A 115,343-nucleotide genomic window follows, 5' to 3' on the forward strand; every position below is an offset into this window, starting at 1 on the left:
GAAAACGCGGTACCATCGTGCAACTGCGGGTTAAAAAAGAAAAGAACAACGCCGTTGAAACCTATGAGCTGACTCGCAAGAAAATCGAGCTAAGCACATCGGAAGTCAAAGGCAAAATTATCGAAACCGGTGAACGGCTTCCGGGTAAAACCGGCCGTATCGGCGTGATCAGCATCCCCTCATTCTATCGCGATTTCCGTGGTGCACAGCGGGGTGATGAAAACTTCAAGAGTACCGCTCGCGATGTTCGCAAAGTACTGTATGACTTCCGCGATCAGGGTGGCGTTGATGGCGTCGTCGTCGACCTGCGGTTCAACGGTGGTGGTGCTCTCAGCGAAGCCATCGAAGTTTCCGGACTGTTTGTTGATGAAGGACCGGTTGTTCAAGTCAAACAGATGGACGGCGAACGAAAAATCCACAGTGATGTTGAACCTGGTGCCGTCTACACGGGACCTCTGGTAGTGGTCTGTAATCGACTCTCAGCATCCGCTTCTGAAATTTTCGCAGGCGTGATCAAAGACTACAAACGTGGTCTGATCATCGGCGATACTACGACACACGGTAAAGGCACCGTGCAGAATGTGATGCCCGTCAGCAACCAGATGTTCTCCTTCCTGCGAGGTCAGGATCTGGGTGCACTGAAACTGACCATCAACCAGTTCTACCGCGTCAACGGTGACAGTACTCAGAACCGGGGCGTTCGCTCTGACATTGTACTCCCTTCACTGATTGACAATATGGACCTGGGGGAATCCTTCCTGGACGATGCCATGGAATTTGACCAGACAGAAGTAGCTCAGTTCGCTCCTGTCGGTCTGGTGAATCCACAGATTCTGGATCAGTTGAAACAGTCCAGCTCAAAACGAATTGTTGCAGACAAGGATTTCAAAGAAACTCAAGAAGAAATCGACAAATATCTGCAGAAGAAAAACCAGAAAACCATCTCTTTGAATGAAGCGGTTCGACGCAAAGAACTGAATACCGACAAAGAGAAGGAAGAAAAGAAAAAGGAAGAAGAAAAGAAAGACGCAGCCGACAAGGATATCTTCAAAAAGGATTACTACAACGATGAAATCCTGAACATCACTGTCGATTACATGAACGTGCTCAAGAACATGAATACCGTTCAGCGTTAATCCTGCTTCAACAACAAACTGATTCCCCCCTTAACTCCGGTCTCTGATTTCAGAGGCCGGAGTTTTTTTATTTCCCTTTCCTGTTACTGCCTGCAGCGGACCGGCAGTGTGTAGAACCATAACAACTTGTTTGGCTATAATCAGAACTGAAATCTGCATCCATGATTCCTACCCAGGTTCCGCTATGCCAAACGCACATGATCTCCCCTGCTACAATCCACAACAGACGTACGAGTGGAACTACGAGCATGCTCCCGCCCCCATCATTCAGGAAGTCTCCTCATTCCCGGGCTCGTGGTCATTTTGCGGCCTGCCTGTCCCCTCTCCGCTGGGAATCCCCGCCGGTCCTTTATTAAATGGAAAATGGGTCCTGTATTATGCCAGCCTCGGCTTTGATGTGCTGACCTACAAAACCGTACGCTCCTCATCCCGTGCCTGCTATCCCCTGCCCAACCTGCAACCGGTGCAGACATCTTCTCTCGATGGGAGTGAAACCGCCGTGAAGTTGTCAGCAGAAATGCAGGGGAGCTGGGCAGTCTCTTTTGGCATGCCATCCGCTGACCCTGATCTCTGGCGTCGCGATGTTGAACAGACCCGCAAGCAGTTGCCGAGTGAAAAACTGCTCTCCGTCTCTGTCGTCGGCAGCCTGCAACCTGACTGGTCACTGGAAGACCTGGCCGATGATTATGCACGCTGTGCGAAGTGGGCCATCGAAAGTGGTGCCGACTGTATCGAAACCAATTTCTCCTGCCCGAATGTCTGCACACGCGATGGCCAGCTCTACCAGCAGCCCGAGGCGGCAACACTCGTAGCCCGTCGCGTCAAAGCGGTTACCGGAACGGTTCCCTATCTGATCAAAATTGGTCACCTGTCACAAAAAGCGGACGCGCAAGCGTTTCTCCAGGCCGTGCTCCCCTTCGCTGATGGCATCGTCATGACCAACAGTGTGGCGACCACGGTTGTCGATGATCAGGGTACTCCCCTCTTCTCGGGAGAACAGCGGGGCATATGTGGTGCCGCGACAAAACAGGCATCACTGAATCAGCTGCGTCTGTTTGCTGAACTGATCTCTGAACTCTCTGCCGGGCAATCTCGCCCCGATCTGATTTCCTGTGGCGGCATCAGTTCTGCCGGCGATGTACGGGAGTTTCTGGCTGCCGGTGCCAAAGCCACCCATCTGGCGACAGCAGCCATGTGTGACCCTCTGATTGCCTGCCAGATTCGCAATGAATGGGCTGCTGCCTGCTGACGGTTCCCGATCAACGCCAACTGACGCATAATATTTCGCTTGCGCCAGCGTTTTTTCTGAATCGCCCGGTTTGTCGCTCGACCAGCAACGACAGGTACCGTAAGATGAGGGCATGAATGCCATTGTCGTCAAAAACCTGGAAAAAACCTACAAAGTCTACCAGAAAAATGAGGGCGTCTTTGCCTCAATCAAGGGACTGTGGAGGCGCGACTATAAAACAGTTCATGCTGTTTCCGATGTCAGTTTTGCCATTGAACAAGGCGAAATCGTGGCCTTTCTCGGACCGAATGGTGCCGGAAAGACGACCACACTCAAGCTGCTTTCCGGTCTAATCTTCCCTTCCGCTGGAGAAGCTACGGTACTGGGTCATGTCCCCTGGAAGCGGGAAAACGAATACCGACGCCGTTTTTCACTGGTGATGGGCCAGAAAAATCAGCTCTGGTGGGATTTGCCGGCTCAGGAATCCTTTCGTCTGCATAAAGAGATTTACCGCATCGATCCGCAGCAGTACGAACGCCGCATCGATGAGCTGACCAGCCTGCTTGAAGTCCGCCACCTGATCGGTCAACCGGTACGGGAACTTTCACTGGGAGAGCGGATGCGGATGGAGCTGATCGCCGCTCTGCTGCATAAACCGGACGTGCTGCTCCTGGATGAACCTACAATCGGCCTGGACGTCGTTTCGCAGCGCCGTGTGCAGGAGTTTCTGAAATATTACCAGATCGAACAGAAAACCACCGTGGTGCTGACCAGTCACTATATGAAAGATGTAGAGGCCCTCTGCAAACGGGCCATTATCATCAATCAGGGGCAGATTAAACATGACGGCCCGCTCAGTGACATTCTGGATCGGTTCAGCAACTATAAAATCATGGACGTGCAGTTTGATGGCGACGACATGCCACGCGACTTTTCACAGTGGGGAGAAGTCATCGAAAATGAAGCCCCCCGCGTGAAGCTGAAAGTACCTCGTAACAAAATACCGGAAATCCTCTCGAACCTCCTTTCCAAGTATCGCATTCTGGATGTGGGAGTGCAGGAGAGACCCCTTGAAGAAGTGATCGCAGAGGTATTTACCGAACAGAAAAGTGATGCCCGGAGTCTGCATGACGAACAGAGTGTCCTGCAGTCTGCCTCTGACTAAATCCGTCCTCTCTTGATTGGGATTTCTCCCCTGTTGATAACAGCCTTATGATTGCCAGCCTGCGAACTCACTGGATTATTCTCAAAACCTCGATCGAGGAACGCCTCGTGTATCGGGGAGACTTCGTCTTTGCCACATTCGTCCGCTTCCTCCCCATCGTCACACAGATTTTTCTCTGGGGGGCCATCTACGGAATCTATTCGACGAAACCAGTCGCTTCCATCAAAGGCTACAACTATAACGAAATGGTGGCCTACTATCTGCTGGTGATGGTCGGTCGTGCCTTCTCCAGCATGCCCGGGCTCGCCAATGGGATCGCCAATGATGTTCGGGATGGAACGATCAAAAAATATCTCATTCAGCCCATCGACATGCTGGGCTACCTGTTCTGGGCCCGCATGGCGCATAAGCTGGTTTATTACATGGTCGCGATCGGCCCGTTCATTCTGCTCTTCTATCTCTGCCGCGAATACTTCAGCGGCTGGCCAGATGCATTTACGATTACCGCCTGGGTCATATCCCTGTTGATGGCTTTTCTCGTCGGCTTTTTAATTGAATCCCTGATCGGCCTGATTGCATTCTGGTTTCTGGAAGTCAGTTCGCTGATCTTTATCTATATGATGCTCAACTATTTTCTTTCCGGGCACATGATTCCCCTCGACCTGTTTCCGGAACCCTTGAGCAGCTGGATGCAGATGCTCCCTTTCAAGTACCTGGCCTATTTCCCGGGAACGGTCATCCTGGGTAAATATACCCATCAGGAACTGATTTTCGAATTGTCTATTGAAGTCGTCTGGATCATCATCCTGTTTTCTCTAAATCGCATTGCCTTTCAACGAGGCATCCGCCGTTACAGTGCCTTTGGTGGCTAAACCCTCGAAATTCAGGGAGGAACGGCCTTCATGAACTATTAATATCAGCTGAAATCCGCCTGTTTTCAGCCGATTCGCGCTCTGGACCTGCCAACTTTCGGTTTTCCCCCTTAGACGAATCCCGGCTGTTCTGCTAAAATAATCACAAAGGGTTCAGGGCACTTTCCTCACAAGTGTCAGTTTGTTGAACGAGAGGCTCTTCTCCCTCCCTGGATGACGAACTTGTTTCGCCTGTTCGTGTCCAGTCTATGTACCCGCCTGCTGCCTCACTTACGAAATAGACAACAGTCATGAGATCCGATCCCGCCGGTCAGTTTTCTGTTTTCGAAGATGCAGGCAGACACTGGCAGTCACCAGAACTTTCTGGTCCTGAATACGTCAATATGTCCTAACACTAATCAATCAAATGTCTATTACCCCCATTATCCCCACCGATGAAGAGGAACCCATATACAATCGGTTGTTCTGGCTCTGCTATCTGGCAAATGTCATGCTGGTTACCGCAAATGCCATTACGTTCCGCTTTGCAGATCTGATCACCTATCTCGGGGGAACTGAAGAGCTTGTCGGCGATATCGTTGGTTGTGGCGTCTTCGTCGCTCTGATTGCCCGCTTCTTTCTGGGACAGGGTATCGACCGTTATGGAGTCCGTCGTCTCTGGGCACTCTCCGCCGTCATCTTTGTCATCGGCACAGGGGGTATGACAGTCTGCAGGTCGCTGGGTTGGGAAATATTTGCCTTACGCATGTGCTTTGCCACAGGCATTGCCGGAATGTTTACCTGCTCTGTGGTCCATATCCAGCAGAAAGTTCCGCAACACCGCCGTACAGAAGTCATTGGCAGTCTCGGCAGCAGTGGATTTGTCGGCATGATCCTGGGAACTCAGACCAGTGACTGGATGCTCCGCTCGTTTCCCCCTGGAAATGCCCAGTTTTATGCGTTGTTCGGTATCCCGGCTTTTCTGGGCCTCTGTTACTTCGCGATCGTGATATATGTCACCAGTAATGACATTCACCGCAGACCCAAAGTCACACCGGCCGCCCATCAGCTGTTATTCCGTTACTGGCCCGGACAGGTCGTCGTCGTTGCCATCATGATGGGACTCAGTTTTACCGTCATCAGCGTCTTTCTGACACGATTCGTCTCCCAGAAAGATCTCGGCGGGATCGGCACCTTCTTCGCCGGTTATGCGGTCTCTGCGTTTTTCATTCGTATCTTGACCAGGCGCTGGGGCGAAACGGTGGGCCGGAATAAAATGATCACCCTCGGCCTGATGGGACATGCCATCGGACACACGATTCTGCCATCCATTACTCAGGAATGGCAGTTGATTGGCCCTTCCATTCTGTGTGGTTTTGGACACGCCCTGCTCTTCCCGGCGGTTGTTTCACTGGGAACCGAATCATTTCCCCGTCACTACCGGGGAACGGGAACCACAATTGTACTTGGCTTTTTTGATGCCGGAGCCATCATTTTTGCCCCCATTTTGGGAAGCATCATTGACCGCTGGGGGTTTACTCCGATGTTCTACACCTCGGCTTCTGTGATGACGCTGACCGCCACTGTTTACACACTGACGGCCAATCACAGCCTGAGTAAAGATATCGCTGTTCCGCAGCAACAGGAGCTTTGTACGACCCTTGAGGAAGCCATCGATTAACGCACTCCATAAGGAGCGTCATTCGATAACCAGGATTCAGATCACTTTAACGGATGACCCCGGATTCGAGATCTTTCACGACTTCCGCCAGTACAGCAGGATCTTCTGATTTGAGAACATGATCAATGCGTGAGGCGGGAACGTTGAGTCGCTCCATCAGTTCCTGTGCTTTTTCCCAGAGCTTGGCTTTTTTCTTGCCTTCTGTCAGAAACAGATTGGTACATAGCTCAGAAAGTCGCTGTTGATCAATCGAATCCCGATTGTCGTAGTAACGTTTGATCACATCTTTTTGATAATTTGAATATTCGGCCATCTGAAAAACTCGACTCCTCTGTGATCAATTTTCCACTCAAAAACGGGTTTTAGAAAACCTGGCTGGCAGGTTCAACTGAGATATAGAAGACTTTTATCGGTTTGAAAGTTCCCGATTCTGACTAAAATTTAAACTCTGACGCAACAAATTGAAATGATTGATTTTATGCATCCCACCCCTAAAAAGGGAACGGAAAAAACCGGGAGGACTTAAAAGAGCCTCTCAGACCAGAGAATCTCCAAATTAATGTCAAATTCGCACTCCCACACCAACACATTTATCGTAAAATACCCAATACATAAAAATATCGTAATTTACCTGAATTAAAAATAAGCGCAACCAGGTTTTTGGACGATAAGACATCATACAGTATTCATACCAAATAGCCGAAGTTCTGATAAGTTGACTCACCAAATTTCTGGGAGTAACATTTTATGCGTTCTCAGCAGTATCTAATGTAACCTCTATCTGCTACTTACCACTGTTTGATTTATCTATTAGAAAAAGTGCTGATAGTTCATAAGTCCGGAGCGAAACGTGTCCGTCACACAATTTACTGAGCAGGAATTAAAGGATCTCGAAGAAAAAACGACGATTCCTCGTTTTTTATTCTTACCCCTTGGATTGATAGGACTCTGGTGCCTGGCTGTCTACTGGCCAAGCCAGGCGATTGGCTGGCAGGTTTTCTGGACGCTGTTTACTTCCTACTGCCTCTTCTGCTGGACCAGCTGTTTTCACGAATGCTCTCATCACACACTGTCTGGTTCCAAAAACGCCAGTATCTGGCTGGGACGAATTCTGGGAACCGCGATGTTTGTGCCTTATACCGTTTACCGGGAAAGCCACATTCGCCATCACGCCTATCTGAATAAGCCCAGTGACTGGGAACTCTGGCCTTATTCCGACCCGAATACATCACTGCGTTTCCGCAGAGTCTTTATCTGGTTCGACCTCGTTATGGGTCTGTTTATGGCCCCTTACATTTATGGACGCATCTTCTGGCATAAAGATTCCCCCCTCACTGATCCCAAAGTCCGTCGCACGATTCGCTATGAGTATGCAGCCATCGTTCTGTTCTGGGGCTCTGTATTGGGTCTGTGTGCGTATTATGATGCTCTGTGGGGCCTGCTGCGAGTCTGGTTCCTGCCTCACTATCTGGCGGGAATTTATCAGAACACCCGGAAATTCACCGAACATCTGGGAATGAGCAGTTATGACCCCATGCTGGGAACCCGTACTGTTGTCGGTTCCAATCTGATCACAAAGCTCTGCACCTACTTCAATTTTGATATCTTTGTACATGGTCCGCATCACCGTCATCCACGCATCGCTCATAACCTGCTGCTGCAGAAGATGGATGATTATCAGGAAAAGAACCCGGAAGTCAAATATCCTGTCTTCACAACCTACTGGGGTGCGATCATCGATATGGCTCCTGCCTTCTTCTATAAGCCTGGTGTGGGCATGAATGCCGGTGCACCACCACCAGCCAAAGAAAAGAAGCAGATCGACAACTTCGTGCAGGACGTTGCCAAAGAAGTCATTGCCGACGATGACCTCGTTACCAAACAGGCTGATTAATCTCGATCTGGCCTGATTGAATTAACGTCGAAACAGGGCAAAGTCAGTAGATATCTACGACAAAAGTGCGCACGCAGAGCCCCTGTGAGAGCTCACTCATTTGCAGTTTCTTAACTGTCGCGTTTATAAAACGGCAGTTCGGTCACTTTTGCAGGAAATCGTGTGCCTCGGATATCCGCTTCCAGGATCAGGCCTGTTTCGGCGAATCCAGCTTCTACGTATGCCATCCCGATTGGCAGATCCAGAGTGGGTGAGAAAGAACCGGATGTGACGATTCCCACCTGCTGATCTCCGGAGAACAGCAGTGAACCTTCCCGGGCTGCCCGCTTTCCTTCGAGGGTAAAGCCGATGCGGACCTTCCGATCGTCCCGCGCTTTAGCAGCAATCAGAGCCTCTTTCCCGACGAAATCAGCCGCCTTCAGTTTGACAGCGAAATTCAGGCCGGCGGTAAAAGGATCCGTCGCTTCGTCCAGTTCATGGCCGTAGAGTGGCATCGCTGCTTCCAGCCGCAGAGTATCCCGGCATCCCAGCCCGGCGGGAATCAAGCCTGCAGACTCTCCATCGGCGATCAATCGCTCCCAGAGTGCCGCTCCCTCTGACTGGTCGAGCACCACTTCGAAACCGTCTTCGCCGGTGTAACCCGTGCGACTGACCAGGGCATCAATGCCCATGACCTTGGTTTCAATCCCGTAATAATATTTGATTTCGCTCAGTTCAGCTTCCGCCAGCGGATTCAGAATTCCCAGAGATTCCGGTCCCTGTAAGGCCAGCATGAATTTCTCTCGAGTCTGATCTTCTATCTGCACATCAAAGCCGCTGCGCTGCTGTTCAATCCAGTCCACAATTTTCAGACGATTGGAAGCATTCACTACCAGCATATAAAAATCGGAGAAGCGATACACCAGCACGTCGTCCAGGATACCACCTGACTCATTCGTCACCAGCGAATAGCGAATCTGTCCCGGCTTGAGTGACTCCACACTGTTCGTCAGCAGATAATCGAGGAAGCGGCACGCATCGGGACCGGTGAAAAACAGCCGTCCCATATGGGCAATATCAAACAGCCCCGCTGCATTGCGAACCGCATGATGTTCTGTGGTGATGTTGGAATAGAGCAAAGGCATTTCCCAGCCCGCAAAATCAACCATACGGCCACCATGGTCGACATGCCACTGATGACAGGCAGTATATAACAAAGAATCAGACACAGATTTCTCTCTTCTCTATTGGCTGTTACTGACGAATTGAATCATAGAAAACAGGCGATATTCGCCGATGATCACGAGGCCCATCTATTGTGGAAGCTCCGATGGAATCTCGCAATCAACACACTCCGGGAATCTGAAATTTCCCGGACTCTTTCAATATAAAAAAAAGCGAGGCCGGCAATGAAGCAGACCTCGCTTTCCTGTATCTGATTGAAAATCAATCGCCGCTTATTCCTTCGAGCAGAGTTTGGCTCGCAGGTATTCGCGATTCAGGCGGGCGATGTTCGAAACCGAAATCTCGGCAGGACACGCGGCCTGGCATTCTTCCGTATTCGTGCAGTTACCAAACCCTTCCAGATCCATTTGTGCCACCATGTTCTGAACACGACTGGATCGCTCCGGCTTACCTTGAGGCAGCGTTGACAGGTGTGAAACCTTGGCAGAAACGAACAGCATCGCTGATGCATTCTTACAGGCCGCCACACAGGCACCACAGCCAATGCAGGCGGCAGCGTCCATCGCGGTCTCCTGGACCTGCGCAGGTACGGGGATCGCGTTTGCCTCGGGAGCATTACCGGTACTGACCGAGATAAAGCCCCCTTTCTCGATAATGCGATCAAAGGCACTGCGGTCGACCACCAGGTCACGCACGACCGGAAATGCCTGAGCACGCCAGGGCTCGACCACAATCGTGTCGCCGTTTTTGAAACGTCGCATATGCAGCTGACAGGTGGTGGTACCTGTATCCGGTCCGTGTGCCTGACCGTTAATCATCAGGCTGCACATCCCACAGATTCCTTCGCGGCAGTCATGGTCAAAGGCGATCATCTCTTCACCTTTGGCATGCAGCTGCTCATTCAGAACGTCCAGCATTTCCAGAAATGACATATGCGTCGAAATTCCGGTCAGCTTGTATTCAACATATTTGCCCAAGGCATCAGCGCCGGGCTGCCGCCACACTCTGAGCGTCAGATCCAGTGTCTCGCTCATTATTTATAACTCCTCGTTGCCAGAGGTACTTCGACAAATTCTAAATGCTCACGGTGTTCCACAGGCTCATTGCCCACTCCCGTGAATTCCCAGGCTGCCACGTGACAGAAATTCTCATCGTCGCGAAGCGCCTCATTTTCAGGTGTCTGGTGTTCTTCACGAAAATGACCGCCGCAGGATTCTTCCCGCACCAGTGCATCTCGCACCATCAACTCACCAAATTCCAGGAAGTCGGCCAGACGACCGGCGTGTTCCAGGTTCTGATTCAACTGCTCACCCTGACCGATCACTTTGATGCTCGACCAGAACTCATCCCGCAGATCGCGAATCTTACCCATCGCGGTTTCCAGGCCCTGCCGCTCGCGGGACATGCCACAGTAGTCCCAGAGGATGTGTCCCAGTTCGCGATGGATGCTGTCTGAAGAACGGGTTCCCTGTACTCCCAGAATCTTTGCATTCCGATCCTGGGCATTCGCCATGGCTTCCTGAAACGCTTCATCATCCGTCGAAACGGATGGCAGATTCTGCGACCCCAGATAATTCCCCGTGGTATAAGGAGCCACAAAGTAACCATCAGCCAGCCCCTGCATCAGAGCGGAAGCCCCCAGGCGGTTGGCACCGTGATCGGAGAAGTTGGCTTCGCCCAGTACAAACAGACCGGGGATCGTACTCTGCAGATGATAGTCCACCCACAGCCCGCCCATTGTATAATGCACGGCAGGATAAATACGCATGGGAACCTGATAAGGATCTTCGCCGGTAATCTTGTGGTACATGTGGAAGAGGTTGCCGTACTTGGCTTCAATCACATGCCGTCCGTCGCGGGCAATCGCATCCCGGAAGTCCAGGAAGACCGCCTGACCCGATGAACCCACTCCGTAACCGGCATCACAGCGTTCCTTCGCGGCACGGGAGGCCACGTCACGGGGCACCAGGTTACCGAATGCCGGATAACGTCGTTCGAGGTAGTAATCCCGTTCGCTGTCCGGAATCTCATTTCCACGCCGTTTGTCATCAGCTGACTGTGGCACCCAGACCCGACCATCGTTGCGGAGACTTTCACTCATCAGCGTCAGCTTGGACTGATAATCGCCACTCACCGGGATACACGTTGGATGGATCTGTGTGTAACAGGGATTCGCAAAGAAGGCCCCCCGTTTATGACATCGCCAGGCTGCGGTTACATTGGAACCTTTAGCGTTCGTCGACAGATAGAATGCGTTTCCATAACCGCCAGTACACAACAGCACGCAGTCGGCTGCATATTTTTCAAACTCACCGGTAATCAGATTACGAACGATGATCCCGCGAGCGACGCCATCAACCTTGACCAGATCCAGCATTTCCCGTCGCGGATACAGCTTCACACGTCCGGTTCCCACCTGTCGCATCAGGGCACTGTAGGCTCCCAGCAGCAGCTGCTGTCCGGTTTGACCGCGGGCATAAAAGGTTCGCGAGACCTGGGCTCCACCGAATGAACGGTTTGCCAGAGTTCCGCCATAATCGCGGGCGAAAGGAACCCCCTGTGCCGCACACTGGTCGATGATGTTATTACTCACCTGCGCCAGGCGATGCACGTTGGCTTCGCGGCTGCGGAAGTCTCCCCCTTTGACGGTATCGTAAAACAGTCGCCAGACACTGTCGCCATCGTTGGGATAGTTCTTGGCAGCGTTGATCCCCCCCTGGGCGGCGATACTGTGTGCACGCCTGGGAGAATCCTGAAAGCAGAAGGACTGGACCTGATAGCCCAGTTCCGCCAGGGACGCCGCAGCGGAAGCGCCGGCGAGCCCCGTCCCGACTACGATGATTTTTTTCTTCCGTTTGTTCGCCGGGTTAACCAGCTTCATTTCCTTCTTGCAACGATCCCACTTCTCGGCCATCGGCCCTTCAGGAACTCGAGAATTTAAAACCGTACTAGCCGCCTCGGCCATGATCTAAACCTTCACAACGGAAACTGTTGAACTATAAAAAATGCATGAATCCAAACAGAGCTGAAACTCAGACATCAATGAATAAATAATCCCCAAATGGGCAGACTGGCGAAACCAATGGCAATCACTGCTGCAAACAGAATTGCCAGTTTTTTAATGAAAGGTGTGTACTTCGGATGATTCATACCTAGCGACTGGAACGCACTCCAGAACCCGTGGGATAAGTGGAACCCGAGAATGATCGTCCCCAGGATATAGATGACCGCACTCCAGCTGCCCAGCACCTGAACAATAATCGTATACGGCTCTGCTTCCACAACACCTTCAGGAGTCTCTACAGAGTAACTCACTGCGGGGTTCATATGCAGTTTCATATCGATCATATGGATGATCAGAAAAAACAGGATGATCGAACCGGAAATAAACATCCAGGAACTGGTTCGCCCCATCGGGGTCTTTCCAAAGAAAGAGGGGGGTTCTTCGATCTTACTCTGTCGTTCCTGATAGCTGATCTGCCGTGCCTTGCGATTATCACTGGTCAGTTTGAATGCCAGAGCAATATGGGCGAACAGCAGCAGAAACAATCCGACTTCTGCGACAGGCAGCAGCATCATGCTGTGCAGTTCATGGGCATATTTGTTGTAGGCATCGGCTCCCACATAGACGAGTAGATTTCCCGCCAGATGTACCACGAGAAAGCCACAGAGTAAAAGTCCGGTAATCCCCATCACGAACTTCTGCCCCAGCGAAGACGACAGTAATGTCATCATCCATTTTGTCGCTGATTTTCCGCCGGTGGAGGGAGAGGGTTGCTGTTTCTCAGCTGATTTCGTCACCATAATCCAGCTCTCACATGGATGCTCACAGGCACCCCATGAATAAGATTGTGATAAATAATTTGAATAAGAGTCACTGACTGCCAGTCACTCGTCTGGCCCTGATTGAGAAAGCCGTCTGGCTGATTCTCAATGAGAGACTTTACTTAAGTTATTATATTTTTTTACCTTCGAACATCAATCATTACATAATTATAAACTTGGATGCTTTTATGAAATTTAAGGTTTTGTAGAAGCGAATCCATTATTTTCAAGGGGCACTCTGTACTCTCAACAGATCTGATTCCCGTAAAGTGAGTTCCTCTCCTCGAAACAGATCGTTCTGCACTATTACATCGGTTGCCTGAGCGTTGTTCTTCGTCCCGCTTGATCAATTGCAGTTTATTTTCTCTTTTTCTTTCTGGTCTTCTTTGATTTGGCCTTACGCACACTCTCTTTCTTTTTTGACTTCGCGGTCCCTTTTGAGGCCCGCTTCCCGGGTGCACCAGATCCCTGCTTTTTCGTATTTCCGTACTGTTTGGGGCGAGGCAGGCGAAAATCCAGCTCGCGCCGGTCCAGATCGATCTTCTCGACTTCGACCGTCAACAGATCCCCCACACGATATTCCACACCAGTTCGTTCTCCCACGATACTGAATTTTGGAACATCCTGATGGAAATAATCATGTTTCCCCAGACGACTGATGTGCAACAGACCTTCCACAGGCACATCCGTTCCCCTGCAGAACATGCCAAAGGTTTCCACACCGGTAATCATCGTTTCCAGCGTCCGGATATTGTTATCGATCATCCAGGTCAGCAGTTTGACTTTGGTCAGTTCCCGTTCGGCCGATTCCGCACGACGCTCCCGTAACGAAAGTTCATGTCCCAGCTGACGCAGCCCCTGCGGGCTCTGCCCTTTTCCTTTATCCGGCCGCTCCAGGATTTCATCGATCATGCGATGGATCGTCAAATCGGGATAGCGACGAATCGGACTGGTGAAGTGGCAATAATGATCGACGGCTAACGCATAATGCCCTAACTCTTCATCGGTATATTCCGCCTGCTTCAGACTCCTGAGCATCGCGTAATTAATCGCCTGCTCTAACGGTGATCCATGGACCTCATTGATCAGCTTCTGCAGATCTTTGCGGCTTTGAACCTTATTCAGGGTAAACCCGAGTGCATTCGCGAATTCAGCAAAAGCGATCTGACGCGGCATTTCCGGCGAAGGATGAACACGACGCAGAAAACGTAATCCACGATCATTGAATGCTTCTGCGATCGAAATATTGGCAGCCAGCATGAATTCTTCAATGATCTGATGACTCTCATCATGCTCGCGCTCGACGGCACCGGTCACACGATGCTTGTCATCAAAGGTCAGTTTGACCTCGGCCAGATGTAATTCCAGAGCGCCGGCGGAAAAACGGCGTGCCCGCAACATCATCGCCAGCTGGTACATGTTTTTCAGCAGATCACGCACTTCCGCTGAAACGCTGTTCCCTCCGTCATCCTCATCCTTGATAATCGGCAATACCTCTTCATAGGCAAACCGCTGCTTCACTTTGATAGCTGTGTTGGCGAATTCCGTATGAACGGGAATCCCTTCAGGAGTGAACTCAATGAAAGCTGATTTGGTAAACCGGACCTGCCCTTCCTGCAGACTGGCCAGGCCGTTGGAAATGATCTCCGGCAACATCGGAATGACTCTGCCGGGCAGATAAACACTGGTCCCGCGCTGCTTGGCCTCCCGATCCAACAGCGAGCCCTCTTTGACGAAGTGGGCTACATCGGCGATATGCACTCCCAGCAGCCAGTGTCCTTTTGCATCGCGCGAAAGAGAAATGGCATCATCGAAATCTCGCGCGTCCACAGGATCGATGGTCACAATCGTTTCCCTGGTCAGGTCACGTCGATTCCCGAGTTTCGTCTCATCAAACAGGCTGGCCTGTTCGCGTGCTTCTGCCAGTACTGCTTCCGGAAATTCAAGGGGAATCCCAAACTCATAAATGATCGACAGCAGGTCGACCCCGGGCTTCCCATGTGGCCCGAGCACTTTGGCAATCACTCCCTGGCCCAGGTAATTTTTGGACGGAAAATGCAGGATGTCGATCACGACCTTGTCTTCTGAACGAACCCCTTTGGCCCCCGGATCGCCTACATGGATCGGCGAGTTGAAGATCTTGCCGTCGACGTGGACATAACCTTCCCCCTGTGCTTCAAAGTAGGTTCCCACAAAGGTCGTCGAGGCCCGCTCGATGATTTCCACCACACGACCGCAGATCTGTCCTCCGCTCCGCTGTCGATTAATCACCGTCGCATAAACCTCATCACCGGTCTGCGCATCACCCAGATCGCGTTCCGAGATATAGAGATCCCCGGCGTGACGCTGATCGTGGGCAATATCATCCGGTTTATGGTGGGGAATCAGATAGCCGGCCCCCGAATTGGTCTTCTTGATTGTGCCGGCGATCCAGCCTTCTTTTTTGACAGGTCGAATCAGACCGGAATCGGAAATCAGGATTTCCTTGCGGGATCGCAGATTGGCCATCGCCTCTTCAAATTCCGTGGAACTTGATTTTGAGCCCCCTACTTTTTTCAGCAGCGCTTTTTCGCGTACCGGCGTGTAACCGGTCCTGTTCACATAATCGAGAATTTTCTTCTCAAAGTCGGGCATCACCTCAATCCTCGGTTATTCCCTTGAACAATTTTCGCTGCAAGCGGGGCGAATAGGGGGTCCAGTTGGATGTGGAATTCAGATCATCGTCAATGAATCTCGCAAACTCGTTCACCTTGGCATCCAGGTTATCCAGATGATGCAATGCGACTGCTTCCGGTGTCATAGGCAGGCGGGCACTGCCGAACTCATAGGTCCCATGATGACTGACAATCATATGCTTCAGACGCAACTCAGCTTCTTTCGGAAATGATTCTCCGGTCATCTCCTGATAAGCCCGAATTTTCTCTGTCAGCATCTCAACGCCGATAATCAGATGTCCCAGCAACTGCCCTTCATCCGTATAAATAAATTCGTTTTCGTAGCCGAGTTCCCGAACTTTACCCAGGTCATGCAGAAAGACTCCCGCCAGCAGCAGGCTCATATCCGCTTTCGGATACAGGTCGGAAATCCGTTGTGCGGTTTCCATCAGATTGACAACATGTTCGATTAAACCACCATGGTACGCATGATGAGTTTTCACCCCCGCCGGTGCTCTACAGAATTCATCCATCAGGGCTTCATCAACCAGGAAACATTCCATCAGCGTACGGATTTCATTGTTTTCAATCCCCAGCAGCATTTCGCGCAACTTCGTCAGCAACTGCTGAACATCCTGTTGCGCCTGGGGTTGAAAATCAGCTGGATCCAGATTTTCTGCTGACACGGGTTCGATGTAGGTCAGAATGATCTGCAGAGTTCCCTGAAACAGATGCACTTTCCCTTTAGCCTGCACATAGTTACCTGACTGAAAGTGCTGCATCCGCTCTTCAACGACGTTCCACATCCGGGCATTCACGACGCCGGTAGAGTCCCGCAGGTCGGCTGACAGAAACAGGCTGGCATTGCGATTTGCACGTAACTGCTTATCAACTAACAGATAAACCTCATTGACGGTATCCCCGTCCTTCAGTTGATTTATATATTGTCGAGACATCTCGAATCGGCTTTCAGAATCACTTTTAAACGCTGCTGTCGATCTTAAGTTTCGCTAAGAAACACAATAGAACGATCTTAAGCCGTTCGATTCAGCGCAACAAGTCCGACACCTGTCCGTTCTGAAAGTCTCTTCCATTTGACTGAATTGACTTTTGTTGATTCCCCGCTGGAGGCCTCCCTGCTCCGTGACAAAATTCGACAAACCACTGACTAGAGGGAACTTAGAGCCACGAGATTATTTTCAGAGCGAACAAGTCCGAACCTTTTGAAGACGAATCGGTTCTGCTAGACTGTGTCCAGTTTTGCTGTAGCGTCTCCAGGTCCATTTGAACCGAGTATATTAGATTGACAGACGCTATGGTGAAATGTGATGCGCTCTGGAATACGCGCCTGTAACCATGGGACACTCCCTGAACTCGTCGGGGTGTGCAATCTGTCACATAAATACCTTCTCCTCAGATACTTAAGGAAATAACGTGCGCTGGTCGAATACTCTGATCCCCACCATCAAAGAAGTTCCCGCCGACGCGGAGATTCCCAGCCATCAACTCATGTTACGAGCCGGCCTGATCCGTCAGTTAATGGCGGGTGCCTATACTTACCTCCCCCTGGGATGGAAGGCGATTCAGAAGGCTGCCCAGATTGTCCGGGAAGAAATGGACGCTGCCGGGGCTGCGGAACTCCACATGCCTGCCCTGCAACCCATTGGTCTGTTCGAGCGCACACAGCGAAAAGAGGCTTTTGGCTCAGTACTGATTCAGTTCAACGTTCCCCGGGGAAGTCGTCAGATTCCGATGGCACTCGGCCCGACTCACGAAGAAGTGGTCACCGATCTGATCAGTCACTGCATCAGCAGCTATAAACAGCTGCCTCTGACGGTCTACCAGATTCAGACCAAATTCCGAAACGAAGAACGCCCCCGCTTCGGCGTCCTGCGTACCAGTGAATTCCTGATGAAAGACGCCTACAGCTTCAGCTCTTCCGTGGAACAGCTCGATGAGATCTACGATCGCATGTACCGCGCTTACTGCCGGATTTTTGCCCGTTGTGGTCTGAAATATCTCCCAGTCGAAGCAGAAAGTGGTCCGATCGGCGGGGATGCTTCACACGAATTTATGATTCCCGCCGACAACGGTGAAGATTCCATCGTCTACTGCGAAGCCTCAGGCTATGCAGCCAATATGGAACGGGCCGACACGGGACGTACTTCTCCTGAAATCGCAATCAGCGGCAATGCAGCGGCCCTCGAGAAAAAAGCCACTCCGGAAGCCACCAGCATTGAACAGGTCAGCAAATTCCTCGGATGCGAACCAGCTCAGATGATCAAAACCCTGATTTATCTGGCCGATGGCGAACCTGTGGCGGTCCTGATTCGCGGCGATCATGAAGCCAACGAAGGAAAAATCCGTCGTGCTCTGTCTGCTGGCTCCGTCGAATTAGCCGATGACAAGACGATTCAGCAAGTCACAAATGCACCGACCGGATTTGCCGGACCGGTGGGCATCAAATGCAAAATCATTGCCGACCACGATATCCCCGGCATCGAAAACGCGATCACCGGTGCGAACGAAGCCGACGCGCACTACCTGAATGTCAACGTCGGACGCGACTACCAGCTGGAGACCACTTACGACCTGCGGAATGCGGAAGCAGGTGACCCTTGCCCTAAAAGCGGCGAACCGCTGACGATTGTGCACGGCATCGAAGTCGGCCATGTCTTCAAGCTGGGCACCAAATATACGGAAGCACTGGATGCCAACTATCTGGATGAAAAAGAAAAACGGCATCCGATTATCATGGGTTGCTACGGAATTGGTGTGAATCGAATCGTCGCAGGCCTGGCAGAAACGAAGCACGACGACAATGGACTGATCTGGCCACTGTCAATTGCCCCTTATGAAGTGCTGGTGATTCCCTTGAACATCAGCGATGACGAGGTCATGCAGACTGCAGAACGCTATTACAGCGAACTCAAAGCAGCCGGCGTGGATGTTCTGTTTGACGACCGCAATGCCCGCCCGGGGGTCAAATTCAAAGATGCAGACCTGATCGGCATTCCCTATCGCGTCGTGATCGGCGGAAAAGGGCTGCAGAACGGGGAAATCGAAACCAAATGGCGCACTGCCGAAAACGCCGAGATGATCCCCCTTGACGCTGGTATCACACCGATTCTGGAAGCATTGGAATCACGCAAGGCGGAAGAGTACCAGGCCGCGAATGTGCCTGAGTAAATTGCTTCTCTTCCGAATGTGATCACTCCCAGTAATAAAAACAGGCCGACAGAAATCAGATTTCTGTCGGCCTGTTTTGTTTTCATTCATCAAGAGTTTGAAATTACTTCAGCTCTTTGATGCGAATATTTTTCCAGGCAACGGAATAAGGTCCCGTTCCCTTTTTAATGCCGTGGACCTGCAGTCCGATGAACCCTGATGGATGAGATTTGTAAACACGCTCATCAACCAGGTCAGAGACCTGCTCTCCGTTCACCCAGGTCTGAATCCGTGGACCATTGGCGACAACCCGGAATTTGTTCCATTCGCCATCCTTGAGATTCTTGTGAGGCGTACGCTTGTCTTCCGGAGTCATCCAGCCGATGCCTTTACCATCGTACTTGATTGCTTCACCATAGATGTAGCCGGCTTCTGCTCCGTTGTCGCCACTGGCTTCAATTTCCACCTGCGGGCCGTTCACACGTCCGTCGCCGTTCTCCTGCTGGCTGCGAATCTGGACCCCGGAGTTCAGGTTGTTGTGAACTTTGACTTCGAATTCGAGTTCGAAATTACCGTAGTTTTTCTTCGTGCACAAAAATGAATTCGGGCTGCCTTCAGAGGTCGTCCCTTCAATCGTGCCATCTTTCACCATATAGGTGGCTGTTCCGTTGTGTTGTACCCAGTTATTGAGTGTCTTCCCGTCGAACAGGCTCACCCATTCGGAGTCGGTTCCTGCCTGCAGGCTGGCACCCAGGCAGACAACAGCCAGAACAGCTGCAGCTAACCCTGTAGTTTGATGTCGCTTCATGTTTCTCTCCAAAAAAATCACAATGTTGATAGTTCTTCGTAAGTAGTTCAAAAGTCTGGTTCCACGACGCGCGTTTCTCAGACAGACAGTCTCGTTCAATCAATCGACGAAGATAAAACAGGCCCGGGCGTATTAATTTTCTGAGCCTGCTTTGCATCACCGGGCATCTCACGGTGTTCAAATTCCGGGGGCATTGGTCCACCGGGACGTTGATTCCGATCGGGAGTCGGATTTTCGGGAACGGTGTCTCCCGTCTGAACCGTCCATTGGTCGAGGGCTTTTCTGAGTCGAGCCAGTTCGGGAGCATACTCGGACTTTGATGCCAGGTTATGGAACTGGTAAGGATCTTCTGTCACCAGATACAGTTCTTCTTCAGGACGGGGCTTGAGAAAGACGTCCTTTTGAAATTCATTCAGTTTCCCCGCTTTGAAGCGATCCCAGAGCACTTCGCCGGAAGGAAATTCGATGGACTCCACACACAGGTTACGCTGCTCAGGCCAGGCGTTGCGGATATAAAGCCAGTCGCCGGATCTCACCATTCGTTCGTGCGCTTTGAAGACGTGCCAGTTGTGTTCAGCGAAGGCAAAGTCACGCACCTTCGCTTCCGGATTTTTGAGGACTTTTTCAAAGCTGACGCCCTGAATACGTTTATCAATGGGCACTCCTGCTACGTCGAGAAAGGTCGGGCCAATGTCCATCGTACTGACCAGACTGTTCGTCACGCCCCCTGCTTTGACCACAGCGGGCCAGCGGACAATCAGAGGGGTTTTGATGCCACTGTCATACAATCGGGTTTTGCAGCGTGGAAAGGGGCGACCGTTGTCTGCGAAAAACAGAACCAGCGTATTCTCAGCGATCCCCTGGGCGTCCAGTTCATCCAGAATCTTGCCGGTAAAATAATCAATGCGACTGATCTCGTCGTAGTACTGTGCCAGATCGCGGCGTGTTTCATCGCAGTCGATCAGGTAGGGAGGCACGACGACTTCGGAAGGCTGATGGGGCTGATATTCTTTGGAAGCCTGCCACGCGCGGTGTGCATCAATGGAGGCAAACCAGCAGAAAAATGGTTTGTCTTTAGGACGTTTTTTCAGAATGGGAACCCAGTCCGCTTCGCGCCCCGGCCCTTTTCCTTTCGACACGAGATCAAAGGAGGTTAATGCATAATCCCCCATATGCTGTTTCCCCGAGATCACCGTATAGTAACCGGCGTCGCGCAGCAACTGTGGGAACAGCACCTGACCTTCAGGAAGCGGCGTATGCAGCTCGGGTGCGCCTGTGTTGTGGGGATAACGGCCGGTAATCACACTGCAGCGACTCGGGCTGCAGCTGCTGATCGTCAGATAGGCGTTGTCAAACCGCAGACCTTCTTTGGCCAGTCGATCCAGGTTGGGTGTCCGGATAGAGGGATGCCCATAACATCCCAGATCATTCCAGGAGACATCATCCGCAAAGATCATGACGATATTAGGAGGAGCAGCAACGCTGCTTTCAGGTTGATAAAGAAATGTCAGCAGGAAAACTGCCAACAGACAAAAGAGATGGTTCAAGAAAGCAATTCGAACCTGCATGATGCACGCTACCTCATTCAGAATTAGAGAATACAGGTCTCGACCTGTCAGACACTGTAGACTCTACAGTACTACAACAGATCAGACTTCTCAATCATGAGGCGGGAATTCTGACGCTCTATTCCGGGCAATCAATTACATAACAAGGGTTAGTAAATGGCAGGATTATTCGACTTCGGGATCGATGCCAAAATCTTCCGGTTCTTCGTTTTCCAGAAACAGGTTTTCATCTGTTTCCGCCTGTTCTTCCTCTTCCACAGGTTCAATTGAAATCGTTAAGTGCAACTGATGTTTCACGACGGGATTGTATTGAGATCCCAGAGGTTCGAATCGCAGATGGATGTTTGCTTCCGATGCGATTTCGTCAGCAGTTTTTTCAGCACTGTCTGCCAGATCACTCTGGCCACTTTCGCGATAGCAGGCGCCCAGGGATTTCCAGGGCAACTGACTATGTGGTATCGGCAGTAAATCAGCCGCGTATTGTAAAGGTTTAATCGCTTCTGAGTAGCGACCAATTCGTTTCAAAGATTCCCCTCGTAAAAAAGAATACGAGGCGGTTAATGACCCCGGATCTGTAATCTGATCCAGTTCTCTGAGCGCCTGTCGAGGCATCCCCAGTTCCAGATAGCCTTCAGCGGCCATCAGTCGTCTTACTGTTTTTTGAGGAATTCGAGGGATCATCATTTTTAATACCTCCCGTTTCACCATCTCATTGGTGAGCATCGCTGGGTTGAATATATGGGAAATCAACGCCTCAGGGCTCATTGACATTTCCGTTGTACTTAAAAAACGCAATTCAAAGCCCGCTGGATCAATTTTACCGCACAGAATGTGCCAAATCTGCCTCCGCTTCTATTCAAATAAACATAAACCATTAAACTGCTACCATTTACAGCATGTTGCCGGTTTTAAACGATCATTAGACAGTGCCAATCTGGCGGTCGTTTTGACATCAAACTGGTGGCAGGTTGCCCCAAAGTTATACAATAACAGGGCTTTTCTTTAGACAAGACAGAAGAGAAACCGGTTCGCGCCAGTCACAACAGGAACAAGCCAGCCCGACAAACTGACTGGTCAGGTCACTGTATATAACTACGTGAAAAGCAGCGATTATTCGGAAATTATTTTGCGGAACGTTTCATCAACTTCAATGTTTTCCTGTGATTCCGTCTCCACAGGATCAGCCGTCGGCTTTTTCTGAACTTCTTCCGGTCCTTGAGGCCACACGGTTGAGATCCGCGTTGTATCTCCCTGGAGCCAGTCATGATGCCCGTTGGCTTTTTCCGGTTGCAAAAAGAGAACCGTTTTTATCTGGGAGGGCTCCACTTCAACTTGTGATTTTGTTTTTGTGGGAGACTTTTCTGCAGCCTGTTGCGTTTTCGCAGCGACCGGTTCCGCCTGCGGTTGATCTGGACTGGTAGCAGAAGTTTCTGCTTTCTTTTCTTTGCCGGCTGTTTCAGCTTTGATCCATTCTTCCAGCGTTTTCACGTCCCGTTTTTTCGCTTCCTGTTTGACCTCTGATTTCACCGGGGTCTCAACAAATCGGGCCGATTCCAGATAATCCACAGTACTTTCATTTGAAAACTCTTCGCCACTCCCCAGAGGAATTTCGATTCTGGAGCCGGCAAACTGCGCTCCCTCTTTATAAATGGTACCGCGCTGAAACGGCCCTGCTCCCAGAATCCAGGTATCGCGGGCAGTACTCTTGGCCTGCAGCACGCCTGACTGCCACACACGCTCGCGCGTGTTCCGGTTGTAGGCAAACACGCTGATTTTTGCAGCGGCGGTCTGGTTATTCTTCTTCGCCAGAGAGATTTCCGGAATGGTAGGAATCGCGGGCGCCGCAGGCATCAACGTTGCGGCGGAAGACAGCATGTTACTGGCAGGGATTCCATAGTTCACTTCGTGACCATTGGTCGCCAGAGTTCCGACTCGCGCCTCAATAACGTAGTCAGCATTCTCCTGCTTCTCCTGCATCAGACAATTGGCAGCGACAATCTGCTGTCGCAGGGAACTGATGATATAGTCACCGTTGACAAAACCAACCCCCTTGATGTTTTTGATGTAGGTTGTATCGAAATAGACTTTTTTATTCGCCAGGGTACTGAAGTCGATATGGGCGATCGTCTGGTCGACAGCATCGGAAGTCAGTAACTGCTCAGTCGCACTGTTGCTGATCATCTTGCCGCAACCTGTAAACAGGAGCAGCAGTCCAATGAGCAGACAGCTCTGAATGCGATTAGTCAGGCACCGATTAAAATCAAACATGAGTCTTGGCGATCGTCTTTTCAGCACAAAGTTCGACAACACGATTTCCACCGACTGAGCGGGAAGTCCCGACAGGCAGCAGCCCGGAAATACTGTGTGAAATGCAACAGCCATACGTAATCAGGGAGAGATCAATGTTCACATTGACTCTTCGATTGCATCTGATGTTGTAAATTGTGTGGGAAAGTTGGCCAGAACCAGGAAGGAACTTTGACCAGGAGGTAAGTCTGACTCATTCTGTATGGGCTACAGACGGAGCCAGGATTCCATGCCGAATGATTTCTTAAATGAGAGGAGTTAAGTAATCACCCGAGTGCTGGAGTATAGCGAACACATCGTGAAACTCAAATATGATTTTGATCTGAATAAATCCTACGTATTCTCCTTATCAATAAAGACTTAAGACGTTTCTCAAATTATCGACCTGCTGGAAAATCTCGCTGTTTTTTGATTTTTTCAGCGAGGAATGCGGGGGCCCACGCCCCGATTCGACAGGGAAAAGTCCGTGATACGAGAAGCTGCATCGGGCCAGTTCCAGGCTGATCCGTGGTCCTGTGTTAAACACAGGACTTCGCAACTTGCTTCGATCTCTTCCACTGCTTCAGCCGTCAGCGATGCGACCTCTGCCAGTTCCTTGTAGCCTCCCAGGCGAAAACATTCGCTCAAAGCGCTCCAGGCCTTGCGACTTTCCATAACCGGAAACAGTCGAGCCGCCTGATGCAGAGGCTCAATCGCCTCCTGATAGCGTTCCTGACGCAGGTAGGCTTCGCCTGTCAGAAACAGACGCATGGCTTCCAGTGGGCCTGCATCTTCTAATGAAGCCAGTGCATCCAGAGCCTGGATGGGCATGCCCAGTTCCAGATATCCTTCTGCGGCCATGATCTTGTGAATAACTTTGGGAGAAACTTTGTCTAACATAATCAATTCCTTTTTTTACCGGTGGGGCAAGCAATCCATTGCCCGGCTGCAGTGTTGTTTCTAAAACCGTTTCAATCCTCTGAAACGTTGACTCGATAAATTTTTTAAATGCAACCCCCATACCAAACAGCGAATTCAAAATCTGGAATTTGCCTATCTCATGACAGATCAACGGTTTTAAGCGCTGGTAAATTTCCCTTCGTACCCGAAGAATCCCTGAAAATGCAGTTTCTACCCACGACTGTTCTGTAACATCTACATCTCCCGATCTATGCACAGGCTTTCTCTGAGGAGAGAACAATCTCATGCGAAAACTTGCACTTCCTCATTCAAACCTGCATGATAGAGAAGATTGAATTCCCCCGCCTGCGCCTGTGTTCTGAACACCTTTGAGACTGAGGATGAACTCCATGCTGTCGCTTCCCCAACCCGCATTTCGACATACGATTGGCTTTGTACTGAGTCTGTTGCTCTCTCCAGTTCTCCTGGGTGTCTCCTCCCCGTCAGAGAGTGAAGCAGCCGAAGCAACTCGTCCCAACATTCTGTTTATCTTCACCGATGACCATGCCTCACATGCCATGAGCTGCTATGGCTCGAAAGTCAACGAGACACCGAATCTGGATCGCATCGCCCGAGAAGGCATGCGGTTCAATAACTGTTTCTGTACGAACAGTATCTGCGGCCCCAGTCGCGCGGTCATCTTGACTGGCAAACACAGTCATTTGAACGGCTTCAAACAGAACGGGAACAAATTTGACGGCTCTCAGCAGACATTCCCCAAGCTCCTCCAGAAGCATGGTTACCAGACAGCCATCGTCGGGAAATGGCATCTGGTCTCTGATCCGACCGGTTTCGACTACTCTGAAATACTCATTGGTCAGGGCCCCTATTACAATCCGCCGATGATCAAGAACGGGAAACGTGTCAAACACGAAGGGTACACCACAGATATCATCACCGATCTGGCAATCGACTATCTCAAAAATGATCGTGATCCCAAAAAACCGTTTATGCTGATGTTCCAGCACAAGGCGCCACATCGCAACTGGCAACCCGGGCCTAAGTACCTGCATATGTACGACGATGTCACCATCCCGGAACCGGACAACCTGTTTGACGATTATGAAGGTCGCGGCACCGCAGCCCACCAGCAGGATATGACCATCGCCAAAACGATGACTCCGTTTGATTTGAAATTAACCCCACCCACGAATCTGACTCCCGAACAGCTGGCAACCTGGAACGCCGCATATGAACCTAAAAACGAAGCATTCCGCAAAGCGAATCTGACAGGGAAAGATCTGGTGCGCTGGAAATATCAGCGTTATATGAAAGACTATCTCAGATGTGTTGCCTCTGTAGATGAGAATGTCGGCCGCATGCTGGACTACCTGGAATCGTCTGGGCTGGCAAAGAATACCGTCGTCATTTACTCGTCCGATCAGGGCTTCTATCTGGGAGATCATGGCTGGTTCGACAAACGTTTCATGTATGAAGAGTCATACCGGATGCCTTTGCTGGCACGCTGGCCCGGCGTCATCAAACCGGGTAGTGTGAATAACGACCTGGTCTCCAATCTGGATTTCGCAGAGACCTTTCTGAACATCGCCCAGGTTCCGATTCCCGCTGATATGCAGGGCGTAAGCCTGGTGCCTCTGTTCAAAGGGGAAGAAGTCAAGTGGCGCGACAGCCTCTATTACCACTATTATGAATTCTACAACGATCGACGCTCCGCCCACATGGTTCGTCGGCACAACGGGGTCCGCACAAAACGCTACAAGCTGATTGACTTCTACAATCTGGGGGAATGGGAACTTTATGATCTGGAGAAAGATCCCCGCGAGATGAAAAACGTCTATTCAGAACCGGAATATGCCCAGGTGGTCAAAGACCTGAAAGCAGAACTCAAACTGCTGCAGGCGAAATATCAGGTTCCGGACGACACAGGTTCCGTCGAGAAAGATCCGCCTTCACTGCATCTCAAACCGAGAAACAGTGGCGCGGCTCAGAAAAAGAAAGCAGCCGGTAAAAAATAAATCCGGCAGGCTGCCTGATCCCATCGGGATGGAGTTTCGTAAACTCAGCTCATTCGGCGTTGCGCCGGTGAAAACGGAGTCCGGCAACCGCATATTGCCGTGCGCCCAGATTCCAGCGCCAGGGGTGCAACATCTCCACATCTTCGACCAGCTTCGCCAGGGGAGAGTCCCCTTTCAATTGCGCAAACAGCAGGCCGGGATGTACGCCATGAAAAAAGTTACGAGATGACAGCAGCTGAGATAAATACTGGGTGAACTGAAAATCGGGAACATCCTTCAAATCAGCCGCGGATTCAGACGAGACAAAATCACTGACGATCAAGCCAGCTCCCCCCTCACCTATCAGATCCAGCGCGGTGCGGAAATGCTGTCCACGCACAGAGACGATCAGTTCTTCAAACCGGGGATGCGTCTCACCAACGGCATGTACGACCTGAAGTATCAGCTGACTCAAAATACAGGTAGAGCAGACAACATCAAACGGACCTGGAAGTTTGTCTGCTTGAGATACAGACAATGCGTCGATGATCTCCTGCAGCGCATCCTCTCCCTGATGATCTGATTTGAAAACGGCCAGACTGTCTCCCACTCCGGTCAGATCCAGTACGTGCTGGTGGATCGCCGGGTTTTCAGAGATTGATTGAAATTCAACAGCGTACTTCAATGCAGATTCATCCAGATCCACCAGATGAATTTCGCTGTATACCTCAGACAACTTCTGTAAATCCAGGTCGTTGCAGTTCCCAGCCCCCAGTACACAGAGCCGCCCCCCGGAAGATTCTGCCAGCTCTGTCAGATAGCCAGTAATCAGGTTGCGATGTGCTGCCCCGTGTTCCCAGTTAGGACGACTCGCCTGGTTAAATTGAAACTCTTCCTCAAATAATTCGTTCATTTCTCTGGTTGAAAGTCTCCTCTGCCCCTATTTAATATGCTCGGATTATACAGATGAGGTCAACTGTAAGTCATGCAGGGGATATATCAATCGAAAACTGGCTGGAAATGTATTTTTCGCTACCACTAAATCAGGATTTCAGCCAAACTAGTGCAGTGTCATTTTTAAATTTTGGGTTGATAGATATCTCGAGAGTGCGATAACGGAGCACGTAACAACACCCCCAACCCTCAGTTTCAAGCTTGATAAAGCACTAGAGCATATTAGTACCGATTCCTCTCAGTCATTCTGAATGCCATTTGAAATGCTATTCTTTGTTATTGCCTGCCTCGTTCCATCATTCCTAATCTCGTTTTTTGCTACAGCAGCTATGCGCAAGCTGGCACCTCGCTGGGGGCTCATTGATCAACCTGCACAACGTAAGGTGCATGTCACCCCCACACCTCTGGGGGGAGGGGTCGGTATCTGGATGGGAGTCATCATCCCGATCGTTTGTGCACAACTGGTTGTTCTGCTGATTGTCAAATGGGACTTCAATCCGACATGGATTCCGGCGGAACTCATTCCCCATCTGAATGGTGTTCTCTATCGCTCCGAACAACTCTGGATGGTTCTGGGTGGGGGTACCGTTCTCGCTGTCATGGGACTGCTGGATGATAAGCTCAATATTTCCTGGAAACCACGATTGCTGATCCAACTTCTGGTTGCCGGTGGTCTGGTATGGGGAGGCATCAGGGGAACGCTCTTTATACAGCAACCCTGGATCGGAATGCTGTTGACTGTTGCCTGGATCATTGTCCTGGTCAACTCATTGAACTTTCTGGATAACATGGATGGTCTGACCTCGGGTATCGGGCTGATCGCAGCAGTTCTGTTTGCATTAATCATGTTACGATACACGGGGGAACCACGCTGGCTGGTCGCTGGTGTCCTGCTGATTCTGGCTGGTTCGATTGCCGGTTTTTTGTGCCATAACTGGCCTCCCGCAAAAATCTTTATGGGAGACTCAGGCAGCTATTTCATCGGGCTGATCCTGTCGACAATGACCATTCTGGGAACCTTTTATCCCGGTGCGACATCAAACACTGAGACAGTCATGAGTCGGCATGTCATTCTGGCCCCGCTTTGCATTCTGGCGATACCCCTGTATGATTTCTGTACGGTGATGATCATTCGATTGAAAGAAGGTCGCAGCCCGTTTCATGCGGATAAAAGCCATTTCTCACACCGCCTGGTAGAGCTCGGATTAAGTAAACGGAATACCGTTCTCACCATCCACCTGGCGACATTGACCACGGGAATCGGAGGTTTGATTTTGTATGAAGTCTCGTCCTGGAGTGCTGCCCTGCTGGTCATGCTCATGATTTTCTGTGTCCTTTCGATCGTGACAATCCTGGAGAATGTAGGTCGGAAAAATCGGGAATGAGTAAACAGCGCAAAAACAAATCGCGACAGCCGACTCAGGCAGAGACGCACTCAGTTGCCCCCTCCTTACACTGGCTGACCGGTCTGCTGCAGGGAACGCAGCTGTTCCTGGCAGGTTTCCTGATCCTGTCTCGTTACTTCCTGCCTGCGGAATCTGCCCCGGAGGGAGACACGCTCACGCTCGCGTTCGGCTGGTTCATGGTAACCATTCTGTACGCCGCCAGCTTTCTCACTGATCGTACCCGGTCTTTTCGAATGGATCTGTTGGACTGCGCCGTCTGGCTGCTGGTAGCAGGTCAGGTACTCTCTACCCTGGTTATGATCTGGTTTGGAGAAGGACAGCAGCGCGATGCGCTGAATATGATGTGGGAATGGATTGCCCTGGGCTGCAGCTTCTCGCTGATGCGGCGACTGTTTGCCACCTCTGACCTCCGCCAGACTTTGATTGTCGGATTCATCACAACGGTTGTCGTTCTGTCAGTCTATGGGATCTGGCAGCATCATTGGATGTACGACCGGCTCTCCCAGGAATACCAGAAGGCCCGGCAAGAGTACGATGCGACACACTCTCCCGAAGCGCGACAAAAACTGCTTTCGATGGGAGTTCCCTCCGATACGCTCGAAGGAAGCACTCGCGAGCTGTTTGAAAGGCGTCTGCTGGACAGCTCCGAACCACTGGGCCTGTTCGCACTCGCAAATACATTTGCCGGCCTGTTAGTCGTGGGGTTTCTACTTTCATTTGCCGTGACCGTGGATTGTTTTTTCGAGAAGCCTGCCTCTTCCGGTTCCCCCTGGAATCGGTTGAAACCTGCAATCTACCTGCTCGCAACCATGCTGATCGGTTACTGTCTGATTTTGACCAAGAGCCGCACCGCCTGGGTCGGTCTCATCGGTGGCCTGTTCACTCTGGGATTACTGAAACTGCTTCAGTCACGCCGGAGCACAACTGCCGATCCTCTGCTCTGGAAAAAGCGGGTTCTCAAATGGGGAGGACTGGCAGTGATTCTCTGTTGTGGATTTATACTGCTGGCGACTTTCAGCGGAGGTTTTGACCGGGCAGTGTTGACCGAAGCCCCTAAATCCCTGCAGTATCGGCTCGAATACTGGACGGCAACCTGGGATGTCATCAAAGAAAACCCTGTCTGGGGAACAGGTCCTGGAAACTTCCGCTCGCATTACCTGAAATTCAAACTGCCGGGTTCCAGTGAAGAAATCGCAGACCCCCATAACTTCATGCTCGATATCTGGGCCAACGCAGGTCTGATGGCCTTCGCAGGATTACTGTTGATCCTCTGTCTGGCCTGTTATCGCTGGTTGATGAATCTACCTTCTACAGCAGTAAGTTCAGAACAGCAGTCCCCGTTAAGCGCAAGCGACTTTTCTCCTTCACAACTGGCGCTGCTGTCCGGTTTCGGGCTCTCATTTGCACTGCTCTGGGGGATTCAACTGTTTGTCTTCTCGATTGATGAATCGATTCTCTGGTTGTTCTGCCTGGGCTGGCTGGCACTCTTTTTCATGTTAAACACCGGTGCCAACCTGAGAGTGACAGGAGAGAATGCGACCGCTTCACTGCTGCCACTTGCCCTGGGAGCCGCTTTTATTGCTCTCTGTATCCATCTGTCAGGCGCAGGGGGAATCGCCATGCCCGCCATCACCCAGACCTGGCTGTTGCTGCTGGCACTTGCTTTTCCGGTCTCTGAAAAGCCAGCGAGTCCAGACGTCAGTTCAGTAGATCAAACGCAACGAAGCCCTGCACCAGCAGCAGCCCCTGTACATTTGAGAGCACTTTCTCTGACTGTCTGCCTGATCCTGACATTTTTCTTTATCCTGTCTTCGTTTGCGCCAACAATCCAGCGGAAATCGCTCGTATTACAAGCGGAACAGTCACTCATGCGTGGCTCATCGGTTCGAAATGCGCAACGTTATTTCAGTCAGGCCAGTCAGGTGGATCCAGTCTCTCCAGTTCCCTGGCAGGCTTTGGCTGAGATCGAATTTCGAGAAGGAGAACAGAATCGCAGTGCGTTTGAACGGGGTGTCGAGTTGAAAAAAGCAGCGATTCAAAGAGATCCCTTGAATCCGCGCCAATATTTCGATCTGGGCCGCCAGTTGAAACAACAGTATGAAGTCTCACACCAGCAGGATGACCTGACAGCTGCTCTCGAACACTTCCAGCGAGCGGTGGCAGGATACCCCAATAATTCCCTCTATCGGGCTGATTTTGCAGAAGCTCTGTCAGAGGCAGGCAAACCTGCTGAAAGTCGACACCAGGCCCAACGCGCAATGGAACTGGATGAGGCCAACCGACGTGGTCAGCATGTGGACAAATACTTAAATGAAGAAACAGTAAGTCGAATGAAAGAGATAATTAACGCAACTCAATCGAATCAGAATTGAACTCGGCCGCGCTTCGGCCCATAATAACGGAGTGTTCTCTGTCGGAGTTCAGTTCGTTCTGAATTTTCCGACTCAATTTTATTGTGCTCCTTTTTATTCAAACTACATTCATTGCTGGTGAAATCATGAATTTACGAGCCGTTACGGCAATCATTGCTCTTGTCATAGCACTTGCCGGTACCGTCTGGCTGGGTCGAGGTAATGGAGATATCCAGCCTGCTGCTCCTGCTCCCAAACAGGCAGAGACACCAAAGGGTCGCCCGAAAATTTCCCCCACCGGCCCCTATCCTAAAGCGGTCGTCGATAAGTCTCTTTACAACTTTGGCAGTATGGCTGTCGGACAGTCACTGTCTCATAATTTCATTCTGAAAAATGAAGGGGAAGCACCGCTGGAAGTCCAGAAAGGGGATACGACCTGCAAATGCACGCTCAGCGAAATGAAAGAAAATATGGTTGCTCCCGGCGAATCAATCAAAATTGAATTGACCTGGACTCCTAAAAGCCCCCAGCAGAATTTCGGACAGACTGCCACCATCTACACCAACGACCCGGAAAACAAGGAACTCAAACTGCAGATTGAGGGCATGGCGAACAATTTGATCGCTTTTACCGGAGACTATGAAGGCAGCCCCCACTGGTCTCTGCCCACGATGGCCACAACCGATCCGGTCTCGTTTACAGGGAAAATTCACACCAAATATCTGGACGAGTTTAAGATTCTGGGAATTGAATCGAGTAAGCCGGGACTGACTTCCAAGTTCAAGCCACTCACTCCAGAAGAATTAAAAGAAGTAGACGCAAAATGCGGCTATTCCATTGAAGCCATTGCGGACCCCAAGCAGTTTTCCCTGGGAGGTTTTACCGAGCGGCTCACAGTCAAAACAGACATTCCTGCTGATTTAGCGCCGCCCGGCACCGAAGAGACACATGATCATCCGGAAGGCCATGATCACAAACACGATCATGAGCATGCAGAACCAGGTGGGCCACGAAACTTTGTGATTCAGGTTTCAGGCAATCACACGGGGCCGATCCGGATTGTTCCAACATTTGGTGTTCATTGGAATCCCCAATCCATGGTTTTGAACCTGGGTGAATTCCCGGCAAAGGAAGGTAAGACTGTCATCCTTTCCATGTTTGTTGAAGGGACAGAACAGCCACTGGAAATTGTGGATCAGGAAATCTCCCCTGATTTCCTGGAATTTGAAATGAAAAAAGACGACAAATTTGAGTCGAAAACCAAACAGCGTTATGAATTGAAATTAGCCGTTCCAGCCGGTATGTCTCCGGTTTCTTTCGGGAAAACAAATCTCGCCAAGGTCAAACTGCAGACAAATCATCCGGATGCAAAAGAGATCCTCTTGCGCGTTCAGTTTATCTCTCTGTAATATTCAAATCCGGGAGCGATATTCCTGTATTTCAGACCACCAGTAACCAGATAATTGTAGAAGACCTTTCCAGGGCCAGGGTCAGATCCACTTTGACGCAACACCATGTTTTGAGCTAAGATAAACCATGAGGAAGCTCCCCCATTGTTTACTTTCCTCAATCACATCCACGGAAGGTCAAACTGAATGTTAAGTAGCCGAATTTCAACTCAGATTCTTCTTCTCGCAGCTCTGATGATGCCACTGCAGACAGCGTGTGAATCGAGTTCCTCACCAGAATCCAACGCCGCTTCTGAAGATTCAAAAACTTCAGATACCAGTTCAAAACCGCCGCAGGCATCTGAACCAGCTGTCGAGAAAGACTCCACTACTGCTGCGGCAAACCCGGAAACTCCTGCCGAGAAATCTCCCCAGGCAACCACACCGGTAAAAAAGACAGCAGCCCCCGCCGGTTCCGTGAAACCACTGTTTCCAGACTGGCCAACCCCCAAACTGGCGATCGTCCTGACGGGCGAACGCCACGGTTACCTGGAACCCTGTGGCTGTACTCAAAATCAGACAGGGGGCGTTTCACTGCTGGCCAATCTCTTCCAACAGATTGAAGATCGAAAATGGCCTGTGACTGCATTCGACCTGGGAGGCCTGGTCAAACGCAATCGCCGACAGAGTCAGATCAAATACGAAACCATCCTGGCGTCCATGAAAGACATGAATTACGCAGGCGTCGGACTCGGCCCTGAAGAACTGCGTTTTGGTGCAGACATCTTCCTGCAACTGCACAATCCGGAACCGCAGGCTCCCAATACCACTCCCACGTTTCTGGCTGCCAACATCCTCATCCTGGAAACTCCGGGACTGGGTAAAACGGCATTCAAAATCGTAGAAGTTGGCGGCGTGAAAATGGCGGTCACCTCCATCCTGAGTAAAAGTCATGTCGAAAAGTTTCCCGATATGACCTGGCAGGAACCAGCGAAAGTATTACCCGACGTGATAAAACAGATGCAGGCCGCCAAACCCGATCTGATGATTCTCCTTTCACAGTCAGAAAAAGAAGAATCCAAAGCACTCGCTGAAAAATTCCCCGAATTCGATATTCTGCTGACAGCAGGCGGCGTAGAAGACCCGATCGGGGAACCAACATTCATCGGTAAAACGATGATGGTAGATGTCGGCCACAAGGGAAAAAGTGCAGGAGTCGTCGGATACTATCCAGACCAGACTGACAAGGCAGATCCTGCAAAACGTTTCCGGTTTACTGTCATTGAGCTCGATAAACAGCGGTTCAAAGATACCCCGAAAATGGCCGAACACATGCAGTTCTATCAGGATCGTCTGAAACAGGAAGACCTCGCCGCGAAAGAACTGCCCATCGATCATCCCCGGGGCGCCACATTTGTCGGTGCAGAAACCTGCGGCGAATGCCACACGAAAGCCTATGAAAAATGGCTCACCACAGCACATGCCCACGCTTACGAAAGTCTGATTAACGGCCGCAAAGATCAGATTGAACGCGGCGAGAAAATCGTCTCTCGAATTTATGATCCCGAATGCCTGTCCTGCCATGTCACCGGCTGGCAACCCCAGGATGTGATCCGCTATAAAAGCGGGTTCGTCAACAAACAGGAATCTCCCCATCTGTTAGGCCAGCAGTGCGAAAACTGCCACGGTCCCGGCAGCGGACATATTGAACTGGTCGAAATGGATAAACTCGAAGAAGCAAAGAAAGTGATGCGGGTCACACTTGCCGAAGCCAAAAAGAATACCTGTTTCCAGTGTCACGATCTCGATAACAGCCCTAAATTTGAGTTCGATTCCTACTGGGAGAAAATCAAACATCCCTGGCGCGATTAATGATTCAGTAAGTACACTGACCGCTTTTTCCACTTTCATTTGAATGACTCTCGCCAATGCTGGAAGTCGAACAGAAATTCCGGATTCAAGACAAAGATCAGTTCATCGACCGACTGGCACACCTGGGGGCAACCCGTGGCGAGCCGATCGAGCAGCATGATTACTATTTTGCTCACCCGACGCGGAACTTCGCGGAAACAGATGAGGCACTCCGCATCCGCCGTAACGGCTCCGATAACCGGATTACCTACAAAGGTCCGAAACGGGCCACCATCAGTAAGGTGCGCAAAGAGATTGAACTTGGCTTTGAATCGGGTGAATCCACGTTCGAACAACTGGCAGAAATGCTGGAACAGCTGGGATTCGAGCAGGTCCGCACAGTCAAAAAACGACGCACTCCCTACGCCTATTCTCACCAGCAGCAAACGTTCGAAATTACGATCGACGAAGTTCAGGAACTGGGAACCTTTGCTGAAATCGAACTGCTGGCGGAAGAAGATCAACTTGCAGAGGCGGAAGCGGCCATCATTGAACTGGCAAAATCTCTCGGACTGACCAATCAGATTCGGCTGTCCTATCTGGGGATGCTGATGGATCGGGAAACGGAAGCGGCTTCCGAATGAGCTTCTTCAGATTTTCGAATCTTTCACCGCTTTTATTCCTTTTCAGACTGATGAGATTCTGAAATAATTGCCGACAGCTATAAATGTCTCATGTTTTCTATTGTGACAGGAGAAGAAATATTTTAATATATTTTTGTCCACAATAGACATTTCTTTTAAAAACCATGGGTCGAGACGGCGTTCAATAATAGCGTCCCCGCAATTCTCGATAAATTAGGCAGTTGCTTCGCCTGACGAACTCGAACTCATTGCGGGGCAAGTGCATATTATTGAAGGAAGACCTCAATGGCCGCAAAAGCAAGATCAAAACGAGCAACCCCTGCCCCGAGCACAAATGGCACCAATGATTCGGAAGGGATGCTGAAAAACGCCCTGGGACAAATTGAGCAGGCATTCGGCAAAGGCTCAATCATGAAGCTGACGGGCAGTAATGCCCGCGCTGTTCCTTCGATCGCCAGCGGAGCACTCTCACTCGACCTGGCTCTGGGTGGTTCAGGATTTCCCCGTGGTCGTATCATCGAACTCTACGGGCCGGAATCAAGCGGTAAAACAACTCTCGCCCTGCATGTGATTGCCAACGCTCAGAAAGAGGGAGGCATTGCCGCGTTCATCGACGCCGAACATGCTCTGGACCCGGTCTGGGCCAAAAAACTGGGAGTCAACATTTCCGAACTGCTCGTCAGTCAGCCCACCTATGGCGAAGAAGGGCTGCAGATTGCTGAAATGCTGATTAAATCAAACTCCGTCGATGTCATCGTGGTCGACTCTGTCGCTGCCCTGGTTCCCAAAGCGGAACTGGATGGAGAAATTGGTGATACGCATGTTGGTCTGCAGGCCCGCATGATGAGCCAGGCCATGCGAAAGCTGACCGGCGCGATTTCCAAATCGAAAACGACCGTGATTTTCATTAACCAGATTCGTGAGAAAATCGGCGTCATGTTCGGCAGCCCCGAAACAACTCCCGGCGGTCGTGCATTGAAATTCTACAGCTCCGTGCGTGTGGATGTCCGCCGCATCGCCACTCTGAAAGACGGGGATACGGTGACCGGCATTCGTATGAAAGCCAAAATTGTCAAAAACAAAATCGCCCCCCCCTTCCGGGTCGCTGAATTTGACATGCTCACAACAGGCGGAATCAATTACGAACTGGACCTGCTGGACCTGGCGGTAGAAAACAAAATCGTCAAGAAGAGTGGCAGCTGGTTCAGTTACGGTGAACTTCGACTGGGGCAAGGACGTGACAAGTCCAAAGTCATCCTCGAAGAAAACCCGGAAATCGCTGAAGAGATCAAACAGAAAGTTCTGGCAGCACAAGGAGTCGTGCCGACTCCTGAAGAAGAGCCTGAACCGGAAACAGAAACCGTCGAAGCCTGATTCACTACCGGGCTGCCCGGCTGAAAACAACCTGAATGCTAAAACGACCTTGATGCCCGACCGGTATTCAAGGTCGTTTTGCATTGGGTTCTAACTGAAAAAACAGTAAAATGACTCTTGGTCGATCAAAGCGGGAAGCAGCAGTCCCTTTCCGCTCCCAAGAACACTTCTGTTTCAATACAAGGCCCTGCATGTTAGATGTTCAACCAACAATCTCTGCCCCTGGTCGCCCGCGGTTAATGAAAACGTTCCTTACCGGAATCCTGTTGCTCCCGTTCCTCTGCGGTTTACCACTCCAGGGTCAAACACCGGACGCTTCTACTGTTGCCCTGGCGGTTCAACAGCAGATTGTCAAAGCCATTGAGCAGTCAGAAAACTCTGTGGTGGCGATCTCAAAAATCAAAATCCCCAAGCAGAAATTTCAATCGCGCATCCCTGCCCCGTTCGGCATTGATCCGAACCAGGGTTTCAGCATTTCACAGGATCCACAGGATCTGAATTTTATCCCCAATGAATTTGGCTCAGGAATCCTGATTCCGGACCCGACCAAACAGAATCGAGTACTGGTACTGACGAATTTCCATCTCACTGAAGGAGGTCCGGTCGCACAACAGTCTGCTATCCCTGAAAGCCGAATTTACGTGCATACCGCCAACCGGCTCGGTTTTTATGCAGAGATTATCGCCGCGGACCCGCGCAGTGATCTGTCCGTTCTCACACCGGTACAACCTCTCTCTCCGGAATACGCACGCTCGCTGACTCCCATCCGCTATGGCAAAAACAAACCCGTGAAAAAAGGCCAGTTCGTCATCGCTCTGGGAAACCCTTATGCTATCGCCCGCGATGGTTCACCCAGTGCCAGCTGGGGCATCATCAGTAATTTTCATCGTTATCCGGTTCCCATCTTCAAACATTTTTTGAACCAGGAAATTGCCAAGGAAGAAACCCTGCACCATTTTGGCACCCTGCTGCAGGTCGACACTCATCTGGACCTGGGTACCAGCGGAGGGGCCCTGCTGGATCTGGAAGGCAACCTGATTGGCGTCACAACCGCACTGGCGGCTCTCGAGGGATATGAAAAGTCGGTGGGCTATGCAATTCCCATTGATCAATCGACCTTGAGAATCATCGACAGTCTGGCAGCAGGTCTCGAAGCCGAATATGGTTTCCTGGGCATCGAACCTGGTACGCTGGATCGGGGTCAGGTACGTAGCACCTTTCCGGGAGCCGTGGGGCTGGATGCCCCCTTTTATGTGGAAGCTTCCCGGGTCAAACAGCATTCACCTGCACAACTGGCGGGAATGCTGCCACACGACCTGATCCTGTCCGTGAATGGCCAGAGATTGACGCATGATCTGGATCTGATGCGTGAAGTTGGTAAAGCTGGTGCAGGAAATGAGATAAAGGTTCAAATATTGAGAGGAAAAAAACCGCGTGAGTTGACTCTGAACGTGAAACTGGGAAAATGGCCCGTAGCGGATGATGAAGGGATTGTACAAACCCGCTATCGCCATCCTCTCTGGCGCGGACTTAGAGTCGATTATCCCACTGCTCGCCGGAAATATACATTCAGTCCGTTCAGTTATCCACCTGCTGTCGTCGTAACTCACGTTGCTCCGGACAGCCCTGCTCAAGAGGCTGGGCTCAAGGAAGGTGCCTTTATCAGCCAGATTAATGGACAGGCGGTTCAAACGCCGGATTCGTTCTATCAGGAAGCACAAAAAGTCAACAATTCACCGGTAACATTACTATATCTGGATGGCCAAAAGCTGATCCTTCCCCCAGCAAGCAATAAGAAACAATGAAAACAGACGAACTTCGCGAGAGTTATCTTTCCTTCTTTGAAGAAAAAGGTTGTGTCAAGCGCCCCTCTGATGTGCTGGTCCCGCGTGATGACCGCACCGTGCTTTTTACTCCCGCAGGAATGAACCAGTTCAAGGATCAGTTTCTGGGAGTGGGTAAACTGGAATTCACCCGCGCCACAACCTGCCAGATGTGCCTGCGAACCGGCGATATCCAGAATGTCGGCGTCACCGCCTATCACCATACGTTCTTCGAAATGCTGGGCAACTTCTCGTTCGGCGATTACTTCAAACGCGAAGCCATCCACTGGGCCTGGGAATACCTGACCGATAAAAAATATCTGGGACTCGACCCCAATCTGCTTTCCGTCACCGTCTACCTGGACGACGACGAAGCGTACAACATCTGGCACGATGAAATCAAACTGCCCGCGAACCGCATCAGCCGTGAAAATGAACACGAAAACTTCTGGCCCGCCGGTGCTCCCTCTGACGGACCTGACGGTGTTTGTGGACCGTGTAGTGAAATCTTCTATCACCCCAATGGTGGTAAAGACAACGTCGAAATCTGGAACCTCGTCTTCACTCAGTTCAACCGGGTGGGAGAGCCTCCCAACAATCTCAAGCCACTCCCCAAAAAGAATATCGATACAGGCATGGGACTGGAGCGGACCGCTTCTGTTCTCCAGGGAGTCCGCAGCAACTTTGAGATCGACACTCTCAAACAACTCTGTCTGGCAGCCGGCGATGTCGTAGGCACCGGTTACGATTTTGATGCCGTATCCGGACGACCGATCCGCCGTATCTCGGACCATGTGCGGGCCATTACATTCAGTATCCACGAAGGCGTGAATCCAGGCAGAGAAAAAGAGAGCTATGTCGTCAGGCAGTTACTCCGCCGCGCACTGCTGGAAGGATACCTGCTTGGTAAACACGAACCGTTCCTGCATCAGCTGGTACCGGCGGTTGTTGAGATTATGAAAACTCCCTATCCCGACATCGCCAAAACTGTGGAAAACGTGCAAAGCACAATCAAAGAAGAGGAAGAGCAGTTTCTGGGCGTTATCGAAAAAGGACTCTCCCGTTTTGAAGGCTTCCTGAAATCAGCCGAACAGGCAGGTAGTTCAGTCATCTCCGGTGAAGACGCGTTCGACCTGCACCAGACTGACGGCTTCCTGATCGAACTGACGGAAGCGCTCGCTGCCAAGAACAACATGTCGGTGAACCGGACCGAGTTCAATAATATGATGCAGCAGCACAAAGAAGGCAGCGGCAGCGGTGCCTTCCTGGACTCCGTCATGTCAGAAGGTCCGCTGACGGCGCTTCATAAAACAATCAGTGAAACAGACTTCAAAGGCTACGAGACTACGGAAACGGAATCCAAAGTCATGGGCATCATCGCCGAAGACCGACTGGTCGAATCGGTGGTCGAGAAAGGCCACGCTCACCCGGTTGTCGTTGTTCTCGACCAGACCCCTTTCTACGCAGAAGCCGGCGGTCAGGTAGGTGATATCGGATTCCTCGAAGGAGACGGAATCAAATTTGAAGTCACCAACACCCAGAAAAACGCAGGCCTGTATCTGCATATCGGACACCTGCTGACAGGTAAGCTGGAACAGGGACAGACTCTGACAGCTAAGGTTGCAGAGCCACGTCGTTCCGGCATCCAGCGTGCCCACTCCGCAACACACCTGCTGCATCATGCCCTGCATACGGTTCTGGGTGATAACGCCATGCAGCGTGGATCCAAGGTGGAAGAAGACATGCTCCGCTTTGACTTTTCCCACAGCAAAGCAGTCACTCCGGAAGAGATCAGCCGGATTGAAGACATTATCAACCAGCGCGTCTCTGAAGGCGCCTCGGTGACGACTGAACTGATGAAGTTGCAGGACGCTCGTAACCTTGGCGCTATGGCCCTGTTCGGCGAAAAGTACCCCGATTACGTCCGCGTCGTCCAGATGGGCGATTTCAGTACCGAACTTTGCGGGGGTACTCACCTTTCCAATACAGGACAGGTCGGCTTATGCAAGATCATCAATGAAGAACTTGTCGCCAAAGGGGTACGGCGTATCTATGCATTAACCGGCCCGAAAGCACTGGAAAAAACCAGAAACACAGAGAAGCTGCTGCTGGAAATTGCTGCTCAGTTGAAAGTCCCACGTCCCGACGATTTGCCGGTTCGCATTCAACACCTGCAGGACGAACTCCGCGAAACCAAAAAACAGCTCACTAAATTCTCCAGTAAGTCACTCGCGGGAACCGCTGATGACCTGCTGGAAGAGGCCCCCGGTGTGAACGATGTCAAAATCGTGGCCTATCACGCCAAAGATGCATCACGCGATCAATTGCGAGAGCTGGCAGACCATCTGCGAAAAAAAGGGAAACAGGTGGCCCTGATTCTGGGAACGGTCATCGACGGTAAAGTCGCGTTGATGGCTGCCGTCAATTCGGATCTGGTAAAACAGGGCCTCAAAGCCGGCGACTGCGTCAAAGCAGCCGCCAAGGTCGTAGGCGGTGGCGGCGGTGGTCGTCCCGATATGGCCGAAGCCGGCGGTAAAGATCCCGAAAAACTGGACGAAGCACTTTCAGCCGGCGCAGACTACTACCGCAGTCAACTGGAAGCATAATTCCGATTGAACCCGGACCTGGTTGCTCGAGCTACAACTTATAGAAGATTACGGCGATTGAGTTCTGCGACAACGCGTTGCACGATTTGTGAAACATCGTTGTTGTCGAGCTCTTCCGTAATCCCGGTAGCACAACCACCGATGGGCTCATTGGTAAAGCCATGCTCGGAGAGCATGCACTGCAATGTCCGACTCAGGGTCGAGATGTCAGTCTTCTGTTCCGCAGTGATTGGCTGTCGCCCCTGCCCCATCTGGAATCCACGTAATTCAACAGCAGCCCGGAATCCTTCGGGAAACTCTGCGGAATAGATCATCGTATCGAACAGGGTCAACAGGTCATACTGCACGCGGCGGGCTTCATCCAGTTGAGCCGACATCGTCAGGTCATATAACTTGCGTGTCAGCTCCGGAACCACTCCCGAACTGGCATTGGTCCCACCGTCGGCACCACTCAACAGTAACGGCATCAGGGCCGCATCCCAGCCTGTCAGAAATGAGAACTCAGGACGATTCGGTCGAACGGCCTGAATCATGCGAATCATATTAGGAATGTCGCCTGAGGAATCTTTAATCGCCACGATCTTCTCACACTCTTCCGAGAGACGCTGAATCGTAGGCACATCAATGGGACTGGCAAACATCGGAATGTTATAAAGTGTCACATCGATGGGTGTATTGTCACCGATTTCCTTGAAATAAGCATAAACCGAAGCCGGACTTAATTTGTAATAAAAGGGAGCCACAATCGCGACGGCTCGAATCCCCAGGCTATGATAATACTCACAGGCCTTGATGGTCTCCCGTACGTTCGCTTCAGCTGCACCAGCCAGAATCGGAACACGTCCTCGTGTCTGGTCAGCGATAATTGCGACGATCCGTCGACGCTCTTCTGGTGTGAATCGAGTAAATTCCCCCGTGGAACCATTGGGATACAGACCGTGTACCCCTTTTTCAATCAGCCAGTCGATATAACGTCTGAGTTCCGGCTCATTGATTTCGCCGCGGGAGTCATAAGGGACCAGATTGGGAGTAAAAATTCCACTGAGCTTGGATTGGGGATTCATTCTGGGAGCTACCTATACTTATAAACAGATTCGCTAACTTACGGAGTATAGGAAGAGTATAGCATACAAATCGAAAGGGCGACACAGTTTCAGGCCTCTTCAACCGACTCTTCTGCAGACTCTGGATCCCCCTCGGAATCTGAATCATTCGTATCGGTTATGCTCTCTTCAGCGGTTTCCTGATCCTCAGAAAGGTTAAAATCCTCAGCACTCACCCCGGCATCCAGGAGTTTCTGGGCCTCTGCTTTGGCTGACTTCCCATAAAACTGCAGTATGAGAAACAAAACCACCAGTCCGACCGGCAATAAAATGTAAGGTTGGAACCCGAATCCCACTGGAATATACCCAAATACAATTGATACGACAGCGACCGTTAATGCATAAGGCATTTGTGTCAGGACGTGATCCAGATGATCAGACCCGGATGCCGCCGAGGAAAGGACCGTTGTATCTGAAATCGGGGAGCAGTGATCTCCAAAAATCGCTCCCGCCAGTACGCCACCAATTGTCCCCAGCATCAGATGATGATTCGGATCCGCTTCATTCAAAGGGACCAGCAGGCTGTAAGTCAATGAGATCGACAAAGGCATTAACAGCCCCATCGTTGACCAGGAACTTCCCGTCGCAAAACTGACCGCAGCCGCTAGCAGAAATGTAATCGTCGGCATCCAGTTAGGCGAGAGGCTGCCCGATAGCAGTTCCACCAGCACGCCCGCAGTATTCAGATGATTTTCATCACACACCGTCGCCACGGCCCAGGCCAGAACCAGAATCAGAATCGCCAGGAACATACTCTTCGCGCCCGCAGACCAGGCCTCAACGCATTCATTGAGGGAGAGCGCTTTGGTAAAACTGCAAGTGGCAACAGCTGAGATAGAAGCCAGAAACGAGGAAATCAACAGCACCCGGTTCGGCGATGCATGCTCCAGAATTTTACTCATCGATTTTTCGAGCAACGGCTTCCCTTCCTGGAGCCGTTCCAGATTCAGCCGATCAATCTCAATGGTCCCCGTCCACCACAGCCCAATCATGGCCAGTCCCAGTAAAGCCGAGAGTGGTATCAATGCATTGCGCAACAGGTGACGGCGTGCCAGTTCCCCATTATCAGATCCCAGCTCTGCCTCAACGACATTAAAACGACCTGGTCGCACCAGCTGGTTAAAAGCAATCGCGCGAGTTTCGGCCTTAAGCATCGGACCAAAATCATTGCCCAGATAGGCGACTAACCAGACAAAGGCCAGCAGATGCAGTGGATAGAATCGATAAGGCAGACTGTATAAAAATGTGGTGTAGTAGTCTTCGCTGATTCCCAGGCTACTGTAAGTATCGGCAATATAACCGATCTCCACCCCCACCCAGGTCGAGATAATCGCGATCCCGGATACGGGAGCCGCCGTAGAATCGACGAGGAATGCCAGCTTCTCCCGCGAGACTTTCATCCGGTCAGTGAAAGGACGCATGGACGTTCCTACCAGGAGAGAGTTGGCATAGTCATCAAAAAACACCACCAGCCCCAGGAACCAGGTCATTAACTGGCTGTGTTCCCGCTTCGTCGCATAACGTGACAGACGATTGACCAGCGCCGCAGTCCCCCCGCCGGCCGACATCACTCCGACCATCGCGCCCAGAAACATCGTAAACAGAATGATCATCATATGGGAATAGCTGCTGCTGCCCGGCTCGACGATCTCATGTATCACAAACGTATCCAGAGTATGGACGAACCCCAGAAAGAGATTCCCATGTGCTAATATGACCGCACCGATCCAGATGCTCACGAGTAAGGCCAGAATAATGTTTCGAAACCAGATCGCGAGAATGACAGCGATGATGGGAGGCAGCAGGCTTAACCAGCGTGAAATGCGATATACCTCGACGGTAGCGGTACCGCGACTGTCTGGGTCAACAACAATTGTATCGGCGGTAATGAAGACCTTCTGGTTTTGTGCCAGGTCCGTTTTGAGCTCAAGTACCCCGTTTTCAAAAGGAGGCAATGCCGTATCAACGTCCCTGACCCATAATTCCAGACCGATAATCTGCTGAGGGCGACCCGAATATTCGGTATCGAGCGTTCCATCCAGTTTGAGAGCACGGAGCGTGACCTGACTGACGGGAATTCCGATCACGGCAATCGGAGGTGCTGTAATCTCGTAGCGGGCAGGTTCTTTCCTGAGGGGCACATCCGTAATCTGATCGGTCTGTGCCAGAAAACTGGTTAAAATAATCAGCAATGAATGAATTGCCGCCATCGTCCCTCAGGCTGCTAAATCAAAAAAGATTTGGTTTGGCGGATTACAAAAGCCTTCCATCACGCCATCCAGTGAACGTCCTGCTCGGTATATTGAAACCGATCCCAGTCTGATCTGCAAGCGATGATTTCAGAAAGCGGACACTTTCACAAATCCTGTCACCAGTTAATCCTCCGACGGATTCAGTGGCCAGAAGAGATGAAACGTCACGCCGCGTCCCGGACTGGTCTCAGCCTCAATCTGCCCTCCATGCAGATCTACGATACGCCAGCATTTGGAAAGTCCAAAACCAAGTCCACGCCCCGCCTGTCTGGCTGAAAAGAAGGGATCAAACAGATGCTCCTGTTCCTGTTCTGACAGCCCCGGCCCATTGTCTCTGACCTGTAGATGCAGCATCGGAATTGTATCGACAGTGGTTTCTTCTGCCGAAATACAAATCTGTCCTCCCGCTTCGAGCACATTCAGACAGTTCAAAATCAGATTACTGATCACAACTTTCAACTGTGTTTCATCCGCCCAGAGACAGGTCGTTCCCGGGAGTTCCACTGTCAACAGAATACCTGATGAGTGAATGACCTCACTCAGACTCTGTTGAACGTCATCCACCACTTTGGAAAGATTGACTGCGGCAGGGTGTGGCGCAGGTGGCCTGCCAAACAGCATCGCATCACCAATCATATCCCTGATTCGATATGCCTGTCCGCCAATCGTCGCCAGTGACTGCCTGCGCTCCGGATCGGTCTCCTGTTTCAACAGCATCTGCACGCGCCCGGCAATCGTGGCAACAGGATTATTAATTTCATGCCCGGCACCAGCAGCAAATTCCGCCATCGCTTCCAGCTTATCGGTATTCAGTAAAACACGCTGCCTGGCAATCGACTCCTTTGTTACCTCAGTATTGCAGGAATGGCACTCCTCGTGTTGAGAGCCTTGTGAATTCCCTGTTTGCAAAGCCAAAGCGAAAAGCCGACGGCTGATATCTGTTAATTCAGAGCAGAGAGTCATAATGCTTTCTGAATCTTGAGTCGAAAACAGAAACACTCCCGCCAGAGCTGTCTGCTTACAGGGAATGGGAAAAAAATGAACGGGGCTGCTGGAGATCAACTGAAAGGGTCGACCCTGCTCTGCAATCGAACGAGCCTGCTCAGCAAGAGAACGACCTGGATCAATCTGAATGGAGGCCTGCGTGAAGCAGTCTGCATCCGCCTGGGAACGACGAAATATTCCGGCGGTTAATTTCAGGGATTCCTGATCGAACAGAATCAGATAAGCGGCTTTGGCAGCGGTGGCTTCACACCAGACTGCTGCCAGCTCTCCCAGGACGGAATCCAGAGATTCAACCGGGATCAATGAAAACAGGCGTCGGTAAAACACATCCGGCAGGCCAAGGCTCACTCCACCGGTTTCGCTCGCCATCTGACGCTCCATTGAGCAGCATCCACGACGATCGGAAGCGCAATCCGATCGTCATGTCACTGATAATTCACCTGACTCTGAAATCAGCCGGCTGTGTGAACGGATTCCAGATTCAGAAGCGTACAGACGCGATCCGCCAGCTGCTCTACTTCAAATGGCTTCTGCATAAAGTCATTTGCACCGGCTGCTTTCAGATCGTCAATCTTGTCTGCTTCAACCATACCACTGATGCAGATAATTTTAACATCGTCCATGGAAGAATCACTGCGAACTCGCTGGCAGACTTCCTTACCATTGATGTCGGGCAGCATTACATCCAGAATGATAATGTCCGGATGATATTCTTTGACCATCATTCCGGCGTCAAAGCCGTTATTAGCTACGCGAATTTCGAAGCGGGAATCCGCTTCCAGAACGTCGCGGATCAACTCTACCAACTCTTCATCGTCATCCACGATTAAAGCTTTACGCTTTCCACTTTCCAGGGCATCAGTCGGAATTCCGTTGTCTTTCATAAACTTAAACAACACATCGCGCGGAATTCTACGAAAGCGAGAGCCGGGTACCCGAAATCCCTTTAATTGGCCTGAATCGAAACAGCGAATAATCGTTTGTTGACTCACTTTGCAAATCTTTGCGGCTTCGCCCGTGGTAAAGACCGTTTTCATATTGCTCATCCATCCTTTGAAGACCCGCCTCTAAGCTGCGGGAAAGACCAAGCGCTGTAAGGCTATTACAACATGCAATAACCGAGCCCCTGCGCAGAGGTAGTGATGACCCGATCATCAACACCGCTGCATGAAACTGAAATCTCCATAATCAGCCTCTTACCTATTTACCTGAAAATGAGGTAAAGCGATAAAAAACCGCATCCTCCAAGGTGCAGTTCTGTGGCCCGTTCACTTGCCAAACGCTACTGATTTTCCAGACGCTTTAAGTATCCCACATAGATACAAACGCCAAAACTTTCAATACCGCTTGACTTTACCAGTATTATCAATAACTCCGATTGTATCTATTCTGACGATATGGTCAACACGCATTCGCCATCTTGACTGAATTATTGAAATAAACGCCGACTGATCCTACACTTACACGCATTAGAAACCGGCAGAAATTAGCCGAAAAAGCAATTTCCAAGATGCGAACAGACACAAAAGAGGTGCAAAAACCTCCAGTGTAGCAATGAGTTAGGAAATTTGACGACCTTAGAGTGGTTTTTTCAGGTCGCCAGCCGGCTGGAACTATTTAAATAAAGCACTAAAACTGTCAGGTCAGCGGGAGTGACTCCGCTGATTCTCCCCGCCTGCCCGATATTTCGTGGCTTGACGCGGCTTAGTTTTTCCTTGGCTTCATTTCGCAGATTCGGAACCAGCTGGTAGTCGATATGATCCGGAATGTGCAGCGTTTCCACATTCTTCTGCTTCTCAATTTCAGCGGTCTGACGTTTGATGTAGCCTGCATACTGAACTTCGATCAGTGCCTGCTGAATGGCGCGATCAGAGAGTGGGATCGCTTTCAATTCAGGTTTAAATCCGCAGATCTCTTCCCAGCCGGTATCCTGACGTCGCAGCCATTCTTCCAGCGTCTGCCCCTGATGTCGGTGGCCGCGAATGAACTCCATAATCTGAGAGATTTCTGCTTCGTATGCCTGATACTGATCCCAGCGTTCCTGATTGACCGAACCGACACGACGACCAATGGGGGTCATCCGCCGATCCGCATTATCCTGCCGGAGCAGTAAACGAAACTCGGCCCGTGATGTAAACATCCGGTAAGGCTCATCCACGCCTTTTGTTACCAGGTCATCGATGAGTACCCCCAGGTAAGCTTCGTTACGATCCAGAATCAGATCCTCTTTCCCTGCAATCTTTAATGCGGCATTTAATCCTGCCAGCAATCCCTGACCGGCTGCTTCTTCATAACCTGTGGTACCGTTCAACTGCCCCGCAAAATAGAGCCCGGCAACCAGCTTGGTTTCCAGCGTAGGTTTCAACTGTGTCGGAGTCGCGAAATCATATTCCACCGCGTAGCCATACCGCATGATTTCCGTATTTTCCAGACCGCGGATGGAATGAATCATCTCATCCTGCACATCGCGCGGCAGGCTGGTTGAAATTCCGTTGCAGTAATACTCGTTCGTATAACGCCCTTCCGGTTCCAGAAAAATCTGATGGGAATTACGTTCGGAAAAGCGTACCACTTTATCCTCGATCGAAGGACAATAGCGCGGGCCGGTGGAGTTGATCTGCCCGGAATACATGGGAGCCCGATGCAGATTCTCATTAATCAGCCGATGGACGTGCTCGTTGGTTTCCGTCAGATAACAGGGCATCTGCTGTTGAGTCAGCTTTTCAGTCATGTAGGAAAATGGCTGGGGACGTTCATCCCCGGGTTGTTCTTCCAGTACGGAAAAATCAATCGTGCGTCCATTCAGTCGCGCGGGTGTTCCCGTTTTAAATCGCTGCAGTTCAAAACCCAGTTGTGCCAGGCTGTCGGACAGGGTTCCTGTCGTTCCCTCCCCTGCGCGGCCTCCTTTGGTCTTGGCTTCTCCCGTATGCATGATTGCCTGCAGGAATGTGCCCGTTGTCAGGATCACCGCGCGGGCCCGATAGGTCGCATCGCCGTGCACCTGCACTCCGCAAACCTGATCGTTTTCCACGATCAGACTTTTCACGATTTCCTGCCGCAGCGCCAGGTTGTCCTGCTGCTCCACCTTCCACTTCATGCAGAACTGATACGCTTTTTTGTCCGCCTGTGCCCGGGGGCTGTGCATGGCGGGACCTTTGGAAAGATTGAGCATCCGGAACTGAATTCCCGTCTCATCAATCACGCGGCCCATCTCACCACCCAGGGCGTCAATTTCACGGACGATCTGCCCTTTCGCCACTCCGCCAATTGCCGGATTGCAGCTCATCTGCCCGACGGTATCGCAGTTCATGGTTAGCAGTGCCGTCTTTGCACCAAGACGCGCTGATGCCAGAGCAGCTTCACAGCCGGCATGGCCTGCACCAACAACAACGACATCATAATCATACGAAACGGACTGACTCATGGTTCTACTTTGTGATATTAGTTTGTGTAATTCAGATCTCTATCGGAAGAGACTGCCGCCCCCGGGAGGGTTCAGGTTTAAATGCTCCATGGCGGCCATGGTGACAATACGACCTCGGGGGGAACGCTGGATAAATCCGCACCGCAACAGGAACGGCTCCACTTCGTCTTCCAGGGTATCCGCCGGGATATTCAGGGTGTGCCCCAGCGCCTGTACGCCGGCAGGACCGCCCGAAAACGTTTTCACTAACGCCTCCAGATAACGTCGATCCTGACGTTCCAGCCCCAGCTGATCAATTTCCAGCATTTCGAAGGCGCGCTTCACCACTTCGTTGGTAATCTTACCATCTGCTTTACTCGTGGCAAAGTCACGTGCCCAGCGTAACAGGTTATTCGCTTTCCGTGGTGTCCCTCTGCTGCGACGGGCGATCTCAAATGCGGCATCATCCGTAATCGGCGTTCGCAGCTTGCGGGCATTCCTGCGAACAATTTCCACTAGCTCCTGATCTTCATAAAAGTCCAGATGTTCGCGGCGGACAAAACGGTCCCGCAAAGGAGCCGTCAACATCCCGCTCCGCGTGGTTGCGCCAATCACTGTAAATTTCTGTAGCTTCATGTTGACGGTCCGGGCATTCAGCCCTTCACCCAGGGTAATATCTACCCGGAAATCTTCCATTGCAGGATAGATAAACTCTTCGACCGTCGCCGGCATTCGATGAATTTCATCGATGAACAGAAACGAACCGTGGCTGGCATTGGTCAGGAACGGGAGCAGGTCTTTCGGCGCACTTAAAGAGGGCCCCGAAGTTATCTGCAACTCGGTCCCCAGTTCCCGAGGCAGCACCGAAGCCAGAGTCGTTTTACCTAAACCCGGTGGGCCATCCAGCAGGAGATGGCCCAGTGGTTCGTTGCGTTTCCGGGTTGCATCCAGAAAAACCTCCAGACGTTCCACAACGGCCCGCTGCCCCACCACTTCACTCAGACGCTGAGGGCGTAAGGCGTCATCGTATTCACCATCGTCAGCCAGAAAGCTGGAATCCCAGCCGCTTCCACCACCAGAAAGATCATCTTCCGGTTCATCATCTCCCCTAATGACAGGCTCTCGTACCATGCTCTCATCCAGACTCTGATATGCATTCCATTGTGCTATCGCTTCATTCCAGGCACAAAACTTGAACTGATATGCCCGGTAGACGCCACCATCATCCTCAGCAGTGGTTTTGTACACTGCAAGAAGCGACTCTGCCTCGTTTAACGGCTGGTATCATAGCAAATCAGCCGCCCTGACGTAAAACCCCCGGAGCCGCTCACCGCTCTGAATCCGGATTTAATCTGCCGCCCATTGAACCAAAAGAACAGGAGGGGAAATGCAACGTAACTTCAGGTCTCATGCCTGATTGTCCAGAATATGCAGATCTTATACCAGCCACATTCTGACCTGCCGAGTAGAGCTTATTGATAAGTCATTTCCGCGTAACTCACTGTCCCCAGCAGCATGGAAAACGGAATGAGCAGCAGATACAGCAAGCCCATGAAGCCCATCAAAATCAGAAGCCCCAATGGCGACACCTGCCCGGCCGGCAGTTGCATACTCTTCACAGCGGCCACTGTTATTCCATAGGGAACCATCGTAATCCCGGTCATGATCAGATAGATCAGGAACATGGTCATTTTATTTCCATCGGTAATTTTTCTGGATTCCGTGAAAGAGTCAATCCCAGGTAAATTACGATCGATCAGCAGGTAGGGGTATGGGAAGAACATAAAGAAGACAATCAGACCGGGAATAATCAGGCAGATCACACCAGCAAAATAAGCGAGAGTAAACACGATGCTGCAGAGTATCATCCTGCCTACAAAAGGACCTCCACTGAAGATTTCTCCCATCCCTGGATACTCATTTCTCACCAGTTGCAATAAAAAATTTAACAACCCCAGTATCAGGTAAGACACAAAACACAGGATCAGAAATAACCCGAGGATATAGAGCACAACCATACCGACAAACATCAGCGTCGGATCAACCCGTGCCAGCATCAATACGACCGCAAAGCCAACGGCTCCCAGTGCCATGAAGATCGCCATTGCTCCCACAACATAGAGCACATATGCGATGATATGGATCCCAATGAGTGACCCCAGGTTTGCCTTATAGAGTTCCCAGGTGCGCGAAAAGACATCGCCGACTTTAATCTCGCGGGGTACCCACTCCCCTTTCTGCAGCGTTTCGCCACAGTGTTGACAGCGCTTGGAACCTGCGGGGATCGATTCTCCACACATGGGACAATCGATCTGCTTCCCAGCCAGAAAACTGTCTTCTTCCCGTACAGGCCGTTCTGACAGAAAGCTGTCTTCTTCGCGCACAGGCTGTTCCGCCAGAAAGCTCTGTTCTTCTGGAACCGACGTCTCACTATCACTTCGATCAAAACCATCAAAACCGTCATCGGTTGGAATGGAAGAATCGATTGCAGGGACCAGAATTGGTTCACCACACTGCGGGCATTTCGCCCGGCGGCCGGCTTTGTCATCAGAGGTTTTCAGGACTTTATTACAATGCGAACAACTGAATTCAATCGTCAAAGTGGGATCCCCTGTCCTGTCTGCTCATTTTTATTCGGCGATAACCTCTGCCATGATGTCATCCGGGATATTGAAATTCGCGGTTACGCTTTGCACATCATCATGGTCTTCCAGCGCTTCCATCAGTTTCAATACTTTTTTACCATCTTCTACTCCCAGATCAACGGTTGTATCCGGAATTCGCGACAACTCGGCCAGATTCGTCGGTATGTTTCGCTTCTCAAATTCTTCAGAAACCTGCTGAAATGCATCTATGCTGCAGGTCACTTCAAACACATCGCCGTTCGCAGTGACGTCATCTGCGCCGACTTCCAGAGCGACTTCGAACAGTTCATCTTCCTCAATCGCATCAGAGGGGATCAGGAACAGGCCTTTGCGCTCGAACATCCAGGCGACACAGCCCGTGCTGCCCAGATTTCCGCCATGCACTTCAAAGATCTTGCGCACTTCGCCGGCTGTTCGATTTCGATTTTCTGTCAGAATGTCACACAGGACAGCCACACCAGCCGAACCATAACCTTCGTAGACCAGTTCTTCAAAATTTTCGCCTGATAATTCACCACAGCCTTTTTTGACAGCCCGGTCGATGTTTTCTTTCGGCATACTCGCTTTGCGGGCTTTGTCGATCGCATACCGCAGCGCGAGATTCATGACCGGGTCTCCCCCGCCATGTTGTGCCGCTACGATAATCGCACGACTCAACTTGCCAAAGAGTTTACCCCGTTTCTTATCGACCACACCTTTCTTGGCGGCGATATTTGCCCAATGAGAATGACCTGCCATTTGTAACTGTACTCAGCTCTAAGTATGCGTGAATTCACTGCGAACGAAGGACGCAGAAAAAAAATACCGGGCCTTATATTACAATAAACAGAGAGGGAAGGAAATCGATTACTGGTCCAGTTTTTTCTGAAGCTGATCAATCATTTTCGTGTCTGGGGGAGAGGACTGCTGAGCTTCTTCCAGTGCTTTTTTCCAGAGTTCATTCGCTTCTTTGGTTTTATTGAGTTTATGATAACAGTCTGCCAGGTGATCCAGAATCGTACTGTCTCCGCCCCCCGGCAGCTTGCTGGCTTTCTCAAGATATCCAGCCGCTTCCTGAAAACGTTCCAGCTTGAATAACACCCAGCCCATACTGTCAAGATAAGCCATATTGTCTGGTTCGGACTTCAGCGCGATTCGAATCATCTTTTCCGCTTTTTCAAGATTTTTCCCCTGATCAGCGTATAGATACCCCAGATCGTTATTGATGGAGGGGTTCTCAGGATCATCCGCCAGCATCTCCTCCAGGACGGCTTCCCCTTTTCCAATCTCCCCATTTTGCACGAAGGTATTGGAGAGCATCATCTTCACCTGATAGACACGCTCTTTCTGTTCCGGATATTTCTTGATGAAATTCTGTAACTGCACAATGGCTTTATCCCAGTCGTGGCTGTGATAGTAAATCCAGGCGTGCTGGTAATCCAGCAGCGGGAACTTAGGAGCCGCCTGCCGTGCTTCTTCGTTGACTTTGATGGCAGCTTCCGTCTCACCGTTTCGCTCGCGGGCGTCTGCCAGGAAATACAACAGATTGATCCGCTGAGGTGCCAGTAACGGGTTCTCAACCGCTTTCTGCAGCAGAACGGCCAGTTCGCCGTACTTGTCTTCTTCGCGTAACAGCTGGCTGTATTCCTGAAGAATCAGCAGCGTCCAGTTCCCGCGAATCTGTGGTTTTTCATGTTTGGAAGCGGCATCCATGGCAAACTGATAAAACTCAGCAGCCGCCTGTTTCTGATCGGCTTCGGAAGCGAGTTTTGCAATCATGAAGGCAGAAAACACATCCACTCCGGGTGGATCCTCTTTCTTCAGCTTCTCCGCTTCTGCAATCAGACCTTTTACCAGTTCCGGATCCTTAGACATCTTTTCCAGATTGGACTGGATCCGCTGAACGCCATCCCCGGTCTGAACGATCTTCGACAGCGTCTCAATCAGACTGGCATATTTTTGATTTTTCTGATACAGCGATAACAGTCCTGCCAGGCCTTCTGTATCGGAAGACTCTCCAACGGATTCAAGATAGGTTTTCTCTGCATCCTCAAAACGACCTTTTTCACCATACTGCTCTGCCAGGTAGTAGTGCAGGGTCCGGTTGAAGCGATCTTTTTCTGCGAGTTTTTCCAGTTGGGGAATCACATCGTCAGAGCGGTTTAAAGCTGTGAGGATTTCGTTTAAAAACTCATAGGCCCTGCGTCCCTTCGACTGCAGTTGCTCATCGAAATATGACTGCAGTGAATCCAGAGCCTGCTGATACTGTTTGGACTGGTAATAAACCTGTGCCAGATGATACTTCAGGATTCCGGGACGCCCCTTCTGCGATTCAGCCGCCTTATTAAAAGCCTCTACTGCCAGTTTGAGGCGATCTGTTTCCAGAAAGGACTGACCAATGCGTTCATACAACTTGCCCTGTTTGGCTTCCAGCTGTGAACGTGTATTGTACTCGAATGTAAATTCGTCCGGTTTGGTGAGGGCACGAAATACGACTTCCCAACACTGAGCGGCTTCTTCTTTTTTCCCCAGCCGCTCATACAGGTTTGCCTGATCGTGCTGGATGATGACATAGACCCCCGACTTCTTATCAATTGAAGGGGAATCTGAAGCCTTTTTCAGAAAGGTAACTGCTTCTTCAAAACGTCCCTGGCCTGCCATATGCAGTCCCAGCTTTCGCATCAGTTCATAATCTTCGGGATCCAGTTCGACGGCTTTCTGAGCATATTCAATTGCTTCTTCCGTTTTATCCAGACCGGATGCCAGCCTGATCAGAACCCGGTAAATCTCAATCGAATTGGGATTATATTCCATGGCCTTTTTATAGGCATCGTAGGCTCCGATGAAATCATTCCGCGCCTCACGCATCCGCCCGGTCATATACCAGGCAGCGGAATCAATTTCTTTCTGATCTACAGGAGTGCGCGGCTTTGCAGGTACGAAAGGCAGCACCACGTCATCGGCAATCCCTTCTTCCAGGGAAAATACCTTGGGCGCTTTCTGCTTCTGAGCATCTTTCTCGCTCTCCTTCTTCCCCGGCATTTTCGCTGACAGAATATCCTGTCCTGGAGTCAGCACCATTGCTGCTGACAATAGAAACAGACAGGACTTTAAGATTGGCGTCCGGGGAAATCGACTCATTATTCAACTCCATTATTAGAAATAGAGATTCTCTATACTCAAGCAGAAACCGGCAGTTGCAGGTGCGCAACTTCCTGCCGGGCACGTTTATTGTAACGCGTCTTCACCACCTTCTCCAAGGCTGGTTTTGCAGGAATCCGTTATTTTCGCTTGGGGATACAGAAGAAGTGGCATCAAAACAGAGAAGAAGATCTCTACATCAGATAAATCCGTCAGCATGAATCATCTGAAGAGAACACTGCCAGCTTATTTTTTGGTAGAAGAAGATTTCTTTTTCGGCACTTTTTTCGTAGTGGCAGTGCGTTTTGCAGCAGGGGTTTTGCCCGCCGTTTTTTTAACGGTTTTCTTGGCCGTTTTCGTTTTCGCGGGGACCTTCTTTTTGACTTTGGTCGCCGCCGTTTTCGTTTTTGAAGAAGCTTTCGCTTTCTTCTTTTTCACTACTTTTTTCTTCTGCCTGGAAAGCGGATTCGCAAACATCGCTTCCATGCGAGCAGGGGCCTCCATCAGATCGACCCCCTCTTCGGGAAGCGGATTCTTGGCCAGATTGAAGTCGGCAGCCAGCTCTTCGTCGGTCGCCAGACAACGCAACAGATGGCTGAACAGGGGCGCATCTGTTTTCCGTACGCTGGACTTCAATGTGTCACTTGCCGTTTCGATAGACTCTTCTTCCGGCAGCAGCCCCAGCCACTTACTGGCATTCAGAATTTTTTCATCCGCCGGTACCAGGTGGCTTCCCAGCACGACCTGCAGTGTATGGTTCAACACAAAAGGCGTTAACGTTTTCATGCGGGACAGTTGCTTCTGTGCCTGCTCGAGCGTCTTCTTGCGCAACAGCTCCAGATCGAAACAGAACTCTTTATCGAACACATACTGTAATACGGTCCGGATACGGTAAGCACGCCACTCAGCATCATCCACATCATCAAACACCGCTTCCAGTTCCGAAATCGTACTGACACGAATTTCATTCAGATCATGAAAGCCATCCAGCAGAGCGTCAAAGACTTTGTCTGCTGTTTCGTTTGTCGTATTTTCCAGGCAGATCGCATGCAGAATGGTTTCGAGCACGGGACGATCGTACTTCGGTAACGTGGCTGAGTAGCGTTTTTTAAGTGACGCAATCAGCTTCTTGCAAACAGCCTGTTTATCCGATGTGGAAATTTTTTTTGCAACCATATCTGTCTGTACAATATTTGAGATGTATCAATTGGAAAGTAAGAAAACCGTTCTTTTCGTAGACGAATGCACTGACCGCTATTCCTGAGGCGTCTCTTCGCCAGTGCCCCGTTCTTCTTCCGAAGAAGATTTTTCCGCTAACTCTTCCGCTTCTCTCTCGACCTGCAACTCTTCCAGAATACGAATCGTATCCATCGAATCTTTCACGGCAGTATCCAGCACAAACTTGATCACGGGAGTATATTTGGTCTGAATCCGATCTGCGATTTTGGACTGCAGAAATCCTTTCGCAGATTCCAGACCGTGCATACAAAGTGCTTTTGTCTTTTCGTCTCCCATGATCGATATATAAATCTTGGCTGACTGCACATCAGGTGCCACATCAACATGCAGGACTGTTACATTTCGGACCCGGGGATCGCGTATATGCAGCAGAATCGTTGTACTTACTGTTTCTAATATCGCCTGAGCGATTTTTTCTAATCGACGTGATGCCATTCAGTTTCCACCAGCATTCCTGTTTGAATCGACCCAGTTATTACGAACTGGAATCGAGAGTTCGTTTCACCTCGTTAATCCGGAATGCCTCCAGCAGGTCTCCTTCTTTGATATCATTGAATCCGGAGAGCAGAATACCACACTCCATGCCTTCGCGTACTTCCTTGACATCATCCTTTTCACGTTTCAAGGAGGCGATTGGATACTGATTCAGAATCTTCTGATCCCGAATCAGATGCACGCGGTCATTGCGATTGATTGTGCCGTTCAGCACGCGACAACCGGCAATTTTTCCAAATCGGCTGATGGAGAATGTCTGCAGAACCAGAGCACGCCCAGTCTGCTCCTGAACCAGTTCGGGACGCAACATCCCTTCCAGTGATGCCCGAATATCATCTACCACTTCGTAAATGATACTGTAACGTCGAATCTCAACGTCTTCCTGCGTAGCCAGATTAAGGGCCCGGTCTTCTGCAACCACATGGAACGCGATGATAATCGCATTCGAGGCACTCGCCAGATAAACATCACTTTCATTGACCCCGCCAATTCCCTCGTGCAGGATTTTGACTCGGACTTCGGGATGTTCAAATTTATTGATTTCACTGCGAATGGCTTCGAGAGAGCCCGGCGTATCTGCTTTCAGAATCAGAGGCAGATCCTGAATGGCGCCTTCGATCGCTGATCCCAGAATATCTTCCAGGGTCCGCGGCCCGCCACTGTGTCGGGCCAGCGTATCGGCACGACCTTCATGACGTCGCTCTTCTGCGAGCTCTCTTGCCTGATCGATGGTTTCCACAACCACGAAATGATCGCCTGCACCAGGAACAGAATCCAGACCGGTCACCTTAACCGGCATGGAAGGAGGTGCTTCCTCAATCTGCTGATCCATATCATCGTACATGGCACGAATATAACCGTAGGATTTACCGCAAAGCACGGCATCACCAATCCGCAGCGTTCCTTTCTGGACAATCAGCCAGGCAACCGAACCACGACCTTCATCCCGGAAACCTTCCAGACAGGCTCCCACGGCAGGCCGATTGGGATTTGCTTTCAGTTCATGCAGTTCGGCTGTCAGCAGCAGAGTTTCCAGCAGGTTATCGAGCCCCATTTCCTTTAAGGCTGAGATGCGGACCACATCGGTTTCACCACCCCACTCTGAAGGAAGCACGTTTTGTGCTGCCAGTTCCTGCAGAACTTTCTGTTCGTTGATGTCTGGCAAATCAATTTTATTCAGTGCCACAACCATCGGAACACCGGATGCTTTCACATGACTGATACTTTCAGCTGTCTGAGGCATCACTCCGTCGTCTGCGGCAACGACCAGTACCACCATGTCAGTGACATTGGCTCCCCGAGATCGCATTTCGCTGAAAGCGGCGTGACCGGGTGTGTCAACAAACGTCAGTTTGTGGCCGTTATACTCGATCTGATAGGCGGCGATATGCTGCGTAATGCCGCCCGCTTCACCTTCAACCACTTTGACTTTGGAGTTCCTCAGCGTATCAACCAGTGTTGTTTTACCATGGTCGACGTGTCCCAGAACCGTAATAATCGGCGGACGGGTCACCAGATCTTCCGGTGCGTCTTCCTGCTCGATAATTTCGTTGACCGATTCCAGAGCGCCTCGTTGACGCTTGAAGGTTAAGTCAACTCCCAGTTCCATCGCGACTGCCAGAGCGATATCTTCTTCGATGATCTGGTTAATCGTAACCATCTCACCAAATTCTTTGAACATGATAGACATAATAGCTTTCGCGGGACGTCCCATCGCTTCGGAGAGACTCCGCACTGTCATCGGTACATCCACTTCAGCCTCGGTCTTGTGGACAATATTGCCTGAATCATGTTTCCGCTTGGAACGTCGAGGACGACGGCCAACGACTTCCTGTTGCTCGTTCCCCTCTCCTGAGAATCCCCGGCGGCCTTCCTTACGCTGCTCGCGACGCTGTTTACGCGCCTCGACCAGACTCAGGCTACCACGACGGGTTTTCATATCATCATCCTGAGGTTCGCGATCCTTGTCCTTTTTCTTCTGCTCTGTATGCTGAGCGAGATGAGCGGCAAGCGGGCTTTTCTGTTCCAGGATATCAGCCGTCAAACGTACTTCCGGCTTTTGAGCCTTTTCTTCTTTTTTCTTGGGCTTTGGAATCACCGGCTGCTTATAAGCAGGAGGAGCTGCCACGTTCGGCAAAGCAGACTTCGGCTTCGGCTTGGGCTGAGGCTTACCTGAGCGGGTCGATCCAATCGGCTTCATTTCACGAATATTGGAACCGGAGGCACCTCCTGCGGGAACATAATCATCCCGGGTCAGCGCCTGCTCAGTATCTGGCTTTCCAGTCTCTTCGATGGTTTCCTCTGATCGACGCTTGAGTGCCGCCGATCGCCCTTCAGTCACTTCCGCAGTGTCTTCAGTCGACTCATCATCCTGACCGGTAGAAATCTCGTCTTCTGAAACAGATTCCGCCTCATCCTGTTCTACAACCACTCCAGAGGAACCTTCATCGGAGTAGGAACCTTCATCAGAGGCACCGGAAGACTTCTGCGTGGAGGAACGGGAGGGCTGCGGACGGGAGGTCATCGTCTTGATATTACGCATCTTCGGCTGTTCCCGTTGAGGCGTCAGCGTCTCCTGGGCGGGTGACTCCTCGGAACTGGCAGCAGGTTTCCCCTTCTGTTCCAGATATGCAATAACGATGTCACGTTCGTCGGGCGTAATGCTGGCCAAAGCGGAGTTTTTCAAATTCACTCCCGCTTTGTTACATTCATCGATCAGCACTTTGCTGTCCATTCCCAACTCTTTTGCAAGAGCAAAAATACGAATCTTCAACAGCCCTTCTCCCGTGAACAAATCTGCAATACGTTTTCAAATCCTGTCAGACTGAAACGATTTGCCTGATGAGGCAACAACCTCATTACACTTACTCGTAATCGAACGAACTATTCCTGTTTCTCGGTAGATTCTTCCGCGGAATTATCTACATTCACCGGCTCTTCCACTGGTAATTCCTCAGGAGCAGTCGTTTCGTCTGCTACTGCAGCACTCTCACTCTCTGCATCATTTACATCAACAGCGGTTTCTTCAACCGCCTCATTTTCTGAAACAGCCGGTTCTGGCTCTTCCACAGCTGGTTCCGATTCTGAAACAGCCGGTTCCGGCTCTTCAACAGCGGGTTCCGACTTTGTTTTATCACTGGATTCAGCAGCTGGATTTTTCTGAGCGACCCGCATTGCTTCTTCTTCTGCTTCAACACGTTCACTTTCCCGGTCTGCCACTTCGACAATCTGCTCACACTGTTCGGCAGTCAGGCCACCCAGCTCTGCCAGCTGGTCCGGCTCAATCACAGACAGGTCGTAGTAACTGAAGAAACCCTGGGAAACCAGACTTTCCGCCAGCTCTTCAGACACTCCCGGGATGGAAGAGAACGCTTCCACTGTTTTATCAAGTTGCTCGTCCAGCTCTGTCTGAGTCATGACTTCAATATCCCAGCCGACCAGCTTGGACGCCAGTCGCACATTCTGACCTTTACGGCCAATCGCGAGAGGCAACTGATCGTCGCGAACCAGAACGATGACACGCCCCAGCATCGGACACAAAATGACATCTTCTACTTCTGCCGGCTGGAGCGAATTCGGCACCAGTACCTGCAACGAGTCGTTCCAGCGAACAATGTCAATCCGCTCGCCGGCCAACTCGTCAACGATATTCTTAATACGGGCTCCCCGCATTCCCACACAGGCACCGACACAGTCGATACTGCTGTCAATACAGGACACAGCCACTTTTGAACGATAACCGGCTTCCCGCGCCAGGGAACGCACATCGATAATCCGATCGGCGACTTCCGGGATTTCCAGTTCAAATAACCGACGTACCATATCCGGATGAGTTCGTGAAAGAATGACCTTAACCCGGCTGCCAGCTTTGCGGACATCCAGGACAACAGCACGTACCCGATCCCCTACACGAAATGACTCGCCGGGAATCTGTTCGCCACGTGGCAAAATCCCTTCAATTTTACCCAGGTTGATCAATACCGCACCGCCTTCGACACGGGAAACCGTTCCCGAAACCGACTGGTACTGCATATCCATGTATTCATCAAAAACGGTATCGCGTTCTGCTTCGCGAATCTTCTGGATCATCACCTGCTTGGCAGTCTGTGCCGCCACACGGCCCAGAATCTCGCCTAGAATGTCTTTAGCCAGTTTTTCGTTATCACAAAATACGGTCGGCTCACCTGTATCACGATCAATGTCTACAGAAAGCTCATGGTCTTCTCCAAAGTGCCGACGCGCAGCCGACAGGATAGCCTGTTCAATTCCACCAAACACGATCTCTTTATCGATACTTTTATCGCGTTGAATGGCATCAACAATCCGGAGAACTTCCTTACCGTCCATAATTGTGTTTCCTTCATTCGACAGTTGAGATCTTCAACTGACTCGAAAACTACTCAAAAAAGACCTGATCTGGTCAAATCTATTATTCACCTCGGGAACTTGAGTCCCCAGCGGTACCGCTATTAACAAAAAAAAGCGGGAACATGCCCACTTTATGACTACCCGTACCACCGCAAAACGGTCGTCAGGCATAGCCGCGATTGGTATTCTACAATACAACAAACGCGACAATCGGATTGGTGAGCGAATGCTCGTGTTCCAACCAGCCTACATATTTGAGGACTCCATTCGAGTTTACGAATGCCGATATCATCACAAAGAAACAAACAGCCTGAGCGGCATGTCACCCCTTGCAAGCACAATGCGTACTGAACACCAGTATGCAAAACAATTGCGCATAAAGCACCACTACAATGAATGCTTCACTATCAGGAGAAATTAATCTTCGCGCGTTCAGATGTCAAGCACCGCAGGCAACTATTTCATAACGACTTAACTTCACCCAATTTGAATTACCAAAACAACGGCAGATACGAAAACTATGTACAGCAAACAGGCGGTTTTTCAGATGACCTCCTAATAACTGACAGATATCAAATTCAACACTTTCTTCACGATGAGAGCAGATTGATCTCCATCGAAAAGCAAAACTTCTATAGTATCATACGCAGAGCCCTGAATCTGGCGACCTCTTCTTTTACAGATAGAGAAGCCGGTTCCGAGTTTATTAACAGCAGCTCCCAGACAGATTGACCCAAAATCACTGCCTCTGAATGTGCCTGCTTCACGTTGAATCCGCTCGAAAGAGCCACATATTCTCCCCTCAAATTTTGAAGGACAACCCTGCAATGTCTCGCTTATTGCCCCTGCTGGTTCTCTGCTTTGGAATCCCGCTAACTGCATCTGCACAACCTCCCACTGCCACAAACGATCCTTTTGCTCAACAGAAAATTCAGGCCGACCAGGCGCAACAGCAAGGGGACTACGCAAAATCAATCGCCATCACCTCCCAGATCCTGCAACAGAAACCGGATGATCACGTTGCCTATTACCTGCGTGCCAGCGCCCGCGTTGAATCCGGTCGCGCTCAAGGCAACGTCCAGTCCATTCGCGAAGGCGTAGCCGATGCCCGGGAAGCAATTCGCTTCAGTCGGAACCAGGACGCGAACTACTACCTGCCTTACCTTTACGGGATGATGAACCTGGCAGTCATGGAAAACAAGAAAAGCCATGCAGAAACCGCACTGACCGTCGCAAACCAGGTTCTGGCCCGCCCGGAACTGAAACCGGAAGAAAAAGCGAATTTCCATTACCAGCGCGGCATGATCTATCTGCCTTTAAATAAGCCACAGGAAGCAGCACAGGACTTTACTGAAACCATTAAACTGGCTCCCGATCACTTCGCTGCCCTTCTGGCTTTGCCCGACGCTTATGCTCTCGCCGGTGATAACGACAAGGCCCTTGCCAGTTTCAATCAGGTCATCCAGAAACAACCAGATTCTCCCGTGGTTTATAACAACCGGGCCATGTTTTACCAGCAGCAGGGAAAACTCCAGGAAGCGATTAACGACTTCTCCCGTGCGATCCAGCTCGATCCCAGATACCACCACGCCATCACCAACCGGGGGTTTGCTTATCTCGAAGGGGGCAAACCGGACACCGCGGAAGCCGACCTGACGCAATCTCTGTCAATTGAGCCTAATCAGCCATTTGTTCTGGGCATGCGGGGAGAGGCTCGACTCCTGCAGGGTAAAATCAACGAAGCACTCGAAGACCAGAAAAAAGCAGTGCAGCTAGACCCACAAAACCCTGCTTTACACGCTGACCTGGGTTTCTCCTACTTCTTCAGCCAGGACTTTCCGGCGGCCTTGAACGAATTCAAACTGGCCGCACAGCTGGCTCCGGAACAGATGAAAGTCCTTGACCCCTGGGTCTACCTGGCAATGGTTAAGACCGACCAGAAATCTGCCGCCGATGCAAAATTCCAGTCAGTCACCGCCAAAAAACCGGACACACGGGACTCCATCGATAACCTGCTGTTATTCCTGATGGGAGCGATCTCGAACACAGAGCTGCTCGATTCCATCGATCAGAAAGACGTGGAACGGGCAAAAGCCCAGATCTGTGAAGCCTACTTCTTCATCGGGCAGAAAGCACTTCTGGCCGGCGATACTGCAACCGCTTCCCAGAATTTCCAGGCCTCACTCAACACAAACATGAAAGGCCTGTCCGCATTTCGCGGCTCCCAGTATGCTCTGAAGAAATTTTAGACCGTAGCCGCTTCAATGCCATACAGGCTGAGAATGATCTCAATAGAAAAGCCTCGTAAGGAGAACTGATCCTTACGAGGCTTTTTGTTTCATTACTAGCAGATTCTCTCAGACACCACAGATAACAGACGCACTGGCCTGACCAAATGTGGTTGTACTGATCTTCAGAAACAGTTTGTTATCTGTCGCCAGTGGCTCATTACGAACTACGTTTAACGGGCAATCAGGGTCAGGAGTCTCGTAATTCAGAGTGGGAGGAATAACGCCCTGGCTCAATCCGACCAGAGAACCGCTGGCTTCCACAATGCCACACGCAGAACCGGAATTACCAAAGTAACTCTTCAGAGCCGTCACAGGAATCTCACTGGCCTTATCACCAAAAATCTCCTTGATGGCAAGATATTCCTGGACGTCGATTTCCTGCTCACCCAGTCCATGTGCATTGATATGTCCGATATCTCCTGCATCGATGGCTGCCCGTTTCAAAGCCAGTCTGATCGCGTTGGCAATCGCGGTTTTGGTATCCACCGTTCCATCCCGCTTCACAACACAGGAAGCCCCTGTTCCCAGAACTTCACCCCAGACTTTGGCACCGCGCTGCTCTGCATGTGACTTCTCTTCCAGCAGCAGCGAACAGGCTGCCTCACCAAGGATCTGCCCGGTGCGTGCCTTGTCAAAGGGACGTGATCGCTTTTCAAATTCTGCCGGGGAATCTGCCAGTTGATCCCAGAATTTTGCATGAATGGATTTCACTTCATGCACCCGGGTCCCGGTCACGCCGGCGACCATGATATCGGCCCAGCCACGCTCGATAACACGCTGTGCTTCACCCAGCACCAGATTACCCGATGCTTCTGCATGTGTGATCGAATTATTCGGACCACGGGCGTCAATGATGATTCCGATATGACAGGCAGGCATGTTAGGCAGATATTTCAGCAGCCACAATGGCTCCATCTTAGCCAGGCCTTCTCCACCCCAGCGTTGATACTGGAATTCATGCCCTTCGGTGGCAGCCATACAGGCTCCGACCAGAACCTCAGGAGGACTGAGCATCAGATTGGCACCAAACTCGATCCCAAAACGTTCGCTGTCGACAGCTGAAAGATCCAGTGCTGAATCTTCCATTGCCAGGTTAGCAGAAGCGACCCCCATCTGGATCTCGCGGCACATCACCTTGAGGCTCTTCCGCTGCTGTTTCAAATACTCTTTTTTAATCGTATTCGCATTGAAATCGGAAACTTCCGCAACGCAGGTATCTGGCGCTGCCAGATGAGAGTAGAGTTCGGATTTTTTGACCCCTGATTTCCCATTCATCAGGCTGTCTTGAAATGCTTGCACTCCGATTCCGATCGGACTGAGAATCCCCATACCCGTAATCAGAATTCGTCGCTTTGATTCTGTATTCATTTGAATCTCTTAAGAAAGTCCCGCTTATCAACTACGCCAGCTGCACTCGAAATAATGTACCTTCATCGTAGAACAAAATTCCTCTCAGACAAGAGCTTTGCCTGTTCCAATCGGAAATTCCGCAGACGATGCCATCCATACCCATTAAAGAGGAATTCGAAGGATCGCAATCCTGGCACTGCCTGCCGCCTGAACCCATAACATCGGCAACAAACAGACATTCATACACTATTTTGACCCAGTAAAGCAGCTTTAACTAGGGATAGCTAAGACAATCAGGCGCCGATTTTCAACCCTGAAGCGACAATCAGATCAGGAATAATTCGGGAAAACTCTAACCCTTTACAGGTTAACCCGAAAAGAGAACTGGAAAGACTGCAGGAGGCCTGAAAACAGCGGCAGGCGCCCTAAGGCGCCTTCTGCAGAATCAGACAGGCGTTATGCCCGCCGAACCCGAAACTGTTCTTCATCACCTTGTTCAGCTTCATTTCACGGGGCTCATTGGGAATGTAATCGAGATTACATTGTTCATCCGGATTATCGAGATTGATCGTCGGTGGTGCGACCTGTTCCTGCAGGGCTTTTACACCAACAACAAACTCGACACCGCCTGAAGCTCCCAGCAGGTGCCCCAGATGCCCCTTCGTACTGGAGACGGGCATCTGTTTCACGTGTGAATTGAAAACGGTATTGATGGCAGCCGTTTCAGCCACATCGCCCAGCGGAGTACTCGTACCATGCGTATTGATGTAGTCAATTTCCTCTGGGTTGATTCCCGCATCCTTAATCGCATGCAGCATGGCTCGGGCTGCCCCCCGCCCTTCCGGATCAGGAGCCGTCATATGAGTTCCATCTGCAGACATACCGTAACCGATCACCTCTGCGAGAATGGGAACTCCTCGTTTTTTAGCATGCTCGTATTCTTCGAGCACAATGATGCCGGCCCCTTCCGCCATGACAAATCCATCTCGATCACGATCGAATGGTCGGCTGGCGGATTGAGGGTCATCATTGCGTGTCGACAGAGCATTCATACGGGCAAAACCAGATAACCCCATCGGGGTCACTGCAGCTTCACTTCCGCCTGTCACCATAATGTCGGCAACGTCGTGCTGGATCAGCTTGTATGCATCTCCAATCGCATTGGTCGCGGAAGCACAGGCAGTAGCGACTGCACTGTTCGGTCCCTTTAACTCATAAGTTACCGAGATGTTTCCGCTGGCAGCATTGACCATCAGCTTCGGAATCATAAAAGGCGAAACACGTGCCGGCCCCTGATTATAAAGCTTGTCATGCTGGCTTTCGATCTCATTCAGACCGCCAATACCACTGCCGACCAGAACGCCTCTACGATAGGGATCCCCGTCAAAATCTTCGAGTTGAGCCTGACGATAGGCAATATGAGCGCCTGCAAGAGCGAATTGCACAAACCGGTCAACACGCTTCAGATCTTTCGTTGAGATATTCGTATATTCGCTGGCATTGAAATCCTTGATCTCTCCGCCAAAACGAACCTTGTAGTCTGAACAGTCAAAGCGTTCCAGCGGACCGATACCACTTTTACCAGCGCATAACTTGTCCCAGAACTCTGAGACATCTAAACCCAGAGCCGTTACAACAGATACTCCGGTAACGACGACTCTCCTGCGCATTCGTGAACACTTCCTACAATGAAAAGACAGGACCAGATAGTTTCAAAACAAAGGACAGTTCAGCTGACTGGTTACAGAACCGAAATCAGCTGGCCTTTTCAGTGATGTATCCAACGACATCACCGACGGTTTTGATTTTGTCATAGTCGTCATCAGGAATGGTCACATCAAACTCGTCTTCGAATTCCATGACGAGTTCTACAATGTCCAGAGAATCGGCCTTGAGGTCGTCGATGAACTTACTGTCCAGCGTGATATCTTCCTTGGGGTGGCCTAATTGCTCGCTAACGATACCAACCACTTTTTCTTCAATTGACACTCTTCTTCTCCTTCACCGTCTTAGTGATTTTTTAACTTCAGGATGACTGGAAACATCATTCCCAGACCAACTTGGATGGATTCGCCTACAGATGTAGCGATGATATATCCACTTTCCCGAATTATGTAAACCTTAAAATGAGACAAGAATTATGAGTCTTGTCTACTTCACCAAAGTTATCTCATAATTTGATCGGGCTGACTTTACCAGTCTGAGAACCCATGATTTTAGGTTCTACAGAATTTTCTTCAGAGTTCCCGCGTAAGTTGTTGTAGCACAAATCGATAGACCAGATCAAGCTCTGATTTACCCGCGAAAATGTACCCCGCGACACCACTGTCCTTTTGCACGCTTTATTCAACCGCCCATAGAACCAGACGCCTGAAACCCCTACGAATCATTCACTGTTTCACAGGAAATTTTACGATCGACGCGTTTCATCAATCCCTTCAGAACCTTGCCAGGACCAATTTCGTAAAACTCATCAAAACCAGCCGCCAGCATCGTCCGCAGGGAATCTTCCCAGAGCACCGGACTGACCACCTGACGTACCAGTAATTCGCGAATCTCATCAGGTTCTTCGTGAATTTCTGCATCGACATTGGAGATTACGGGAATTTCCGGCTTCTTCAAACCGACACCGGCCAGCGCTTCAGACAGGCGACTGTCCGCCGGCTTCATGATTTCCGTATGAAATGCTCCTGCGACCGCCAGGGGAATCGCCCGCCCCCCTTCCTGCTCAGCCAGTTCGGCCGCCAGTTCGCAGGCACTGTTTTCTCCTGACAGAACAATATTTCCGGGGCAGAGATAATTGGCAATCCAGATTTTCCCCGCAGAGGAGGCAGACTGACAGATCTCGGCTACCTTCTCGCGATCCAGCAAGAGAATACTGACCATCCCGGAGGGGTTTGCATCAGCGGCGGCCTGCATTGCTTCGCCACGACGCTGCACGACACGCAGCCCGTCTTCGAAACTCATCGCACCCGCAAAAACCAGGGCAGTATATTCTCCCAGGCTCAAACCGGCCGCCATCTCACAGGCCAGGACTTTATCCGGCGAATCTGCACGCAGCATTTCCAGAGCAGCCAGACTGGTTACAAACAAAGCAGGCTGACTGATGACAGTGGAATCCAGTTCCTCACTGGGTCCCTCAAAACAGAGCTTTGCCAGATCGTATTCCAGAATATCCGAAGCACGCTGATACAGCTCCCGTGCTGCCGGATAATTTTCGGCGATCGTTTTGCCCATCCCGACATGCTGAGCGCCCTGTCCGGGAAATAAAAAAGCGATTCTGCTCACGAGTCGATCCCTCTATTTTTGGAATTGCACTGCTAGTTTAAGATGCCGACTCAGGCAACAGGCTTCTGCGCCAGATGATCGGCGATCTGCGAATTGATGCCACGATCCTTGAACATGGCACTCCCCTTCAATGCGTTTGTAATCGAGTGGGCATCACTGGATCCGTGACAGATAATACAGATGCCATCGATCCCCAGTAAGGGAGCACCGCCGGTTTCATGGTAGCGGAACCGCTTGCCCATCTCTTGAAAGGCCAGCTTGGCCTTATCCCGTTCGACATCCAGGCTGCCGATAATCTGACGGGAAGCTTCCTTCATCAGAAAGTCAGCCATCCCTTCACTGACCTTGAGTACCACGTTGCCGACGAAACCTTCACAGATTAAAACATCAGCTTCGCCCTGATAGAGCCCGCGGCCTTCGACATTGCCAACAAAACTGTCTTTCATTGGGCCTTCATTCAGCAGACGATAAGTATCGCGATAGAGATCGTTCCCCTTCACGTCTTCACTGCCGATATTGATCAGACCAATCTTGGGAGATTCCACCCGCAGCACTTCGCGGGCATAGATTTCACCCATCACTGCATACTGATAGAGATGGGATGGTCGAGCCGAAGGATTGGCACCAACGTCCATCAGCACGGCATGGCCGGCACTGGTGGGTAAGGTTACCGCAATCCCGGGTCGTTTGACACTCTTCAGGAACAGGCGGGTTTTCAGACCGGAGGCGACAACCGCACCGGTATTCCCGGCACTCACAACCGCGTCAACCTCACGAGCCGCCATCAGCTTCCAGCAGACGGAGATCGAGCTGTCCGGCTTCTGCCTCATGGCTTCAGTCGGTTTTTCTTCCATCCCCACAACCTGGCTGGCATGGATAATCGACAGGCGATCGCCATTATAGCCCGATGCTTCAACCTGAGCTTCAAGCAGATCCTGAGGACCAACCAGAACGACATTGAGTGCAGGATCCGCCTGCAATGCAACGATTGCTCCTGTTATGTTCGGTTCAGGGGCATAATCTCCCCCCATTGCATCCAGTGCAATCCGCATTGACCACTAGTCCTCAGTATCAACGATGGTTCGCCCCTGATAGAAACCACAGTGAGGGCAAATGGCATGAGAAGGGGACGCGGTACCACACTGTGGACAATAGGTGGGCTTACTTGCCTTCACACTATTATGACTGCGTCTCTTACGAGAATTGGATTTTGACATCCGTCTTTTAGGAACTGCCATGAAAAAGACCGCCTTAAAACACCTGACTTAACTTAAACGATACGTAACACGTAACTTAACACTATATTTAGACCCTGTAAGCGCACGGAGATCTCTCATACCAGCTTTTCTGACAGGAATCGAACATACTATGCAATTTTTAAAACAACTGTCAAGCTACAGGGCCCACATCAGTCGATATCAAAAATGATATTTTCGTATTGATTCGCGTAATCAAAACATCAGTACACACATTATCCCGCCGGGACACCAGAAAATCGAGTAAAGCAATGACGGATCATCGCCTTAAATCACCTGCCTCACAATCATTTAAAGTCATCCTGTCAGTCACCACACTGGTACTGTCTTTACAGAGTTTTGCCTCTGCAGCGCCACAACAGATGACACCACAGGAACTTCAGGCATTTGGTAAGCAGATCCAGGATACCGCCGCTGCTCAGGATCCGGCAAAATTCCGGGCTCTGTTTGACTGGAAGACCTTTATTAATCGAGTTCTCTCAGAATACGAGCAGAACGCAGCCGTCAAACAGGCAATTCAACCGGTCCGTCAGCAACTCGAAGCCGCCTACACCGGCGAAAACCGGGGAATCGATTCCGAAATTCTCACCGAAGTGGCCAACGGAGCAGACTACCGATTTCTGGCAATGAGAAAAGAAGATGGCCAGTACAAGGTCATTTTCCGTTTCCTCAGACCGGACTGGACTCTCAACTATCAGGCGTTGATTATTGAGAAACAGGAATCCGGCGAACTGAAAATCATCGATATCGACAGCCTCTCCACCGGAGAGCTGATTTCTCAGTCGCTGCAGCGGGTTTATCTACCGGAACTTTACAAGGCCCACGGAGCCAATCAGGATAAATTGACCCCCGAAGAAAAAACACGGATCCTGGATCAGAAGAAACGCTATGACCTGTTAACTGCTGCTGACGAAAAAGCAGACCCTTTCCAGGCATATTCGCAGCTACCGACTCAGTACAAGAGTGATAAAACAGTTCTGCTTTTTCTGGCACAAGACGCAATCGCTAAAGAAGACCGTAAAAAATATCAGCAGGTATTGAACGTCTATCGCAAATATCATCCCCAGGATCCTGCTGCCGAACTGCTGAGCATTGATTATTTCAGTATCGAAAAACAATATTCCCAGGCCATCGACAGCCTGGAGCGACTGTCCGCTTCACTCAAAACTGTGGACCCTTATCTGTACTCCCTGCGTGCCGGCATCCTGATTGAAATGGGAGACATCAACCTGGCTGGGAAATACGCCGGCAAAGCATCCGAAATCGAACCTGATCTGCTGCAACCATATCTGCATCTGCTCAATATTTCGGTAATGCAGGGTAACTTCGACGAAACCATCAGACACCTGGAAACGCTCAAATCCAAATTCGGATTTGCCTACGAAGACCTGGATCTCAGCGAACTGGAAAACATCGAAAAATTTACGTCTTCACCCCAGTTCAAAAAATGGCAATCTGAAAAGCTGCCTCCCAAAGCTGAGTAGTCCCGCATCGTAATTCAATTGAATCAATGACTGCTCATCGTGTTCGTTTCGCTGTTCACCAGTTCCTGAAGATTTTTGCGCAAAAACGTTTTCAACAAACCACGAGAATTTTGCGCAACCACATACACAGAAAAAACTTACAGCAATAACGCAACAGCTGTTTAAGCGTGAACGATTCTGCCAAAAATCACGTAACCTGAATAATATCAGCAACTTATCGACTCATCGACGTTAAGCGTAAATGCGACACTTTTGAGCCAATTTTTGCCCAAAAACTGCCTTAAAACAGCCACATATACCATCAGGTCACGACAGAACTCGTCAATAATCAGGTCACATTTCGGCAGCTCTCATCTGATAGGTTGGAATTGCCCTCATCGCATGTAATGGGACCAGGCTGAGCAGAGAGAACTCGGTCTGATCTCGCCCAGCAGCGTTGCGAAACTCAAAACTCGCCTACAACCTGCCCGTCATTGCGAACCGCCAGTCGTTGAAAAGTCGAATTGATATCCTGCAGATGGGTCGCACTGGAAACAGTTCCTTTTTTGTAGTCGATATTTTCACTCAGAAAATGTACCGATCCATCACAGAAAACAAAGTGCGCCCCACCGACATGGTTACTGCTGAAGCCACGCACGTCGTGCTCTGCCCCCGCGATTGCGTTGATGCCGTTATAAGTGAGACCAATCACGGCCATTCCATTCCCTTTCCGGGCATAGCTGCTGCTTTGAGTATTATTTGAAGCAGAGAAACCGATGGCATTCGCTCCCCCCACCTTATTGTTACTTTTGTAAACATAAGCTCGCTCACCTATCAGAATGGTGTTACTTGTCCCATCCAGAATATCTCGGAAACGGATGCTGGAATTGGCAAAACCAATTCCATGGGCCGGTCCATAGTCCAACGCGTAGACGGGCGGTGTCGTACTGTCCCAGGCATTCGCCACCATCACATAATCGGAACGGGCAATCTGGTAAGATGTCGTGCCGTCTGTTACAGTGAAATTATAATTGTTGGATGCGGAAACATAATCATTCAGATTTGGTCCCGGATCAGACGGACAGAGAAAGACTCCTATCGGTTGCTGCAGTGCCTGCCGAACCGTGGCATTCGCGAGGTTCTGATCCAGCGTCACAGTCCCTGGGTTGAGCAGATTATACAATGGAGTCTGATCAATATAAGGCAGCACGAAAGACCCCCAGCCATAGAGCCCCACCTCTCCCTGATTACAGGCTGACCAGACCGCCGAGGAACTGCAGGGCGTTTTAGTGATGTAACCGGGGGGAAATGTATTATGCGCATCGTGGTAGTTATGCATCGCCAGCCCGAACTGTTTCATATTATTTTTGCACTGTGATCGTCGTGCTGCTTCGCGGGCCTGTTGCACGGCCGGTAACAGCAATGCAATCAGAATGGCGATGATCGCAATCACCACCAGTAATTCAATCAGTGTAAAGCCCCGTTTCCTGTAGATCTGGCTCGTTTTCATACCGGCATCCCTGGTCATTTAAAGTAGTAAATAAATGAAACGCTTTCTTCATCACTCAACTGATCACTTCACCATCTCTCCAGGCTGATATTTATTTGGATTGCATTTCGATATTGAACTCATTCTCACCGGGCTGCACATCCAGCTTCAATTCACTTTTGGAACCATATTTAGCGGGAATTTTGGGACCGGTGGCATCAATCCCCCACTCAACCCGTACCGTACCCGGGCCCAGTTTGACTCCGGGTTCATCGACCAGGTATTGCGCTTCGTATTTCCCTGCCGCGTCTGTAATCGCGGTCGAGGGTCGACCACTTTCGGGCTCAAATAGAACGCTGATCCCCTCCAGTGGCTTATCATCCAGCGTGACGGTTCCATGCACCTGACCTAATTCGGGCATGTCAGGAGCCTGATCGCTGCAACCAGCGTGCATCCCCAACAGAAATAACATCATCAGTGTCGATTTAGTGCGCAAAGTGATTGTCCTTTTTCACGGGGCGCAAGCATGCTTCCACAGCAGAAAAGAGTGGTGAAACACCTCACACTCGACGAATTTGAGAAATGAAATACTGGAATTCACCAGCCGTCTGAGCGCGATGGACAGTTCGTTAAGATTTGATTAAGAAACTCTCCTTACTATCCTGTCTCCCACCCGAAATAGCAAGAAAAATATTCTACTTTTTGACAATTTCCAAGGCCCCTGTCCACATCTGATTTCATTCACAGCCACTTACGTCGAAGATAATTTTTTTGCTATTCCGAAGTGAACAGCCTACGATGCAGAATTCCTTTTCAAACGAGATTTGAATTGAGGAATACCAATTCTGACCTGCCCCGATAGAAGGAGAACGAACAGATGAAAACATTCATCAAAACGGCGTTATTCACCATCCTGCTGACAAACAGTGTCAACTCGATCATGGCTCAGCAACGGGCAGAATCAACTGCCAGACAGCCAATTGTGATTCATTCACAGCAACTGATTGTTGTCGTTCCTGAATCGCGTGATCAGCTGATGGCCTACAGCATGACCACCAATACATGGAGAAGGATCCCGATTTCAGTCAAAGCGGATCAAAAGATTCTTCCAACAGTCTCGACGACTCTGGCCGCGTGTCAGCTGGGTCAGTCGATTTATGCTTACTCATCCGTCGCCGATAAATGGGCGGTGCTGAAACTTCCTGAAGAGAGTCATGCCCGTTACGAAGTCGGTAACGACAGAGTGAACGCTGTGACGAAAACAGATTCAATCAACCAGTTTTATATATTCGGTCTCAACACCGGAGCATGGTCAGGCGTAGATCTGAATAACGGAAAAATCCTGGAGGTCAATCCGCAGAATCAGAAGCAGCTGGACTGAAAACAATTCAGACCAGCCTCCTGCAAAGAACCGGGTAAGGTTGTGTTTTCAATTTCCCCAGTCTAAAACAGAGTGTGACGATTGGTCCTGAAAAGTCAGTGCATCACGCTAATATATGGGTAGAAATCAAGTAACCGCATGCAGCCTCCCAGCCAGCCTCCCAGGAAAAGGTCCATTCGCTTTCAGCTCCTGCTGGTTGTGAATGTGGTGCTGGCTGTATTTGTCGTGCTCTTCCTGATCTTTTCATATCAGCGTGATCTTGCCGGACGCCTGGAAGACAAACGCATCGCCCTCGAAGAAGAAGCCGCCTCTCTCCTGCCCTCGCTATTAGAGATGCAGGGGGAGGATAAGGAAAAAATCCAGCAGTACCTCGACACGATTTGCCGGCAGATGCAGGAAATTCATGCCCCCGTGCATCACATCGTTGTGACTCTGCCCACGGACCCCTTCATCCTGCTTTCCGAACACGATGCCTCTGACGAACTGCTGGAAGTGATCCAACACGCGGCCAGTTCCCCCGGAAACTCGGCGACCCTGGGGGAATCAGAAATCGTAGTCGGCACTTATACTCAACAGGGAGCTACCGTCTACATCTCAGAAACGCTCGATAATCTTTACGGATCGGTATTTCGGGATGTCTTAAACAACCTCACAGGGTTCATCGTGCTCGCCCTGATTACAGGCATCGTGATCAATCTGGCGCTGACGTACATCGTCACACGCCCCCTGCATCAGCTGGTGGAAACGGTTCAACAGATCGGACAGGGAGAACTGGGAACTCAGTCCGAAACATTTCACTGTGCCGAACTCAACTATCTGACGCATGAAATCAATGCTATGAGCGCCTCGCTGGCGGCCGTCGAAACCACCCGAAACCGACAGATGGCCAAAGCCCGTAAAATTCAGGAAAATCTGTTACCCCGCGATATCAAAATCCCCGGGCTCGAAGTCGACTTTTTCTTTCATCCGGCGGACGAAGTAGGCGGTGACTATTTCGATATCATTCCCCTGGACTCAGGCGACTGGCTGTTCTGCATTGCGGATATCACGGGACATGGTATTTCCGCTGCAATGAGTGCCGCCGTTCTCAAAACGCTGCTGATCCAGGCAACGGAACATTCCAGTTCTCCTGCCGAAATACTGGATTTCATCAACCGTCGTTTTACCGTCATCAGTCCGGTGGGCGAGTTTGTTTCCATGCAGCTGATGAAAGTGAATCCCCAGACGCACATCTTTGAATATGCCAGCGCAGGACATGAACCAGCCTGTATTCTCACCCGGGATGAACAGACTTCCGACACAGAAACGACAGGACTGCTGATTGGAATCGAAGAAGACGCAACCTGGGAAAACCGCTCATTGCAACTCTCGTTCGGAGATCGACTGCTGATGCTCACCGACGGCGCCAGCGAAACTCATAATCCGGAAGGCGAAATGTTTGGACGCAAACGTCTGATTGAACTGCTGAAAGAGTGTCAGTCGCTGACTCTGCCCGAGACGGCCACCCAGATCCACGACAGACTCTCGCGGTTTCGTGCAGGCAGCCCGCAACAGGACGACATTACGGTGCTGCTGGTGGAACTGGTTCAAAGTCACTGATTTCCACCTGGCCGCATCAAAAGTCATAAGTGCAAATCAGATCAACCAGACGTCTCTCGATCTATTATTCATGGTCCGCATAGACCGGGAGGCGCTACAGTACAAACAGGCACAGTTGAATCATCCTGTAAATCACTTTCGAAATGGCGAACCTCACTGGACACCATCAGGATGTCTGAGTCTAATGATCAGCACCTGCCAAAAAGAAACCCGCCAATACAGTGACTGCAGGGACCACTGTAACTGGTGAAGTAAACTGATTCCCGGAGCCTATCGTGACCGTCTCACCCGAACAGCAGAATTACTGGCCGCTGGCACGCAAAATTCTGTGGGTGATTCTGTTCCTGCTGGCACTGATTGTATTTGCCCCCGGATACTTCGCCGCACTGCGTCCCGCCGACGGCCAGGTGTTCGATTTTTTCAAAGAATGGGCTGCCGTCCAGAATCGCCTGGCAGGCATGCCTGTCTATTCTGATCAGGAAGTGGCACTACTCAAACACCTCGATCTGAAACTGGCCAACTCAGACGGATTTTTCGATCGCTATAACACTCATCCCCCCTCGGCCAACCTGATCGCAGTCCCGTTTGCCTGGCTCACTTATCAGGACGCGCAACTTGCCTGGAGCCTGACATCCCTGGCGATGCTTTTCCTGGCGATCTTCTGGATCGTACAGTCGCTCAAAATCCAAATGACTTTCTGGAGCTCCCTTGCCCTGCTGACGGCCCTGCTGGCCTGCGACCCACTGCAGCAGTCGCTGATTCAGGGACAACCCAACCTGCTGCTCGGGCTGCTGGTTGTCGCTGCCTGGAAAACAGGACGCTCCAGTAAATCACTGATGGCAGGCATCTGTCTGGGTTTAGCCACCGCTGTGAAAATCTATCCCGCTTACCTGTTCCTCTACTTTCTCATCAGACGCGATGTTCGCGCGCTGGCGGGTGGGGCACTGGCCTTTGGCGGTATTACGCTGTTTACAATCGCCATCTTTGGCAGCGCCGCTTATCACGACTATCTGACAGTCGTGCTGCCTTCCCTGGCCGACGTCACCAACAACTGGGGCAACGCATCGCTGCTTGCATTCTGGGAACGCCTGTTTGATCACCCCACTTCAACCATCAAACCGGTCATCGATTCCCCGCTGCTCCTGCAAGCAACAGTCTGGATGTCCTGGCTGGCACTGACGGCGCTGGTAGCAGCAGTCATCTGGAAAACCCGCCATGCCAGGTTCAGCGATCAAAGTTTTGCGATTACGATCGTGGCGATGTTGCTGATGACCCCCACGACATGGCATCATTATTTCATCATCCTGCTGGTTCCTGCCGGGATATTAGTCGAAGAATACCCTCCTTACTCGGGAAAACGCTGGCTGGTCAATCTGACGCTCCTGGCTCTGATTATCAGCCCGAGGCTCGCCTGGGCCCTGCTGATCCCCTCTCAGAAAACCATTACTTCTGCAACGGCATCCGCTCCCTGGCAACAGGGGGGAATGGTCGCTGTCCCCTGGCAATCACTGACGGCACTTTCTTATCAGTGCTTTGCCCTGCTCTTTATGATTACCCTGCTCTGGCCCAATGAGTTTCCCACCCGTCAATCGGCACAGGAGTCGACCACGACCTCTGCCACTTCCTGATGTTCCTCACGTGGAAAAAACAGTTTCAACTTCAAAAATTGTTTCTCATAACACTGCCAGCTGATCTCAGACAGGAACAGGATCAGCAGGACCGAGATACAAAACGCAAGCACACTTCCGATCGGACTCACGCCGGAAGCACCCCAGTAAGTCAGATAAACCTTCCGGACAGGGATAAACACCATCATCTGAAAAATATAGATTGCGTAACTGCGATTTCCGAAATACCGCAAGACCCGGTTTTCCAGCAATCGACTCAAAAAGCCTGACCGCATCGACTTGAATACGATCAGCGCGATCAGCAATGCACTCGCGGCAGCAAACAGAGAATACCCGATGGTCTGACTGGCCCGCCCGTCAATGTAGAACCCGTGATCGACTGTGATCACCGCCAGCAATCCAGAAACGACAATGACCAGGCCAGTCAAAGCCCGTCGATTCAGATACGCTTCCAGAACAGGATTTCGCAGCCAGACAGCAATCAATGCGCCCGCGGACAGGGTATCCAGCCGAAACAGCGTAACCGTGTAAACGGTCATCACATCGACTCCCTGGAAACGGGCGACACAGCGTGAGATCAACGACAACAGGAACAGAAACCCACAAAATCTTCCCAGGGAACGACGATTCAGAACCCAGACCGCAAACGGCCACAACAGGTAGAACTGCTCCTCGATTGCCAGAGACCAGAACGGCTGCAAGACCATGGGAGGGGTACTTTCCCCGAAGACAGGTCCCCAGTTCTGCAGATAGCACCAGTACCACACCTGGCCGGGAAACTCGGGATTCTGTAAAAACAGCCACAGAATGACTGCATAGTACAGCGGAAAAATTCTGAGAATCCGCCGCACGTAAAAGTTACGAAAGTAGCGGGGACTCTCTTTTGTATCCAGCAGAATGCCCGTAATCAGAAATCCGGACAACACAAAAAAAAGATCCACTCCACACCAGCATGCCTGGGAGACAACCACGTAGATCTGCGATAATGGTCCCGAATCAGAAACGATAATCAGACTGCTGTGAAAGAACAGTACCAGCAGTATGGCCACACCACGTACCCCGTCGAGCGCTGGCACATGCTTCGCAGAGTCAACCGGTTCAAGTGGGGGGACATTCATGGAGCAGAGTACATCAGGAGCAGTAGAAAAGTTCGGTCCAGTTCATCACAACCGATTTTCCACGAGAGACTCACATGGCACAATGCCCGCCTGCCCGAAAGCCAGTCAAGCTGCACGACAGGAATCGATTCTGACGATTGTCTGGATCAGAACACCCTGTCTAGCCTGCTCTGATGGGCTTATTCGCCGATCTTGACCGTCAACTTCCCGCTGTTGTCAGCCAGTTCGTGCCAGTTGTCGCGACAGCGGAGGAACAGCTTTCCGCTTGCAGGAGCCTGAAACCGCTCTGCTTTGCCCAGCTCGAACTCTTCACTCAGCTCGTAGTCCCCCGCATCGTTTTCATACAGGACGACTCCCATTAAAGTCCCCAACCCGGTCTCATCGCCACTGGCTGTCACATCTTTACTTTCCGTCGCCGTGTTCCACTCGCCGATCGTTGAGATCTGATATTCCTGTCCTTCTTCCACCAGGACACGCGATGCCTGCCAGCCCTGGTTGGCTGCAATTTTGGAAGAGAGCGGACGCACGGAATTCGTTTTGCGAAACTTGGTCTTCCAGTCCCACTGGCACAGATCACAGCGATATCCCTTGTCGAAGTGCTTCAGGAAGAACAGATACTCAAACGAGATTTCCCGGTCCATCGATCCGTAAGTCTGGTTGAAGGAGACCGGCTTGTTCGTCAACAGCCCCAGCCCCAGCGGACGAAACCGTGCGGAGTAATTCGGATTCGTCGCCAGTAGATGGCACAACGCCCACCGCCAGCAGTAATTCTGCCACGAATCGCCCGTGGTTTCCTGGGAATTCACAATTTCGTTCAGGCTTTTCGGCTCACTCTGCTTGATATAATCAATCACATACTGCTCACAGCTGACAGCCAGCGGCTGTCCTTTCCGGGGGACGACTTTCCAGTTGTTCCCCATCTCGGCCATCCCTTCGCTGTACCAGACCGGCCCCGTACGACCAAAATTCTGCGCACAATACGCGTGCACCGCTTCATGTTGAGGCGTTCCTCGGTCCGCAGTTGCATACACAATCGATTTAGCCGCGACAATCTGCCCGCCCTGATAGGTCGTGCGACTCATCGTGACGCCACCGCCCCCCTCTACCGACTGCATTCCCGCCGGATGCAGACTGCCCGCAGGCCAGTTAGCCAGATCCTTCACGACATAGCATTCAATCACCGTTCGATTCGGACTCGCCCAGTAAGTGGAAATGATGACCAGCATTTTTTCCAGGCGTTCGAGTAAATCTCGCGCTTCCTCAGCCGGTAAATCAGTATGGATCAGAAAATTTTTAGAACGGTAATCGGCAGGAGCAGCGGGAGACGCAGGCCGCAGGTTCACGGCACGTCGATTTCCCTGGGCAGAGAGGCTGCCCACAGAAACGATCACCACAAACACAAACGCCAGAATGGACCGGAAAAACACTGGTTTGATGATATTTGCTGCTGACTCCACAGACAGTTTCTCCCTCGTTGTTTCAAGCCCGGCATGGATTGACAGAAATGCGAATTGCAGAAGAGATGCGTACATCAATTGTAACACGATTCAGAGTAGAAACAAATTTTTACTTGTCGAAACAGGTCCGCTCATATCCCGCACGCTTGATATGTTTCCGTTCCCACTTTACCCTGAATGAATAGTTTTTAAAGAATATTTAATTTGTTCGTCATTGGCACATATAAGTGAGAGGTCTTCTCCATGAAATATCTAACGCAGATTCGCCTCGGATTTCTACCATTTCTCCTTTGCAGCCTGTTTCTAATGCAGCCGGTTCGATCCTCTGCTGCTGAAGCACTCTGGAAAGCGGCCTCGGTCAGTGTTGTGATTACCCCGGAAGAAAACCTCTGGATGGCCGGTTATGGCGGACGCACCGCTCCTGCGGACGGCAAGATCCACGATCTCTGGATGAAAGTGCTGGTCATCGAAGCTCGCGACGGACACCGGGGCGTGATTGTCTCGACCGACACGCTGGGTATCCCCCAGTCGATCTACAACAATGTCTGTGCGGCCCTCAAGGAAAAATACAATCTGGAACGCAGCCAGATCATGTTGAACAGCTCACACACCCACTGCGGTCCAGTCTTGCGACGGGCACTCAACGATATCTATCCCCTGACTCCCGAGCACATTAAAAAAATCAATGCGTATTCCGAAAAGCTGGAACAGCAGTTGGTCGATGCCGTCGGAAAAGCGATCAGCGAACTCGAACCGGCGACCCTCTGGACGGGAACCGGTTTTACCAGTTTCGCCGTCAACCGCCGCAATAATATCGAATCAGAAGTCCCCGGACTCAGAAAAGCACAAGACCTCAAAGGGCCCGTGGACCACAGCGTTCCGGTCCTCGCCGTCAAAGATAAAGAGGGAAATCTCAAAACACTTGTCTTCGGCTATGCCTGTCACAATACGACCCTAAGCTTTCAAAAGTGGTGCGGCGATTACGCCGGATTTGCACAGTACGATCTGGAAGCCATGTTTCCCGGCGTCACCGCCATGTTTTACATGGGTTGCGGAGCCGACCAGAATCCCCTTCCCCGCCGCACACAGGAACTGGCGGAATCGTATGGTTCACGGCTGGCCCATGCCGTCGCCGATACCGTCCGGCTCCCGATGGTGGAGCTTGATCCCGAGCTCAAAACCGAAATCGAAATCACTGATATCAAGCTCGGAGACGCCCCCACAAAAGCAGATCTGGAAAAAATTGCCGCCGGGAATCCCAATTCCTACATTACCCGCTGGGGAACCCGTCTGCTCAAAGAATTGAATGAAGGGAAAACCTTTATCACATCCTATCCCTTCCCGGTACAGGTCTGGCTCCTGGGAAAAACCCAGCTCTGGATCACGATCGGAGGCGAGGTGGTCGTCGATTACTCTCTGGGGATGAAAAAAGAGTTCGGCCCGAACACCTGGGTCGCCGGCTACTGCAACGATGTGATGGCCTATACCCCGTCACTACGGGTTCTGGAAGAAGACGTTCCCCCGCGAAAATCAGCCCGCTGGGGTTATGAAGGTAACACATCCATGATGGTCTATGGACTACCCGCCAACCGCTGGTCTGATGAAATTGAAGACAAAATCGTCGAAAGCGCCCGGAGACAGGTCAAAAAGGTCCGAAATGGAAAATAGCCCCCTGCTTCGGTAAAATGGCCGTTTCGACTCCGATTTTGCTTGCTGTATGACAGCTTCTGAGGATGTTTTCCGTTTTTAAGCCCCTGCCGTTTGTCGCGCAGGATCGGAAGCTCTAGAATGCAGCATATTCAGATCCACTTAGATTTTTAATACGATACAGGTTCGCTGTCGCAACCTGAAACCAATTGTTCACCCATATTTATGTTGTACTGAGGAGAGATTAATGGCTTCCGGAAATCCTTTTGGCGCGGAAGGTCAATTAAAGGCAGCAGGTAGTGAGTTCACCTATTACCGTCTGCAGAAACTGATTGATGATGGCATCGGTAATATTGAATCACTTCCCTATTCCATTCGCGTGCTGCTCGAATCCTGCCTGCGAAATGTGGATGGCTTCGTGGTCAACGAATCGGATGTCACAAATCTCGCCAACTGGAGTGCAGAATCCCCCAATCCTGTCGAAGTCCCCTTTAAACCGGGCCGCGTGGTTCTGCAGGACTTCACCGGGGTCCCCGCTGTCGTCGATCTGGCGGCCCTCCGCAGTGCCATGGTCCGACTGGGCGGCGATCCTCAGAAAATCAATCCACTGGTTCGCTGTGACCTGGTGATTGACCACAGTGTGCAGGTCGATGAATTCGCCACCCGACTCTCTCTGCAGCACAACGTCGAAAAAGAATTCGAACGCAATCAGGAACGCTACCAGTTCCTCCGCTGGGGTCAGCAGGCCTTCGATAACTTCGGCGTAGTTCCTCCTGCCACCGGAATTGTGCATCAGGTCAACCTCGAATACCTGGCGAAAGCCGTACTCACTAAAGATGGCGTCGCCTATCCAGACAGCCTGGTCGGTACTGACAGCCATACAACCATGATCAACGGTCTGGGTGTCGTAGGCTGGGGTGTGGGCGGTATCGAAGCCGAAGCCGTGATGCTCGGTCAGCCGATTTACATGCTGACCCCTGAAGTCGTCGGTTTCCGCTTGAGCGGCAAACTCCCCGCAGCCGCTACCGCAACCGACCTCGTACTCCGCATCGTGCAGATGCTCCGTGAACATGGCGTAGTCGGCAAGTTCGTCGAATTCTACGGTCCCGGCTTGTCCAACATGAGCCTGGCAGACCGTGCCACCATCGCCAACATGGCTCCTGAATACGGTGCTACCATCGGCTTCTTCCCTGTCGACGATGAAACACTGAACTACATGCGTCGCACCGGGCGTACTGACGCGGAAGTCGATCTGGTCGAACGCTACTACAAAGAACAGGGCATATTCCGCACGGACAGTTCCCCCGAACCCAGCTTCACCAGCAAACTGGAACTCGATATTTCGACCATCGAAGTCTCGCTGGCAGGCCCCAAACGCCCGCAGGACCGTATCGCCCTGACCGATATGAAGTCACACTGGCACAGCGATCTCAGCAAAACCTTCGGCAAACAGGATCCTTCCAACACCAGCGTTGCCGTCGATTACAACGAACAGAACTTCCAGCTGAAAGATGGCTCGGTTGTGATCGCTGCGATTACCAGCTGTACCAACACCAGTAACCCGTCCGTGATGCTGGGTGCCGGTCTGCTGGCGAAGAAAGCCGCTGAAAAAGGCCTGACCCGCAAGCCATGGGTGAAAACCAGCCTGGCCCCCGGAAGCCGTGTTGTGACGGACTACCTTGAAAAAGCAGGCCTGACTCCTTATCTGGATCAACTCGGATTCAACCTGGTCGGCTATGGCTGCACCACCTGTATTGGTAACAGCGGTCCGCTGCCTGCCCCAATTTCCAAAGCGATCAACGAAAATGACATCGTCGCAGCCGCCGTCCTGTCCGGTAACCGGAACTTCGAAGGACGCATCAGCCCCGATGTGCGTGCCAACTATCTCGCCAGCCCACCACTGGTGGTGGCTTATGCGATTGCCGGCACAACCGACATCGACCTCAGCACCGAACCGCTGGGACAGGATCAGGACGGCAACGATGTCTATCTGAAAGATGTCTGGCCTTCACAAGAAGAAGTGAAGACGACTATGGAAACCGCCATCAATCCGGAAATGTTCCGCAATCAGTACGGCAAAGCCACTGAAGGATCTCCCGAATGGCAGGCCATCAATGGAGGCGACGGAGACATCTTTGCCTGGGATGAACACAGCACCTACATTCAGGAACCACCATTCTTCGTCGATATGCCGGCGACTCCGGAACCCATCAGTTCCATCAACGATGCCCGGGTCCTGGTCTCGGTAGGCGACTCGGTCACCACTGACCACATCTCCCCCGCCGGTGCCATCAAAGCCGATTCTCCTGCCGGGAAATATCTGCAGGAAAATGGTATCGCTCCCGCAGACTTCAACAGCTACGGCAGCCGCCGTGGTAATGACCGGGTGATGACACGGGGAACGTTTGCGAACATTCGCCTCAGCAACCTGCTCGCTCCCGGGACCAGCGGTGGTGTGACCACTTACCTGCCGACCGGCGAGCAGACTTCAATCTACGAAGCATCGCTCAAGTACAAAGAAGACGGTACACCACTGGTCGTTCTCGCCGGCGGTGATTACGGCATGGGTTCCTCACGTGACTGGGCTGCTAAAGGAACATTCCTGCTGGGCATCAAAGCCGTCATCGCAACCTCGTTCGAACGTATTCACCGTTCCAACCTGGTCGGCATGGGCGTGCTGCCTCTGCAGTTCCGCGACGGAGAAAGCCGCGAAGAACTGGGACTGGACGGAACAGAAACATTCGACATCGAACTGGATGACAACCTGAAACCAGGTCAGGCTATCCGGGTCACCGCGACCAAGGAAAATGGAACTCAGGTTCTCTTTACAGTCCAGTGTCGAATTGATACTCCCGTCGAAGTCGAATACTACCGCAACGGTGGAATTCTGCACAAAGTCCTTCGCGATCTGGCTGCATCCTGAGTTGATGGAGACTGCGTTTGAGACCGATCTGATTGTCGAGGACTACCTGGACGGTGCCCGCATCGATCGGTTTCTGAGCCGTCATTTCCGAAACTACTCGACGCATCGTCTGCAGCGCATCGTACAGGCGGGGTTTGCCCAGGTGAACGGCATCCCCGCTGATCCGCTGCAACGCGTGTTTCGCGGCCAGGAAATCAGCATCAGGCTCCCCGAACCGCCTGATAAAACATACGATCCGGAACCACTGCCGCTGGAGATTCTGTATGAAGACGCGTGGCTGATCATCATCAACAAGCCACCGGGTATGATTGCGCATCCAGCGGGAAATATCCTCTCGGGAACGGTCGCGAATGCTCTGCAGCATTATCTGGATCAGCAGACCGGCATACGCAGCCTGTTGCGTCCCGGCATCGTCCATCGGCTCGACCAGTTCACCAGCGGAATTCTGATCGTCGCCAAAGAACATCTGGCGCACCGCAGTCTCTCGATCCAGTTCCAGCAGAACCGGGTCAGCAAATCATACCTGGCAATTGTCCGTGATCAGCCGGAACAGGATGAATTTGAAAATCACGACGCGATTGGAGAACATCCGACACAGGCAGGCGTCTGTATGACGACCCACCCCGAGGCGCTACGGGCTAAAGAAGCGTTTACCCGTTTTGAAGTCGTGGAACGCCTGCCGGACCACTCATTGATTCGTGCATTTCCTAAAACCGGGCGTCTGCACCAGATTCGTGTGCACCTGTCAGACCTGGGATTCCCGATTATCGCAGACGACTTTTATGGCAATGACGCCAGGCTGCTCGATGACCGCACCCTGATTACCAGACAGGCATTGCACGCCGAGCAGATTGAGTTCTCTCACCCTGTGACAGACCTGCGGATGAAAATTTCCGCCGAAGTACCAGCTGATTTTCAACTGGCACTCCAGCGGATTCGGAGCGCCTGGAGTGAATAACAATAATGTATCATAGTGACCGTCACACTATGTTCCTCAAACCACTTCGCCTCACGCCGGTTAGAGCGCATCACATTTAAGCAGAGTGTCTCTCAATCTACGATTCTCGGGTCAAACAACCCTGGAAACGCTGCAGTAAAAACTGTGTCCAGCTTAGACTTCCACGGTTTCCTCTTCATCCGATTCAGCGGGCTGCTCTTCCGCGACTGGATTCAATGCGGCATCAATACTGATTTTGGTGAGCTTCGATTCTTCGAACAGACGATCCAGGCTCATTTTCTCGAACGCATCGAAGGCAGCCACTTTGTAGCATTCCGCCATCGTCGGATAGTTGAAGACGGCGTTACGGAAATATTCAATCGTCCCACCAAAGGACATGACCGTCTGCCCGATGTGCACAATCTCCGTCGCTGCTTCACCAATTGCATGAATGCCCAGAATCTTAAGCGTTTCCCGATGAAACAGGATTTTCAACATCCCGTCCCGGTCGCCCGAGATCTGTCCGCGAGCGATTTCCCGATAACGGGCCGCCCCTACTTCATACGGAATATGGGCATCCGTCAGCTGTTGTTCGGTTTTACCGACCATCGAAATTTCCGGGATCGTAAACAATCCATAAGGCATCAGGTCAAATGCTTCAAACGGTTCATTGAAGGCATTGCAGACAACGCGACGCCCCTGCTCCATCGAAACACTGGCCAGCGCCGGAAAACCAACGATATCACCAGCCCCGTAAATGTGAGGCACCCACGTCTGATGCTCTTCGTTACACCACAGTCGACCGCGTTCATCAGGCTCAAGACCGGCTGCCTGAAAATTCAACTCGTCTGCATCACCCACGCGTCCCACCGTATACAACACGGAATCTGCCACGAGGCGTTTGCCACTTTCGGTCTGGACTGCGGCCATCGAATCAGAAAACCGTTCGATGCCTACCACTTCTTCTCCCATGCGGAAGACCATTCCCAGGGAACGGGCATGGTGAATCAGCGCGTCGATGATCTCGCGATCGCAAAACTCCAGCAGTCGCTCACGACCATCCAGAACGGTCACTTCCACGCCCAGCGTCGCGAACATGATGGCGTATTCAATACCAATCACACCGCCCCCCACAACGATCATCGAACGGGGAATCTGTTTCAGATCGATAATTTCGTCTGAGTCAAAAATCGTCTCACCGTCGAAAGGAATGTGAGGCGGACGCGAAGGCTTGGTTCCCGTTGCCACCAGGATATAGTCTCCGAACAACACCTTCCGGCCGGTTTCGCAGTCGACTTCCACTTCATGCGGACTGACGAATTTGGCTTCACCGATAAACACTTCGACGCCGTTCCGTTCAAGCTGATCATGAATGATTTCCAGTTCATGCTCTGCGACATCCGCCAGCTTCAGACGCAGATCCTGCATCGTGATCCGTCGCTTGCGGCGGTACCACTTGCTGTAAACGTCCCGGTGCCGATATCCGGTCAAATATAAAATGGCTTCCCGCATGGTCTTCGATGGGATCGTCCCTTTATGCAGACAGACGCCCCCCATACCACGAAAGTTGCGCTCAATAATGGCAACACGTTTCCCCAGCTTTGAAGCGGCAATCGCAGCCTTCTGGCCGGCGGGACCACTCCCGATAATCACAATGTCGTATTTCATCGCTCCACCCACTTTATAACAGCCTCGCTCCCCACCCACGGCTCTCTTCTGCCGAATGTCAAAATGAGAAGACTGGCTGAACTTTTCTACGTAAACGAACACATCTAAGTTCGGAATACTGGTGGTCTGACAAAGATATAAAGATTGAATCAATCAATGAAACAGGCTATTTTGCGTGTAACTTGACGGTTATACTGATAATACCAGTGACAGGAATCTGAAATACCTCCCCGGAAGTACCAGTAACGCAGCAGTCTCGCCGTATCTGGTTCTTCTCTCCGCTGACTCACGATAAGGAACTTCGATGAATCACCACATCCGAAAAATCTGGAACGTTCCGGAACACGAACATACCCCGCTTGAAGTATTTCAAAACCGGAAACTATACCGCCGGGAATTCCTGCAGCGCATGGGGACGGGGCTGGGCATTGCCGGGCTGGCGGGTCTGCTCTCAAGTTGCGAGCAGGCCACCAAAGAAGAAATCGAACAGGCAGGCGCAAGCACCCCTGTTCCTCAGGCTGAGAAATCCATTTATCCGGCGGAGCGCAACCCGGCCTTCGAATACGGCCGACCAGAAACAGATCCCATCGAAGCGGAAAAATTCACAAACTTCTACGAGTTCACCGGACCGACTTCCAAACAGGCCTGGAAATATGTAGAGAAGTTCGAAACCGCTCCCTGGTCAGTCACCGTGGAAGGGGAATGTGAAAAACCCCGTACATTTGACCTGGATGATCTCTACAAAGAATTGAAATTTGAAGAGCGCGCCTATCGGCATCGCTGTGTTGAGACCTGGGCCATGTGCGTGCCCTGGACCGGTTTTCCTCTGGCCAGTCTGTTAAAACTGGTGGAACCGAAAGCGACAGCGAAATATGTCGCCTTCGAAACATTCAACAAGCCCAAACAGGCCCCGTATATGGAATCCAGCGGCGCGGGAAGCTGGCCGTGGCCTTATACCGAAGGTTTGACGATGCCTGAAGCCATGAACGATCTGGCCTTCATCGCCACCGGCCTGTACGGCGCGCCGTTACTCAAACAAAATGGTGCCCCCATTCGACTGGTTGTCCCCTGGAAGTATGGCTTCAAGTCCGGCAAATCCATCGTGAAGATTAAACTAACCCAGGACCAGCCGGCGACGTTCTGGAATACCGTGAACCCCAACGAATACGGGTTCGTCGCAAACGTAGATCCCGATGTTCCCCACCCCCGCTGGAGTCAGCGCACGGAATGGATGCTGGGAACCGAAAAACGCTACGACACGAAACCATTTAATGGTTACGGCGAATATGTCGCCAGCCTGTATAAAGGCTGAAATATCAGGGCTGAAATCAGAGCAGGCAATGCAAAAAGCCCCGGCAGAGGTCAACCTGCCGGGGCTTCTTTTATATCTCAATCAGTCGTTTATTCAGACTTAGATTGCACATCTCATTTAACCATAGCGTCTGTCAATCTAATGTACTCGGCCCAAATGGACTTGGAGACGCTACAGTAAAACTAGACTCAGTCTAGTCGTCTGAAGTAAACATCATGACGATTCGCAGCACATACCAGAACAGTGTGGCGACAGAGGCAAACAGTGCCAGTGAAGCAGACACATACTGATCGGTCGAGTAGTGATGCAGAATGTTCGAAGTATCATAGAGAATGTAACCACTGAGCAGAATGACCATCGCAGCGGCAAACCAGATTCCCAGCGAGAACCCGAACAGTGACGCACCAATGGCAATTCCAATTGCTGCCAGACCGGCAATCGTCAGGAAGCCTCCCATGAAGGAGAAGTCGGCTCCGGTCACAAACACATAGGCGGTCAGTCCACCAAAGATACACAGGGTAATAATCGCCGCGATCGGAATCACGGTTGGATTGGCGAATTCTGTGGCGATATACAAAATCGGTACAAAGATCAACGCTTCAGCGACGATGTATAACCCCAGTCCTGCATACTGCACAGCCAGCGATTTTGCGCTGGAAGCCATGGCGCTGGCAATCCAGCTGGCACCCATGAAAGCGATCAGCACCAGCCACCAGTTATTTCCAATGGCGCCCATCATGCCTCCCACGAGGGCTTTGTTGCTGAACAGGATAAATTCCAGGCCCATGAAGGCGAAAATGGCACCAGTCAGGTGCATGTAGGTCTTGCGGATAAACGCGGCGCGTTCGGAAGCAATTGCGTCAATGGCAAAGACGCCGCCGCCCGCCGTTGTATCCTGGTCGTAATAATCAGGAGTGTAGTTGTTCATTGACAGTTTTCTCCAAGTGAGTGAGAAGGGATGTTCCAGACGAACACAGTTTGGGTCATCAGTTTCGATCAGTCTGCTTTCGCCACTTTAACATCCGCGGCTGGCAGGCAAGACAATTATAGATCACGGTGCACATAATTCAAGTACAACCAGAAACACTTTATCGATCAGGTTTTTATAGAGTCCTTTTCTCCCGCTACCCGGTGCAGCACTTTCGCTGTCTCCGGGAATCTGTTCTGATATCTCATACGTAAGTTTACATCAGAGAATTCAAAAAATTCTAGAAAATAATTGTGAAAGCCTACGAAATATTTGATGAAATGAATGAATTAAAAACAGAAAAAACAGACCAAAAATGGGAATTCTGGATCGATGTCGGCGGCACCTTCACAGACTGCATCGCCCGTGCACCTGACAGTTCATTCATTCCGTTTAAGACTCTTAGTTCGGGTATTACCAAAGGCCATGTACAGGAAATAACGACCCCTGATACGATCCTCGACCCATCCCGGGTCGGCAACCCGGCAAACTTCTGGCAGGAGTATCAGGTTGAATTTCTGAATGAAGAGGGAGAATCCCTGCATACCGCACAGGTGACGCGGTTTGACAACCAGACCGGCTCCCTGACCTTCCAACCCGCTCTGCCTCCCACGGTACAGGTCTCCACCGGCTATGAACTCTCTTCCGGTGAAGAAGCCCCTGTCCTGGCAATCCGCTGGATTCTCGGCCTGCAGAAATCCGCCCCGATTACCGACGTCAGTGTCAAACTGGGAACCACGCGTGGCACCAATGCCCTGCTCACCCGCAACGGTGCGCGCACTGCTTTCATCACTACGAAAGGTTTTGCCGATGTCCTGCTGATCGGCAACCAGGACCGTCCCCGACTGTTTGACCTGGCGATCCAAAAACCGGAGCCCCTCTTTGAAACCGCTCTGGAAATCGAGGAACGGATCGACGCGGAAGGCAAGGTACTCCGCGCCCCCGATCCCGCCCGCATTCGTCAACAACTCGAGCAACTCAAAACAACCGGCGTGGAGTCACTGGCTATCTGCCTGCTGCATTCTTTCGCCAACCCCGAGCATGAAGAACTGGTCGCCCGCCTCGCTGCCGAAGCCGGCTTTGATGAAATCAGCGTTTCCAGCCGCCTGTCGCCGCTCATCAAAATCGTCTCCCGCGGCGATACGACGGTCATGGACGCCTACTTGAACCCGATCCTCAAAGACTACATCCACAAACTCCGCACGCCTCTCAAAAACTGTGAGTTGAAACTCATGACGTCCGCTGGCGGTCTGGTCGATGCAGACCATTTCGTCGGTAAAGACAGCATTCTCTCCGGCCCTGCGGGAGGCGTGATCGGTTATTCGCGGGTCGCGGAAACAGCCGGTTTCCCCCGATCCATCGGCTTTGACATGGGAGGCACGAGTACCGATGTCTCCCGCTTCGACGGCGAATACGAGCGGGAATTCGAAACCACCAAAGCGGGCGTGCGGATCGTGGCCCCCATGCTGAGTATTGAAACAGTGGCAGCCGGCGGAGGCAGTATCTGCGGCTTCGACGGCATCAAACTGCACGTCGGTCCCGACAGCGCCGGCGCAGATCCTGGCCCGGCCTGTTACGGACGGGGCGGCCCGCTCACCGTCACCGACCTGAACCTGTACCTGGGCAAAATTATTCCCGCTCGCTTTCCTTTCGTCTTAGACAGGCACGCGGTCGAGCAGCGTCTGACGCAACTCTGTGCGGAGATCGCCGCGTCTCCCATGGGAAAGACCTACACTCCCCTCGAACTGGCAGAGGGTTTCCTGCAGATTGCCAACGCGAACATGGTTCGCGCCATCCGCAATATCTCGGTGGCACGAGGTTATGATCCCGCCGATTATGCCCTCGTCAGTTTCGGCGGGGCGGGTTCTCAACATGCCTGTGCCATCGCCCGTTCACTCGGCATTCATGAAGTGTTGATTCATCCGTATTCAGGTATCCTCAGCGCGTTTGGTATTGGACAGGCTGATGTGCGACGGTTCGGACAGCAGTCGGTCCTGCAGACCTGGTCTGCCGATCTTAAACAGGAACTGCAGCAGCGATTCAACGAACTAGACCAAAGTGTTTATGAAGAAGTCCGTGCTGAAGGCATTCCCCCGGAACGTATTGACGCCCCCCTGCATTCACTTGAAATGCGTTACCTGGGAACCGACGCCACCATCCAGGTGACCTGCCAGTTGGATCAGGACGAACTGACCCGGTTTGAACAGGAACACCAGCGGCTGTATGGCTACACGCACAGCAGCCGGGCCGTCGAAGTCACCGCGATGCGTACCGAGATTGTCGGACGCATGGAAGAACCTCACCTCCCGGAAAGCGAACTGCTTCCTCGCAGTCCCGAACCACTGGAAACAACGCAGGCCTGTTTTCAGGGAACGATCCAGCCTACGGCAGTCTACCTGCGCGAAGACCTGCATCCCGGCGATCAGATTTCAGGTCCCGCGATCATCTGTGAAGCGATCTCCACTGTCATCATTGATCCGGGTTTCACAGCCCGCATCCTTTCACGCGGCGAAACGCTGATTCAGGATACTTCTGAGAATTCCACAACGCCAGCCGACATCAGCACCACTGCTGATCCTGTCATGCTGGAAATCTTCAACAATCTGTTTGCTTCCATTGCCGAACAGATGGGGATCACGCTGCAGCGGACCTCGATCTCAACCAATGTCAAAGAACGCCTCGATTTCAGTTGTGCCGTCTTCTCTGCCAACGGCGACCTGGTGGTCAACGCACCGCATATCCCCGTGCATCTGGGCGCGATGAGTGAAACCGTCAAGCGGATCATCGCCGACAACCCGGACCTGGCGCCAGGCGATGTCTTCGTGACCAACGATCCTTACCGGGGAGGTTCGCATCTTCCCGATGTAACCGTCATCACTCCCGTGCATCATCCGGAATCAAAGGAACTGATCTTCTTCACAGCCAGTCGGGCGCACCATGCAGAGATTGGCGGGATCGTGCCCGGCAGCATGCCCCCCTTTTCCAAAACACTGGCAGACGAAGGGGTCCTGATCCGCAATTTCAAGCTGGTCGATCGAGGCACTTCGCGTGAAGACGACTTACGCGAACTGCTGTTATCGGGAGAGCATCCCTCCCGCTCCGTTGAAGATAACCTGGCGGACGTCTCTGCCCAGGTTGCCGCCAACAACTGTGGTGTAAGTCTGCTGAACGATCTGGTCCGCCGCTACTCGCTGACCGTGGTCCTGGCTTACATGAAGCATATCCAGCAGGCAGCCACGGAAAAAATGCAACTTGCTTTATCTGAAATTGAAGATGGCGAATACTCCTTCACCGATCACCTGGATAACGGCGCGCCCCTCTCGGTGAAAATTACCATCAAAGACTCCAGCGCCGTCGTCGATTTCACAGGAACCGGACCGGTACTGGAAACGAACCTGAATGCGAATCGGGCCATTGTGAATGCCGCCGTCCTGTATGTCTTTCGCTGTCTGATCCAGGAAGACATCCCCCTGAACAGCGGCGTGTTGACACCGATCGACATTATTCTGCCGGAATGTTTTCTCAATCCCCCCGAACGCCCGACGCCTGCAGAATGTGCGGCGATGGTCGGCGGGAACGTGGAGACATCACAACGCACTGTTGATACCCTGCTGGGTGCGCTCAACAAAGCCGCCGCCAGTCAGGGAACCATGAACAACCTGACGTTTGGCGACGAAACGTTCGGCTATTACGAAACCATCTGTGGCGGAAGCGGTGCGACTTCTGAACAGGATGGTGCCGACGCCGTGCATACGCATATGACAAATACCCGCCTGACAGACGCCGAAATCATCGAACGTCGTTACCCGGTGAGACTGCATGAATTTTCGATTCGCCAGGGCTCCGGCGGCGCAGGTCTGCACCAGGGGGGAGACGGAATTATTCGTCAGATCGAATTTCTGAAGCCATTAAAAATTTCTCTGATCTCCGAACGACGGGGGGAATATGTGCCCTTCGGTCTGAATGGCGGTTCTCCAGGCAAGTGCGGCGAAAACCTGCTGGAGAAAGCCGGTGGTTCCCCTGCTGAATCATTGGGTGGAAAATTTTCTCTCTCCGTTGATTCCGGCGATACACTGACTATCAAAACTCCCGGAGGCGGCGGATTTGGCAAACCAGAGTAAGCTGCTTTGATTTTTATTATCTGTTCACCAGCTTGAACTCTTTCCGGTACCCCCTGCGCCGGAAATGCAGGTTCTGGACATTATTGCCGCGATCTGCTTTGTGATTTTCGTTGTCAGGAGGTAAGGTGACCCGTAGGGCCAAAACTACAGAAAAACACTATAGAAAAATTGACAGGCAACCCCAATTTAGAGAGAAGGAAAAATATTGTGTCTGAAAACCGTCGTGCCGAAGTGGATGCTGCATTGGCTGATGTTGATTTTGACAAGTTCAACTATCAGGTCGTGTTCGAAACCACAAAAGGCACCATTAAAATGGACTTGTATCCCGATGTAGCACCGGGACACTGTAAAAACATTATTGGTCTGACAAAAATCGGCTTTTACGATGGAATTATTTTCCATCGGGTTATTCCCGATTTTGTTGTCCAGATCGGCTGCCCTCATGGTACGGGTACTGGTGGTCCCGGTTACACCATTGATGCAGAGTTCAATAATCTGCCTCACGAAACCGGCGTCCTTTCCATGGCGCGTACCAGCGATCCGAATTCCGCCGGCTCACAGTTCTTCATCTGCCTGGGTCGTGTTCCTCACCTGGATAACCAGTACACGGTCTTCGGAAAAACCAGCGATGCTGAAAGTGAAGCCGTCGTGCTGGCAATCGGCGATGTGGAAACCAACCACAGCGACCGACCGCTGGAAGATGTCAAAATCACCAGCTCCAAAGTCATTGCCACTGAAAAGTAGTTAATGATGAGCGTTGATCGAGCTTCTTTGAAGACAGGCGCACTCGTGCGACAGGCATGTCGCAGCGGAGAATTCACCGGGCAGACTTCGGGGCTCGCCCCCGGGTTTGCCCAGGCGAATCTCGTCATACTTCCGCAGGCAGAAGCCCGGCAGTTTCAGGAATTCTGTGAACGGAATCCCAAACCCTGCCCACTGCTGGAAGTCACAACACCCGGTGATCCCTGTCCGCATCAACTGGCAGAAACCTCTGATCTGCGGACCGATCTTCCCCGCTATCGCGTCTGGCGTCGAGGGGAACTGGTAGAGGAACCAACTGAAATCACTGCGCTCTGGCAGGATGACCTGGTTGCTTTCCTGATTGGCTGCTCCTTTACGTTTGAATCAGCCTTAATCGAAGCAGGGCTTTCCGTGCGACACATTGACCAGGGAGTCAACGTGCCCATGTATCGCACGACGATCCCCTGTGAATCAGCGGGCATGTTCAGCGGGCCCCTCGTCGTTTCGATGAGACCTTTCAAACCCGCGGATGCCATCCGCGCCGTACAGATTACGGGACGATTTCCCTCAGTTCACGGCGCCCCCGTGCATCTTGGTTTTCCGGAACAACTGGGAATTGCCGACCTCACATCACCCGATTACGGAGATGCCGTCGCGGTGGAACCGGATGAACTGCCGGTCTTCTGGGCGTGTGGCGTGACACCGCAGGCAGTTCTGATGCAGGCCAAACCGGAATTTGCCATCACACACAGTCCGGGCTGCATGTTTGTGTCTGATCTGAAAGACAGCGATCTGGCAACCGATTGATCAACTCAATCGGCAATCTCACTTTTATCAGGAATGAGATTCGACTTCAGTCGATTCAGGCGATTCGACATTCTGCTCGGGCAGATGAATCGAACGGATGCGGTAGTCTTCCCACATCAGTGAGTAAGCAAAACAGGGCTCACGATCGAGAGTGAATGCGACGGGCTGACTTTCCCAGAAGCTCATCAGATTACCGCGCGGAGGTCTGGTATAAAGTCGGCGCTTGCAATCCGGGCAGACCATGCCGAACGGGGTGGCCTGATCTTCTTCGCATTGGTGGTTGAGACAAATTGTTTTCTGTGGTTCGTTTCTCATACGGGCCAATTATATCGAGCCGCCTTGAGAGCTCTCCAGCTCTTTTTTTAATTACGGATACAAAATTTGCTGAATCATGGTGGCTGACCTGTTTGTTTCTGGAGCTTGTGCAGACTGCGGATAGCGAAAATCCAGAATATCCCTCAGAACCGGCCCGACCAGCAGTAAAGTCACCTGATTTGCGGTCAAAACCAGCCTGACTGCCAGATTCCTGCACTCAAGCCCCTTGGTTCATCGCATCCTGGAATCCAGTTTGGTATAAATTAATTTCTGACTGAATCTGCTCCCAGGTTCAGCAGATACGTTATCAGGGAAAAAGGAACCTGGCTGAGTCGGTACGCTCGGCTCCGCAGTTTCCAGTATAGATCCCTGATTGTTTAGAATTTAGATTCTGGTACGAGATCTCATGGCAATCAACCTTTCTGAACAACTGAAGGGAGTGCTCCCTCCGGTTATTACCCCACTGACTCCCGATCGCAAACTTGACGCCGCTTCTGCTGAATCCGTTTACCGGTTCATGCTCGACAAGGGGACCCACGGACTGTTCCTGTTTGGCACTTCGGGTGAAGGGCCCCTGCTCTGTGATGCAGATCGTCACGAGGCAACTGAAATCGCCGTCAAAGTTGTGGATGGCAGCGTTCCGCTGCTGGTTGGAGTGATTGCTCCGGGAACCGAACAGATTATTGAGCAGGCGAAAGTCGCGAAGGCACAGGGCGCCGATGCCATCGTCGTCTGCCCTCCGTTTTATTACCCGGCCCGACAGATCGACATGCTCGTCCATTACCGCACGATTCGGGAAGCCGTCGACATCCCCATTTTTGCCTACGACATCCCTGTGATGACAAAAGTCAAAATCGAAATGGACACGCTGATGACGCTGGGGCGAGAAGGCACCGTGATTGGCGTCAAAGACTCCAGCGGAGATGCCGTCAGTTTTCATCGTCTCGTAGCCAATAAGCCGGCCGGCATGAAGCTGTTTACCGGCGCAGAAATGCTGGTCCACGCTGTGGTGCTGGCCGGTGCCGATGGAACCGTTCCCGGACTGGCAAACGTCGGGCCGGAGCTGTTCGTCCAGCTCTACGAAGCTGCTGCTGCTAACAACCACCAGGAAGCAGTTCGGTTCCAGGAAGACATCGTCCGCCTGTTTGAAGTCTTCGTCTGTCCTGATGGAACCATCAATGTAGGTTACATCATTGGCGCGATGAAAACCGCTCTCCGTCTGCGTGGCGTGATCGAACACGATACCATGTTCCACCCGTTCCCGGCCTGCACCCCCGAACTGATTGAACGTACCCGTACGATTATGACAGAAGTCGGCTGCCTGTAATTGCCTTCTCCAGACGCAGATCTTTTTTCTCCCCAGTACTTCGAATTGAATGAAACATTATGAGCGGAGTTTTAAACGAACGAGCGTGCCTGTTGACCGAACAGCTGCTTGCCAGAGCGGGTGAGCTGAAAGTCATTCCGCATGCCCTGCAGAACGGCGCGATCGTTGTGGATTGTGGAATTGAAACTCCCGCTGGTCTCCAGGCCGGATTACTGCTGGCGCGCATCTGCATGGCCGACCTCTGTGACATTCAACTGATTCCGGGAGAACTGGAAGCACTCCCTTTACCCTACCTGCAGGTGCAGACCGATCACGCCGTCGAAGCCTGCCTGCTGAGTCAGTATGCCGGCTGGAAAATTGACGTCGATAAATTTTTCGCAATGGGCTCCGGCCCGATGCGGGCAGCTGCCGAGGTGGAAGACCTGTATCGAGTGCTCGCCTTTGGTGAATCACCTGCCAAAACCGTCGGAGTGCTGGAAGCGAACACTTTACCAGGCGTCGATGTGGTTGAAAAAATATCCAAGGCAACAGGAGTCGACCCCAAAGACATCGTGTTACTGGTCGCCCCCACGTCCAGTATCGCCGGCAATATCCAGGTCATCGCCCGCTCCGTCGAAACCGCCATGCACAAACTGCTGGAATGCAAGTTTGACGTACATCGGGTACAGGCAGGATTCGGAACGGCCCCCCTGGCACCGGTCGCCAAAGATCATCTGACAGGCATCGGACGCACCAACGATTCCATCCTGTATGGTGGTTCCGTCACGCTGTGGGTCACCGGCGATGATGAATCACTGCAGGAAATCGGGCCCAGCCTTCCTTCCAGTTCCGCAGCCTGTTACGGAAAACCGTTTCTGGAAGTCTTTGCAGAGGCCAATCATGACTTCTATGAAATTGACCCCAGTTTCTTCAGTCCCGCGGTCATCATCTTCCAGAATCTGGATACCGGAAATGTATTTCAGTTCGGCCAGATGAATACCGGGCTTTTGAAAAACAGTTTCGGGTTTTAACTTTTCGGTATCTGGCTCATTCGGGATTCACCTTCGTGCAGATTGCCATTCTGGGAAATCAGATCAGCTGGTACTGCGATCAACTCCAGCAGGCGGCCCGCGCGCGAGGACACGAAGCATCCAAAATTGAATTCCGCGACATGGCTGCCTTCGTTAATCACGCAGCCCGCGAACAGTTCTTCAGTTATGATGCAGAACAGACACCAATCCGTCTGCCGCATTTTGACTGCCTGATCATTCGCACGATGCCGCCCGGTTCACTGGAACAGGTCGTCTTTCGCATGGATCTGCTGGGCAGACTGGAACAGTCAGGAATCACCGTGTTTAATTCGCCTCGTGCCATCGAGTGTGCGGTCGATAAATACCTGACCACTTCCCGACTCGCAGCCGCCGGCCTGCCTGTCCCTGCCACTGCGATCTGTGAAACTTCGGAAGCAGCGTTGCAGCATTTTTCAGAAATGGGGGGCGACGTTGTCGTGAAACCGCTGTTTGGCTCGGAAGGACGAGGCATTTTTCGCATCAGCGATCCCGATCTCGCTTATCGCTCATTTCGCACGCTGGAACGCACGCAGGCAGTGATTTATCTGCAGCAGTATATTGCTCATCCCGGCTATGACGTGCGTATTCTGCTCCTGAACGGGAAAGTAATCGGTGCTATCCGCCGACACGGCAACAATGATTTTCGCACGAACGTTTCTCGCCAGGGACAGGCCGAACTCTATCATCCGACCGATCGGGAAGTCGAACTGGCAATCCGGGCAGCAGCGCTCACCGATGCCGAATTTGCAGGAGTCGACCTGCTCGCTCCTGCCGACGCGCCTGAAGAGTGTTATCTGCTGGAAGTCAATGCCGTACCAGGCTGGCGCGGCTTTCAGTCAGCAACACACATTGATGTCGCGACGCTGGTCATTGAATATCTGGAACAGAAACGAAACAATAAACCTTCTGAGTCACTTGAAACATAAAATCTTTCGGAATCGAGTTTTGACATGGAACTGAACGCACTGCTGACCGCTATGCAAACCCATCTGCCTGAAATTCTCCGCTGGTCGGGAGCAATTGCCAAGCGTTTGAGGCACTTCAATATTGCCGTCGAAAACAAGACCTCAGGCAGTGCACTCACTGACGCATTGACGCTGGCAGACCTGACTCTGCAGGAACTGATTGTCGCTGCCTTACGCGACCGTGATCCGATCTTTCGCAACTGTCGTATCGAAGCAGAAGAAAAAACGGGGGACCTGCATCGCTTTTCCGAGGACTCACCCTATGTCATTTCCATCGACCCCATTGATGGCACGAAACAGTATCGCGATAAAACGGCCGACGGCTATTGTGTGATGGTTCATCTGCGCGACAGTGAAACCGTGCACTACTCACTGGTTTATATTCCCGAGACCGGAGAACAGGGAACCTGGGTGGAAGCAGTCCACCAGAGTGTCGCCTGTGGCCCCGATGACCTGAGTCGACCGGCTCGTGAGGTTCTGGATGACATGCCTGCCATCGATCCTGCCACACGTCCCGATTCCCCGAAAATCTATCTCATCGGATTTCAGGATAACGACACCTCCAATGCGGAACTCGTCACCGCAACCGGGCTGGAAGGAGTACCCCCTGAAGAGATGCCCGGCAGTATTTATGACCACCTGGCAACCGGCGCATTCGGCGGCTCACTCATTCATACACCAAATGTCTATGACTTCCCGGTTTCGCTGCATATTGCCCGGATTCTGGGCGGAGATGCGGTCTGGGTCCATAACGGAGAATCGGTCAATTTCCATGAACACTGGATGGATGAGCGAGCCGACATGCTGCGACTGCCTGGCATCACTGCCTGCAGCGCCAATCCGGAGACTCTCCAGACACTCTGTAATCTCGCAAAAGACTGGAGCAAAGTCCGCTATCAGGACTGAATTTCAGTCGGTTCCAGAGGCTTGGTGGCTTCCACAATAATCCCTCCCAGTTTCAGAAACTGATGGATGGGAGTGAACCAGTGCTGCTCTTTCCAGGGCAGACCTGATTCTTCGAAGGCCTGTTTGAGTTCCACCCGGTTGTAGGTACGACATTTCCAGGTGCGGCTGTTGAGCATACCGGAGAATTTGTCCTCGGTTGCCAGCAGAAACAGACTGCCGCCCGGCTGCAGTACGCGATGAATTTCCGTCAGACCATGCTTGGGATCAGCCACGTATTCCAACACCCAGCCACAGGTCACGCAATCGAACGATCCATCCTGAAAAGGGAGATTCGTCATATCGGCTGAAAGATAATTCGGTCGGGGACTGCCCATGCGGACCCGGGCCCGTTTCAACATCTGATGCGACAGATCACAGGCGACCAGCCGGGCATCAGGATGCGTTTCGCGCAGTAAATGCCCCAGAATCTGTCCGGCTCCCGAACCAATATCCAGAATACTGCGAAATTCTGTCACGTCAAAACGTCGCGTCTTGATAATTCGGCCCACCAGCGGGTCATGCAGCGACAATTTGCTCGCCAGATAGAGAACGGCACCAGCGGGACCATCATACAGCTTGCGGGTCGTCGACTGAAACTGGCTCTGGTCGATCTGGTCGCCACCCCTAAATTCAATCAGAGAACGCAAAGACTGCTTTAAACGTAGACGTTTTGGGGTATTTTTACGCGGAGAACTTAATGGAGCCATAGTTCGAATTGCTTATCAAATCAGGAGAACTGTCTGAGGGAGGGATGTAACCCCGACCTGCTAATCGAAGCCATCTTAACGATCTGGAAACGGGAAATCGTTATGATTTCCAAATTTCTTAAGATTCTCTAAAGAAGACCTCTTCTGTAAGCGTCATAAACGGTCCAATGATAATACCTTATGAATATCAATTTTTCCAGCAGCTTGATCAATCGAATTTAGCCCGTTATTATCAGGGTAAACGAAGACTCTCTCTAACCGAATCTAACGCAGTAGTGACACGTTGATCGTGATTCGTTGCGGACCTGAAATTCTTAACATTTTTGACCGTTGAATTGCGCCAGAATAATAATTTCTGCGACCAACTGAAGGCTTAAATTGTTCATGACCGAACGGATCAATCTTAAACAGACTGACGACATCCGCGATGTGATCCACCTTGCTGTCCAGTACCTGGCGAAAGGAGAACTGGTCGCTTTTCCCACAGCAACAGCTTATGTGATCGCAGGTCAGTCCCTCAGCCCCACCGCGATGACGAAACTGCGTTCCCTGTCTGACAAAGACCAACCGCTGGTCCTGTGTGTAAAGGGGTTTGACGAGGCTCAGGATTATCTGCCCGATATGCCGCCTCTCGCAAGGAAACTGGCCAAACGCTGCTGGCCAGGTCCTGTCGTTCTGGAACTGGAACGCCCGCAACCAGGCAGCCTGTTTTCACAACTTCCACCTGAAGTGCAGTCTGAAATCTGCCCGGGAAATCACTTGAGACTCCGGGCTCCTGCCCATGAAATCATTTTTCAGGCCATGCGTCTCTCCCCCTCCCCGCTGGTGTTATTAAACGAAGATGCAAAATATCAGACTGCGGATTCGCTCATCGAGGATTTCGGAGACGATGTCGCGCTGGTGATCGATGATGGCGCCTCTCGCTTTGGTGATCAGTCCACCATCATCGGCATTTACGACAATCAATGGAAAATCCTGCAACCAGGTGTCGTGACAGAAACCACCCTGAAACGCCTTTCCAGCGAAATTTATATGTTTATTTGCACAGGAAACACCTGTCGCAGCCCGATGGCAGAAGGCCTGTTCCGCAAATTACTGGCTGATAAACTGCAATGCCAGGAAGATGAACTGTCAGACCGGGGCTTCATTGTCGGTTCAGCAGGGCTCGCCGCAGCCATGGGAGCACCGCCCAGCCCGGAAGGAGTCGCAATTCTGGCTGAACAGGGGATCGATATCCAGGCACACGAAAGCCAACCGCTGACAGAACGGCTTCTGGACCAGTCTGATCATCTTTTTACCATGACCCAGGGACACCGGGCTGCCATTCTTTCAGAACGACCGGATCTGGAAGGCTCCGTCAAACTCCTGTCACCCGAGGGAAAAGATGTCTCCGACCCCATCGGAGGAGGCTTTCAATGCTATATTGAGTGTAAAAATGAAATTGAAAAGCACCTTACCCAGATTATTTCCCAGATCAACATACCACAAAATTAATAAGCTGCCTGAACCACCACCCGCCCGTAATTATCTTTTTTCAATCCCGATTTTCTACATGAGCTGTGAGAGCTCACTTGCTATAATGGATGGTAAACCATTAACCTTACCATTATGAAGATAATGTTAACCCGTCACAAATTCACTTGTTACGATAAATAATCAACCCCCACCGGGTTTGAGATAAATCCTGATCCACTTCAGAGATCATGACAACAGGAATACTTTAGTACGTACGACCGAATCAGGGTTCTATCATTATTTTTAACTACCCTTTTGCCACTTGATACAAAAGAGTTTCGATGAAAATTGCAGTTGCCAGTGATCACCGGGGATTTGCCACGAAGGTCAAGATCCTCACACTTCTTAATCAGTTAGGACATGTGGCCTTTGATTATGGCCCCGATGATGGAGAAAGTGTCGACTACCCCGACTACGCAGTGAAGGTCGCGAAAGCCATCGGTGATAAAACCATCGATCGGGGAATTCTGATCTGCGGTACTGGTATGGGAATGTGTATCGTCGCCAATAAATTTCCGGGAGTGCGTGCTACTCCCTGTCACGACGATATCACCGCCCAGATGAGCCGTCTGCACAATGATTCCAACGTACTCTGTCTGTCTGCTGACCTGCTCGGAGACCGACTCGTCAACCGCATGATTGAAATCTGGTTGAAAGAGGAATTCGAAGGGGGCAGACACGCACGACGTCTGGAAAAACTGCAAAAGGTTGAAGAAGAGAATATGCCCCCGCACTGAGGCCTCTTCTCTCCCAATGTGTAAACGAATATTCCCCATTCAAGGCAGCCAGTCAGACCTCCTGCCGCTGCGCTGTGCCTGAGACTCCTGTCGGCTGGAAAATGCATTTCCCGATCTGGCAGATATACCGCGAGACTCGTGGAATTTCCCTCACTGATTCCTTTTCAAATGGATCAAATCTCTGTATCGTCAACGTTGAGTCATCAGGGAATTTCAGACTTCTTTTTTCAGGGTCTCAGCCGTTCAAGATCCAGGGAAAAGAAATAACACAGAGGGTTATGCAATCATGGATCAGGCCAGCTTAAAATTTACCAAAACACACGAATGGATCGGCGTCGAAGGCGATATTGCGACCGTTGGAATTTCTGACTTCGCTGTAAATCAATTGACCGATCTGGTTTATATTGAACTCCCGAAAGTGGGATCGACATGCGAAGCCGGCAAAGTCTTCGGCGAAGTCGAAAGTGTCAAAGCCGTCAGTGACCTCTACGCTCCTGTCAGTGGAGAAATTGTTGAGGCGAATGAAGCCCTCGTCGATGATCAGTCGCCACTGTCTGATGATCCATTTGGTGCCGGCTGGATCACAAAAGTCAAAATGTCGAACCCCGCTGAAGTAGAACAATTCATGAATGCGGACGACTACAAAAAGTTTTGTGAGTCCGAAGCACACTGAAGTAATCAGGTAATCCTGGCAGTGAATTGTTTTCACATGCTGTTCACTGCACTTCCCTGCCCTGAGGGAGTCGATTCATTCAATTCCCCTCAGGAAATGGATAAAACAGAGTTCCCATGTTTCTTCTGCGACTATAATCCCAACAGCGTTTACCAAACTTACGTTTTTTATCGAGTGAACCGTGCCCTACCTCTTCAACACACCAGAACAGCAGCAGGAAATGCTGAAAACCGTCGGCGTCGACTCGCTGGAAGCTTTATTCGCCACAATTCCCTCTGAGCTCCGACTGGGCCGCCCACTTGATATTCCGCCCGCTCTGACAGAAATGGAACTGCAGGCGCATGTCACCAGTCTCGCAGCAAAGAATGTCGGACCGACATCACGTGTCTGCATGCAGGGTGGCGGTGCCTACGATCATTTTATTCCTGCTGCCGTTGATGAAATTGCCCGACGAGGCGAATTCTATACTGCTTACACCCCCTATCAGGCAGAAGCCAGCCAGGGCAGCCTGCAGACCTTCTTTGAATTTCAATCTCTGATCTGCCAGCTTACCGGTATGGATGTTTCCAATGCCAGCCTCTACGAAGGGGGAACCTGTGTCAGTGAAGCCGCCTTCATGGCAATGCGGGTCACCAATCGACACAATCGCGTGGTCCTGCTCGGCTCACTGCATCCCGAATACCAACAGGTTGTTGAAACCTATCTCACTCATCTGAACTGTGAAGTCGTCGTTGTTCCCTGTGTCGATGGAGCCGCTGATCCGGCAGCAGTCGATGCGGCCATGAATGAAGAAACCGCCTGTCTGGTCATCCAGCATCCGAACTTCTTCGGAACGCTGGAAGAAGCAGAGCAGCTGACGGAAATCGCACACAAATACGGTGCACTCTCGGTCGTCTCTTACGATCCGATCAGCCTCGGGATTCTGAAACGCCCCGGTGACTACGGTGCCGACATCGCAATCGCTGAAGGTCAGTCACTGGGAACTCCACTGCAGTTCGGCGGCCCTTACCTGGGACTGTTCTCCTGCAGTGAAAAGTTTGTCCGTAGAATGCCAGGTCGCCTGATTGGACAGACCGTCGACCGCAACGGCAAACGCTGTTACGTTCTTAACCTGCAGGCCCGTGAACAACACATCCGACGCGACAAAGCCACCAGTAACATCTGCAGTAACCAGGGACTGATTGCGATTCGCGCTGCCGTCTATCTCTCCCTGCTCGGTAAACAGGGAATTCGGGAAGTCGCAGAACTCTCCTGCCAGAAAGCACACTACGCTGCCGAACAGCTGGCGACAGTTGAAGGGATTGAGCTGCTGTTTCCGGAGCGTCCGTTCTTCAAAGAATTTGCTGTCAGTTGTTCTGAAGGAGCCGATTACCTGCTGCGAAAGGCGCGACAGGCCGGCTTTGACCTGGGTCCGGAACTGTCCCGGTTCGAATACCAGCAGGCTCCAGAGAAATTCCAGACGGCTGTGCTGGTGGCAATCACCGAGCAGAGAACTCGCGCGGAAATCGATCAACTGGTCAACGCGTTAAAAGCATAAGCGTCCTGATCTAAACAAGTGCTTAACAAGTTTCATTTTTAAAATTCGAAGCAGCATTCAATACCATGCGAAATAAACTGGCCACTGAATCTTTATTTGCTCTCTCACAACCTGGCAGACGCGGTGCGGAATTTCCGGCAGCCGATGTTCCGGAACGACCACTGAGTGAGCTGATCCCGACTTCAGCACTGGCAGCAGAACCCACCGGCCTGCCGGAAGTCACTGAGTCGGATGTCATCCGTCACTTCGTCAATCTGTCGACATTGAATATGTGCGTCGACACCCACTTCTACCCGCTGGGTAGCTGCACGATGAAGTACAACCCCAAGCGCCACGAGCGACTGGCCAGTCTGCCGGGAATCGTAGATCTGCACCCCTACCAGAATCAGGCTGATCTGCAGGGAATGCTGGGCATGCTTTATGAGATGCAGGAAATGCTGGCAGAAATTTCAGGCCTGCCTGCGGTCTCTCTGCAACCCGCCGCCGGGGCACAGGGAGAATTCACAGCCCTCTTGACCGCCAAAGCCTATTTTGAAGATCGTGGAGAAAAGCGGACCAAAGTTCTGTTCCCCAACAGTGCGCACGGAACAAACCCAGCCAGTGCTGCGATTGCCGGCTTTGATTGTGTGCAGCTCTCCAGCAGTAAAGAAGGCCTCGTCGACCTCGAAGACCTCAAAGCACATCTGGATGATCAGACTGCCGTCTTTATGGTGACAAACCCGAATACGCTGGGGCTGTTCGAAAAAGACATCAAGCAGATCGCACAAATGGTGCACGATGCCGGCGGGCTCGTCTACATCGATGGTGCTAACATGAACGCCATCCTGGGCTATACACGTCCCGGTGATTTTGGTGGCGACATGATGCACTTCAATGTACATAAAACTTTCACAGGCCCTCATGGTGCCGGCGGTCCCGGATCCGGTCCAATTGCCGTTCGTGATTTCCTGGCAGACTTCCTGCCCGCTCCGGTCATCCAGTATCACCCCGATGCGGACGAAACCGAAAAATACACTCTGGAAACTCCAGCGAAATCAATTGGCCGTGTGCGGACCTTTTACGGAAACATCGGCATCCTCGTCCGGGGTTACTGCTATTTGAGAACCCTGGGAGCAGCCGGCCTCAAAGCGGTTTCTGAAAATGCCGTTCTGAATGCCAACTACCTGAAAGCTTTACTGAAAGACGTACTGCCAGTGCCGAATGGGGACTTGTGCATGCATGAATTTGTGGCTTCCGCTTCCAAATCCAAAGCAGCTAATGGCATCACTGCCATGGACATTGCCAAGCGATTGCTCGACTTCGGGTTCCACGCTCCCACGGTTTACTTTCCACTCGTTGTTCCTGAAGCCATCATGGTGGAACCGACGGAAACCGAATCAAAAGAAACCCTCGATGCCTTTGCGGAAACGATAATCAAAATCCTCAAAGAAGACCCGGAGTTTCTGCACCAGGCACCACACAGCACGATTGTTCAAAGGCCCGACGAAGTCGTCGCCGCCCGTAATCCGATCCTGCAATGCTGTGAGCCTCAATAAACTGTTCCAGTCCGTTTTCCTGTGACTCACTCTTTCGTCTGGTTCCGACATGACCCACTCTGCAAAACCGGATCACTGTCGCCTGATCATTGAGCCGGCTCCTCTGCCAGGGAGCCGCAATATGGCCGTTGATGAAGCATTACTGGAATCAGCGGCGAACCAGGACAGTTGTACGTTACGCTGGTACCAGTGGGATGAACCAACGATCTCACTGGGGTACTTTCAGAAAAATGTGTCAGAAGATTCTGATGAAAACTGGAAAGACCTGCCTCGCGTGCGCAGGCTCTCTGGCGGCGGAGCGATTCTACATCACCACGAGTTGACTTACTCCTTCGCTTTGCCCGGCAGTCACCCTCTGGCCAAAACACCACCTGAGCTGTATGTCGCCATCCACCAGCCCATCATTGATGTTCTGGCAGCGCATGGCCTGCAGGTCCAGTTTCGAGGCATCTCTTTTCGATCGAAGTCTGAACCCTTCCTGTGTTTCGGTCGCGGCGATGAAAGAGATCTGGTGTATCAGGGACAAAAAATTCTGGGTAGTGCGCAACGTAGAAGACGTGGAGCAATTGTCCAGCACGGCAGCCTGTTACTGCTGACATCGGAACATGCCTCCGAGTTTCCAGGCCTGTTGAATCTGACTGAACAGCCTGAGCGCTATCAGAACGACTTTCTGAAAACGCTGACCACTGACTTTTCCCGCGCTATTTCTCAGGCGCTCAACCTCCCGCTCAAGTCTCAAATCCTGACTGACGAGGAAGCAGTACTGTCTGAACATCTGGAAAAAGAAAAATATACAGCAGATGCCTGGACATCACGAAAATAAGAGGCCTAAAAGCAGTATCACCACCACTTATCAGAATCAAGAATATTTAATTGTTTATTAATAAATTATCTACACGCATTATGAGTGTTTTATAGTTATTGACATTCCGTCAAATGCCTGATAGCGTTAAGGATGTAATGCATACTTTTATTTCATTGAGATTTCGTGTTACGGAAAAAGTAGTGGCTTTTTACTTACATGAAAGTGAGTCGATCCACACAATGCGGGCCAGATGAGCATTGTAATTAGCTCCTTTTATTTCAGATTCAATGGTAAATCACTCATTTCTGTTTCTTGTTCATTTCACATTTTTTCTTCCAATCTAAATTCAAAAATGAAAACAAGGTGATCGGGAAATGGATGGTAATTCCTGTTACCAGTTCCACTTTCAGAGCTTTGAAGTGTTCTGTTTGAAACTTATGGAGTGAACGTTTATGTTGCAGCTTTCGTTAAAAGTCGTAGGCGGTCGTCATGATGGAAAACAAATTCCCATCAATGGCAAAAAGTTTCTGATTGGCCGGGAAGAAGATTGTCATCTGCGTCCCAACAGCGACATGGTCAGTCGTCATCACTGTGTTTTCACAGTTGATGAATATAGCGTCCGCCTGCGCGATTTTGGCAGTACCAATGGTACCGCAGTTAATGGAAAACGCATCAAAGGTGAAGTACAGCTGTCTCATGGAGACCAGATCCAGATTGGTAAACTGGAATTCGTCATTCAAATGTCACATACCGCTGATGTCACCACAGCTCCAGACAAACCGGAAGCTGCTTCACAAGCTCCTTCCAGCAGTGAAATTCTGACTGGCTCTGACACCGTATTTGATATCCCCGTCCACACACCGGAAGAAGCTTCTACAACGCCTCCCGCCGAAACAAATACAGCTCCCGCTGCAGAGGCACCTGCTGCTCCAGGAGTTTATGAAGGGGATACGCAGATTCTCACGGCAGAACAACAGCGTCAGGCGCAACAGGCATACGAGCAGGCTGCCCAGCAGGCCGGGTATCCACCACAGCCGCAATATGGATACCCTCCTCAGCAGATGCATCCTGGTCAACAGCCCTATCCGTACCAGATGCCGCCTCAGTACTATCCTCAACAGGGTTATCCGCAACAGCCAATGCCTGCCTATCCGCAGCAGTATCAGATGCCTCCTCAGGGTTACCCACAACAGTATCCGCAACCACCACAGGCAGAAGAACAGGGACGCAAGAAACCGGACCTGCCTCCCGTCACTCTGCCACCACCGGATCAGACCGGATTGAAGAACAAGCAGGAAGCTGAGAAATAACTTCGAGACAGTGATTGCAGTATTCTCCGGCACACCTCTTCCCGGCATCGCCGCCGCTTCACCAGGAACCGACCGTGTCTCTGCTGGATTTCCTCAGCGGGAATCATCTACAGGCTCGATATTCGTAACTTCCCATTGCTTTTCTGAATTGTGTTTGGCAGAATCAGAGAATAAGATCAGGGAGGTGATCCATTGACTGGAGAGGGATTTCCGTTGCCACAGCTGCTTCGGTAGCGTCAATGTCACCATAACAGTTCTGTTCTGATTCTGTGAATTCACAATCTATGATGTCAACCAGAGGGAGATACTTTCCGTGAATGATTCAGCCAACGCCAGCAACGATATTCAGCGACGATATCGTGAATTCCTCGACCTGCTGCCACTGACGTTATCACTCGCCGGTCTCCCCGCGAGTGACCATGGCAAATATTATACTGAGGAGCAGGTGGAAGCCCGGGCCTACACGGTCAAACATGCCTTCAAACAGGCGCGCATTCTGGCGCGGGAATGCATTCAGAAATCATAACGGCCCAGCAACAGCGAAATTGCTCAACGAATCAATCAAAACAAAAACGGGAGTCGAATTCATCAGAATCCGACTCCCGTTTCTTTGTTTCTCTTGTATTGCGACACCGACAGATTAATCTTCAGCCAGCCGCTATTTACTTTTCAGTTCAAAAGTAAATTCGTTCGAACCGGCATCGCTGACATCAGCTTCCAGCGTCGTTTTCTCATTGTACTCCGCAGGGAGGTACTGTTCGACCGCAGGAACCGGTGGTTCATCAGGGGCGCCACCCACAACGGTTTTGCCGGGGATCTCTTTTGTTGCAGTAATCACTACCGATTTCTTACCCGCTGTTGCCTGCAGTGAGTATTCCCCATTCTCAACCTTACCGGCAGCACTGGCAGCTTTACCGGCAACATCGCGAAAAATAATATCTCCCTCCGGCAGAGGCTCTCCGTCTAAGGTCACTTTTCCAGAAACAGGATAAGTCACCGGAGCATCACTAGCCCCACCACACCCGACAAGAAAACCTGTAAAACATACCAGCAGTAACAGGTTTGAAACTAACTTCATTGTGTATCTCCTGAATTAATAAATATGCCCCTGAGAATGCTGTCAGGGGCAAAAAGTTCAACTCAATTTATACTGCATCGCGTATTCGAATACTACGGAACCACCCCCGATCCCTGTTTCAGGAAAGATATGGAGTATCACGATCGAATAATAATCCGCGTTTTTAGAATTCTCCGACGACTTCATCACCGGAAATCGTCGCTAAAGCACGGAAAGTTCCACGATCAATATTCGACGAAATGAAGCGAACTGCACCATCTGCCAGGCTAACATGCACGCCTCCCACATGCTTACTGCGGGCATAATTCCAGCGTATGGAAGTGTTATCCACGCAGGGAGCCGTCGTATCTGTAGTGCTTTTACAGAGATAATTCTGGTCTGGCGCTGTGGTGTTGGGAGTTTCGTAGGCTGTAAAAGTAACTTCCCCATGTGCCCCGCCAATCCAGTAACAGCCAGGGCACCCCCAGGAAAATCCGGTGGGTACCGTCACGCGCTGCACACCTTCACTTAACATCATCGTGTTTGAGGTTCCGTCCGTGATATCACGCATTTTGGTTTTCGTTTCATAACCGAACATACCGTCGTCTCGATCGGTTGATCGATTTTTGGACCAGCCAATACACCCCATGTAACTTCCCCCCCAGCGAACACCAGTATTTTCAGCAAAGGCAGGTCCCACATCGGAAGGGCACATGAAAGCCGGCAAAGGTGTACTTACAAACTTCTGGCTGCTGGAAATATTATGCACATGATTGCTCGTACTGGCGGAAACATTGACACAATCTGCTTCATAGGCGTTATACATGGGGGCCTGATCAACATAAGGCAGAATGCGATGGAACCAGGTATCCCGCTGATGACATGCCTGAGGATACCAGCCATTGGCACCCCGGTGGGCATAAGGAAAGACCTGATGCGCACTCTCGTAATTGTGCATCGCCAGGCTGATCTGTTTCAGGTTATTTTTACAGGTACTGCGGCGTGCGGCTTCCCGTGCCTGCTGGACTGCCGGAAGAAGCAATGCAATCAGGATCGCGATAATCGCAATCACCACCAGCAACTCAATTAAAGTAAAACCACGTGACTGTCTTTTTCCACTTAAGCGTTGCATAACAAACTTTCTCTCAATCATGACACTAAGAACCCACCCATTAATTACAGATATAAATTAAAGATGGCAAAATAATTAATTTTATTACTTAAGTATCTTTCATGGAGAGCCTGCTGTCAACCTGTATCTTCATAACCATCAATATGACAACGACTTAATAAACATTTATCTTCTTCACAGATGTAAACAGGTACGCGAATTGACCCGTATCCAAGCCGTTCGAAAACTTGAAGCGGTGTAAATCCCGGTGATAAATCCGAAAGTGCAGTGATCTCATTTTTCTGAAACTTCTCTCCCCGGATTCTGGTATATTGAGTGAGTGACCTGAGGTTTGAAATCAGATTGTGACAGATACAAACATCAAAACGGGATTCCTCCGTGAACGAAGACGATGCGGCGCAAGTCCGAAGTTGCCTGGATGGTAATACAGAGGCAATGCGCGCATTCGTAGCCCGGTTTCAAAGTTCCATCTTTGGGCTGTGCTACCGCATGCTGGGACATCGACAGGATGCCGAAGATGTCGTGCAGGAAGTCTTTGTGCGGGCTTTTCGCAGCCTTCACCAGTGGGATCCCAATCGAACCTTAAAACCCTGGTTACTCACCATCGCCGCCAACCGCTGTAGAACCTTTCTGAGTAAGCGTTCCCGGCGTCCTGTTCCCTCCGAATTTGCCGCTGATCTGGCCATCAGTCAGTCAGCGGAAGAGTTACAGGATCTCGGCGAAGAATTACAGAATGCCATCAGCATGTTACGCGATGATCATCGCACATGTTTTATTTTATTTCATCAGGAAAATTTAAGCTGTCAGGAAATCGGAGACATTCTGGAACGTCCGGAAGGCACGATCAAAACCTGGTTGCACCGTTCCCGGCAGGAACTGGCGGCCAGCTTACGACAGCGGGGAATTGTACCAGAGGTCCGACATGAATCTCGTTGACTTTCAATCCAGACTGGAAACCATGATCGAAACACGTAACTTCGATCAGCGTTCGCGACTGGAACAGCTTGCGACATCCTCGCCCGAACATCAGCGTCTCTGGGAAGACTTTCTCATCCTGGAAACGGCAGTACCCGCCTGGCAACAGACACTGCCTGAGATTGATCTGGTCGATGAAGTCCTCGCTCAATTAGATATTTCTCAATTATCTGAGAGGGAGGAAATATACGCCCCCCGGACACCGGTTGCGTCCACAGGATCAGGCGTGCGACAATGGGCCACCAGTCTGCTTGTCGTTGCCGTGCTTCTGATTGCCATCACCGTTAAGTTCGCCGGAAATCAGGTCGAAAAAACAGTCCCCGGAACCATGCCTGCCGTTACAGGGGTGGCGACCGACTCCCCCGTTCCTGCCGTTGCCCAGTTGCCACCTCAGCGAAGCTTTAATCAACTGCTGAAAAATGCCGGCGCCGCATCCTGGGGACTGGCACAAAGCACTGCTGGTACCATGACGGAAGCTGTGAGCCTCGTTCCCGTCGCAACTCCCGAGCCTGAATCAACGGAGCCCCTTACCCGGGAATCGAACTGGGTCGATGACATCAACCTGGAAATGCAACCGATCAAAGACCAGATCAGTCATGCCTGGAATTTTATCATTCATTCCGTTCCTGAAGAATCAACAAACATTTGACGAATTGAATTCACCAACTCTCAACAATCAGCCCGGCCTGGAGTTGTTCAGATATGAAGTTAATGCAACCGATTAAAACGACATCGCGAAACCTGACGCGAAAGAATGCATTCGCGTTCGTCGTGGTACCGGCCCTCCTCTGCCTGGCAGTCGCATTTCCCGTCAAAGCTGCCGATCCACTGAGCCAGCTGGTTGACGAAAAAGCTGGCATCTATCTGGAAGCCACCGATCTGAATACACATGTCAAACAGTTTCTGCTTTCACCACTGGTGAACCGCTTTCGAAAAACGCAGGTTTTTCGAAACTGGCTGCAGTCAAAGGACGTTCTCAACCTGCAACAGGGATTGCGCGACATTGAATCGGTTACAAATCAGCCCCTGCTTCCTCTGCTGAATCAATTTTTCGGTAAATCAGTCGGGCTGGCGATTTTCAATCATGGACCGAATCAGAACCCTTCGCTGCTTCTGTTAACCAACGTTCAGGATCCTGCTGCAGTACAGAAACTGCTGGAAGACTGGTTCGCCAAAACCGGACTCAAAGTGACTTCCAGCACACTCCAGGGCACGACCTGCTTTGAAGTCAGTCAGCAGTCCGATCCTTCCGCTCCTGCGGTCATCTACGCTTTTCTGGACCAGACTCTGGTTGTGTCAGACAAACGATCCCATCTGGAATCAACGATCCTGCTGCATCAAAAACAATCGTCAGAGAATCAGCGGAGCCTGTTCAATCTGGAAATGTACCGTCGCGCACGGGGAGTTCTGGCAGAGGAGGTCACAGGTTCTGTTTTTCTGAATCCACGTGCCTGGGATGAACACATCAAACCACCCAAAAACGAGATTGAACAGGGTGTTGTCAACTGGTGGAATAAAACGGGGGCGCTGATTGCAGGCCTGCATCTGAAAAATACGGTCGCAGTGGAAGCTGTGATTCTGTTTAACTCGGAAGCCATTAATCTGCCCCTGTTGAACATCCTCCAGGCCCCCGCTGAAATTCCTGATCAATACACGCTGATCCCGAAAAAAGCGCTGGCAGTACTGTCCGGACAACTGAATGTGAATTTACTGACAAACCGAATTGTCAGTTATTATGCGGAAAAGAACCCGGAAAAATGGCAGAAATTCCTGGCAGTCAGCACGGGCCTCCTGGGGGGACTCGATCCCGTGACGGAAGTATCAAAAGTTCTGGGACCAAATGTTCTGTTTTATTCCGTGCCCCGCAAAACCCTTTCATTTGATGCCATTTCCTTCGATGGACTGGTGGCAATGCAGCTTTCCACAGAGGATACTGAACCCGGTGCAACAGACAAAAGCAAATATCAGTCTGCCCTGGAGAATGTCGCTAACTTTCTGATGAACAGCATCCTCAGTCATCACAATTCTGAATCTGCCCCTGGTGCCCAGGCGTCTCTGTTAAAAACCGAAGATCATGAACAGTATCATATGCGGTGGATTGAAAGCCTCGGCCCTTATCGCCCCGCTTATGGAATCAACGAACGACAACTGGTCGTTGCCAGTTCGCCGGAACTCGTCAGAGAATTCTTTACTCTGAAATCAGAAGAGAGTCTGGCTGCATTACCCTTATTTCAGTCCTGGAAGGAGACCTTCTTCCGGGAAGAAAAACAGCTCTGCTTCCTGAATATCGCTTCGATCAGAGCTTTCATCGAGCAGAACACCGATTTTCTCGCAGAGCAGCTTTCCAAAGGGCATGGCGGAGATCTCGAGAAAGGCAAGAAGAAGCTGGCCGGCCTGAAAAGTCTGCTCCAGTCCTTCGATGGGCTGTTCTTCGCAGCCGGCCTGCAGAAAACTCAGGTCCGGGTCATCTTCGGTCTGGGCTCACTGAATTCTGCTGAGTGAAATGCCCGCTTCTGTACACAATTCTGAACATGCCAGCAGAAATTGAACCGGATAATTGACACAATCGGGACAACTACGCAATCGGCAGTCTCGATCACGCTTATCAGTGTTAATTATTTTAAACAAACTACCCAATCCCGATTTTGGTGGGAATAATTGAGTAAGTTAGTTCCACTTTTCTGTGCTGGCCGGAAATAAATCAGAATTGTGGAAGTTTTTCCCAAAAATGTGAACCGGGAATTTGAGGTTCAGAGTCAACCGTCACGTTTCAGCGTCTCAAACTGTCTGATTTGCGTTGGAGTTTACACTTTCCCTTTTGCGTTCGAATTACTTCAGACAACCTTCTCCCCTCGAAAAAAGGCATTATTTAAACATGGTAAATCAACTTGATCCCCCCTCAGAACTGGTAGTCGACCGTCGTCGTGTCAGCCGCAGAGATTCAGGTAAAAAAGATGCAATTCATACCAAACATGAAGTAGTCGACCAGCGTAAAACGGAACGTCGTCGTCAGATCGACCCGACCACCTGCGAACGCGATTACAGCGATCAGGAAATCGACTTCATGAAAGCGATGGATGATTACAAACGCCGCAGCGGTCGTCAGTTCCCCACCTGGAGTGAGGTCCTGGAAGTGCTGCACAGCATGGGATATCGCAAAGTCGCCGAACCAACGGATATCATGCTTTAATCTGCATTCCCCCGCAGAAATAGAATCATGGACTCTGACAAGTGGGATGTACGGGCAATGCATCTCACTTGTTTTTTTATTTCAGGGCATCCGACCGATGATGACCAGCGTCAGATCGTCATACTGCTCCGCCTGACCAGCGAATGCTCTCACTGCCTGCAGGATCTGCTCACCTAATTCAGCAGGGCTTCTCTGGGAATCCAGAATCACCGATTTCAACCGCTCGATCCCGAACTGGTCGCGTTCTTCATTCATCGCTTCCGTGACACCATCTGTGTACAGAATCAGTTGCTCGCCCGGTTTCAGTTGATGCTGCAGGGACTCATATTCATAATCATCCATCACCCCCAGCGGTACGCTCGGATGATCCGCGGACAGTTCCCGCAGCGTACCATCAGCTTCCCACAGCAGCGGCTCCAGATGCCCGGCGTTGACAAACGACACCAGATTTTCTGTCAGCACGATCTGCCCCAGGATAAATGTGATGAACCGCCCGTCATGAGCTGCTTCATCAATATGATGATTCACTCGATGTACGGCATCTGCAACATCAGTGACAAATTCGACCGTACTGCGAACAGAACTGCAGACGCGCGACATCACCAGCGACGCCGGAACCCCCTTCCCGGCGACATCACCCAATGCAAACCAGATCAGCGAATCAGACGTCTGGATAAAGTCATAGTAATCGCCTCCCACAGCGCGTGCTGCTTCGTAGGAGACAAAGAACTCGTAACCGGGAACGTGTGGAATTTTCGCCGGCAACAGCCCTTTCTGGACGCGGGCTGCAATTTCCATCTCATTATCGTAGCGTTGCTTTTCCACATGTGAGATCATCAGCCGGGCACTCTCGTACGAGAGCGCTGCCTGACCGGCAATCACCATCAGCAGTTCGAGGTCATCATCAGAAAACATCTGACCGGCCAGTTGAGTATCCAGGTTGATGATTCCGATCACACTTCCATCCAGGCCAAGCATGGGGGCACACAGGATGGAGCGAATTGTCAGTGTGGAAACCGATTCACTTTTCTCAAATCGTTCATCATTAGCCGCATCGGCAGACAGAACCCCGGTTTTATTATCGGTCACCGCTTTCAACACCGTGCGACTCAACTGCAATGCTTCCAGGTCATCTTCCCGCCGATGGCGTACTGCCTTGGGGAAAAATCGCTGATTGTCATGATCACGCAATAAAATACAGCCTCGGTCGGCGGCGGGAAAGATGTGAAACAGTCCTTCCAGTACGCGCTCTGCCATCGAATCCAGATCGGTTGCCGTGGCAATCGTGCGACTGATTTCCAGGATGGCTTTCAGTTTGATTTCCGGTTTGATCTGAAACCGCGATAACCCGCTGCCTGATTCCGATGCCCGCAGAATGGTGGATTTATCAGTAGCAGGAGGCCGGACAGAAACAGTTTTCAAAGAAGGAATCAAACCGTAAGAAGTCAACAGCCCTTCATGCGGTGAATTTTCGTAATCTTCGTCACTGGAGAATTCCAGCAGGAATGGGCCGATTGAAATCTGATCGCCTGACTGCAAGACAACCGGATCTTTGACCGGCACATCATTGACGAACGTCCCGTTACCGCTGCCCAGATCTTCAATTTGATACACTTCTTCCGCAGCGACTGTAATGCGCGCATGATATCGGGAGACCGTATTTGATTTGAGACAGACTTCGCATTCCGGATGCCGTCCCAGCGTCACCTGCTTCCCTTTGATTTCCAGTCGAGTGGAATCGCCATTATTTTGCAGG

General features: G+C 51.2%; 87 protein-coding genes (2 of these 87 only partly in view). 44 read left to right on the plus strand and 43 right to left on the minus strand.

Features of this window, described 5'->3' with window-relative positions; genetic code table 11:
• The 5 genes from ACN0YN_RS07280 to ACN0YN_RS07300 all read left to right on the plus strand — a co-directional run.
• On the plus strand, positions 1-1,136 hold the 3' portion of the coding sequence (locus ACN0YN_RS07280; RefSeq protein WP_417384342.1) for a carboxy terminal-processing peptidase. It extends 916 nt beyond the left edge of the window; 1,136 of the gene's 2,052 nt are visible here — the last part of the coding sequence; its start codon lies off the left edge, out of view; the stop codon is at positions 1,134-1,136.
• Positions 1,137-1,320: 184 nt separating this feature from the next.
• Entirely contained in the window at positions 1,321-2,385 is a 1,065-nt protein-coding gene (locus tag ACN0YN_RS07285; protein ID WP_417384343.1) for a hypothetical protein, read from the plus strand.
• A gap of 112 nt (positions 2,386-2,497) precedes the next feature.
• On the plus strand, positions 2,498-3,529 hold the full coding sequence (locus ACN0YN_RS07290) for an ABC transporter ATP-binding protein (protein WP_417384344.1): 1,032 nt from the start codon (positions 2,498-2,500) through the stop codon (positions 3,527-3,529).
• A 47-nt stretch (positions 3,530-3,576) separates the two neighbouring features.
• Positions 3,577-4,401 carry an ABC transporter permease gene (locus ACN0YN_RS07295; RefSeq protein ID WP_417384345.1) on the plus strand — a complete coding sequence of 275 codons (825 nt, stop codon included), beginning with the start codon at positions 3,577-3,579 and terminating at the stop codon, positions 4,399-4,401.
• 406 nt (positions 4,402-4,807) lie between these two features.
• Positions 4,808-6,061 (plus strand): MFS transporter, encoded by a 1,254-nt coding sequence (locus tag ACN0YN_RS07300; RefSeq protein ID WP_417384346.1) that lies wholly within the window; start codon positions 4,808-4,810, stop codon positions 6,059-6,061.
• A 46-nt stretch (positions 6,062-6,107) separates the two neighbouring features.
• Here ACN0YN_RS07300 and ACN0YN_RS07305 read toward each other — a convergent pair whose 3' ends face one another.
• Entirely contained in the window at positions 6,108-6,374 is a 267-nt protein-coding gene (locus tag ACN0YN_RS07305) for a hypothetical protein (protein ID WP_417384347.1), read from the minus strand.
• 537 nt (positions 6,375-6,911) lie between these two features.
• On the opposite strand from ACN0YN_RS07305, the gene ACN0YN_RS07310 reads away from it, so the two are divergent.
• Positions 6,912-7,955 (plus strand): fatty acid desaturase family protein, encoded by a 1,044-nt coding sequence (locus ACN0YN_RS07310; RefSeq protein ID WP_417384348.1) that lies wholly within the window; start codon positions 6,912-6,914, stop codon positions 7,953-7,955.
• A gap of 110 nt (positions 7,956-8,065) precedes the next feature.
• On the opposite strand, the gene gcvT is transcribed toward ACN0YN_RS07310, so the two are convergent.
• The 6 genes from gcvT to ACN0YN_RS07340 form a co-directional block, all read right to left on the minus strand.
• Complete coding sequence (gene gcvT / locus ACN0YN_RS07315) at positions 8,066-9,163, minus strand: glycine cleavage system aminomethyltransferase GcvT (protein ID WP_417384349.1); 1,098 nt, start codon at positions 9,161-9,163, stop codon at positions 8,066-8,068.
• Between the two features lie 228 nt (positions 9,164-9,391).
• Positions 9,392-10,153 carry a succinate dehydrogenase/fumarate reductase iron-sulfur subunit gene (locus tag ACN0YN_RS07320; RefSeq protein ID WP_417384350.1) on the minus strand — a complete coding sequence of 254 codons (762 nt, stop codon included), beginning with the start codon at positions 10,151-10,153 and terminating at the stop codon, positions 9,392-9,394.
• Entirely contained in the window at positions 10,153-12,084 is a 1,932-nt protein-coding gene (locus ACN0YN_RS07325; RefSeq protein WP_417384351.1) for a fumarate reductase/succinate dehydrogenase flavoprotein subunit, read from the minus strand. The genes ACN0YN_RS07320 and ACN0YN_RS07325 overlap by 1 nt, the downstream gene beginning before the upstream one ends.
• 74 nt (positions 12,085-12,158) lie before the next feature.
• Positions 12,159-12,923: a succinate dehydrogenase cytochrome b subunit gene (locus ACN0YN_RS07330; RefSeq protein ID WP_417384352.1), complete on the minus strand. Its 765-nt coding sequence runs from the start codon at positions 12,921-12,923 to the stop codon at positions 12,159-12,161.
• 378 nt (positions 12,924-13,301) lie between these two features.
• Positions 13,302-15,578, minus strand: coding sequence for a ribonuclease R (gene rnr, locus ACN0YN_RS07335; RefSeq protein ID WP_417384353.1), 2,277 nt, complete (start codon positions 15,576-15,578; stop codon positions 13,302-13,304).
• A 4-nt stretch (positions 15,579-15,582) separates the two neighbouring features.
• Complete coding sequence (locus ACN0YN_RS07340) at positions 15,583-16,554, minus strand: 3'-5' exoribonuclease YhaM family protein (RefSeq protein ID WP_417384354.1); 972 nt, start codon at positions 16,552-16,554, stop codon at positions 15,583-15,585.
• 478 nt (positions 16,555-17,032) lie between these two features.
• Here ACN0YN_RS07340 and ACN0YN_RS07345 point away from each other — a divergent pair, with 478 nt between their 5' ends.
• Positions 17,033-18,787, plus strand: a complete 1,755-nt coding sequence (locus ACN0YN_RS07345; protein ID WP_417384355.1) for a proline--tRNA ligase — start codon at positions 17,033-17,035, stop codon at positions 18,785-18,787.
• A 103-nt stretch (positions 18,788-18,890) separates the two neighbouring features.
• Here ACN0YN_RS07345 and ACN0YN_RS07350 read toward each other — a convergent pair whose 3' ends face one another.
• The 5 genes from ACN0YN_RS07350 to ACN0YN_RS07370 all read right to left on the minus strand — a co-directional run bounded on the left by ACN0YN_RS07350 (position 18,891) and on the right by ACN0YN_RS07370 (position 24,328).
• Positions 18,891-19,574: a 3-keto-disaccharide hydrolase gene (locus ACN0YN_RS07350; RefSeq protein ID WP_417384356.1), complete on the minus strand. Its 684-nt coding sequence runs from the start codon at positions 19,572-19,574 to the stop codon at positions 18,891-18,893.
• A 95-nt stretch (positions 19,575-19,669) separates the two neighbouring features.
• Entirely contained in the window at positions 19,670-21,142 is a 1,473-nt protein-coding gene (locus tag ACN0YN_RS07355) for a sulfatase (protein ID WP_417384357.1), read from the minus strand.
• Positions 21,143-21,307: 165 nt separating this feature from the next.
• Positions 21,308-21,826 (minus strand): tetratricopeptide repeat protein, encoded by a 519-nt coding sequence (locus ACN0YN_RS07360; protein ID WP_417384358.1) that lies wholly within the window; start codon positions 21,824-21,826, stop codon positions 21,308-21,310.
• Positions 21,827-22,252: 426 nt separating this feature from the next.
• Positions 22,253-23,410 carry a DUF6655 family protein gene (locus tag ACN0YN_RS07365; RefSeq protein WP_417384359.1) on the minus strand — a complete coding sequence of 386 codons (1,158 nt, stop codon included), beginning with the start codon at positions 23,408-23,410 and terminating at the stop codon, positions 22,253-22,255.
• A 456-nt stretch (positions 23,411-23,866) separates the two neighbouring features.
• Positions 23,867-24,328 carry a tetratricopeptide repeat protein gene (locus ACN0YN_RS07370; RefSeq protein ID WP_417384360.1) on the minus strand — a complete coding sequence of 154 codons (462 nt, stop codon included), beginning with the start codon at positions 24,326-24,328 and terminating at the stop codon, positions 23,867-23,869.
• A 410-nt stretch (positions 24,329-24,738) separates the two neighbouring features.
• Here ACN0YN_RS07370 and ACN0YN_RS07375 point away from each other — a divergent pair, with 410 nt between their 5' ends.
• Positions 24,739-26,364, plus strand: coding sequence for a sulfatase (locus ACN0YN_RS07375; RefSeq protein WP_417384361.1), 1,626 nt, complete (start codon positions 24,739-24,741; stop codon positions 26,362-26,364).
• Between the two features lie 49 nt (positions 26,365-26,413).
• Here the strand turns inward: ACN0YN_RS07375 and ACN0YN_RS07380 are convergent, their stop codons facing one another.
• Positions 26,414-27,256 carry a hypothetical protein gene (locus ACN0YN_RS07380; protein ID WP_417384362.1) on the minus strand — a complete coding sequence of 281 codons (843 nt, stop codon included), beginning with the start codon at positions 27,254-27,256 and terminating at the stop codon, positions 26,414-26,416.
• 370 nt (positions 27,257-27,626) lie between these two features.
• Here ACN0YN_RS07380 and ACN0YN_RS07385 point away from each other — a divergent pair, with 370 nt between their 5' ends.
• The 8 genes from ACN0YN_RS07385 to alaS all read left to right on the plus strand — a co-directional run bounded on the left by ACN0YN_RS07385 (position 27,627) and on the right by alaS (position 40,740).
• Entirely contained in the window at positions 27,627-28,682 is a 1,056-nt protein-coding gene (locus ACN0YN_RS07385) for an MraY family glycosyltransferase (RefSeq protein ID WP_417384363.1), read from the plus strand.
• Positions 28,679-31,075 carry an O-antigen ligase family protein gene (locus tag ACN0YN_RS07390; RefSeq protein ID WP_417384364.1) on the plus strand — a complete coding sequence of 799 codons (2,397 nt, stop codon included), beginning with the start codon at positions 28,679-28,681 and terminating at the stop codon, positions 31,073-31,075. Before ACN0YN_RS07385 ends, ACN0YN_RS07390 begins: the two co-directional genes overlap by 4 nt.
• 125 nt (positions 31,076-31,200) lie before the next feature.
• Positions 31,201-32,463 carry a DUF1573 domain-containing protein gene (locus ACN0YN_RS07395; RefSeq protein WP_417384365.1) on the plus strand — a complete coding sequence of 421 codons (1,263 nt, stop codon included), beginning with the start codon at positions 31,201-31,203 and terminating at the stop codon, positions 32,461-32,463.
• Positions 32,464-32,649: 186 nt separating this feature from the next.
• Positions 32,650-34,314: a multiheme c-type cytochrome gene (locus ACN0YN_RS07400; RefSeq protein ID WP_417384366.1), complete on the plus strand. Its 1,665-nt coding sequence runs from the start codon at positions 32,650-32,652 to the stop codon at positions 34,312-34,314.
• 56 nt (positions 34,315-34,370) lie between these two features.
• Positions 34,371-34,937 carry a class IV adenylate cyclase gene (cyaB, locus tag ACN0YN_RS07405; RefSeq protein WP_417384367.1) on the plus strand — a complete coding sequence of 189 codons (567 nt, stop codon included), beginning with the start codon at positions 34,371-34,373 and terminating at the stop codon, positions 34,935-34,937.
• A 285-nt stretch (positions 34,938-35,222) separates the two neighbouring features.
• Positions 35,223-36,311, plus strand: a complete 1,089-nt coding sequence (gene recA, locus ACN0YN_RS07410) for a recombinase RecA (RefSeq protein ID WP_417384368.1) — start codon at positions 35,223-35,225, stop codon at positions 36,309-36,311.
• Between the two features lie 239 nt (positions 36,312-36,550).
• Positions 36,551-38,116 (plus strand): trypsin-like peptidase domain-containing protein, encoded by a 1,566-nt coding sequence (locus ACN0YN_RS07415; protein ID WP_417384369.1) that lies wholly within the window; start codon positions 36,551-36,553, stop codon positions 38,114-38,116.
• Positions 38,113-40,740: an alanine--tRNA ligase gene (alaS, locus tag ACN0YN_RS07420; RefSeq protein ID WP_417384370.1), complete on the plus strand. Its 2,628-nt coding sequence runs from the start codon at positions 38,113-38,115 to the stop codon at positions 40,738-40,740. Before ACN0YN_RS07415 ends, alaS begins: the two co-directional genes overlap by 4 nt.
• Positions 40,741-40,778: 38 nt before the next feature.
• Here the strand turns inward: alaS and ACN0YN_RS07425 are convergent, their stop codons facing one another.
• From ACN0YN_RS07425 to nusA, 13 genes are all read right to left on the minus strand, one after another.
• Positions 40,779-41,804, minus strand: a complete 1,026-nt coding sequence (locus tag ACN0YN_RS07425; protein ID WP_417384371.1) for a dihydrodipicolinate synthase family protein — start codon at positions 41,802-41,804, stop codon at positions 40,779-40,781.
• 89 nt (positions 41,805-41,893) lie between these two features.
• The gene (locus ACN0YN_RS07430) at positions 41,894-44,053 is read right to left on the minus strand and encodes a Na+/H+ antiporter NhaC family protein (RefSeq protein ID WP_417384372.1); all 2,160 of its coding nucleotides are present in this window, start codon (positions 44,051-44,053) and stop codon (positions 41,894-41,896) included.
• Between the two features lie 165 nt (positions 44,054-44,218).
• Positions 44,219-45,469: a two-component system sensor histidine kinase NtrB gene (locus ACN0YN_RS07435; protein ID WP_417384373.1), complete on the minus strand. Its 1,251-nt coding sequence runs from the start codon at positions 45,467-45,469 to the stop codon at positions 44,219-44,221.
• Between the two features lie 83 nt (positions 45,470-45,552).
• Entirely contained in the window at positions 45,553-46,137 is a 585-nt protein-coding gene (locus ACN0YN_RS07440) for a response regulator (RefSeq protein WP_002649167.1), read from the minus strand.
• Positions 46,138-46,691: 554 nt separating this feature from the next.
• Positions 46,692-48,524 (minus strand): tRNA uridine-5-carboxymethylaminomethyl(34) synthesis enzyme MnmG, encoded by a 1,833-nt coding sequence (mnmG, locus tag ACN0YN_RS07445; protein ID WP_417384374.1) that lies wholly within the window; start codon positions 48,522-48,524, stop codon positions 46,692-46,694.
• 39 nt (positions 48,525-48,563) lie between these two features.
• The gene (ruvB, locus tag ACN0YN_RS07450; RefSeq protein ID WP_417384558.1) at positions 48,564-49,634 is read right to left on the minus strand and encodes a Holliday junction branch migration DNA helicase RuvB; all 1,071 of its coding nucleotides are present in this window, start codon (positions 49,632-49,634) and stop codon (positions 48,564-48,566) included.
• A gap of 341 nt (positions 49,635-49,975) precedes the next feature.
• Positions 49,976-51,103, minus strand: coding sequence for a hypothetical protein (locus tag ACN0YN_RS07455; RefSeq protein WP_417384375.1), 1,128 nt, complete (start codon positions 51,101-51,103; stop codon positions 49,976-49,978).
• Positions 51,104-51,133: 30 nt separating this feature from the next.
• Entirely contained in the window at positions 51,134-51,886 is a 753-nt protein-coding gene (locus ACN0YN_RS07460; protein ID WP_417384376.1) for a YebC/PmpR family DNA-binding transcriptional regulator, read from the minus strand.
• Positions 51,887-51,994: 108 nt separating this feature from the next.
• Complete coding sequence (locus tag ACN0YN_RS07465; protein WP_417384377.1) at positions 51,995-54,268, minus strand: tetratricopeptide repeat protein; 2,274 nt, start codon at positions 54,266-54,268, stop codon at positions 51,995-51,997.
• 246 nt (positions 54,269-54,514) lie between these two features.
• A complete protein-coding gene (locus ACN0YN_RS07470; protein ID WP_417384378.1) occupies positions 54,515-55,444 on the minus strand; it encodes a hypothetical protein in 930 nt (309 codons plus the stop codon).
• Positions 55,445-55,522: 78 nt separating this feature from the next.
• Positions 55,523-55,942 carry a 30S ribosome-binding factor RbfA gene (gene rbfA, locus ACN0YN_RS07475; RefSeq protein ID WP_417384379.1) on the minus strand — a complete coding sequence of 140 codons (420 nt, stop codon included), beginning with the start codon at positions 55,940-55,942 and terminating at the stop codon, positions 55,523-55,525.
• A gap of 40 nt (positions 55,943-55,982) precedes the next feature.
• Positions 55,983-58,736, minus strand: a complete 2,754-nt coding sequence (gene infB / locus ACN0YN_RS07480; protein WP_417384380.1) for a translation initiation factor IF-2 — start codon at positions 58,734-58,736, stop codon at positions 55,983-55,985.
• A 149-nt stretch (positions 58,737-58,885) separates the two neighbouring features.
• Positions 58,886-60,349 (minus strand): transcription termination factor NusA, encoded by a 1,464-nt coding sequence (nusA, locus tag ACN0YN_RS07485; protein ID WP_417384381.1) that lies wholly within the window; start codon positions 60,347-60,349, stop codon positions 58,886-58,888.
• An 848-nt stretch (positions 60,350-61,197) separates the two neighbouring features.
• Between nusA and ACN0YN_RS07490 the strand changes: the two genes are divergently transcribed.
• Complete coding sequence (locus tag ACN0YN_RS07490; protein ID WP_417384382.1) at positions 61,198-62,619, plus strand: tetratricopeptide repeat protein; 1,422 nt, start codon at positions 61,198-61,200, stop codon at positions 62,617-62,619.
• A 108-nt stretch (positions 62,620-62,727) separates the two neighbouring features.
• Here the strand turns inward: ACN0YN_RS07490 and ACN0YN_RS07495 are convergent, their stop codons facing one another.
• From ACN0YN_RS07495 to rpmF, 6 genes are all read right to left on the minus strand, one after another.
• Positions 62,728-64,029, minus strand: a complete 1,302-nt coding sequence (locus tag ACN0YN_RS07495) for a beta-ketoacyl-[acyl-carrier-protein] synthase family protein (protein WP_417384383.1) — start codon at positions 64,027-64,029, stop codon at positions 62,728-62,730.
• A 407-nt stretch (positions 64,030-64,436) separates the two neighbouring features.
• Positions 64,437-65,681, minus strand: a complete 1,245-nt coding sequence (gene fabF, locus ACN0YN_RS07500) for a beta-ketoacyl-ACP synthase II (RefSeq protein WP_417384384.1) — start codon at positions 65,679-65,681, stop codon at positions 64,437-64,439.
• Between the two features lie 85 nt (positions 65,682-65,766).
• Entirely contained in the window at positions 65,767-66,000 is a 234-nt protein-coding gene (gene acpP / locus ACN0YN_RS07505) for an acyl carrier protein (RefSeq protein ID WP_002649181.1), read from the minus strand.
• Between the two features lie 390 nt (positions 66,001-66,390).
• A complete protein-coding gene (gene fabD, locus ACN0YN_RS07510) occupies positions 66,391-67,299 on the minus strand; it encodes an ACP S-malonyltransferase (RefSeq protein ID WP_417384385.1) in 909 nt (302 codons plus the stop codon).
• A gap of 50 nt (positions 67,300-67,349) precedes the next feature.
• Positions 67,350-68,351, minus strand: coding sequence for a phosphate acyltransferase PlsX (gene plsX, locus ACN0YN_RS07515; protein ID WP_417384386.1), 1,002 nt, complete (start codon positions 68,349-68,351; stop codon positions 67,350-67,352).
• A 6-nt stretch (positions 68,352-68,357) separates the two neighbouring features.
• Positions 68,358-68,537: a 50S ribosomal protein L32 gene (gene rpmF / locus ACN0YN_RS07520; RefSeq protein WP_081459625.1), complete on the minus strand. Its 180-nt coding sequence runs from the start codon at positions 68,535-68,537 to the stop codon at positions 68,358-68,360.
• A gap of 269 nt (positions 68,538-68,806) precedes the next feature.
• On the opposite strand from rpmF, the gene ACN0YN_RS07525 reads away from it, so the two are divergent.
• Positions 68,807-70,039: a tetratricopeptide repeat protein gene (locus ACN0YN_RS07525; protein ID WP_417384387.1), complete on the plus strand. Its 1,233-nt coding sequence runs from the start codon at positions 68,807-68,809 to the stop codon at positions 70,037-70,039.
• Between the two features lie 445 nt (positions 70,040-70,484).
• Here ACN0YN_RS07525 and ACN0YN_RS07530 read toward each other — a convergent pair whose 3' ends face one another.
• Together ACN0YN_RS07530 and ACN0YN_RS07535 are read right to left on the minus strand one after the other, a co-directional pair.
• Positions 70,485-71,528: a DUF1559 domain-containing protein gene (locus ACN0YN_RS07530; RefSeq protein WP_417384388.1), complete on the minus strand. Its 1,044-nt coding sequence runs from the start codon at positions 71,526-71,528 to the stop codon at positions 70,485-70,487.
• A gap of 91 nt (positions 71,529-71,619) precedes the next feature.
• Positions 71,620-72,003, minus strand: coding sequence for a carboxypeptidase-like regulatory domain-containing protein (locus ACN0YN_RS07535; RefSeq protein ID WP_417384389.1), 384 nt, complete (start codon positions 72,001-72,003; stop codon positions 71,620-71,622).
• Positions 72,004-72,384: 381 nt separating this feature from the next.
• On the opposite strand from ACN0YN_RS07535, the gene ACN0YN_RS07540 reads away from it, so the two are divergent.
• The 3 genes from ACN0YN_RS07540 to ACN0YN_RS07550 all read left to right on the plus strand — a co-directional run bounded on the left by ACN0YN_RS07540 (position 72,385) and on the right by ACN0YN_RS07550 (position 76,115).
• Positions 72,385-72,888 carry a hypothetical protein gene (locus ACN0YN_RS07540; protein WP_417384390.1) on the plus strand — a complete coding sequence of 168 codons (504 nt, stop codon included), beginning with the start codon at positions 72,385-72,387 and terminating at the stop codon, positions 72,886-72,888.
• Positions 72,889-73,026: 138 nt separating this feature from the next.
• Positions 73,027-74,487 carry a PP2C family protein-serine/threonine phosphatase gene (locus tag ACN0YN_RS07545; RefSeq protein ID WP_417384391.1) on the plus strand — a complete coding sequence of 487 codons (1,461 nt, stop codon included), beginning with the start codon at positions 73,027-73,029 and terminating at the stop codon, positions 74,485-74,487.
• A gap of 275 nt (positions 74,488-74,762) precedes the next feature.
• Positions 74,763-76,115, plus strand: coding sequence for a glycosyltransferase family 87 protein (locus tag ACN0YN_RS07550; protein WP_417384392.1), 1,353 nt, complete (start codon positions 74,763-74,765; stop codon positions 76,113-76,115).
• Here ACN0YN_RS07550 and ACN0YN_RS07555 read toward each other — a convergent pair.
• Positions 76,073-77,233 (minus strand): acyltransferase family protein, encoded by a 1,161-nt coding sequence (locus ACN0YN_RS07555; RefSeq protein ID WP_417384393.1) that lies wholly within the window; start codon positions 77,231-77,233, stop codon positions 76,073-76,075. The genes ACN0YN_RS07550 and ACN0YN_RS07555 overlap by 43 nt on opposite strands.
• Before the next feature lie 179 nt (positions 77,234-77,412).
• Entirely contained in the window at positions 77,413-78,690 is a 1,278-nt protein-coding gene (locus ACN0YN_RS07560; protein ID WP_417384394.1) for a hypothetical protein, read from the minus strand.
• Between the two features lie 243 nt (positions 78,691-78,933).
• Between ACN0YN_RS07560 and ACN0YN_RS07565 the strand changes: the two genes are divergently transcribed.
• The 3 genes from ACN0YN_RS07565 to ACN0YN_RS07575 all read left to right on the plus strand — a co-directional run bounded on the left by ACN0YN_RS07565 (position 78,934) and on the right by ACN0YN_RS07575 (position 84,218).
• The gene (locus tag ACN0YN_RS07565) at positions 78,934-80,358 is read left to right on the plus strand and encodes a neutral/alkaline non-lysosomal ceramidase N-terminal domain-containing protein (protein ID WP_417384395.1); all 1,425 of its coding nucleotides are present in this window, start codon (positions 78,934-78,936) and stop codon (positions 80,356-80,358) included.
• Positions 80,359-80,584: 226 nt separating this feature from the next.
• Complete coding sequence (gene acnA / locus ACN0YN_RS07570) at positions 80,585-83,260, plus strand: aconitate hydratase AcnA (protein ID WP_417384396.1); 2,676 nt, start codon at positions 80,585-80,587, stop codon at positions 83,258-83,260.
• 4 nt (positions 83,261-83,264) lie between these two features.
• Positions 83,265-84,218 carry an RluA family pseudouridine synthase gene (locus tag ACN0YN_RS07575; protein ID WP_417384397.1) on the plus strand — a complete coding sequence of 318 codons (954 nt, stop codon included), beginning with the start codon at positions 83,265-83,267 and terminating at the stop codon, positions 84,216-84,218.
• Positions 84,219-84,371: 153 nt separating this feature from the next.
• On the opposite strand, the gene sthA is transcribed toward ACN0YN_RS07575, so the two are convergent.
• A complete protein-coding gene (sthA, locus tag ACN0YN_RS07580) occupies positions 84,372-85,904 on the minus strand; it encodes a Si-specific NAD(P)(+) transhydrogenase (protein WP_417384398.1) in 1,533 nt (510 codons plus the stop codon).
• A 265-nt stretch (positions 85,905-86,169) separates the two neighbouring features.
• On the opposite strand from sthA, the gene msrP reads away from it, so the two are divergent.
• Entirely contained in the window at positions 86,170-87,177 is a 1,008-nt protein-coding gene (gene msrP, locus ACN0YN_RS07585) for a protein-methionine-sulfoxide reductase catalytic subunit MsrP (RefSeq protein WP_417384399.1), read from the plus strand.
• A gap of 193 nt (positions 87,178-87,370) precedes the next feature.
• On the opposite strand, the gene ACN0YN_RS07590 is transcribed toward msrP, so the two are convergent.
• Positions 87,371-88,105: a Bax inhibitor-1 family protein gene (locus ACN0YN_RS07590; RefSeq protein WP_417384400.1), complete on the minus strand. Its 735-nt coding sequence runs from the start codon at positions 88,103-88,105 to the stop codon at positions 87,371-87,373.
• 320 nt (positions 88,106-88,425) lie between these two features.
• On the opposite strand from ACN0YN_RS07590, the gene ACN0YN_RS07595 reads away from it, so the two are divergent.
• The 3 genes from ACN0YN_RS07595 (at position 88,426) to ACN0YN_RS07605 (ending at position 93,813) form a co-directional block, all read left to right on the plus strand.
• Entirely contained in the window at positions 88,426-92,265 is a 3,840-nt protein-coding gene (locus ACN0YN_RS07595; RefSeq protein ID WP_417384401.1) for a hydantoinase B/oxoprolinase family protein, read from the plus strand.
• A gap of 207 nt (positions 92,266-92,472) precedes the next feature.
• A complete protein-coding gene (locus ACN0YN_RS07600) occupies positions 92,473-93,009 on the plus strand; it encodes a peptidylprolyl isomerase (RefSeq protein ID WP_417384402.1) in 537 nt (178 codons plus the stop codon).
• 3 nt (positions 93,010-93,012) lie between these two features.
• Entirely contained in the window at positions 93,013-93,813 is an 801-nt protein-coding gene (locus ACN0YN_RS07605; RefSeq protein ID WP_417384403.1) for a putative hydro-lyase, read from the plus strand.
• Between the two features lie 27 nt (positions 93,814-93,840).
• Here the strand turns inward: ACN0YN_RS07605 and ACN0YN_RS07610 are convergent, their stop codons facing one another.
• Positions 93,841-94,128 (minus strand): hypothetical protein, encoded by a 288-nt coding sequence (locus tag ACN0YN_RS07610; protein WP_417384404.1) that lies wholly within the window; start codon positions 94,126-94,128, stop codon positions 93,841-93,843.
• 406 nt (positions 94,129-94,534) lie between these two features.
• Here ACN0YN_RS07610 and ACN0YN_RS07615 point away from each other — a divergent pair, with 406 nt between their 5' ends.
• The 4 genes from ACN0YN_RS07615 to ACN0YN_RS07630 are packed head-to-tail and all read left to right on the plus strand — an operon-like array spanning position 94,535 to position 98,375.
• Positions 94,535-95,455 (plus strand): dihydrodipicolinate synthase family protein, encoded by a 921-nt coding sequence (locus ACN0YN_RS07615; RefSeq protein WP_417384405.1) that lies wholly within the window; start codon positions 94,535-94,537, stop codon positions 95,453-95,455.
• 59 nt (positions 95,456-95,514) lie between these two features.
• The gene (gene mch, locus ACN0YN_RS07620; RefSeq protein ID WP_417384406.1) at positions 95,515-96,465 is read left to right on the plus strand and encodes a methenyltetrahydromethanopterin cyclohydrolase; all 951 of its coding nucleotides are present in this window, start codon (positions 95,515-95,517) and stop codon (positions 96,463-96,465) included.
• A gap of 35 nt (positions 96,466-96,500) precedes the next feature.
• Positions 96,501-97,430, plus strand: a complete 930-nt coding sequence (locus tag ACN0YN_RS07625; protein ID WP_417384407.1) for an ATP-grasp domain-containing protein — start codon at positions 96,501-96,503, stop codon at positions 97,428-97,430.
• A gap of 24 nt (positions 97,431-97,454) precedes the next feature.
• Positions 97,455-98,375, plus strand: a complete 921-nt coding sequence (locus tag ACN0YN_RS07630; protein WP_417384408.1) for an inositol monophosphatase family protein — start codon at positions 97,455-97,457, stop codon at positions 98,373-98,375.
• On the opposite strand, the gene ACN0YN_RS07635 is transcribed toward ACN0YN_RS07630, so the two are convergent.
• Positions 98,366-99,121: a class I SAM-dependent methyltransferase gene (locus ACN0YN_RS07635; protein WP_417384409.1), complete on the minus strand. Its 756-nt coding sequence runs from the start codon at positions 99,119-99,121 to the stop codon at positions 98,366-98,368. The genes ACN0YN_RS07630 and ACN0YN_RS07635 overlap by 10 nt on opposite strands.
• Positions 99,122-99,505: 384 nt before the next feature.
• Here ACN0YN_RS07635 and ACN0YN_RS07640 point away from each other — a divergent pair, with 384 nt between their 5' ends.
• The 8 genes from ACN0YN_RS07640 (at position 99,506) to ACN0YN_RS07675 (ending at position 107,759) form a co-directional block, all read left to right on the plus strand.
• Complete coding sequence (locus ACN0YN_RS07640; RefSeq protein WP_417384410.1) at positions 99,506-100,615, plus strand: Sua5/YciO/YrdC/YwlC family protein; 1,110 nt, start codon at positions 99,506-99,508, stop codon at positions 100,613-100,615.
• 302 nt (positions 100,616-100,917) lie between these two features.
• On the plus strand, positions 100,918-101,373 hold the full coding sequence (gene rpiB / locus ACN0YN_RS07645; RefSeq protein WP_417384411.1) for a ribose 5-phosphate isomerase B: 456 nt from the start codon (positions 100,918-100,920) through the stop codon (positions 101,371-101,373).
• A gap of 286 nt (positions 101,374-101,659) precedes the next feature.
• Positions 101,660-102,046: a glycine cleavage system protein GcvH gene (gene gcvH, locus ACN0YN_RS07650; RefSeq protein ID WP_417384412.1), complete on the plus strand. Its 387-nt coding sequence runs from the start codon at positions 101,660-101,662 to the stop codon at positions 102,044-102,046.
• Positions 102,047-102,227: 181 nt separating this feature from the next.
• The gene (gene gcvPA, locus ACN0YN_RS07655; RefSeq protein ID WP_417384413.1) at positions 102,228-103,583 is read left to right on the plus strand and encodes an aminomethyl-transferring glycine dehydrogenase subunit GcvPA; all 1,356 of its coding nucleotides are present in this window, start codon (positions 102,228-102,230) and stop codon (positions 103,581-103,583) included.
• 65 nt (positions 103,584-103,648) lie between these two features.
• Positions 103,649-105,118 carry an aminomethyl-transferring glycine dehydrogenase subunit GcvPB gene (gene gcvPB / locus ACN0YN_RS07660; RefSeq protein WP_417384414.1) on the plus strand — a complete coding sequence of 490 codons (1,470 nt, stop codon included), beginning with the start codon at positions 103,649-103,651 and terminating at the stop codon, positions 105,116-105,118.
• A gap of 49 nt (positions 105,119-105,167) precedes the next feature.
• The gene (locus ACN0YN_RS07665; RefSeq protein ID WP_417384415.1) at positions 105,168-105,941 is read left to right on the plus strand and encodes a lipoate--protein ligase family protein; all 774 of its coding nucleotides are present in this window, start codon (positions 105,168-105,170) and stop codon (positions 105,939-105,941) included.
• Positions 105,942-106,375: 434 nt separating this feature from the next.
• A complete protein-coding gene (locus ACN0YN_RS07670) occupies positions 106,376-107,233 on the plus strand; it encodes an FHA domain-containing protein (RefSeq protein WP_417384416.1) in 858 nt (285 codons plus the stop codon).
• 313 nt (positions 107,234-107,546) lie between these two features.
• On the plus strand, positions 107,547-107,759 hold the full coding sequence (locus tag ACN0YN_RS07675; RefSeq protein ID WP_417384417.1) for a hypothetical protein: 213 nt from the start codon (positions 107,547-107,549) through the stop codon (positions 107,757-107,759).
• A gap of 132 nt (positions 107,760-107,891) precedes the next feature.
• Here ACN0YN_RS07675 and ACN0YN_RS07680 read toward each other — a convergent pair whose 3' ends face one another.
• Positions 107,892-108,311: a hypothetical protein gene (locus ACN0YN_RS07680; protein WP_417384418.1), complete on the minus strand. Its 420-nt coding sequence runs from the start codon at positions 108,309-108,311 to the stop codon at positions 107,892-107,894.
• A gap of 163 nt (positions 108,312-108,474) precedes the next feature.
• Positions 108,475-109,422 (minus strand): DUF1559 domain-containing protein, encoded by a 948-nt coding sequence (locus ACN0YN_RS07685; protein ID WP_417384419.1) that lies wholly within the window; start codon positions 109,420-109,422, stop codon positions 108,475-108,477.
• 378 nt (positions 109,423-109,800) lie between these two features.
• Here ACN0YN_RS07685 and ACN0YN_RS07690 point away from each other — a divergent pair, with 378 nt between their 5' ends.
• The 4 genes from ACN0YN_RS07690 to ACN0YN_RS07705 all read left to right on the plus strand — a co-directional run bounded on the left by ACN0YN_RS07690 (position 109,801) and on the right by ACN0YN_RS07705 (position 113,587).
• Complete coding sequence (locus tag ACN0YN_RS07690; protein ID WP_417384420.1) at positions 109,801-110,358, plus strand: RNA polymerase sigma factor; 558 nt, start codon at positions 109,801-109,803, stop codon at positions 110,356-110,358.
• Positions 110,345-111,046 carry a hypothetical protein gene (locus ACN0YN_RS07695; protein ID WP_417384421.1) on the plus strand — a complete coding sequence of 234 codons (702 nt, stop codon included), beginning with the start codon at positions 110,345-110,347 and terminating at the stop codon, positions 111,044-111,046. Before ACN0YN_RS07690 ends, ACN0YN_RS07695 begins: the two co-directional genes overlap by 14 nt.
• A 53-nt stretch (positions 111,047-111,099) precedes the next feature.
• Positions 111,100-112,899, plus strand: a complete 1,800-nt coding sequence (locus ACN0YN_RS07700; protein WP_417384422.1) for a DUF3352 domain-containing protein — start codon at positions 111,100-111,102, stop codon at positions 112,897-112,899.
• Between the two features lie 373 nt (positions 112,900-113,272).
• Positions 113,273-113,587 (plus strand): hypothetical protein, encoded by a 315-nt coding sequence (locus ACN0YN_RS07705; protein ID WP_417384423.1) that lies wholly within the window; start codon positions 113,273-113,275, stop codon positions 113,585-113,587.
• 81 nt (positions 113,588-113,668) lie between these two features.
• On the opposite strand, the gene ACN0YN_RS07710 is transcribed toward ACN0YN_RS07705, so the two are convergent.
• Positions 113,669-115,343: the 3' portion of a SpoIIE family protein phosphatase gene (locus tag ACN0YN_RS07710; protein ID WP_417384424.1), read on the minus strand. 17 nt of this gene lie beyond the right edge of the window; only the last 1,675 of its 1,692 coding nucleotides appear in the window; the start codon falls outside the window, past its right edge; its stop codon occupies positions 113,669-113,671.

Source organism: Gimesia sp. (assembly GCF_048260065.1).
Classification (GTDB): Bacteria; Planctomycetota; Planctomycetia; order Planctomycetales; family Planctomycetaceae; genus Gimesia.

Coding starts and splice junctions, on each gene's coding strand:
- ACN0YN_RS07565 (WP_417384395.1), top strand. CDS start 78,934: ATGAAATATCTAACGCAGATTCGCCTCGGATTTCTACCATTTCTCCTT.
- ACN0YN_RS07665 (WP_417384415.1), top strand. CDS start 105,168: ATGACCCACTCTGCAAAACCGGATCACTGTCGCCTGATCATTGAGCCG.
- ACN0YN_RS07465 (WP_417384377.1), bottom strand. CDS start 54,268: ATGAGTCGATTTCCCCGGACGCCAATCTTAAAGTCCTGTCTGTTTCTA.
- rpmF (WP_081459625.1), bottom strand. CDS start 68,537: ATGGCAGTTCCTAAAAGACGGATGTCAAAATCCAATTCTCGTAAGAGA.
- ACN0YN_RS07460 (WP_417384376.1), bottom strand. CDS start 51,886: ATGGCAGGTCATTCTCATTGGGCAAATATCGCCGCCAAGAAAGGTGTG.
- ACN0YN_RS07595 (WP_417384401.1), top strand. CDS start 88,426: ATGAATGAATTAAAAACAGAAAAAACAGACCAAAAATGGGAATTCTGG.
- ACN0YN_RS07490 (WP_417384382.1), top strand. CDS start 61,198: ATGTCTCGCTTATTGCCCCTGCTGGTTCTCTGCTTTGGAATCCCGCTA.
- mnmG (WP_417384374.1), bottom strand. CDS start 48,524: ATGAGTCAGTCCGTTTCGTATGATTATGATGTCGTTGTTGTTGGTGCA.
- ACN0YN_RS07325 (WP_417384351.1), bottom strand. CDS start 12,084: ATGGCCGAGGCGGCTAGTACGGTTTTAAATTCTCGAGTTCCTGAAGGG.
- gcvH (WP_417384412.1), top strand. CDS start 101,660: ATGGATCAGGCCAGCTTAAAATTTACCAAAACACACGAATGGATCGGC.
- nusA (WP_417384381.1), bottom strand. CDS start 60,349: ATGGACGGTAAGGAAGTTCTCCGGATTGTTGATGCCATTCAACGCGAT.
- ACN0YN_RS07635 (WP_417384409.1), bottom strand. CDS start 99,121: ATGGCTCCATTAAGTTCTCCGCGTAAAAATACCCCAAAACGTCTACGT.
- ACN0YN_RS07300 (WP_417384346.1), top strand. CDS start 4,808: ATGTCTATTACCCCCATTATCCCCACCGATGAAGAGGAACCCATATAC.
- fabF (WP_417384384.1), bottom strand. CDS start 65,681: ATGCGCAGGAGAGTCGTCGTTACCGGAGTATCTGTTGTAACGGCTCTG.
- ACN0YN_RS07430 (WP_417384372.1), bottom strand. CDS start 44,053: ATGGCGGCAATTCATTCATTGCTGATTATTTTAACCAGTTTTCTGGCA.
- ACN0YN_RS07390 (WP_417384364.1), top strand. CDS start 28,679: ATGAGTAAACAGCGCAAAAACAAATCGCGACAGCCGACTCAGGCAGAG.
- gcvPB (WP_417384414.1), top strand. CDS start 103,649: ATGCGAAATAAACTGGCCACTGAATCTTTATTTGCTCTCTCACAACCT.
- ACN0YN_RS07330 (WP_417384352.1), bottom strand. CDS start 12,923: ATGGTGACGAAATCAGCTGAGAAACAGCAACCCTCTCCCTCCACCGGC.
- ACN0YN_RS07640 (WP_417384410.1), top strand. CDS start 99,506: ATGACCGAACGGATCAATCTTAAACAGACTGACGACATCCGCGATGTG.
- ACN0YN_RS07440 (WP_002649167.1), bottom strand. CDS start 46,137: ATGAAAACGGTCTTTACCACGGGCGAAGCCGCAAAGATTTGCAAAGTG.
- ACN0YN_RS07365 (WP_417384359.1), bottom strand. CDS start 23,410: ATGTTTGATTTTAATCGGTGCCTGACTAATCGCATTCAGAGCTGTCTG.
- ACN0YN_RS07685 (WP_417384419.1), bottom strand. CDS start 109,422: ATGCAACGCTTAAGTGGAAAAAGACAGTCACGTGGTTTTACTTTAATT.
- rpiB (WP_417384411.1), top strand. CDS start 100,918: ATGAAAATTGCAGTTGCCAGTGATCACCGGGGATTTGCCACGAAGGTC.
- ruvB (WP_417384558.1), bottom strand. CDS start 49,634: ATGGTACGAGAGCCTGTCATTAGGGGAGATGATGAACCGGAAGATGAT.
- ACN0YN_RS07525 (WP_417384387.1), top strand. CDS start 68,807: ATGACGGATCATCGCCTTAAATCACCTGCCTCACAATCATTTAAAGTC.
- ACN0YN_RS07340 (WP_417384354.1), bottom strand. CDS start 16,554: ATGTCTCGACAATATATAAATCAACTGAAGGACGGGGATACCGTCAAT.
- ACN0YN_RS07435 (WP_417384373.1), bottom strand. CDS start 45,469: ATGGCGAGCGAAACCGGTGGAGTGAGCCTTGGCCTGCCGGATGTGTTT.
- ACN0YN_RS07395 (WP_417384365.1), top strand. CDS start 31,201: ATGAATTTACGAGCCGTTACGGCAATCATTGCTCTTGTCATAGCACTT.
- ACN0YN_RS07355 (WP_417384357.1), bottom strand. CDS start 21,142: ATGCAGGTTCGAATTGCTTTCTTGAACCATCTCTTTTGTCTGTTGGCA.
- ACN0YN_RS07545 (WP_417384391.1), top strand. CDS start 73,027: ATGCAGCCTCCCAGCCAGCCTCCCAGGAAAAGGTCCATTCGCTTTCAG.
- ACN0YN_RS07350 (WP_417384356.1), bottom strand. CDS start 19,574: ATGAAGCGACATCAAACTACAGGGTTAGCTGCAGCTGTTCTGGCTGTT.
- msrP (WP_417384399.1), top strand. CDS start 86,170: ATGAATCACCACATCCGAAAAATCTGGAACGTTCCGGAACACGAACAT.
- ACN0YN_RS07320 (WP_417384350.1), bottom strand. CDS start 10,153: ATGAGCGAGACACTGGATCTGACGCTCAGAGTGTGGCGGCAGCCCGGC.
- cyaB (WP_417384367.1), top strand. CDS start 34,371: ATGCTGGAAGTCGAACAGAAATTCCGGATTCAAGACAAAGATCAGTTC.
- alaS (WP_417384370.1), top strand. CDS start 38,113: ATGAAAACAGACGAACTTCGCGAGAGTTATCTTTCCTTCTTTGAAGAA.
- ACN0YN_RS07615 (WP_417384405.1), top strand. CDS start 94,535: ATGGCAATCAACCTTTCTGAACAACTGAAGGGAGTGCTCCCTCCGGTT.
- ACN0YN_RS07415 (WP_417384369.1), top strand. CDS start 36,551: ATGAAAACGTTCCTTACCGGAATCCTGTTGCTCCCGTTCCTCTGCGGT.
- ACN0YN_RS07610 (WP_417384404.1), bottom strand. CDS start 94,128: ATGAGAAACGAACCACAGAAAACAATTTGTCTCAACCACCAATGCGAA.
- rnr (WP_417384353.1), bottom strand. CDS start 15,578: ATGCCCGACTTTGAGAAGAAAATTCTCGATTATGTGAACAGGACCGGT.
- ACN0YN_RS07590 (WP_417384400.1), bottom strand. CDS start 88,105: ATGAACAACTACACTCCTGATTATTACGACCAGGATACAACGGCGGGC.
- ACN0YN_RS07295 (WP_417384345.1), top strand. CDS start 3,577: ATGATTGCCAGCCTGCGAACTCACTGGATTATTCTCAAAACCTCGATC.
- ACN0YN_RS07605 (WP_417384403.1), top strand. CDS start 93,013: ATGATGAGCGTTGATCGAGCTTCTTTGAAGACAGGCGCACTCGTGCGA.
- rbfA (WP_417384379.1), bottom strand. CDS start 55,942: ATGGCATCACGTCGATTAGAAAAAATCGCTCAGGCGATATTAGAAACA.
- ACN0YN_RS07575 (WP_417384397.1), top strand. CDS start 83,265: ATGGAGACTGCGTTTGAGACCGATCTGATTGTCGAGGACTACCTGGAC.
- infB (WP_417384380.1), bottom strand. CDS start 58,736: ATGGACAGCAAAGTGCTGATCGATGAATGTAACAAAGCGGGAGTGAAT.
- ACN0YN_RS07630 (WP_417384408.1), top strand. CDS start 97,455: ATGGAACTGAACGCACTGCTGACCGCTATGCAAACCCATCTGCCTGAA.
- ACN0YN_RS07370 (WP_417384360.1), bottom strand. CDS start 24,328: ATGTTAGACAAAGTTTCTCCCAAAGTTATTCACAAGATCATGGCCGCA.
- ACN0YN_RS07700 (WP_417384422.1), top strand. CDS start 111,100: ATGAAGTTAATGCAACCGATTAAAACGACATCGCGAAACCTGACGCGA.
- ACN0YN_RS07360 (WP_417384358.1), bottom strand. CDS start 21,826: ATGATGATCCCTCGAATTCCTCAAAAAACAGTAAGACGACTGATGGCC.
- ACN0YN_RS07540 (WP_417384390.1), top strand. CDS start 72,385: ATGAAAACATTCATCAAAACGGCGTTATTCACCATCCTGCTGACAAAC.
- ACN0YN_RS07680 (WP_417384418.1), bottom strand. CDS start 108,311: ATGAAGTTAGTTTCAAACCTGTTACTGCTGGTATGTTTTACAGGTTTT.
- ACN0YN_RS07530 (WP_417384388.1), bottom strand. CDS start 71,528: ATGAAAACGAGCCAGATCTACAGGAAACGGGGCTTTACACTGATTGAA.
- plsX (WP_417384386.1), bottom strand. CDS start 68,351: ATGCGGATTGCACTGGATGCAATGGGGGGAGATTATGCCCCTGAACCG.
- ACN0YN_RS07400 (WP_417384366.1), top strand. CDS start 32,650: ATGTTAAGTAGCCGAATTTCAACTCAGATTCTTCTTCTCGCAGCTCTG.
- acnA (WP_417384396.1), top strand. CDS start 80,585: ATGGCTTCCGGAAATCCTTTTGGCGCGGAAGGTCAATTAAAGGCAGCA.
- ACN0YN_RS07425 (WP_417384371.1), bottom strand. CDS start 41,804: ATGAATCCCCAATCCAAGCTCAGTGGAATTTTTACTCCCAATCTGGTC.
- ACN0YN_RS07375 (WP_417384361.1), top strand. CDS start 24,739: ATGCTGTCGCTTCCCCAACCCGCATTTCGACATACGATTGGCTTTGTA.
- ACN0YN_RS07495 (WP_417384383.1), bottom strand. CDS start 64,029: ATGAATACAGAATCAAAGCGACGAATTCTGATTACGGGTATGGGGATT.
- ACN0YN_RS07305 (WP_417384347.1), bottom strand. CDS start 6,374: ATGGCCGAATATTCAAATTATCAAAAAGATGTGATCAAACGTTACTAC.
- ACN0YN_RS07470 (WP_417384378.1), bottom strand. CDS start 55,444: ATGGTTGCAAAAAAAATTTCCACATCGGATAAACAGGCTGTTTGCAAG.
- ACN0YN_RS07290 (WP_417384344.1), top strand. CDS start 2,498: ATGAATGCCATTGTCGTCAAAAACCTGGAAAAAACCTACAAAGTCTAC.
- ACN0YN_RS07695 (WP_417384421.1), top strand. CDS start 110,345: ATGAATCTCGTTGACTTTCAATCCAGACTGGAAACCATGATCGAAACA.
- recA (WP_417384368.1), top strand. CDS start 35,223: ATGGCCGCAAAAGCAAGATCAAAACGAGCAACCCCTGCCCCGAGCACA.
- ACN0YN_RS07285 (WP_417384343.1), top strand. CDS start 1,321: ATGCCAAACGCACATGATCTCCCCTGCTACAATCCACAACAGACGTAC.
- ACN0YN_RS07670 (WP_417384416.1), top strand. CDS start 106,376: ATGTTGCAGCTTTCGTTAAAAGTCGTAGGCGGTCGTCATGATGGAAAA.
- ACN0YN_RS07555 (WP_417384393.1), bottom strand. CDS start 77,233: ATGAATGTCCCCCCACTTGAACCGGTTGACTCTGCGAAGCATGTGCCA.
- mch (WP_417384406.1), top strand. CDS start 95,515: ATGAGCGGAGTTTTAAACGAACGAGCGTGCCTGTTGACCGAACAGCTG.
- ACN0YN_RS07705 (WP_417384423.1), top strand. CDS start 113,273: ATGGTAAATCAACTTGATCCCCCCTCAGAACTGGTAGTCGACCGTCGT.
- ACN0YN_RS07380 (WP_417384362.1), bottom strand. CDS start 27,256: ATGAACGAATTATTTGAGGAAGAGTTTCAATTTAACCAGGCGAGTCGT.
- ACN0YN_RS07385 (WP_417384363.1), top strand. CDS start 27,627: ATGCGCAAGCTGGCACCTCGCTGGGGGCTCATTGATCAACCTGCACAA.